Source organism: uncultured Algibacter sp., from assembly GCF_947495675.1.
Taxonomy (GTDB): Bacteria; Bacteroidota; Bacteroidia; order Flavobacteriales; family Flavobacteriaceae; genus Algibacter_B.
The window spans coordinates 1-115,343 of record NZ_CANLZX010000006.1; the positions used below are offsets into that span (position 1 = coordinate 1).

The 115,343-nt window shown below is 32.1% G+C and carries 86 protein-coding genes, 2 tRNA genes and 1 riboswitch (1 of these 89 running past the window's edge); of the genes, 62 read left to right on the plus strand and 26 right to left on the minus strand.

Going from position 1 to position 115,343, the window contains the following annotated elements:
• Positions 1-85: 85 nt before the first annotated feature.
• The 6 genes from Q0842_RS05900 to Q0842_RS05925 all read right to left on the minus strand — a co-directional run bounded on the left by Q0842_RS05900 (position 86) and on the right by Q0842_RS05925 (position 6,320).
• Positions 86-376, minus strand: a complete 291-nt coding sequence (locus tag Q0842_RS05900; protein WP_298495434.1) for a hypothetical protein — start codon at positions 374-376, stop codon at positions 86-88.
• Positions 377-457: 81 nt separating this feature from the next.
• Positions 458-973, minus strand: coding sequence for a hypothetical protein (locus tag Q0842_RS05905; protein ID WP_298495437.1), 516 nt, complete (start codon positions 971-973; stop codon positions 458-460).
• Positions 974-1,176: 203 nt separating this feature from the next.
• Positions 1,177-3,801: a glucosidase gene (locus Q0842_RS05910; RefSeq protein WP_298495440.1), complete on the minus strand. Its 2,625-nt coding sequence runs from the start codon at positions 3,799-3,801 to the stop codon at positions 1,177-1,179.
• 402 nt (positions 3,802-4,203) lie between these two features.
• Entirely contained in the window at positions 4,204-5,031 is an 828-nt protein-coding gene (locus Q0842_RS05915) for a cupin domain-containing protein (RefSeq protein ID WP_298495443.1), read from the minus strand.
• Positions 5,032-5,131: 100 nt separating this feature from the next.
• Complete coding sequence (locus tag Q0842_RS05920; protein ID WP_298495445.1) at positions 5,132-5,794, minus strand: bifunctional 2-polyprenyl-6-hydroxyphenol methylase/3-demethylubiquinol 3-O-methyltransferase UbiG; 663 nt, start codon at positions 5,792-5,794, stop codon at positions 5,132-5,134.
• On the minus strand, positions 5,784-6,320 hold the full coding sequence (locus Q0842_RS05925) for an RNA methyltransferase (RefSeq protein ID WP_298495447.1): 537 nt from the start codon (positions 6,318-6,320) through the stop codon (positions 5,784-5,786). Before Q0842_RS05925 ends, Q0842_RS05920 begins: the two co-directional genes overlap by 11 nt.
• Positions 6,321-6,448: 128 nt before the next feature.
• Between Q0842_RS05925 and mutS the strand changes: the two genes are divergently transcribed.
• The 19 genes from mutS to Q0842_RS06020 all read left to right on the plus strand — a co-directional run bounded on the left by mutS (position 6,449) and on the right by Q0842_RS06020 (position 33,517).
• Positions 6,449-9,061 (plus strand): DNA mismatch repair protein MutS, encoded by a 2,613-nt coding sequence (mutS, locus tag Q0842_RS05930; RefSeq protein ID WP_298495448.1) that lies wholly within the window; start codon positions 6,449-6,451, stop codon positions 9,059-9,061.
• A gap of 99 nt (positions 9,062-9,160) precedes the next feature.
• A tRNA-Gly gene (locus Q0842_RS05935) sits at positions 9,161-9,232 on the plus strand.
• Between the two features lie 26 nt (positions 9,233-9,258).
• Positions 9,259-9,342, plus strand: a tRNA-Leu gene (locus tag Q0842_RS05940).
• A gap of 195 nt (positions 9,343-9,537) precedes the next feature.
• The gene (locus Q0842_RS05945) at positions 9,538-9,951 is read left to right on the plus strand and encodes a hypothetical protein (RefSeq protein WP_298495452.1); all 414 of its coding nucleotides are present in this window, start codon (positions 9,538-9,540) and stop codon (positions 9,949-9,951) included.
• A gap of 108 nt (positions 9,952-10,059) precedes the next feature.
• The gene (locus tag Q0842_RS05950; protein WP_298495455.1) at positions 10,060-13,788 is read left to right on the plus strand and encodes an efflux RND transporter permease subunit; all 3,729 of its coding nucleotides are present in this window, start codon (positions 10,060-10,062) and stop codon (positions 13,786-13,788) included.
• Complete coding sequence (locus Q0842_RS05955) at positions 13,785-15,002, plus strand: TolC family protein (RefSeq protein WP_298495458.1); 1,218 nt, start codon at positions 13,785-13,787, stop codon at positions 15,000-15,002. The genes Q0842_RS05950 and Q0842_RS05955 overlap by 4 nt, the downstream gene beginning before the upstream one ends.
• Positions 15,003-15,005: 3 nt before the next feature.
• Positions 15,006-17,390 (plus strand): multicopper oxidase domain-containing protein, encoded by a 2,385-nt coding sequence (locus Q0842_RS05960; RefSeq protein WP_298495461.1) that lies wholly within the window; start codon positions 15,006-15,008, stop codon positions 17,388-17,390.
• Positions 17,391-17,406: 16 nt separating this feature from the next.
• Positions 17,407-19,908, plus strand: coding sequence for a heavy metal translocating P-type ATPase (locus Q0842_RS05965; protein ID WP_298495463.1), 2,502 nt, complete (start codon positions 17,407-17,409; stop codon positions 19,906-19,908).
• A 3-nt stretch (positions 19,909-19,911) separates the two neighbouring features.
• Positions 19,912-21,684, plus strand: a complete 1,773-nt coding sequence (locus Q0842_RS05970) for an efflux RND transporter periplasmic adaptor subunit (protein ID WP_298495466.1) — start codon at positions 19,912-19,914, stop codon at positions 21,682-21,684.
• A gap of 35 nt (positions 21,685-21,719) precedes the next feature.
• Complete coding sequence (locus tag Q0842_RS05975) at positions 21,720-22,118, plus strand: heavy-metal-associated domain-containing protein (protein ID WP_203255968.1); 399 nt, start codon at positions 21,720-21,722, stop codon at positions 22,116-22,118.
• A 147-nt stretch (positions 22,119-22,265) separates the two neighbouring features.
• Positions 22,266-22,577: a DUF6660 family protein gene (locus Q0842_RS16380; protein WP_069831881.1), complete on the plus strand. Its 312-nt coding sequence runs from the start codon at positions 22,266-22,268 to the stop codon at positions 22,575-22,577.
• 97 nt (positions 22,578-22,674) lie between these two features.
• Positions 22,675-27,009 (plus strand): CusA/CzcA family heavy metal efflux RND transporter, encoded by a 4,335-nt coding sequence (locus tag Q0842_RS05985; protein ID WP_298495477.1) that lies wholly within the window; start codon positions 22,675-22,677, stop codon positions 27,007-27,009.
• A gap of 4 nt (positions 27,010-27,013) precedes the next feature.
• A complete protein-coding gene (locus Q0842_RS05990; RefSeq protein WP_298495479.1) occupies positions 27,014-28,219 on the plus strand; it encodes an efflux RND transporter periplasmic adaptor subunit in 1,206 nt (401 codons plus the stop codon).
• 3 nt (positions 28,220-28,222) lie between these two features.
• Positions 28,223-28,639 (plus strand): transcriptional repressor, encoded by a 417-nt coding sequence (locus Q0842_RS05995; RefSeq protein ID WP_298495481.1) that lies wholly within the window; start codon positions 28,223-28,225, stop codon positions 28,637-28,639.
• A gap of 58 nt (positions 28,640-28,697) precedes the next feature.
• Positions 28,698-29,285: a mercuric transport protein MerTP gene (gene merTP, locus Q0842_RS06000; protein WP_298495786.1), complete on the plus strand. Its 588-nt coding sequence runs from the start codon at positions 28,698-28,700 to the stop codon at positions 29,283-29,285.
• 5 nt (positions 29,286-29,290) lie between these two features.
• Positions 29,291-29,497, plus strand: a complete 207-nt coding sequence (locus tag Q0842_RS06005) for a GDCCVxC domain-containing (seleno)protein (protein WP_298495483.1) — start codon at positions 29,291-29,293, stop codon at positions 29,495-29,497.
• A 30-nt stretch (positions 29,498-29,527) separates the two neighbouring features.
• A complete protein-coding gene (locus Q0842_RS06010; protein ID WP_298495485.1) occupies positions 29,528-31,483 on the plus strand; it encodes a heavy metal translocating P-type ATPase in 1,956 nt (651 codons plus the stop codon).
• Between the two features lie 964 nt (positions 31,484-32,447).
• A complete protein-coding gene (locus tag Q0842_RS06015) occupies positions 32,448-32,858 on the plus strand; it encodes a BfmA/BtgA family mobilization protein (protein ID WP_298495488.1) in 411 nt (136 codons plus the stop codon).
• Positions 32,858-33,517, plus strand: coding sequence for a hypothetical protein (locus tag Q0842_RS06020; RefSeq protein WP_298495491.1), 660 nt, complete (start codon positions 32,858-32,860; stop codon positions 33,515-33,517). Before Q0842_RS06015 ends, Q0842_RS06020 begins: the two co-directional genes overlap by 1 nt.
• A gap of 15 nt (positions 33,518-33,532) precedes the next feature.
• Here the strand turns inward: Q0842_RS06020 and Q0842_RS06025 are convergent, their stop codons facing one another.
• The gene (locus tag Q0842_RS06025; RefSeq protein ID WP_298495495.1) at positions 33,533-34,747 is read right to left on the minus strand and encodes a site-specific integrase; all 1,215 of its coding nucleotides are present in this window, start codon (positions 34,745-34,747) and stop codon (positions 33,533-33,535) included.
• A gap of 662 nt (positions 34,748-35,409) precedes the next feature.
• Here Q0842_RS06025 and Q0842_RS06030 point away from each other — a divergent pair.
• The 12 genes from Q0842_RS06030 (at position 35,410) to Q0842_RS06085 (ending at position 53,833) form a co-directional block, all read left to right on the plus strand.
• Entirely contained in the window at positions 35,410-36,330 is a 921-nt protein-coding gene (locus Q0842_RS06030; RefSeq protein WP_298495498.1) for a T9SS type A sorting domain-containing protein, read from the plus strand.
• 126 nt (positions 36,331-36,456) lie between these two features.
• Positions 36,457-38,778 (plus strand): chondroitinase-B domain-containing protein, encoded by a 2,322-nt coding sequence (locus Q0842_RS06035; protein WP_298495501.1) that lies wholly within the window; start codon positions 36,457-36,459, stop codon positions 38,776-38,778.
• 541 nt (positions 38,779-39,319) lie between these two features.
• The gene (locus Q0842_RS06040) at positions 39,320-41,605 is read left to right on the plus strand and encodes a heparinase II/III family protein (protein WP_298495504.1); all 2,286 of its coding nucleotides are present in this window, start codon (positions 39,320-39,322) and stop codon (positions 41,603-41,605) included.
• Positions 41,606-41,614: 9 nt separating this feature from the next.
• Entirely contained in the window at positions 41,615-41,989 is a 375-nt protein-coding gene (locus Q0842_RS06045; RefSeq protein ID WP_298495506.1) for a cupin domain-containing protein, read from the plus strand.
• 394 nt (positions 41,990-42,383) lie between these two features.
• Entirely contained in the window at positions 42,384-45,614 is a 3,231-nt protein-coding gene (locus Q0842_RS06050; RefSeq protein WP_298495509.1) for a TonB-dependent receptor, read from the plus strand.
• A 6-nt stretch (positions 45,615-45,620) separates the two neighbouring features.
• The gene (locus Q0842_RS06055; RefSeq protein WP_298495512.1) at positions 45,621-47,234 is read left to right on the plus strand and encodes a RagB/SusD family nutrient uptake outer membrane protein; all 1,614 of its coding nucleotides are present in this window, start codon (positions 45,621-45,623) and stop codon (positions 47,232-47,234) included.
• Between the two features lie 12 nt (positions 47,235-47,246).
• The gene (locus Q0842_RS06060; protein ID WP_298495514.1) at positions 47,247-48,422 is read left to right on the plus strand and encodes a hypothetical protein; all 1,176 of its coding nucleotides are present in this window, start codon (positions 47,247-47,249) and stop codon (positions 48,420-48,422) included.
• A 22-nt stretch (positions 48,423-48,444) separates the two neighbouring features.
• Positions 48,445-49,944 carry a PKD domain-containing protein gene (locus tag Q0842_RS06065; RefSeq protein ID WP_298495516.1) on the plus strand — a complete coding sequence of 500 codons (1,500 nt, stop codon included), beginning with the start codon at positions 48,445-48,447 and terminating at the stop codon, positions 49,942-49,944.
• A gap of 35 nt (positions 49,945-49,979) precedes the next feature.
• Positions 49,980-50,900: a polysaccharide lyase family 7 protein gene (locus Q0842_RS06070; protein ID WP_298495519.1), complete on the plus strand. Its 921-nt coding sequence runs from the start codon at positions 49,980-49,982 to the stop codon at positions 50,898-50,900.
• 60 nt (positions 50,901-50,960) lie between these two features.
• The gene (locus Q0842_RS06075) at positions 50,961-51,671 is read left to right on the plus strand and encodes a FadR/GntR family transcriptional regulator (RefSeq protein ID WP_298495522.1); all 711 of its coding nucleotides are present in this window, start codon (positions 50,961-50,963) and stop codon (positions 51,669-51,671) included.
• Positions 51,672-51,718: 47 nt separating this feature from the next.
• Positions 51,719-53,008 (plus strand): MFS transporter, encoded by a 1,290-nt coding sequence (locus Q0842_RS06080; protein ID WP_298495525.1) that lies wholly within the window; start codon positions 51,719-51,721, stop codon positions 53,006-53,008.
• A 60-nt stretch (positions 53,009-53,068) separates the two neighbouring features.
• A complete protein-coding gene (locus Q0842_RS06085; protein ID WP_298495528.1) occupies positions 53,069-53,833 on the plus strand; it encodes an SDR family NAD(P)-dependent oxidoreductase in 765 nt (254 codons plus the stop codon).
• A gap of 262 nt (positions 53,834-54,095) precedes the next feature.
• Here the strand turns inward: Q0842_RS06085 and Q0842_RS06090 are convergent, their stop codons facing one another.
• Positions 54,096-54,527: a hypothetical protein gene (locus Q0842_RS06090; RefSeq protein WP_298495530.1), complete on the minus strand. Its 432-nt coding sequence runs from the start codon at positions 54,525-54,527 to the stop codon at positions 54,096-54,098.
• A gap of 96 nt (positions 54,528-54,623) precedes the next feature.
• A complete protein-coding gene (locus Q0842_RS06095; RefSeq protein WP_298495532.1) occupies positions 54,624-55,859 on the minus strand; it encodes a glycosyltransferase N-terminal domain-containing protein in 1,236 nt (411 codons plus the stop codon).
• A 152-nt stretch (positions 55,860-56,011) separates the two neighbouring features.
• Between Q0842_RS06095 and Q0842_RS06100 the strand changes: the two genes are divergently transcribed.
• The 7 genes from Q0842_RS06100 to Q0842_RS06130 all read left to right on the plus strand — a co-directional run bounded on the left by Q0842_RS06100 (position 56,012) and on the right by Q0842_RS06130 (position 65,975).
• Entirely contained in the window at positions 56,012-57,166 is a 1,155-nt protein-coding gene (locus tag Q0842_RS06100; protein WP_298495536.1) for a DegT/DnrJ/EryC1/StrS aminotransferase family protein, read from the plus strand.
• Positions 57,159-58,184 carry a UDP-glucose 4-epimerase GalE gene (galE, locus tag Q0842_RS06105; protein WP_298495538.1) on the plus strand — a complete coding sequence of 342 codons (1,026 nt, stop codon included), beginning with the start codon at positions 57,159-57,161 and terminating at the stop codon, positions 58,182-58,184. Before Q0842_RS06100 ends, galE begins: the two co-directional genes overlap by 8 nt.
• 205 nt (positions 58,185-58,389) lie before the next feature.
• Positions 58,390-59,901 carry an AraC family transcriptional regulator gene (locus Q0842_RS06110; protein WP_298495540.1) on the plus strand — a complete coding sequence of 504 codons (1,512 nt, stop codon included), beginning with the start codon at positions 58,390-58,392 and terminating at the stop codon, positions 59,899-59,901.
• Positions 59,902-60,142: 241 nt separating this feature from the next.
• Positions 60,143-63,301, plus strand: coding sequence for a SusC/RagA family TonB-linked outer membrane protein (locus Q0842_RS06115; RefSeq protein ID WP_298495544.1), 3,159 nt, complete (start codon positions 60,143-60,145; stop codon positions 63,299-63,301).
• Between the two features lie 19 nt (positions 63,302-63,320).
• Positions 63,321-64,778, plus strand: coding sequence for a SusD/RagB family nutrient-binding outer membrane lipoprotein (locus Q0842_RS06120; RefSeq protein WP_298495547.1), 1,458 nt, complete (start codon positions 63,321-63,323; stop codon positions 64,776-64,778).
• A gap of 28 nt (positions 64,779-64,806) precedes the next feature.
• A complete protein-coding gene (locus Q0842_RS06125; RefSeq protein WP_298495550.1) occupies positions 64,807-65,454 on the plus strand; it encodes an immunoglobulin-like domain-containing protein in 648 nt (215 codons plus the stop codon).
• 20 nt (positions 65,455-65,474) lie between these two features.
• Positions 65,475-65,975: a lipid-binding protein gene (locus Q0842_RS06130; RefSeq protein ID WP_298495552.1), complete on the plus strand. Its 501-nt coding sequence runs from the start codon at positions 65,475-65,477 to the stop codon at positions 65,973-65,975.
• A gap of 69 nt (positions 65,976-66,044) precedes the next feature.
• Here the strand turns inward: Q0842_RS06130 and lspA are convergent, their stop codons facing one another.
• From lspA to Q0842_RS06160, 6 genes are all read right to left on the minus strand, one after another.
• A complete protein-coding gene (gene lspA / locus Q0842_RS06135) occupies positions 66,045-66,551 on the minus strand; it encodes a signal peptidase II (protein ID WP_298495555.1) in 507 nt (168 codons plus the stop codon).
• Positions 66,552-67,445: an ACP S-malonyltransferase gene (gene fabD / locus Q0842_RS06140; RefSeq protein WP_298495558.1), complete on the minus strand. Its 894-nt coding sequence runs from the start codon at positions 67,443-67,445 to the stop codon at positions 66,552-66,554.
• A 42-nt stretch (positions 67,446-67,487) separates the two neighbouring features.
• Entirely contained in the window at positions 67,488-69,044 is a 1,557-nt protein-coding gene (locus Q0842_RS06145; RefSeq protein WP_298495560.1) for an NAD(P)/FAD-dependent oxidoreductase, read from the minus strand.
• Between the two features lie 111 nt (positions 69,045-69,155).
• Positions 69,156-70,133, minus strand: a complete 978-nt coding sequence (locus tag Q0842_RS06150) for a hypothetical protein (protein WP_298495562.1) — start codon at positions 70,131-70,133, stop codon at positions 69,156-69,158.
• A gap of 2 nt (positions 70,134-70,135) precedes the next feature.
• Complete coding sequence (locus tag Q0842_RS06155; RefSeq protein ID WP_298495564.1) at positions 70,136-71,584, minus strand: MBOAT family O-acyltransferase; 1,449 nt, start codon at positions 71,582-71,584, stop codon at positions 70,136-70,138.
• A 148-nt stretch (positions 71,585-71,732) separates the two neighbouring features.
• The gene (locus Q0842_RS06160; RefSeq protein WP_298495567.1) at positions 71,733-72,656 is read right to left on the minus strand and encodes a dihydrofolate reductase; all 924 of its coding nucleotides are present in this window, start codon (positions 72,654-72,656) and stop codon (positions 71,733-71,735) included.
• Between the two features lie 315 nt (positions 72,657-72,971).
• On the opposite strand from Q0842_RS06160, the gene Q0842_RS06165 reads away from it, so the two are divergent.
• On the plus strand, positions 72,972-73,268 hold the full coding sequence (locus tag Q0842_RS06165) for an isoamylase early set domain-containing protein (protein ID WP_298495569.1): 297 nt from the start codon (positions 72,972-72,974) through the stop codon (positions 73,266-73,268).
• 49 nt (positions 73,269-73,317) lie between these two features.
• Here the strand turns inward: Q0842_RS06165 and Q0842_RS06170 are convergent, their stop codons facing one another.
• The 6 genes from Q0842_RS06170 to Q0842_RS06195 all read right to left on the minus strand — a co-directional run bounded on the left by Q0842_RS06170 (position 73,318) and on the right by Q0842_RS06195 (position 78,789).
• Entirely contained in the window at positions 73,318-73,782 is a 465-nt protein-coding gene (locus Q0842_RS06170; RefSeq protein WP_298495571.1) for an energy transducer TonB, read from the minus strand.
• A gap of 10 nt (positions 73,783-73,792) precedes the next feature.
• The gene (locus tag Q0842_RS06175; RefSeq protein WP_298495573.1) at positions 73,793-74,617 is read right to left on the minus strand and encodes a thymidylate synthase; all 825 of its coding nucleotides are present in this window, start codon (positions 74,615-74,617) and stop codon (positions 73,793-73,795) included.
• Between the two features lie 178 nt (positions 74,618-74,795).
• Complete coding sequence (locus Q0842_RS06180) at positions 74,796-76,325, minus strand: nucleoside transporter C-terminal domain-containing protein (RefSeq protein ID WP_298495576.1); 1,530 nt, start codon at positions 76,323-76,325, stop codon at positions 74,796-74,798.
• A gap of 15 nt (positions 76,326-76,340) precedes the next feature.
• On the minus strand, positions 76,341-76,964 hold the full coding sequence (locus tag Q0842_RS06185; protein ID WP_298495579.1) for a bifunctional nuclease family protein: 624 nt from the start codon (positions 76,962-76,964) through the stop codon (positions 76,341-76,343).
• Positions 76,965-77,070: 106 nt separating this feature from the next.
• Positions 77,071-78,030, minus strand: a complete 960-nt coding sequence (locus Q0842_RS06190) for an electron transfer flavoprotein subunit alpha/FixB family protein (RefSeq protein WP_298495581.1) — start codon at positions 78,028-78,030, stop codon at positions 77,071-77,073.
• 12 nt (positions 78,031-78,042) lie between these two features.
• On the minus strand, positions 78,043-78,789 hold the full coding sequence (locus tag Q0842_RS06195; protein ID WP_298495583.1) for an electron transfer flavoprotein subunit beta/FixA family protein: 747 nt from the start codon (positions 78,787-78,789) through the stop codon (positions 78,043-78,045).
• Between the two features lie 155 nt (positions 78,790-78,944).
• Between Q0842_RS06195 and Q0842_RS06200 the strand changes: the two genes are divergently transcribed.
• Both Q0842_RS06200 and Q0842_RS06205 read left to right on the plus strand, forming a co-directional pair.
• Complete coding sequence (locus Q0842_RS06200) at positions 78,945-79,922, plus strand: pyruvate dehydrogenase complex E1 component subunit beta (protein ID WP_298495587.1); 978 nt, start codon at positions 78,945-78,947, stop codon at positions 79,920-79,922.
• Between the two features lie 63 nt (positions 79,923-79,985).
• Positions 79,986-82,493, plus strand: a complete 2,508-nt coding sequence (locus Q0842_RS06205) for a DUF5686 family protein (protein WP_298495590.1) — start codon at positions 79,986-79,988, stop codon at positions 82,491-82,493.
• A gap of 1 nt (position 82,494) precedes the next feature.
• Here Q0842_RS06205 and Q0842_RS06210 read toward each other — a convergent pair whose 3' ends face one another.
• From Q0842_RS06210 to metK, 3 genes are all read right to left on the minus strand, one after another.
• Positions 82,495-82,929 carry a DUF4174 domain-containing protein gene (locus tag Q0842_RS06210; RefSeq protein WP_298495593.1) on the minus strand — a complete coding sequence of 145 codons (435 nt, stop codon included), beginning with the start codon at positions 82,927-82,929 and terminating at the stop codon, positions 82,495-82,497.
• A gap of 213 nt (positions 82,930-83,142) precedes the next feature.
• Positions 83,143-84,117 carry a hypothetical protein gene (locus Q0842_RS06215; protein WP_298495596.1) on the minus strand — a complete coding sequence of 325 codons (975 nt, stop codon included), beginning with the start codon at positions 84,115-84,117 and terminating at the stop codon, positions 83,143-83,145.
• 258 nt (positions 84,118-84,375) lie between these two features.
• Positions 84,376-85,629 (minus strand): methionine adenosyltransferase, encoded by a 1,254-nt coding sequence (gene metK, locus Q0842_RS06220; RefSeq protein WP_298495598.1) that lies wholly within the window; start codon positions 85,627-85,629, stop codon positions 84,376-84,378.
• Between the two features lie 597 nt (positions 85,630-86,226).
• On the opposite strand from metK, the gene ilvD reads away from it, so the two are divergent.
• The 18 genes from ilvD to argH all read left to right on the plus strand — a co-directional run bounded on the left by ilvD (position 86,227) and on the right by argH (position 106,952).
• Complete coding sequence (gene ilvD, locus Q0842_RS06225) at positions 86,227-87,912, plus strand: dihydroxy-acid dehydratase (protein ID WP_298495600.1); 1,686 nt, start codon at positions 86,227-86,229, stop codon at positions 87,910-87,912.
• A 60-nt stretch (positions 87,913-87,972) separates the two neighbouring features.
• Positions 87,973-89,703: a biosynthetic-type acetolactate synthase large subunit gene (gene ilvB, locus Q0842_RS06230; RefSeq protein WP_298495602.1), complete on the plus strand. Its 1,731-nt coding sequence runs from the start codon at positions 87,973-87,975 to the stop codon at positions 89,701-89,703.
• Between the two features lie 10 nt (positions 89,704-89,713).
• Entirely contained in the window at positions 89,714-90,247 is a 534-nt protein-coding gene (gene ilvN / locus Q0842_RS06235; protein ID WP_298495605.1) for an acetolactate synthase small subunit, read from the plus strand.
• Positions 90,248-90,264: 17 nt separating this feature from the next.
• Positions 90,265-91,740, plus strand: coding sequence for a ketol-acid reductoisomerase (gene ilvC, locus Q0842_RS06240; protein ID WP_298495608.1), 1,476 nt, complete (start codon positions 90,265-90,267; stop codon positions 91,738-91,740).
• A 118-nt stretch (positions 91,741-91,858) separates the two neighbouring features.
• On the plus strand, positions 91,859-93,124 hold the full coding sequence (gene ilvA, locus Q0842_RS06245) for a threonine ammonia-lyase IlvA (protein ID WP_298495610.1): 1,266 nt from the start codon (positions 91,859-91,861) through the stop codon (positions 93,122-93,124).
• A gap of 182 nt (positions 93,125-93,306) precedes the next feature.
• Positions 93,307-94,899: an NADP-dependent glyceraldehyde-3-phosphate dehydrogenase gene (locus tag Q0842_RS06250; protein ID WP_298495613.1), complete on the plus strand. Its 1,593-nt coding sequence runs from the start codon at positions 93,307-93,309 to the stop codon at positions 94,897-94,899.
• Between the two features lie 25 nt (positions 94,900-94,924).
• Positions 94,925-95,428 carry an azurin gene (azu, locus tag Q0842_RS06255; RefSeq protein ID WP_298495616.1) on the plus strand — a complete coding sequence of 168 codons (504 nt, stop codon included), beginning with the start codon at positions 94,925-94,927 and terminating at the stop codon, positions 95,426-95,428.
• A 514-nt stretch (positions 95,429-95,942) separates the two neighbouring features.
• Positions 95,943-96,557 (plus strand): GNAT family N-acetyltransferase, encoded by a 615-nt coding sequence (locus Q0842_RS06260; RefSeq protein ID WP_298495619.1) that lies wholly within the window; start codon positions 95,943-95,945, stop codon positions 96,555-96,557.
• A 35-nt stretch (positions 96,558-96,592) separates the two neighbouring features.
• Positions 96,593-97,768 carry an argininosuccinate synthase domain-containing protein gene (locus Q0842_RS06265; protein ID WP_298495621.1) on the plus strand — a complete coding sequence of 392 codons (1,176 nt, stop codon included), beginning with the start codon at positions 96,593-96,595 and terminating at the stop codon, positions 97,766-97,768.
• Positions 97,769-97,771: 3 nt separating this feature from the next.
• Positions 97,772-98,749, plus strand: a complete 978-nt coding sequence (gene argC, locus Q0842_RS06270) for an N-acetyl-gamma-glutamyl-phosphate reductase (protein ID WP_298495623.1) — start codon at positions 97,772-97,774, stop codon at positions 98,747-98,749.
• A gap of 116 nt (positions 98,750-98,865) precedes the next feature.
• Complete coding sequence (gene proC, locus Q0842_RS06275; RefSeq protein WP_298495626.1) at positions 98,866-99,660, plus strand: pyrroline-5-carboxylate reductase; 795 nt, start codon at positions 98,866-98,868, stop codon at positions 99,658-99,660.
• Between the two features lies 1 nt (position 99,661).
• Positions 99,662-100,810 (plus strand): aminotransferase class III-fold pyridoxal phosphate-dependent enzyme, encoded by a 1,149-nt coding sequence (locus Q0842_RS06280; protein WP_298495790.1) that lies wholly within the window; start codon positions 99,662-99,664, stop codon positions 100,808-100,810.
• A 1-nt stretch (position 100,811) separates the two neighbouring features.
• The gene (locus Q0842_RS06285) at positions 100,812-102,005 is read left to right on the plus strand and encodes a glutamate-5-semialdehyde dehydrogenase (RefSeq protein ID WP_298495628.1); all 1,194 of its coding nucleotides are present in this window, start codon (positions 100,812-100,814) and stop codon (positions 102,003-102,005) included.
• Between the two features lie 2 nt (positions 102,006-102,007).
• Positions 102,008-102,772 carry a glutamate 5-kinase gene (gene proB, locus Q0842_RS06290; protein WP_298495630.1) on the plus strand — a complete coding sequence of 255 codons (765 nt, stop codon included), beginning with the start codon at positions 102,008-102,010 and terminating at the stop codon, positions 102,770-102,772.
• 8 nt (positions 102,773-102,780) lie between these two features.
• On the plus strand, positions 102,781-103,719 hold the full coding sequence (locus tag Q0842_RS06295) for an N-acetylornithine carbamoyltransferase (protein WP_298495633.1): 939 nt from the start codon (positions 102,781-102,783) through the stop codon (positions 103,717-103,719).
• Positions 103,720-103,794: 75 nt separating this feature from the next.
• Positions 103,795-104,571 (plus strand): acetylglutamate kinase, encoded by a 777-nt coding sequence (gene argB / locus Q0842_RS06300; RefSeq protein WP_298495635.1) that lies wholly within the window; start codon positions 103,795-103,797, stop codon positions 104,569-104,571.
• Between the two features lies 1 nt (position 104,572).
• The gene (locus Q0842_RS06305) at positions 104,573-105,640 is read left to right on the plus strand and encodes a M20 family metallo-hydrolase (RefSeq protein WP_298495638.1); all 1,068 of its coding nucleotides are present in this window, start codon (positions 104,573-104,575) and stop codon (positions 105,638-105,640) included.
• Between the two features lie 37 nt (positions 105,641-105,677).
• On the plus strand, positions 105,678-106,952 hold the full coding sequence (argH, locus tag Q0842_RS06310; RefSeq protein WP_298495641.1) for an argininosuccinate lyase: 1,275 nt from the start codon (positions 105,678-105,680) through the stop codon (positions 106,950-106,952).
• Positions 106,953-107,218: 266 nt separating this feature from the next.
• Here the strand turns inward: argH and leuB are convergent, their stop codons facing one another.
• Positions 107,219-108,337 (minus strand): 3-isopropylmalate dehydrogenase, encoded by a 1,119-nt coding sequence (leuB, locus tag Q0842_RS06315; protein WP_298495643.1) that lies wholly within the window; start codon positions 108,335-108,337, stop codon positions 107,219-107,221.
• Between the two features lie 45 nt (positions 108,338-108,382).
• The gene (locus tag Q0842_RS06320) at positions 108,383-109,558 is read right to left on the minus strand and encodes a 2-isopropylmalate synthase (protein ID WP_298495646.1); all 1,176 of its coding nucleotides are present in this window, start codon (positions 109,556-109,558) and stop codon (positions 108,383-108,385) included.
• Between the two features lie 148 nt (positions 109,559-109,706).
• On the opposite strand from Q0842_RS06320, the gene Q0842_RS06325 reads away from it, so the two are divergent.
• From Q0842_RS06325 to thrA, 3 genes are all read left to right on the plus strand, one after another.
• Entirely contained in the window at positions 109,707-111,251 is a 1,545-nt protein-coding gene (locus tag Q0842_RS06325; RefSeq protein ID WP_298495647.1) for a hypothetical protein, read from the plus strand.
• Positions 111,252-111,486: 235 nt separating this feature from the next.
• Positions 111,487-111,612, plus strand: a riboswitch (SAM riboswitch).
• A 109-nt stretch (positions 111,613-111,721) separates the two neighbouring features.
• Positions 111,722-112,996, plus strand: coding sequence for an O-acetylhomoserine aminocarboxypropyltransferase/cysteine synthase family protein (locus tag Q0842_RS06330; RefSeq protein ID WP_298495649.1), 1,275 nt, complete (start codon positions 111,722-111,724; stop codon positions 112,994-112,996).
• Positions 112,997-115,343, plus strand: the 5' portion of a protein-coding gene (gene thrA / locus Q0842_RS06335) for a bifunctional aspartate kinase/homoserine dehydrogenase I (RefSeq protein ID WP_298495652.1). The gene runs 1,052 nt beyond the window's last position; 2,347 of the gene's 3,399 nt are visible here — the first part of the coding sequence; its start codon is at positions 112,997-112,999; the stop codon falls past the right edge of the window.

The following is a 115,343-nucleotide window of genomic DNA, read 5'->3' on the forward strand; positions in this document are numbered from 1 at the left end:
ATATGATAATACTTATAGAAGTGTGTTGGCTAAAAATTAAGTGAATTTTACTTGTTTTTTACCACAGTACTTTGTTGTGCATAGTTTATGCTTGTTCTTCTCTAAATTTTGGAATAATTAGGAATATACTACCTAGTATAAAAATTAATGTCTTAATGTAAAACGTCCATTCTAATTGATTCAAAACAGATTTTTTCTCAGCTTTAAGGTTATTCCAGTACTTCCAATCTTTGTTGATTACATCGAAACTAACTTTACTCCTAATTTCTCCATTATATAATTCACTATTGGAATAAGTATCAGCCGCTAACATATATAAATCATCAATTTTTTGATGAAGTTGATATTTATCTACATCATTAGAAATTTCAGTCAAATTTATTTCTAAGAACTGCCAGCCAAAAGAGATTAGAATTAAAATCAGACCCCAACCCTCAAGTTTTTTATCAGTCATATTTTACATAAATTTATTTAATAGAATGGCAATAATAGTTGTCAAAATAATACCAAAAATGAATATTACGTAATCACGAATTGCGCTTCTTTTATTTCCTTTATTCAGTATTTCTTCAAAGTGTTTTAGAGATTCGACAGGAACTTTTTCCATTGCGGATATTTTTTCTTTTAAATCGCTTTCTTGAGTTTCCAATTCAGTCAAAGTCGATTCCAAATTTTCAATAGTTTGTTGTTTTTCTCGACTAATTTTTGATATTTCTTCAATTACTCCATCAATTTCCTCTGTTGCATTTTTTAATGTTGCAAGTGAACTAGCAAGCTTTTCTTTGAAAGGTTTATTCTTATCTTTATTAAATATGAAAATTTGTTCAAGAACTCTTGACCATCTGGTTTCAGGGTTTTCAATATAATATTTTTCAGCTTTTGGGAAAATAACTTTATTCAGTAAAGGACGGAAAACTCCAAAGAGTAAACCAAGTACTGCTGATAATAAGGCTCCTATTATTTCAAATCCCATATTTTATTCAAATTATGCACAACTCGTTATATGTAAATATTTACTAACGATATCCCTTAATTAAGTTGGGATATAGTAATTTATTTACTACTGTTACCCCGTAAATATAACTATTTTTTCCTACAAAAAATAAAAAATCCCTTACAAGAATATCTATTTTTTAAGACTTTCCAATAAGGGATTTTATTATAAGCTAGAAAGTTTTAATCCTCATCCATTTCCATTACTAAATTAGCAATAAGTGAGGTCCATCCAGTTTGGTGTGAGGCACCAAGACCTTTACCACTATCGCCATCAAAAAACTCATAGAAAAAGTGTTCGTTTTTAAAATGGTTGTCTTTTGTAAATACTTGGTCGGCATCTTCAGAGTGGTACGGGAATTTACCATCTTCATTAGGTTCAAAAAGTTTAATGAGTCTTTTGGTAATTTCGTTTGCAATTTGCTTTAAATTTAGCTTGTTACCAGAGCCTGTAGGGAATTCGTATTTATACTCGTCGCCATAAAAGGTATAGTATTTTCTTAAAGATTGAATAATCATATAATTTAACGGCATCCAAATAGGTCCGCGCCAATTAGAGTTACCGCCAAACATGTTAGAGCGACTTTCGCCAGATTCGTATTGTATTTGATGATGCCCATGATGGTGAAAAACAAATGGGTATTTTTCATGGTATTTTGAAAGCGAACGTATACCGTAATCTGATAAAAATTCGTCTTCATCTAACAAGCGTTTAAGTAAATGTTCTAATCTAAAACCTCGCATGATTGCAAACAAATAGTTTCCATCTTCATTAGCTTTTTCTAAATTAGAAATTAAGGAGGCTAAATCGGGTCTTGTTTTAATAATGCGGTTGGCTCTTCTTTTAAATTCTTTTAATTCATCAAATAAGTCTTTGTGTATAATTTCAACAGCAAACATAGGTATTACACCTACCAAAGAACGCACCCTTAAACGGTCTGTAGCTCCGCTTGACATTTCAACAACATCATAATAAAAATTATCTGCATCATCCCAAAGCGAAATATCTTTTTTACCAATGTGGTGCATGGCCCAAGCAATATTTAAAAAGTGCCTAAAAAAGTTAGCTGCAGCTTCCTCATAAACTTTATTGGTTTCGGCTAGCTCTAAAGATATGCGTAGCATATTAATAGAAAACATGGCCATCCAACTGGTGGCATCGGCTTGTTGCATTCTGTTTATGCCCGGAGGCATGTGGTTTCTGTCAAAAACCCCAATGTTATCTAATCCTAAAAAGCCACCTTCAAAAAGGTTGGTGCCGCTTTTATCTTTTTGGTTTACCCACCAAGTGTAATTTATTTGCAATTTATGGAAGGCTTTTTCTAAAAAGGCTGTATCGCCTTTGCTCGTTTTTTCTTTATCTTTTTCGTAAACTTTCCATACGGCGTATGAGTGTACGGGCGGGTTTACATCGCTAAAATTCCACTCGTAGGCCGGAATTTGACCGTTAGGATGCATATAGCTTTCTTCTAAAAATAACAACAACTGCTGTTTGGCAAAATACGGGTCTATTTCTACAAACGATGCCATATGAAATGCTAAATCCCAGGCGGCATACCAAGGGTATTCCCATTTATCTGGCATAGAAATAATATGGCGGTTGGTAAGGTGTTGCCAACTGTAATTTCGCATATTGGTACGTTGTGGCTTGCTTTCTCCTGGGCCACCAAATAGCCATTTAAACACATCGAAATAGTAAAATTGCTTGGTCCATAACAAACCTGAAAAGGCTTTTCTAGCCAGTTCCTGTCTTTGTTCTGGTAAGTCTTTTTGTATAATGTCGCCATAAAAAGCTTCGCACTCTTGTATGCGTTGGTTAAAAATGGCATCGAAATCGGACCATGGGTCGTTTAAAGCATCCTTGCTTAGTCTTACTTTAACGCTTTTTTCTTCGCCGGCTTTTAAATTAAATTTATGCCAAACAGCCATTTTAGAACCCGTTTTTTTAGGGTTAACTGTTTTTTTGTTGTTTACAACATGTTCGTGAATGCCATCTTTAACATAAGGCACTTCGTTTTTTATATTGTAAATACGTTTGTTGTTGGTTTCGTTTTCGCAAAATAACTGTTCGCCGCCTTCGTGGTAAAAATAGTAATCGCCATTTCGTGGGCTGCTAGATTGTGCTGCGAATTTGTTGGTCGATTTTATGGTTGGGCGTTCGTGTTTTATATTATGTTTCCAGAAATTCCTGAACCAAAAATGTGGTAATACATGAATATTGGCTGCTTTATCGCCTCGGTTAACCACCGTAACTTTCATTAAAATATCATCGACACCTGCTTTTGCATACTCAATAAAACAATCAAAATAGGCACTATCTTTAAAGCAACCGGTATCTAAAAGTTCGTATTCATCTTCGTGTCTGCCACGTGATGCATTAACGTTTACCAACTCCGAATACGGAAATTTACTATGCGGATATTTATATAAGTATTTATTGTAAGTGTGTGTTGGCGTAGATACTTGATGGAAATAAAGTTCCTTTACATCTTCACCGTGGTTACCTTGGTTATTGGTAAGCCCAAACAAACGCTCTTTTAAAATGCTGTCGTTTCCGTTCCAAAAGGCTGGAGCCAAACATAATATTTCTCTAGAGTCGCAAAAACCACCAATGCCTTCTTCGCCCCAGCGGTAAGCGTTACTTCTGGCTTTGTCGTGGTCTATAAACTCCCAAGATTCGCCATGTTCGCTATAATCTTCGCGCACGGTTCCCCATTGCCTTTCGGCCAAATAAGGGCCCCATTTTTTCCAATTTTTGTAATTATCTGCAACCTCTAACCGTTCTGCTTCAGGATTTTTATTAGCCATAAATTATATAGTTATAATTTTAAAAACAATTTAAGTAAAATTAATGCTTTTAACTAGCAAGTAGTCATTTGAATTTTAATATTGTATAAATTCAATTTTTAAAAGGAATTTTTTAGATATCTATTTAAAAAACAAGTTTTTAATTGTTGAAATGATATTTTTAAACAATAAATTACTATTGCTGTTTGGTTCAATTATAGGTGTGTTTTTTTGCCTAAATACTTTAAATATTTTTGAATTCTTGTTAGTTTATTAAGCAGCATAGTTTAGGATAGTAAGATGGTCTTAATTTTTTTTAAAGCACCCCTAACTAATTATGAAAAAGCAGAAATAAATTAGTTTAATTTTTTAAAAAAGAATTTAGTTTAAATTCTCAAATACCATAAAGGAGAATTATTTATACTAATCGTCTTTTGTGTTATGTGTTTTTAACCATTCTTCTCCGTCTTTATCAACAAAGAAATCCATCCAAACATAGTACATTTCGTTATCGGCTTTCACACTTACTGAGTGGCTTGAGCCTCTAGGAATATGCAGTAAGGAATACTCGGGGAAGTTTACTTGAGCCTCATCGGCATATACAATAGTATGATTGTTTGAAAGCCCTAAGAATAATTGCTCTAACATAGCATGTTCATGAGCGCCAACTTTATCGGGTCCTATAGTTTTAACAGTACCCATGGCTACCCTTGGGATGTATTTATTTGGTAAAATAGTTCTGCTTGTTGTTTGTGGGCTTTTAATTGGTTCGGTATATGATTTGCAATCTGTAAACTTTTTAAAATAAATATTATTGGTGTTCTCTTCTGGAAATGTTTTAATGTCTTCTTTATCTAATTCTGTTTGTAAAACAGCTATTTTAAGGTAGTGTAAGGTGTCATTTTTAATAGGTGTAAATGAAATATCTTTCACGTTATTAGGTAGCATTATGGTTTCTGGTACAATATTGTATGTTTTACCGCCAGAAGATAATTGGCCATAGCCTTTTATAAATAAATAAATTAATTTGTATCCTGTTTTAACCTCTACTTGTTTAGTAACATCGCTTGTAATGGTTGCATGCTCGGAAATTACCCCATCAATTTCGTTGCTTAAAATGATTTTGTTTTGTGTATGCTGGTTAGATTCTAAATCCATTGATAAAAATTCAATTGGAATGTCTTGAGAATAAGCAGGTATTGAACAAAAAACTAGGGTAGTAACAATACTAAAAATATATTTAATTTTCATGGTAAAGTAAATTGGTTTACCAATTTACTTAAAAAAGATTAATTTAAGCTTAAAAAGAATAAAAGAATTAAATATTTTGTGAAAGACTTAGATTAAGTTTTTAAAAAGTTTGATACAAAGTTGTTACTATTCGTCCACAATTAGGTTTCAAAATATGTTCATGAAGTTGCTCTTCTTTCTTAATTTTAAAATTAAAAGGCGATTCTAATATATTAACACCGCTGTTTTGTTTTAATCTGATGCCTTGGCCAGAAATAATATCTAAATTAGGCGTAAAATTAGTTGATGGTAAGTGTTCTGTTAATATTAAATATTTATAATGTGTTAGCTTTTTTACAACATTTTTAATTTCGGTATTTGATAAATGTTGTAGCACTTGTCTTAGTATAATACAGTCTGCGGGAGGTAATTTGTCTTTTGAAATATCTAAGCAGTAAAAATCTAAATTGTCTTCTTGATAGTTTTTTTTGTTTCTATTAATAAGATTTTCAACAATATCAATAGCAATATATTTTTTGGTAAAAGGTGTTAGGTGTTTCCCTATATTAAAATCGCCACATCCTAAATCGCAAACTACAAGCGCGTTATTGTGTGACTTTAAAAAAGCATTTATACTCTCTAAATAAGGATTTATAATTTCTGGGTTATGAGAGCCTATACCCGAATAAAAATCAAATTCGTTCCCGCCCCAAAGATGCATATCGTAAATCTGGTGCATGACATCTTTTGTAGGCCAAGGCTTTTTAGTTTTCTTAGCTGTCATTTCTAAGTTTACTAAACACATCCCAAACTACAACCCCACAACTTACCGATATGTTTAAAGAGTGTTTAGTTCCAAATTGCGGAATTTCTATAACCACATCACTATTGCTAACAACATTTTGGGCAACGCCTTTTACCTCGTTACCAAAAACCAGAGCGTAAGTAGTTTGTTTCTCGGGTTTAAAATGGTTAAGCATGGTGGCATTTTCTGCTTGTTCAATAGCACATATTTTTACATTTTCTGCTTGTAAACGTTTAATTAAATCAAGCGTGTTTTCAACATATTCCCAAGCAACAGTATCAGTACTTCCTAAAGCCGTTTTATGAATGTCTTTATGAGGTGGTGTTGCTGTAATACCGCAGAGGTAAATTTTTTCAACTAAAAAAGCATCACTAGTTCTAAAAACAGAACCAATATTATTTAAGCTCCTAATATTGTCTAGAACAATAATAATAGGTGTTTTTTCAACCTCTTTAAAAGCTTCAACACTTAATCTTTCTAATTCACTATTTTTTAATTTCCGCATAATTTATTGTTGAAATCTCTTTCTAATTGTAGATAACTTCTAATAGATCAACTTCAAAACACCTGAAATTAATAGTACATTGCATGCTACAATTTTGTCAAAAATAATACTAAAAAATAACATACCCATTGGCTAAAAAAGCAAAAAAGATAACACCTTTAATGAAACAGTACAATGCTATAAAAGTAAAGTATCCAGATGCTTTGTTATTGTTTCGTGTAGGCGATTTTTATGAAACCTTTGGTAGTGATGCTGTAAAAGCAGCAGGTATTTTGGGTATTATTTTAACCAAGCGAGGAGCAGGTAGTGAGAGCGAAACGGAACTGGCAGGATTTCCGCATCATTCATTAAACACCTATTTGCCAAAACTTGTAAAAGCTGGTGAGCGTGTTGCAATTTGTGATCAATTAGAAGATCCAAAGCAAACAAAAACCATTGTAAAGCGTGGGGTTACAGAGTTGGTAACGCCAGGTGTTGCTTTAAATGATGAGGTTTTAGTTTCTAAATCTAATAATTTTTTATGTTCTGTTTATTTTGATAAAAAGTATATAGGCATTTCTTTTTTAGATATTTCTACGGGTGAATTTTTAACTTCACAAGGAAATGCCGAATATATTGATAAGTTACTTCAAAATTTTAGCCCTAGCGAAGTGTTAGTTTCTAAGCAAAAACGCACACTCTTTAATGAAACTTTTGGCGACGATTTTCATACGTTTTATTTAGAAGATTGGGTTTATCAAACCGATTATGCTTATGAAACATTAATTAAGCATTTTAACACTAAAACATTAAAAGGTTTTGGTATTGAAAATTTATACGAAGGCATTATAGCTTCTGGTTCCATATTACATTACTTAGGAGAAACACAACATAATAAGTTACAACATATCACTTCAATATCTAGAATTGCTGAACATGATTATGTATGGATGGATAAATTTACTATTAGAAATTTAGAGCTTTACAACTCAACAAACAATAATGCCGTAACCCTTTTAAATGTTATTGATAAAACTATTTCTCCTATGGGAGGTAGGTTATTAAAACGTTGGTTAGCATTGCCTTTAAAAAACGTTGAAAAAATTAAACAGCGTCATGAAGTTGTTAGTTTTTTGACTAAAGAAAATACAGTACTTCAAAAAATTCAAAATCATATTAAGCATATTGGTGATTTAGAGCGATTAATCTCAAAAACAGCCACAGGAAAGGTAAATCCACGTGAGGTTATTCAGCTTAAAAATTCTTTAGAAGCCATAGTGCCTATAAAATCTTTAGCATCTAACTGTGCTAATGAATCTTTAAAGGTTATTGGTGATAAGCTACACAACTGCAATGTGCTTCGCGAAAAAATAAAAGAAACTTTAAATGAAGATGCTCCTGTAAATGTTTTAAAAGGTAATAGTATTGCAGCCGGTTTTTCTTCAGAATTGGATGAATTAAGAAATTTATCTAAATCTGGTAAAGATTACTTGGACAATATGCTAGAACGTGAAACAGAACGTACAGGTATTACATCACTTAAAATAGCTTCAAATAATGTTTTTGGGTATTATATAGAGGTAAGAAATACGCATAAAGATAAAGTTCCTGAAGAATGGATACGTAAGCAAACTTTGGTGAATGCAGAGCGTTACATAACAGAAGAGCTTAAAGAATATGAAGCAAAAATTTTAGGAGCCGAAGATAAAATTCAAGCCATAGAGCAACAGCTGTTTTCAGAATTGGTAGTTTGGTTAAATCAATATATAAAACCAGTACAGCAAAATGCTTATTTAATTGGGCAATTAGATTGTTTGTGTGGGTTTACACAACTGGCAAAGGACAACAACTATATATATCCTACTATAGATGACTCTTTTGATTTAGATATTAAAGATGGGCGCCATCCTGTTATAGAAAAACAATTACCAATTGGCGAAGCTTATATAGCAAATGATGTTTTTCTTGACAGAACAGATCAACAAATTATTATGATTACAGGACCTAATATGTCTGGTAAATCGGCAATATTACGTCAAACAGCCTTAATTGTATTGTTGGCTCAAATAGGAAGTTTTGTGCCTGCTAAAGAAGCTAGAATAGGCTTAGTAGATAAAATATTTACGCGAGTAGGTGCGAGTGACAATATATCTATGGGCGAATCTACTTTTATGGTAGAAATGAATGAAACGGCTTCCATATTAAATAACATCTCTGAAAGGAGTTTAGTGTTGCTTGACGAAATTGGTCGTGGAACCAGTACTTATGATGGAATTTCAATAGCTTGGGCTATTAGCGAATATTTACATGAGCACCCGGCAAAGCCAAAAACATTATTTGCAACACACTACCACGAACTAAATGAAATGAGTGAAACTTTTGGGCGTATTAAAAACTTTAATGTGTCTGTAAAAGAATTAAAGGATAACGTGTTGTTTTTAAGAAAACTTGTTGAAGGTGGTAGCGCTCATAGTTTTGGTATTCATGTTGCAAAAATGGCAGGTATGCCACAGCAAGTTTTACACCGTGCCAACACCATTTTGAAGAAATTAGAGCAATCTCATTCAAGTGAAGAGCTTACAGACAAGGTAAAAACTTTAAATGACGACATGCAACTAAGTTTTTTTAATCTTGACGACCCTTTACTAGAAAACATCAAAGATGAAATATTACACATTGATATTGATACACTTACGCCTGTTGAGGCGCTTATGAAATTGAATGAAATTAAGCGTATGTTAGTCAAGAAAAAACAAGCTTAAAATAATTTTAATTTATTTTACTAAAAAGGCTTTGCAATTAATATAAAAATTTTAAATTTGCATCCGCAATAGCAATATTGCACGTTCATTAAAATGACTGCGAAAGTAGCTCAGGGGTAGAGCATCACCTTGCCAAGGTGGGGGTCGCGGGTTCAAATCCCGTCTTTCGCTCTGAAACTTTCTTAAAATATACCAATGCTGAAGTGGTGGAATTGGTAGACACGTTGGACTTAAAATCCAATGTCCATTAGGACGTACGGGTTCAAGTCCCGTCTTCAGTACTAAGCCTTTACAAGATTTCTTGTAAAGGCTTTTTTTATTCAGGTACAACATAGGTACAACAAATTGATGTTTTTTATATATTCATTTTATTTGAAATGAATTAGTGGTTTTTGATTGTAATTATTATTACAGAATACTTAAACTGTTGTTAATTAATTACTATCATTTCAAAATTTCGTAACTTCGTACCCATTATGAAACAAGTATTCCATCAAATAATGTCTTTGACAATGGCTTTTGTAGTGTTATTCTCTACAATGTCATTTGCTGTTAATATGCATTATTGTGGCGATACTTTAGTTGAAACTGCTATCTTCCATAAGGCTAAAGGATGCGGAATGGAAATGGAAAAACCTTCAACTGAAGGCTGTTCTATTACAAAAAAGAATTGTTGTAACGATGAACAATTAGTAGTTGATGGACAAGACGAACTACAACTTCAAGTTGACAAAATTTCTTTTGAACAACAAGTATTTATAGCTTCATTTGTTTACACCTATATTAACCTTTTTGAAGGTTTAGACAACAATGTATCTTCTTTCGAAGAATACGAACCACCACTCGTCATAAGGCAACTCTACAAGATTGACGAGACTTATTTAATTTGATTTTTAAACTTTAGACTGTTTTATCCTATGGCTTTATGTCATAAGGATAACTTGCTGTATTCGGTGTTTTCATAACGCCAATGTCTAACTGTTTAATAATCAAAGCTAATGCTAAATAAAAGCATCAAATTTTTAATAGAAAACAAACTCGTAGCAGTTCTGCTACTCGTCCTTTTTGTTGGTTGGGGAACTGTAAACGCACCTTTTAATTGGGACACAGGATTTTTACCAAGCAACCCAGTAGCGGTGGATGCCATTCCAGATATTGGAGAAAACCAACAAATTGTATTCACAAAGTGGGATGGTCGTTCGCCACAAGATATAGAAGATCAAATCACTTATCCTTTAACTACTTCTTTACTCGGTATTCCAGGAGTGAAAACTATTCGTAGCTCTTCTATGTTTGGGTTTTCAAGTATCTATATCATTTTTGAAGAAGATATAGAATTCTATTGGAGTCGCAGTCGCATCCTCGAAAAACTCAATTCATTACCAAGTGGATTATTACCAGAAGGTGTTAATCCTGCATTGGGACCAGATGCCACAGGTTTAGGGCAAATATTTTGGTACACTCTTGAAGGTCGAGATGAAAACGGAAATGTTACTGGTGGATGGGATTTACACGAACTGCGTAGCATTCAAGATTACTATGTAAAATATGCTTTATCTACTGCAAGTGGTGTTTCTGAAGTAGCTTCCATTGGTGGTTATGTTCAGGAGTATCAAGTTGATGTTAATCCAGAGTTGATGCGTCAATATAACATTAGTTTAAACCAGATTGTAAAAGCGGTTAAAAGTAGTAATCAAGATATTGGTGCGCAGACTTTAGAAATCAATCAAGCTGAATATTTAGTGCGTGGTCTAGGTTATGTAAAATCTGTTGAAGATATTGAAAATGCTGTAGTTACTTCAGAAGATTTTACTTCAATTAAGATTAAAGACATAGGTAAAGTATCATTAGGTCCAGCAACACGAAGAGGTTTATTGGATAAAGAAGGTGCGGAAGTCGTTGGTGGTGTTGTAGTGGCACGATATGGTGCAAATCCAATGGAAGTCATTAATAATGTAAAAGCGCAAATTGAGGAGCTGAAAGGCGGATTACCTTCAAAGGTATTGGCAGATGGACGAACATCTCAATTAACTGTTGTTCCTTTCTATGATCGTACCGGGCTTATTGAAGAAACATTAGACACGCTTAATGAAGCGTTGACACTAGAAATATTAATTACCATTTTGGTTATTATTGTTATGGTTTTCAATTTAAGAGCTTCTATTTTAATTTCTGGATTGTTGCCTGTTGCAGTATTAATGGTATTTGTTACCATGAAACTGTTTAACGTAGATGCCAATATTGTAGCACTTTCTGGTATTGCTATTGCAATTGGAACTATGGTAGATGTAGGCGTCATTCTCGCAGAAAATATGATTCGCCATCTCGATGATGACAAATTACGATTACGAGAAGATGGTACAGAGTTAACTACGAATGAAGTAGTTTATAATGCGACTGCCGAAGTTTCTGGAGCGATTTTAACTGCGGTATTAACTACAATTATCAGCTTTGTTCCTGTATTTACAATGATTGGTGCAGAAGGAAAATTGTTTAGACCACTTGCATTTACCAAAACGATGGCGTTATCGGCATCTTTGGTTATTGCGCTGTTTTTAATTCCACCATTCGCAGCTTATTTATTCAGAAAAACATCATTTAAAAAGTCATTTAAATACATCATAAATGGTGCTTTAATAATTACTGGAATAGCAATTATGGTTACTGGATATTGGTTAGGGATTATTTTAATTGCTTTTGGTATTACTAGTTTACTTGGAGTTTTGGGTAAACTAAATAAGAAAAATAACAATCTTGTAAATATTATTATTTCATGTACTGCCATTATATTTTTACTTGCCGAATATTGGAGACCATTAGGCTTTGACAGAAGTATTCTAGTAAACTTAATTTTTGTAGCTATTATTTGCTTCGGAATTTTAGGAATATTTTCAATTTTCAGAAGGTATTATGGACAAATTTTAAATTGGGCTTTAGCAAACAAGTTATTGTTTTTAATTATTCCAGCAACTGTGCTTGTTTCTGGAGGATGGATAATGAATAATACAGGAAAAGAATTTATGCCATCTCTAAACGAAGGCTCTTTTCTACTAATGCCAACCTCATTACCACATTCAGGTGTTGCCGAAAATAAACGTGTTCTTCAACAATTGGATATGGCTGTAGCCACCATTCCAGAAATTGAAACTGTAGTAGGAAAGTCTGGTAGAACAGAATCTGCATTAGACCCTGCGCCTTTATCTATGTACGAAAACATGATTCAATATAAGTCTGAATACATGCGTAACTCAAAAGGAAAAAGACAACGTTACAAAGTAAACGACGATGGTGCTTTTGAATTGAAAGATGGAACATTTATCGCCAATCCTAATAATTCCGAAAATGTTGTTTTTACAAAAGTTAGACATGCTCAACTTATCGAAGATAATGATGGCGAATTCTATCGTAATTGGCGACCAGAAATTAATAGTCCTGATGATATTTGGAATGAAATAGTTAGAGTTACCAAATTACCAGGAGTTACTTCTGCACCAAAATTACAACCGATAGAAACCAGATTGGTAATGCTTCAAACTGGAATGCGTGCACCAATGGGAATAAAAGTAAAAGGACAAGATTTAAAACAAATTGAAGCGTTTGGATTGCAGCTAGAAACCATTCTTAAACAAGCAGAAGGTGTAAAAGAGCAAGCTGTTTTTGCAGATAGAATTGTAGGGAAACCTTATTTACTTATTGATATTGATAGAGAAAAAATAGCACGTTATGGTGTATCTATAGAAGATGTACAAAGTGTGCTGAAAGTAGCAATTGGCGGTATGGCTATTACTCAAACTGTAGAAGGAAGAGAACGCTATACTGTTAGAGTGCGGTATCCTAGAGAGCTACGTGGTAATCCAGAAGATATAAAAGGCATTTATATTCCTGTTGAAAAAGGAAGCCCAGTTCCGTTAAGTGAATTAGCGACTATTCGTTATGAGCAAGGTCCACAAGTCATAAAAAGTGAAGACACCTTTTTGGTCGGCTATGTGTTGTTTGATAAATTAGATGGATTTGCAGAAGTTGATGTTGTTGAAAATGCGCAAGCTTTATTTCAACAGAAAATAGATTCAGGAGAATTAAATGTTCCAAAGGGCATCAGCTATAAATTTACAGGAACTTATGAAAATCAGTTACGAGCAGAAAAAACGCTTTCTGTTGTCGTTCCATTAGCGCTTGCTATTATTTTCTTGATTCTGTATTTCCAGTTCAAATCTGTTACTACTTCATTAATGGTTTTTACAGGAATAACGGTTGCTTTTGCAGGTGGTTTTATAATGATATGGTTGTACGGTCAAGATTGGTTTTTCAATTTCAGTTTGTTTGGAGAGAATATGCGAGACCTTTTCAATATGAAAACTATCAATTTAAGTGTTGCGGTTTGGGTAGGTTTTATAGCATTATTTGGTATTGCTACAGATGATGGTGTCGTTATGGCAACATACCTCACGCAAACTTTTGAGCGTGAAAAACCTTCTGATAAAAAAAGCATTAGAGCTTCCGCTTTACAAGCTGCCGAAAAACGTATTCGTCCGTGTTTAATGACTACTGTAACTACCATTTTGGCGCTGTTACCAGTATTGACATCCACAGGAAAAGGAAGTGATATTATGATACCTATGGCAATTCCAATATTTGGCGGAATGGTTATAGACATTACCTCTTATTTTATTGTACCGGTATTATATAGCTGGAGAGAAGAGTTTAAATTGAAAAGAGCAAACAAATGAAAAGAATAATTTATACACTCATCGGTTTATTAACTTTTAGTGTTTCTAATGCACAAGAATTAGAAACGCTTATTAATGAAGCATTAAATAACAATCCTGAAATTCAAAAGTTTGAATTACAGTATAGTATTGCTTCCGAAAAAGTGAATGAAGTAAATACATTGCCTAATACTGAATTTGGTGTGGGTTACTTCGTAAGCGAACCAGAAACCCGAACAGGAGCACAACGCTTTAAAGTGTCAGCAAAACAGATGTTGCCTTGGTTTGGTACAATAACATCAAGAGAAAATTATGTCAGTTCATTAGCTGATGCAAAATATGAAGACATTGTTATTGCAAAGCGAAAATTGATGGCTTCTGTATCACAATCCTATTATAATCTTTTCGCTAATAAAGCAAAACAAGAGGTTTTAAGCGAGAATATTAAACTATTGGAAACCTATGAGACTTTAGCGCTAACCTCGGTTGAGGTTGGTAAAGCATCAGCTGTAGATGTGTTGCGATTGCAAATGCGTCAAAATGAAATGCAACAACTAAAAGATGTTTTAAGTCAACAGTTTTTAGCAGAACAAACCAATTTCAATAAGCTTTTGAACAGGAAAAATGATACTGCTGTTACTGTGGTAGATAGTTTAATGATGCCTTCAGAAGACTTTGAAATCACTACTAAAAATTTAGCCTTACACCCTGAATTACTAAAATTCGATAAACTTTATCAGTCGGTAGAACAATCCGAATTATTAAACCAAAAAGAAAGCAGTCCTATGATTGGTTTTGGCTTGGACTATATCAATGTTTCTGAAAGACCAGATATGAATTTCTCGGATAACGGTAAAGATATTGTGATGCCAATGGTTTCGGTGTCCATCCCAATATTCAATAAGAAATACAAATCTCAAACCAAGCAAAATAAGTTGCAACAACAGGAAATTACGGCTCAAAAACAAGAACGATTAAACACTTTGGAAACGCTTTTAAGTAAAGCAATTAATGAGCGTATTTCGACAAGAATAAGTTATGAGACTCAAACCAAGAACTTAAAACAAGCCAAAGATGCTGAAGACATTTTAATCAAAAGCTACGAAACAGGAACGATTGATTTTAATGATGTTTTGGATATTCAAGAATTACAACTAAAATTTCAAATGAACCAAATAGAATCTGTGAAGACCTACTATGTTCAGAGTACTATAATTAATTATTTAATTCAGTAAAAAATGAAAACATTAAACACAATACTTCTTTTATTCCTAACGTCAATCGCATTTGCCCAAGTAGGTACAAATGGCGATGACAGAAACGAAGAAGGAAGAAATATTAAAGAGTATAACCTCACTATAGAAGAAAATGAAATGACACTTGCTGGTGTAACTGCAAAGGGTATGACTATCAATGGTAGTATTCCTGGGCCAGTTTTAGAATTTAATGAAGGAGACCTTGCCATTATTAATGTTACCAACAAAATGGATGAAGAAACCTCTGTGCATTGGCACGGATTAATTCTTCCTAATTTTTATGATGGTGTGCCCTATTTAACAACGCCACCAATAAAACCTGGTACAACATTTCAATATAGAATCCCTATCAACCAATCTGGTACGTATTGGTATCATTCTCATACAATGTTACAAGAGCAGAAAGGAGTATATGGCTCAATTGTTATTCAGCCTAAAGAAAAAACATTGGAATATGATACAGATTTAGTCGTAGTTCTTTCGGATTGGACAAATGAAAAACCAATGAATGTGCTTCGTAACCTTAAACGAGGTAACGAATGGTATCAAATTAAAAAAGGAACAGCTGTACCGTTAAGTAGAGTTATAAAAGAAGATGCATTAAGCGCGCAATTTAAGTTTTGGCGCGATAGAATGGAAGGCGCAGATATTGCTGATATTTATTATCCTGCCTTTCTATCTAATGGTAAAAAATTGGCGGAATATCCAGAGTTTAAATCTGGAGAAAAAGTAAGACTTCGTTTTATCAACGCCTCTGCCTCATCTTATTATTGGATGGATTTTGGAGCAGGTAACCCATTAATCGTATCAAGCGATGGTGTTGATGTCACACCAGTCAATAAAAGCAGGTTTCTCTTTGGTATTGCAGAAACCTATGATGTAATAGTGACTATTCCAAATGGTACATTGGAAGTAACAGCAACCACACAAGATGGTTCTGGCAGTACATCCATTCGTTTGGGAAGTGGCAAACTTTTTCCCGCAACTGTAATAGATAGACCAGACAAAGTTGCGATGATGAAGCAAATGGCTAAAATGGATATGAAAATGGGAGCACCTGCAATGGTAGGTAGTCAAAAGAAAAATACACCTGAAGCTTTAATGAAAAGGTATGGAATGCAAATGGATATGAAAGATGGCAAGATGAATATGGATATGAATAATAAGATGTCGATGCAAGATGGTAAGATGGATAACCAAATGAGTATGAAAATGGACGACCAAAAACCTATGAATATGAATAATAATCATATGCAAATGGAAATGAACAAAAAGATGGATATGAAAAAGGATTCTATGCCAATGAACCATAATATGTCTATGATGCCAAAAGACAGTTCGTCGTTTGATTACAATACACGTAAAACATATTTTAACTATGATTTTTTAAAGGCAAAAGAAAATACAACTTATAAGGCAGATTTACCTGTAAATGACCTTTTACTCAATTTAACGGGTAATATGCAACGCTATGTGTGGAGTATAAATGGTGTGCCGTTATCCGAAACCGATAAGATTAAAATTAAAGGTGGAGAAGTAACCAGAATAACCTTAAATAACTTAACAATGATGTACCACCCAATGCATCTTCACGGTCATTATTTTAGAGTTATTAACGAAAATGGAGAACGTTCGCCATTAAAACATACGGTTAATGTGCCACCAATGCAAAAAGTAATTATTGAATTTTATAACGAAGAATATGGCGATTGGTTTTTTCATTGCCACGTATTATATCATATGATGGGTGGTATGGCAAGAGTATTTAGCTATGATACACCAAGGGATGAAAGAATGGAAGCCTATCCAGTTCGAAAACTCATCAATGAAACAGACCATTATTATTCTTGGGGAAGAGCTCGTGCAGGTTCAAATTTTACAGAATTAAACCTTATGTCCAGTAATATTAGAAATGAATTTGGCTTGCGTACCGAATTTGACTACGACCAAAATGCTGAAGTAGAAGTAAATTACAACCGATACTTAAATGATTGGGTGCGCGTGTATGCAGGTGTAAATACCGAAACGTCAACACCAGATTCTTATGACACGTTTAATACCGTAGGATTAGTTGGTGTTAAATATTTTACACCCTATAGATTTAATGTAGATGTGAGTATGGACCATCAACTGCGCCCAAGAATCCGTTTAGATAGAGAACTGTTACTTTTTCCAAGGCTTTTTTTAGAGGGCGAATATGAATACAGAGCAGACTTTGGTTGGGTCAATGATATAGGGAATACATCCTATCAAGGCGAAACCCAATGGTTAGTTGGAGCTTCTTATATTTTATCACGAAATTTTTCAATACAAGGCAACTATAACAACAGATACGGTTGGGGTGGTGGACTTTTGGTAAGATTTTAATTTAAAAAAGTGAACAATGAAACACACATATCACATACACGGAATGACTTGCAACGGTTGTCGCAGTCACGTAGAAGAAACACTTTCTAAAGTGGAAGGTGTTTCAAAAGCAACAGTCGATTTAGAAAAGGCAGAAGCTACAATCGAAATGGAATCGCATATTCCTATAGAAACATTTCAAGAAGTCTTAAAAAATGATGGTGGGAAATACAGTATCCATAATCAAGATGAACATCATCACCATTTACAAGATAAAAAGGAAAGTCAACCAAAAGCGAAAGGCACAGGTACATTTTATTGCCCTATGCATTGCGAAGGCGATAAAACTTATGATAAAGCAGGAGATTGTCCTGTTTGCGGAATGGATTTGGTCGAAGAACAAAATCTAACAACAGCTACAACTGAACAATGGACGTGTCCAATGCACCCAGAAGTTGTAAAAGATGAAGCAGGTTCGTGTCCTATTTGCGGTATGGATTTAGTGCCAATGCAACCAGATGTTTCAGCAGAAGAAAAGACCTATAAAAAATTATTGAAGAAGTTTTGGACAGCAACTGCATTCACATTACCAATATTCTTAATGGCTATGAGCGAAATGCTCAATAACAATCCATTGTACGACATCATGGAACAAAAATATTGGAATTGGATTCAGTTCGCATTATCCATTCCAGTTGTATTTTATGCTACTTGGATATTCTTTGAACGTGCCTATAAAAGTATAAAAACGTGGAATCTTAATATGTTTACACTCATTGGAATAGGTGCTGGTGTAGCTTGGTTATTTAGTGTTTTTGGCATGTTTTTTCCAGATATTTTTCCAAGTCAATTCAAAACGGAATCTGGAGCAGTACACGTTTATTTTGAAGCAGCAACCGTTATTCTAACATTGGTGCTTTTAGGACAGCTTTTAGAAGCTCGTGCGCATAGTAAAACCAATTCGGCAGTAAAAGAATTGTTAAAGTTAGCACCCAATAAAGCTATAAAAGTAGTAGATGGCGAAGATATTGAAGTAACCATTGATGCTATTGAATTAAGTGACATTCTAAAAGTAAAACCAGGCGATAAGATTCCTGTGGATGGCTCGATAACAGAAGGCGAAACAACTATTGACGAATCTATGATTACTGGAGAGCCAATTCCTGTTAATAAAACAGTAAATGATAAAGTAAGTAGCGGAACAATTAATGGAAATCAATCATTCTTGATGAAAGCGGAAAAAGTAGGAAGTGATACGCTACTCTCTCAAATCATTCATATGGTTAACAATGCCAGTAGAAGTCGTGCGCCAATTCAGAATTTAGCCGATAAAGTATCAGGTTATTTTGTGCCTGTTGTGGTCATTATTTCATTACTAACTTTTGCAGTTTGGGCAATTTGGGGACCAGAACCAGTTTATGTTTATGCCTTTGTGAATGCTATTGCTGTTTTGATAATAGCTTGTCCTTGTGCGTTAGGATTGGCAACACCTATGTCTGTAATGGTTGGTGTTGGTAAAGGTGCTCAAAATGGTGTATTGATTAAAAATGCCGAAGCACTTGAAAAAATGGATAAGGTTACGACGCTAATTGTAGATAAGACAGGAACAATTACAGAAGGAAAACCAACCGTTGAAACAGTAGGTTCTTTTGATGCTGATTTTAGCGAAAATGACATTCTGAAATATATCGTTTCATTAAATACCAATAGCGAACACCCATTAGCAGAAGCTACAGTTAAATATGGAAAAGAACAAAATTCTGAAATTTTAAAATCAGATGCATTTAGCGCAGTTACAGGTAAAGGTGTAGAAGCTACTATTAATAATAAAAAAATAGCATTAGGAAATCCTAAGATGATGGATTATGCCAATGCAGCCATAACCTCTCAAATGGAGGAAGAAGCTAAAACGTATCAAAAACAAGGAAAGACAGTTTCTTATTTATCAATTGATAAAACAGTTACTGGTTATGTAGTTATAGGAGATAAAATTAAGGGGACTAGCGCCAAAGCCATTAAGGAACTTCAAGACAAAGGTATTGAAGTCATCATGCTAACTGGCGATAATCATGACACAGCACAAGCAGTAGCAACAGAATTGAATCTTACAGATTTTAAAGCCAGTATGTTACCTGAAGATAAACTCAAAGAAGTCGAGACACTACAAAACCAAGGAAAAGTTGTTGCTATGGCGGGCGATGGTATTAATGATGCACCAGCACTTGCTAAAAGTGATGTAGGTATCGCTATGGGTACAGGTACATCTGTAGCTATTGAAAGTGCTATGATAACCTTGGTAAAAGGAGATTTACACGGTATTGTAAAAGCAAAAAATTTAAGTCATGCTGTGATGAAAAATATTAAACAAAACTTATTTTTTGCACTCATTTACAACACATTAGGAGTGCCTGTTGCAGCAGGTGTTTTATTCCCATTTTTTGGCATTTTATTGTCGCCAATGATTGCTGCATTAGCCATGAGTTTTAGTTCGGTGTCAGTAATAGTGAATGCATTAAGATTAAGAAATATTAAAATATAGAAAATGAAAAAATATATAATTTACTTCGGAATATTAGCAATTGGACTCTTGTTAGGATGGTTTCTATTTGGTAATTCATCTTCTAAAGAAACTGAACACAATCACGAAGCAACAGTAGAAACTAATCAAATGTGGACGTGTTCCATGCATCCACAGATTATGCAACCAGAAGCTGGCGATTGCCCAATTTGCGGTATGGATTTAATTCCTGCGGAAAGTAGTTCTGAAGGATTATTAGCAGACCAGTTTAAGCTTACAGAAAACGCTATGGCATTAGCAAATATTCAAACGTCAATTGTTGGTAATGGTAAAGCTAAAGATAATACAGTTAAACTATCAGGGAAAATTGTAGAGAATGAAGAAGCGAATGCCGTTCAAGTCAGTTATTTTTCAGGAAGAATAGAACGACTAAATGTGAGTTTTACAGGCGAGGAAGTTAGAAAAGGGCAGTTATTGGCAACTATCTATTCGCCCGAATTATATGCAGCACAACAAGAACTTATTACAGCAGCTTCATTAAAAGAATCACAACCTGCATTATACAAAGCTGTGCGCAACAAATTAAAATTGTGGAAGCTCTCAGAAAATCAAATAAATCAAATTGAAACTTCTGGTAAGGTTAAAGAAAACTTTCCTGTCTATGCAACGGTTTCAGGAACAGTTTCTGAAAAATTAGTAGAACAAGGCGATTATATCAAACAAGGCCAACCTTTGCTCAAAATAGCAAATCTAAGTACAGTTTGGGCAAATTTTGATGTGTATGAAAATCAAATCGATTTATTTAAAAAAGGACAAGAGATTTCAGTCACTACAAATGCTTATGCTAATAAAGAATTTAAAGCTAAAGTAGATTTTATGCACCCTGTTTTAGATACCCGAACAAGAACTGTGAAATTACGAGCGGTACTCAATAATAAACAGGACACTTTTAAGCCAGGAATGTTTGTTGAAGGAAAAATTAAAGGAATGACTTCAAGTAAAGAACAAGTATTGGCCATTCCATCCACAGCCGTTTTATGGACAGGAGAACGTTCAGTTGTCTATATAAAAACAGACCCTACTCAACCTGTTTTTGAAATGCGTAAAATTACATTAGGTAATCAAATTGGCGATAATTACGAAGTGTTAGATGGTTTGAAAATTGACGATGAGATAGTAACAAATGGAACATTTACCGTAGATGGAGCAGCGCAATTACAAGGTAAAAAATCAATGATGAATAAAGAAGGTGGAAAAGTTATGACTGGTCATGAAGGACATCTTGGAATGGAAAATAATCCTTCAGCAAATAACGCGAATCATTCTAATATGAATGAGAGGGTAAAAGTGTCCAAGGGTTTTCAGAATCAATTGAAAGTCGTTTTTAATGATTATATCAAATTAAAAGATGCTTTACTTAAAGATGAATCTAATAACGTATTAACAGAATCAAAAAGACTACTGGGTAATTTATCTAAAGTTGATATGAAGCTATTAAAAGATAAAGAGGCTCATGGTCATTGGATGTCATTAGAAAAAGAAATAAAAGCATCTGCCACATCAATTTCAAATGCATCAAATATTGAATCACAACGAAATCATTTTAAGCATCTTTCATCACATTTAATTAGCACGATTCAGACATTTGGTATCAATGAAAAAGTCTTTGTTGAGTTTTGTCCGATGGTAGACGATAACATTGGTGCGTACTGGTTGAGCAGGGAAGAAAAAGTAATCAATCCATATTTTGGTGGTGCAATGCTAACCTGTGGAGAAGTAAAACAAGTCATAGAATAATAAAAATCAAATAATAACAATTAAATTTTTTAACAATGAAAAAAGTAATTTTAAGTGTAGCTGTAATTATGGCTATAGGTTTAACGAGTTGTAAAAACGAAACCAAGCAAGAAACAACAGAAACAAAAACGGAAGTATCTAAAGACATGGCTATGGTAGACATATCTTTTGGTGTTAGAGGTAATTGCGGAATGTGTAAAAAAACTATCGAAAAAGCTGCTAACAAAGTTGAAGGTGTTGCTAATGCAACATGGGATGTCGATAAAAAGAAAATAGATGTGTCTTTTGATGATGCTAAAACAGATGCAATGGCAATTCACAAAGCAATAGCAGCATCAGGTTACGATACAGAAAAAGTTTCAGGAGATGAAGATGCTTACAGTAACCTACCAGGATGTTGTCAATACGACCACGAAATGATGATGAATCAATAAGGAGATAAAGGAAGAGGGTCATTCAGACCATGACCATTAATAATAAATATAGAAGAGCCTTGTTATTTAAGGCTCTTCTATTATAAAAAAATCATACTAACGTTATTTGCAATACCATTGCATTAAATAATTTATATCTTTGCTACGATGAAATTTTTAGCTTTTATATTATCAATTTATATTTTCGCGCTTAATTTAGCACCCTGCGAAGATAATGTTACGCTTGATAATGAGGTTCAAACAGAAATTTCACAAGGAATGGACAATGACCATCAACATCAAGATTCAGATTTATGTTCGCCTTTTTGTATTTGTCAATGCTGCCATGTAAGTGCTGTGCATTTTGATATACCGGATTTAAAATTAGAATTATCTTTTATTTCCACAAAAGATGTTTTATACCTAAGCGGTTCAGAAAAAGACTTCACGAATTCCGTTTTACAACCACCACAAGTGTAATGAACACCTGCTACGCAGGTGTATTATAAATCTATGCTACCATCGATACTCTTTGGTAACTATTCTTTATTTATAAATTCATTATAACTATAATTCTATGATTAATAAAATCATTGATTTTTCAATCAATAACAAATTCATTATTGGTTTGCTAACGCTTACCATTGTTGGAGCTGGTATTTGGAGTATGACTCAAGTACCTATAGATGCGGTACCAGATATTACCAACAACCAAGTACAAGTCATTACGCAAGCACCAAATTTAGGAACAGAGGATATTGAGCAAATCATAACCTATCCAGTAGAGGTAGCAATGAGCAATCTACCTAATGTCCAAGAAATTCGTTCAATTTCTCGTTTTGGCTTATCAGTTGTTACCATTGTTTTTGACGATGATATGGGAACGTATCTGCCACGTCAATTAGTCGCTGAAAAACTCAACGACATCAAAGAACAAATTCCCGAGGGATTTGGAGAACCTTCAATGGGTCCTATTTCATCTGGTCTAGGAGAAATATATCAATACACACTTAAAGTCAAACCAGAATACAAAGAGAAATATTCAGTTACTGATTTGCGCACCATGCAAGATTGGATTGTACAACGTCAAATGGCAATGGTAGAAGGTGTTGTTGAAGTTAATGCTATTGGCGGAAAAATTAAGCAATATGAAGTCGCTGTTGATCCAAATGAGTTGCGAGCAATCGGATTAACAATTACCGATATCTTTGAGGCTCTAGAAAACAACAATCAAAATACAGGTGGTGCATATATCGAAAAGAACCATCAAGCCAATTTTATACGTGGCGAAGGTTTAGTGCGTAGTTTGGATGATATTAAAAAAATCACAGTAAGAAACGTCAATAATATTCCTATAACTATTGGCGATATTGCCAAAGTACAATTTGGTTCAGCTATTCGTTATGGTGCATTAACACAAGATGGCGAAGGCGAAGTTGTAGGCGGTTTGGTAATGATGCTTAAAGGCGCAAATTCAAACGATGTTATCGAGAATGTAAAAGAGCGCATGGCTCTAATAGAAAAGTCATTACCAGAAGGTGTGATTATCGAACCTTTATTAGACCGAAGTAAATTAATAGCAGAAACTACATCAACTGTAGCAACAAACCTTATTGAAGGCGCATTAATAGTAATATTTGTACTCATCTTTTTATTAGGAAATTGGCGAGGTGGTTTAATAGTGGCATCCACTATTCCATTATCGTTATTGTTCGCATTTATACTTATGAATGTATTTGATGTTTGGGCTAATCTAATGAGTTTAGGAGCAATAGATTTTGGAATCATTGTAGATGGAGCCGTAATTATTGTAGAAAGTACGGTATTCCTAATTGCATCCCAAGTATTAAAAAAGAAAAGTCTTTCAGTAAAAGAAAGGGATAAAGTGGCTTCTAATGCTTCAAAAAAAATGATGAATGCTGCGTTTTTCGGTCAGCTAATTATTCTAATTGTCTTCCTACCTATTTTGGCATTAGAAGGCATTGAAGGTAAAATGTTTAAACCAATGGCATTGACTTTCATTTTTGCAATGATTGGCGCCATGGTGCTTTGTTTGACTTATGTGCCAATGATGTCTGCCTTGATTTTAAGAGCACCAAAGTCAGACAAAAAATCTTATGGCGATAAATTTGTGCATTGGGTAGAAGACAAATACCAACCTTTATTAGTTAAAGCAATACAAAAAGGAAAATGGATTATAGGCATTGCTGTCGTGCTTTTCGGAATTACAGTTTTTATGTTTACAAGAATGGGTGGCGAATTTATTCCACAATTAGATGAAGGCGACATTGCATTTCACGCCATTTTAAAACCAGGAAGTTCCCTTACAGAAACGATTGAAACAACTACAAAAATTGAACAAATTGTAAAAGCAAAGTTTCCAGAAGTTGAAAAAATTGTAAGTCGAATTGGTGTTGCCGAAATTCCAACAGATCCCATGCCGATGGATTTAGCCGATGTTTTTGTGATTCTGAAGCCAAAAAGCGAATGGACAACAGCCACTACAAAAGATGAATTGATAGAGAAGATGAAAGAAGCGATTGAAATGGTTCCTGGTGTTAACTATGAATTTACACAACCTATCGAAATGCGCTTCAACGAATTACTAGAAGGTGTGAGAGAGGATATTGCTATAAAGCTTTACGGAGAAGATATAAATGTACTGTCTCAAAAAGCAGAAGAAATATCTAAAATTATTGCTGGTACTGATGGTATTGGAGATATGAAAGCGGAAGCCACAACAGGTTTACCACAAATGACCATTACTTACAATAGAAATAAATTGGCACAATACGGACTGCAAATAAATACGTTGAATCAAATCGTTCAATCGGCTTTTGCAGGAGGTACAGCAGGAATTATTTTTGAAGGCGAAAAGCGATTCGATTTAGTGGTAAGATTGAATTCCCAAAATCGAAAGGATATTTCAGATGTTCAAAATTTGTACATCAACTTACCGTCTGGTACTCAAATTCCACTTCGGGAAGTTGCAGATATAAGCTACAAAGCAGGCCCAATGCAAATAAGCAGGGATAATACAAACAGAAGAACCTATGTTGGAATTAATGTTAGAGGGCGTGATGTAAAATCGTTAGTGGCTGAAATCAAATCAAAATTAGATGTTAACCTTGAATTGCCATCTGGTTATTTCATTCGTTATGGTGGTGCATTTGAAAATTTAGAGCGTGCCAGTAACCGATTAAAAACTGTAGTACCACTAGCGTTATTACTCATTTTTGTACTTATTTACTTCGCATTAAAATCGTTGCCTCAAACCTTAATGATTTATATCGCCATCCCAATGGCAACCATTGGAGGTATAGTAGCATTGTGGTTAAGGGATATGCCATTTAGTATTTCGGCAGGCGTAGGATTCATAGTATTATTTGGTGTAGCGGTTTTAAATGGATTGGTAATGATTAGTGGATTAAATGAATTGAAAGAAGAAGGTGTTACCAACCTTAAAGATAGAATTATAGAAGGCACAAAACGAAGAATTAGACCCATTATGTTAACTGCTTTTACAGATGTTTTAGGTTTTTTACCTATGGCAATTTCAGCATCAGCTGGTGCAGAAGTTCAGCGACCATTAGCAACTGTTGTTATAGGTGGCTTACTAACTTCTACCTTACTAACATTGTTTATCATACCTATATTATATCATTGGGTAGAAGCAAAACCTTTGAAATTTAGAACGAACAAAAAAGTGGTTACTGTAACTGCTATAATAGCATTGTTTTTTATGCTACCCATTAATATCAATGCGCAACAAAATAGCGATGTACTTCCTGTAATATCAATGGAAGAAGCGGTAATATTATCAAAAGAAAATTTCCCGCTTTTAAAACAAAAGAAATTAGAAGTTACCAAACAAGAGCAGTTAAAAAGTACAGCTTATGATTTTGGTACAACTCAAATTTTTACAGGAGGCGAAGAAGTTAATAATGGAAACGGTATTTATACCACTATAGGGCTTGGTCAATCCAATATCGATGTGTTTGGTATTTCTGCTAAAAAACGGTTGCAGGAACAACGTATTCAATTAGCCCAAAAAGTATTTCAACTTTCAGAATTAGATTTAGAATTGGAAGTGAAGAAAGCGTGGGTAAATGCCTTGCAGAGTAAAAGGAATTATAATTTGTATAAAGAGTTAGATTCAATTTATACCAACTTTGAAAAAGCAGTAGCATTAAATTATGAAGTAGAAGCCATTTCAAGGCTAGAATATGCAGCAGCTAAAAATCAAGCATTACAGATTCAAAATAAATTTATGCAATCAAAAAGTGAATATGATATTGCACTACAACAGTTAAATCTATGGCTGATTTCTGATACCTTCTATACTGTTCCTAATGATTTCGAAATTAATAACGAAATTGATGTTGATACTTTTAACCTAGAAGAACATCCCTTATATGGTATAGCACAATTACAAGTAACAGAAGCAGAAGCAACATATAAGGCTGCAAGAGCTGATAATTTACCCAAGTTAAATCTTCAAGGTGGATTACAAAACGTAAATGGAAATTCAGGGTTTTACACCTATCAAGCAGGTATTTCAATTCCTTTTTTGTCAGGTACTAATAAAGCAAAAGTTAAAACTGCAAAAATTGATACTGAAATTGCCGAAACGAACATTCAGTTCAAAAAACAAGACCTACAATCCAAGTTTATACAATCAAAAGAGAATTATCAAAAATGGAAGACGTCTTGGTTTTTCTATAAAAATGAAGTGTTACCACTTGTGAAAGAACAAAAAGTGGGTGCTTTATTTGCCTATAAAGAAGGAGAGATAGATTATACAGGATTTACACAACTCATAAAAGAAGCTATTCAATCTGAATTACAAGCTCAAGAAGCATTAATAAATTATTTAGGAAGTACATTTCAACTACAATATTTTAATAAATAAGAAAATGAAAAACACACGATATATAATCTTAGCACTACTAACAGTTTCGCTTTTAGTTGTTGCTTGTGGAAATAAAGAAAGCCAAAAAGAAGGCGATGGTCATGCACACAATGAAGATGCAAAGCCAGAAGCTGAAGAAGCTCATAGTGATGAAGAAGAAGTGATGCTATCACAGCAACAGTTTGATGCCTTAAAAATGAAAACAGACACCTTAGCATTGCGTAATATGAGCGGTTATGTAGAAGCTAATGGCACATTGGAAGTGCCACCACAAAACGAAGCGGCTATTACGTCTGTTGTTGGTGCAAATGTGGTATCGATAAAAGTTATTGAAGGCGATAAAGTTAATAAAGGTCAAGTGGTTGCCTATCTATCACATCCTAATATTATAAAAATGCAGACCGATTATTTGAATGCTTTTAGCAACAGTAATTTTTTAAAGAAGAACTATGAACGTCAGCAAAAATTATATGATGCAGGAGTTGGCTCTGGTGCAAGTTTTCAAAAAGCCGAAGCAGAATATGATGCCTCTAAAGCTATGGTAAATGGGTTGGAAGCGCAATTGAGACTATTAAACATAAACACGTCATCTGTACAAAAAGGAACAATTGCTCAAAGTATATCATTACGTAGTCCAATAGATGGTTTTGTCCAAAAAGTTGAGGTTAAAATAGGACAATATGTAGAACCACAAACCGAACTTTTCGAAATCGTAAACACGCATCACGTTCATGCAGATTTAATGGTGTTTGAAAAAGACGTTTATAAAGTAAAGAAAGGTCAAAAAGTGATATTCAATTTACAATCTAATACAGACGAAGATCTTACAGCAGAAATCTATTCGGTAAGTAAAACTTTTGAAGATAATCCCAAAGCCCTTCACGTACATGCTGAAATTGAAAACAAAAAAGGGAATTTAATTCCAGGAATGTATATAAAAGGTAAAATTCAAGTTGAGAATGCAGAAACTAATGCATTACCAGAAAGTGCTATTATAAAAGAAGGCGATAGATTTTATGTGTTTTCAGTAGAAAGAGAAAATGAAAATTGGAGTTTTAAACCTATTGAAGTGCTTTTAGGAGAAAAAGATGGTAATTGGATAGCAGTTCAATTTACTGAAGAACAAGATAAAGCTACAAAATTCGCTTATAACAATGCCTACTATCTTATTGCTGAAATGAAAAAAGGAGAAGCAGAACACGAACATTAGATTATGAAAACAATAGAACAACTTTTAGAGTCAAAAAACATACGTGTTACAGCAATGCGTTTATTGATTTATAAGTTTCTTGCTGAGAAACAAGTAGCGGTAACATTAAGTGATATCGAAAACGCTTTTGAAAAAGCAGATAGAACTACATTGTATAGAACAGTAAAAACCTTTGAAGAAAAAGCGATTGTGCATCAAATAGATGATGGCACAGGCATTACAAAATATGCGCTGTGTGAAAAGGGATGCAATTGTGAGATTGAAACTGATTTGCATTTACATTTTCATTGCAATAACTGTAATGTAACCATTTGTTTAACAGAACATAAAATTCCTCAAATTAAAGTACCAGATGGATTTATTTCTGAAGACATAAACTTGGTTATAAAAGGTGTTTGTGATAAATGTAGTGGATTATAAATGCACTTCCGTTGCATTGTATTTTAACTCATCTTTGTTTTAATTAAGTACAATAATGATGAAAAGTAAATTAATAGGGACGAGTTTAATTTCAGCAATCGCAGCTTCATTGTGTTGTATAACACCTGTTTTAGCAATGATTGCAGGTACAAGCGGGATTGCTTCAATGTTTTCTTGGATAGAACCTTTTAGACCTTATCTAATAGGGTTAACAATTTTAATTCTTGGTTTTGCTTGGTATCAAAAACTAAAACCTCAAAAGGAAATTGACTGCGAATGTGATATTGAAGAAAATTCAAAATTTATACAGTCAAAAACGTTTTTAGGAATAGTAACTCTTTTTGCAATTGTGATGTTGGCTTTTCCATTCTATTCAGGAATTTTTTATTCAGATACAGAGAAGCAAATAGTCGTAGTTGACAAATCGGAAATTAAAACAACTGAATTTCAAATCAGCGGAATGACTTGTACGAGTTGTGAAGAGCATGTAAATCACGAAGTAAATAAACTTAATGGAATTCTAAGCTCAAAAGCGTCCTACGAAAATGGAAATGCAGTTGTTGAGTTCGACAGAACTAAAACCAATGAAGCTGAAATTGAAATTGCTATTAACGCAACAGGTTATAAAGTAATTAACAAAAAATAGAACTAATGGAAGTTATATTAAAATCAGAAATTACTTGTCCAAACTGTAAACATAAAAAAGTTGAAGAGATGCCAACAAACGCTTGTCAGTTTTTCTACGAGTGCGAGAATTGTAAAACGGTTTTGAAACCGAATGAAGGAGATTGTTGTGTGTATTGTTCTTTTGGAACGGTTCCATGTCCGCCAATTCAAAAAGGAAAAAACTGTTGCTAACAAAATAATTTCAATAAGTAAGGAAACTAAGTGAAAAAAAAGAAACTCAATTTACGAGATATAAAACCAAATTCAGGAACAGAACATAGTCACGATGATGGTCATAATCATAATGAACAACAAAGTAGGTTTAAAGTCTATTTGCCTGCAATCATAAGTTTTACAATGCTAATTATTGGAATAGCATTAGACTATTTTGATGTTGCTTTTTTCAAAGATTGGTTACGCATTATTTGGTATGGTATTGCCTATTTACCTGTAGGATTTCCTGTAGTAAAGGAAGGTTGGGAAAGTATTAAAAAAGGAGATGTATTTACAGAGTTTTTTTTAATGTCTATTGCAACCATAGGTGCATTCGTAATTGGAGAATATCCTGAAGGAGTAGCAGTAATGTTATTCTATGCTGTTGGAGAGTTATTCCAGAGTGCGGCAGTAAATAAAGCAAAGGGCAATATTAAAGCTTTGCTAGATGTACGTCCTAATGAAGCTTTGGTATATCGGAATAATGATTACATTTCTGTAAGTCCAGAAACGGTTGAAATTGGAGAAAAAGTTCAAGTCCGTGTTGGAGAAAAAATTCCTTTAGATGGTATTCTGCTTTCCGAAAAAGGCTCATTTAATACAGCGGCATTGACAGGCGAAAGTAAACCGAATACCATTGCAAGAGGCGAAAAAGTATTTGCAGGAAGTATTAATATGGATGGAGTTATTGAAATAGAAACCACCAAAGAATTTAAAGATAGTTCCATTGCACGTATTCTCGATATGGTGCAGAATGCAACAGCTCGAAAATCTAAAACTGAATTGTTCATTAGAAAATTTGCACGAGTTTATACACCCATTGTAGTGTTTTTGGCTATTGCGGTTACATTTTTACCATACTTTTTTGTAGATGATTATGTGTTTAGAGATTGGTTGTATCGCGCCTTAATCTTCTTAGTGATATCGTGCCCTTGTGCTTTGGTTATTTCTATTCCGTTAGGTTATTTCGGTGGATTGGGTGCAGCTTCAAAAAATGGGATTTTATTTAAAGGAGCTTCATTCTTAGATGCAATGACCAAGATAAATACGTTGGTCATGGATAAGACAGGAACGGTAACTAAGGGTGTCTTTAAAATTAAGCAGATTAAAGCCATCAATTTGGATGAAAAAGAATTTATGAAATACCTGATGGCTATGGAAGAACAATCCACACATCCAATCGCTAAAGCTATTTTAGAATATAATGATGAAGGCACAGATTATGAGGCTTCCGAAGTATTTGAAATAGCAGGAAAAGGTTTAAAAGGTATCGTAAATGGAAAGACTGTTTTGGTTGGTAATAAAGCCCTAATGACAGCCAATAATATTAATGTTTTAGAAGAAACAGAAACTATTGTAGAATCTATAGTACTAGTGTCTATAGACAATGCATTTGCAGGCTATGTGGTTATTGCTGATGAATTAAAAGAGGACGCAAAAGAAACGATTACCTCATTACATAAAGTTGGTGTCAAAAATATAATGATGCTCTCTGGCGATAAGGATTCCATTACTCAAAAAGTAGCTTCCGAGTTAAACATCGAAATCGCTAAAGGTGGTTTGTTACCAGAAGATAAGCTAAATGAAGTCGAAATTTTAAAACAAGACCCTAATAATAAGATTGCTTTTATAGGCGATGGAATTAATGATGCACCAGTTTTAGCAGCAAGTGATGTAGGTATAGCAATGGGTGGTTTAGGAAGCGATGTCGCTATTGAAACAGCAGATGTTATTATCCAAACCGACCAACCTTCAAAAGTGGTTAAAGCCATTAAAATTAGTCGTTCTACCCGAAAGATTGTATGGCAAAATATCATATTAGCATTTGGTGTAAAAGTAATAGTGCTGATTTTAGGAGCGGGCGGTTTAGCAACTATGTGGGAAGCTGTATTTGCAGATGTTGGTGTTGCGTTATTAGCAATTTTGAATGCGGTAAGATTACAGCGTATGAAATGGGTTGATTAAAAGAATTAAAGCTATAAATAGTATAAGATTAATTTTTATAAATTAATTGAATGTTAATATTTTTAACTCGTTAGGCTAATCAATTCACTCAGCACCTTTCAATTCATTCCGTTGCTCTTCATTACTTAAAAGGAGCTTTATCAACATAGGTCTTGGATACATTTTCAAAGTTGTAGTTGTCCTTCTCATACTTGATGTAAAGTTAATCAAGCCAACTATATATAAACAGACCTTGTCAACTTTGAAAAAGAGTCCGCAAAATCAAATTCACTTACACCTTTCACTTCACAAAGTTTTAAAATTTAGCCTGAGACGGACTGCATAACCAGGTTCGTACCTCACTCTTTTTATAAGTCCTTACTTAAACTAAATTTTAGATAATGTTACCGAAAAGGTAACAGCGATGGCGCTATGGGAAGTAAGTGAATATGAAATATTAGAGACTATTTCTATCTCAATCTTTAATAGTAAAAAGACATCAATACATATCAAATTTCTACTTTCTAAGATAAATGAAAAGGAAAACGCTCAAGATATAATAAGTATGTGAATAAATGCCATTGTGTCAACTAATTGACCCCAATCAACATCATATATTATTGGCTTAAATATTGACGTAATATTCTCATAATAGTAATGAAGAAATATTAATGTTTCTTACTTTTTAATTAGATTCTTTCAAAAAATGGAAAAGTTATTTCTTAAAAAATGAAAGTATAATTAATCAACTCAAAAGCTTTTTAGCTTTAGAAAAAAAAGTACTGCAACCCGAAATAAAATGAAGGGATTGTATAGCAAGAGGGTAACACGCTTCGCGATGTTACATATATTAAATTTTGCTGTAGTCTTAATGTTTACAAGGGGTTTTAGAGTTTATGATTTTTTAGGATTTAAGACTTGACGCTACTTTTTACTAAAAACATTTGATAACCGCCGAAAATAGGCAATTATTTTACTAAAAAAGATGGATAAAGGATATGAAAAAGAGGGTTTCGAGACTTTTAAAATCAAAAGTTCAGTAGCTAGTCAATTTAGAGATTTTTGTAAGATGCTATCAAAATCTCAATCCATGACATTACTATTGATGATGGATTTTTTTAATGAAAATGGAATTTCCCCTACGGAGAATTTAGGACCTCGAATGGAAACCTTGGAAAACAGAATCTCTATGCTAATTAAAAAACGTATGAATGGCATGATAGCCATTATGAAGGATATTGAAAAGTCACAAACCAAACCTACCGTAGCGATGATGCAAGCACTTTTTCAAGCAGCGGAACCGCCCAAAGAAAAATTGATTTTAGAAAGAAAATATTTCAAAGAAAAGAAAGAAGTTCAATATCGAGCAAAAAAATTCATTGATAAGAATGACTAATGGAAAAGGTAAACTATATTATTCAGCTAAACGCTGTTTTTGAATGCTTCAATAAAGACGAGAGAATTAAACAGGGTCATATTACATTATACCTGGCATTCTTTCAGAAGTGGAACCGAGAATACTTCAAAAAAACGATAACTATAAATAGGGAATCGACTATGAAGAAAGCAAAATTTAAATCTAAAACAACTTATCACAACTACATAAGAGATCTCAATGATTGGGGCTATTTAAAATATTTTCCATCATACCATCCAGCAAGAGGCTCAAAAGTTAAGATGGCCATTTTTTTTAATTCAGTTGGTCAAAAATTGGCTAACACCGTCCCAAAACCAGGCCAAAATCTGGTATCTTCTTATAAACATAAAACAAAAGAAAACTTTAATAAACTGGCAAGGCCAAAAAATGAATTGGAAGTTTTAGGTTTTTTTAAGGAGAATAATTGGCCTAAAATTGAGGGAAGAAAATTCTATGCATATTATGAAACAAAAAATTGGAAACTTAGTAGAGGACTAAACATTAAAAACTGGAAAGAGAGCGCTAAAAATTTTGTTGAGAAAGGTTTTAAAATAAAGGAGGAATACACTAATCCATTTTCTGGCTATGTGGATAACTTGAAAAATAATAACGTTAAAGATTATGATATACCATTATAAATATATATCAGAATATCAAAAGTTTATTACACTCTCTAAAGCATCATCAGCATCTTTATGCATAAAGTTAGCTTGATAGTTAATAGTGGTGGTAATTGAGGAATGACGATATAGCTTTTGAAGCATCTTAATAGGGATTTTATCCTCGGAGATATTACCGAAGCTATGGCGGGCAATGTGCATGGTAACTTTCTTATTTATTTCAGCTTTTTCTGCAACCCTTGCTAAATATTTATTTAACATAGTTGTAGCAGCGTTAACTTTTCTAAAGACATCCTTCGACGCTTTCAGGTTAACCATTTTCATCTCTGGAAAAATAAAATCATTATCGTCCAGTTTATTAATCGAGTATTGTTCTAAAATAGGAAAAGCTTTCTCGGGAATCTTTAATGACAATAATTTTGAATTTTTATTCATACGATAGTTAAGTCTATTATCAGAAATATCAGACCACCTAATTTTGAGTACATCAGCAACACGTATGCCAGCAAAATAGAAACTGAAAAGCCATATGTTTCTTGCATGTATTTCATTTTCAGTTAGACCTTTGACATTTTCAAAAGCAATGAGTTCTTCCTTATTTAATCCAGTTTTTTGACTTTCAGGAAATTTAATTTGAATTCCACTCGATCCAAATGGATATAATTTTCTATCGACAATTCCTAACTTGATAGCTCTATTATATATGGTTCTTATAACAACAAGGTTATTGACTATAGATCTTTCAGATAAACCAATCTTTGTTTTTAAATGTGTTTTAAAGTTTCTCAGGAATTGTTCATCAATCTCTTGAAAGGAGAGTTGATTTGATTTTGAAAAATTTAACACATGATTTACTCTTACCTTATCCGCATAATATCGAGCCAATTTTTTATTGGCTTCAAGTTCATTTAAAAAAGCTTTTGAAATTTCAGAAAAGCTTGAGCCCTTTGAACCTTTGTATAATTTATCCTTAATACGATTTACTGACAAATCTTGTTTCTGAGCTTGTAAATCCATAAGCATTTTATTCGCTTCAGATAACTTTTTAACCAACAGATTATTAAGATTCGCTGCATTTGGATGTGATTTTCGTACACGAATATTTTTCTCATCCCAATGTTCTAATTCTATATAATGACCAATGTAATGATAGCTGGAACGTCTATTTTTAGAAATTCTAATCGCCAAAGGGCATAAGCCATTTTTATTTGGCTTCTTGCGAAGAACTATTTTTGCGTTTGAAGACATTTTTTTGATACTTTAGATATTAAAGATAATCATTTTTGGTACAACATAGGTACAACAAATATTGATTTTAATTGAATTTAAATGATATCATTTAAAATTGAAATGTTGTTAATCAATTGAATATGAATTACTTTGGTGTTATTTGAGCTAAATATGATTGGACTTAAAATCCAATGTCCATTAGGACGTACGGGTTCAAGTCCCGTCTTCAGTACAGATAAAAAGCCGAAACGAAAGTTTCGGCTTTTTTGATTTTAATAATGACTGTTAAACATTGCGGTACGGTCGGTACTTTTATTAAAATTAAATAACCCGAATTAGCTTTCAACATTATCCTTTCCTATTATATTCTTATTCTAGTTGTTTTAAGCTTTTATAAAAATTTCTATAAGAAATTAGTATTTAAAATAATTTTTATGTTCTAGTTTTATAAGTTAACATTAGCACTAGTAGGTGTTTTGTTTAAGATTAACATAAAAAACAACAAGTTTTATACTCGAATTGGTCGTTTTTTATGTTAAAAATAATAAATATTTAAAAATTAATAGTATATTTGGGAAACCTCAACTGGTTAACCAAATTGGAAAACCAATAAAAGTCTACTAGCACAACATATTTTTGTTAAGAAATAAACTAAATATTTAATTACTAAAACTAAAATTATGAAAACAAAATTACTTTTATTGCTTTTATGTGTATCTGGGATTGGTTATTCTCAAACTCAGCCAACAGTGCACAATGCTACTTTTGACAATATTGCTAAATCTTCAGGATCTAGTTGTTCTTGTTCTGGATGGATTAATAAGGATATTGCAGATCAGTCAGAATCTTCTGATAGAAATTCAGGTACAGATGATGTTGTTAAATTTGATGATTTTGAATCAGATGGTATTTATCAAGAAGTTGAGGTTGTAGCTAATAGTGTTTATACTTTAGATATTGAATATCAATATAAAATAGACCCAACTACAACAACAGGAATTCAAGTTTATATTTTGAAAGGAAGTGCTTATGTTAGTGGTTACACACCTGCTTACGATCTTCCTGCCGATGCAGCACAATCTGGATTTGGTTATGAAACTGTTGCTCAGGTTGAGACAGCTGCTAATCAACTTTCATTTACTTCAATAACTAGCCCAGGGAATACAGATTATAATGATGCAGCACAAATTTCGTTTAATACAGGTTCTGAAACTAGTATAGCTATATTTATTAGAGCCATTGGTCCTTATGATTCAATGAGTCATGGAGATGCTTCTAAAGATAAAGGTTGGATGAATGGAGATGCAGAAATTAGAATGGATAATTTAACTTTAGTAAACACTACTGTTCTTTCAACTAAAGATGTTTTAGCGAGTAAATTAAATATTTATCCTAACCCAGCTCAAGATTTCATTCAAATTGAATCTAAAGATGTAAAAATATCTTCTGTACAAATGTATAGCCTAATTGGTCAAGAAGTTGTTTCTAGCAAAAGTTTAGTAAATAATAGATTAGATATTTCAAACTTATCAAGAGGAATTTACCTTTTAAAAGTAAATTCTGATAATGGAAGTTTGACTAAAAAAATTGTAGTTGAGTAAATTATGATAGTTTGATTTTAAAAAGCCTTTTATAATTATAAAAGGCTTTTTTTACTTTTATAAAAGTGACTCAAAATAAAGCGTACTATTAATTAATAATAATTTTTAACCCAAATGAATTATACTGTGAATTTTAAATTAAAAAAATCCATTTTATTTAGCTTGTTTATTTTAATTTTATCTGTAGGTTGTAAAGAAGTTTCAACTCTAAATGAAATTAAAGTATCTAATATTGAAGAATTAAATAATGCCATTAAAGATGCAAAGGCTGGTGATAATATTGTTTTATCTAATGGCGTTTGGAAGGATGTTGAAATTACATTTATAGGTGAAGGAACCGAAGATAAACCAATAACTATTAAAGCTGAAACGCCTGGAGAAGTGTTTATAGAAGGTGTTTCTAATTTAGCGATTAGTGGTAATTATTTAAAAGTAGATGGCTTATTTTTTAGAAACGGACACGCACCTACTACAAACGTAATTGCCTTTAGAACTAGCGAGAAAAATGTTGCTAATAATTGTACTGTTTCAAACTGTGTAATTTTAGATTTTAATAACCTTGAGCGCGATCAAGATAACCTTTGGGTGCAGTTTTACGGTAAACATAATAAATTAGAGCATTGTTACCTTGCAGGAAAAACCAATGGTGGTCCAACTGTTAGAGTAGATTTAAAGGGAAACCAAAGTATTAGAAATTATCATCAAATTGTAAATAATCATTTTGGACCAAGACCTAGAAAAGGTGGTGCTAGAGGAGAAACTATACAATTAGGAAGTAGCTTTACATCCATGTCGCCAAGTAACACAACAATTGCAAATAACTTATTTGAAGAATGTAATGGTGAAGTTGAAATTATTTCTAGTAAAACCAATTTTAACTTAATTAAAAATAATGTATTCTATAAGAGTGAAGGCTCTGTAGTGACACGCCATGGTAATTATGTTACCATAGATGGAAACTACTTTATAGGTGATGGTGTAAACGAGCAGTATGGTGGAATTAGAATAATTAACACAGGGCATTGGGTTATAAACAACCTTTTTTATAAGTTAAAAGGAAAGAACTTTAGAAGTCCATTGGCAATAATGAATGGAATTCCTAAATCACCTTTAAACAGATATAATCAAGTAACAGATGTTGTTGTAGCATACAATACATATGTAGATTCTAATTCGCCTTGGCAGTTTGGTGTAGGGACTAATATCTCGCAATCAGATGTTTTGCCTAAATCTGAGATTCGTTCTGCAAGACCTTTAAGAACTGAAGTCGTAAATAATGTAATTTACAATTCTGTTGGTGATGCAAACCCAATTATTGAACATGATAAAGCTGATGGTGTTACTTTTGCAAGTAACATAATACATAATAATGGAGTCGATTTTTCAAAGCGTGATGGTTTAACTCCTGCAGAACTTACTTTAACAAATATTGGATCAGATATTTCTGCTCCAATTTCTGGGTTTGATGATGTAGAGATTTACAATGGTTTCGATTTTGAAACTATCACCAAAGATTTATTAGGAAAATCAAGAAGTGAATCAAATCAAATAGGAGCTATTCTAAACTCAGGTAATATAAATTTAGATGTATTAGATAAAACTAAATATGGAGCAAGTTGGTATTCTGATGCAGTTGAAGCTAAAGAAGCTGCAACTCATACAGTAAGCAATAGTGCTCAATTAGTTGCAAAGTTAAAAGAAGCAAATAGCGGTGATATTATAGAATTAAATGATGTATTGTTTAAGATTTCAGAGCCTTTAATTATTAATAAAACCATAACAATTCAATCTAAAGGAAAAGCTGAAATACAATATGTAGGAGCTGCAAATACTCCTGCCTTAGCCTTACATCCTTACGGTAAATTAACTTTAAAAAACATCAAACTAAAAGGTACAAATACGCAATTTGCATTTGCAAGCTTAAAAGAAAATATGTCTAATCACTTTGGTCTGGAAGTAATAGATTCTGAAATAAGTAATTTTGACTATGCTTTAAAAGTTTACAAACAATCTTTTGCAGAAGAAATCACTTTTAAAAACACATCAATATCAGATTGTTTAAATGGTATTGAGTTATCAGAAGAAACTAATGATAAAGGTGATTATAATACAGAATATTTAACCATTTCTAACTGTAATTTTAATAATGTTAAAGCGAATGTTATTGATTATTATAGAGGTGGGTATGATGAGTCTACTATTGGTGGTAACCTTGTAATTAAAAACTCAACATTTACTAATTGTGGTGCTAAAGAGAAAAACAAGATGCTTTTAAATCATAGAGGTATTGTTAATGTGAATATTACAGGGAATACCTTCAAAAATAACTCAGTCAAATTTGTTTCAATATTATGGGGTGCTAAAAATAATCTTCAATCTAACAATACAATTGTTAATTCAGGACAAATAAAAGTTGAAGAAAATTTAGCAATGAAATTGATGTATTAATACAGGTTAATATCTCGATTATAAATATTTACTAATCTATAAAAGTGTCATTCAAATTATTTTATTCATTTTTTTGCATATAAAACAGTTTTTCGGCTTTATAAGCATTGTTTTTTGAATATTTTATAATTTAATTATGTTAAAATTAAGATTTTATTGTAATTTTCTTTGTAAACATTATAATTATCAATATATTTGGTCAACCAATCTGGTTAACCAATTAAAAAGTTCTAAAATACAAGTTTTTTAATTTTTAATATGTTCATATTTTAAGTTCGTATTAAATCAAAATAACAAAAGAAATTTAGAGACAGGGATTTATAAAGTTTTTTTAAAAAATTATTGTTTGAGTTAGTCGAAAACAAACAAGGCTTTATGTTTCCTGTCTCTAAAAAATGAATTATTAGTGGCGTTAAACATTATAAAACTATTCATATAAAGCGGGATTGAAAAGTTAGTTTGATGCTGCTATTTATTCATGTAGCATAATTACATAAAAAATAATTTAATCAAGATATAGTATTCATTTCAAAAAAGTAATATGAAGTTAATAAACAAAATGTCTATTCGTGTGTTTTTAAGTTTAATGTTTGTTGTAATGATTTCTTGTAAAGAACAATCATCAAATATATCTGAAGAGTCATCAACTAATGAAACGGGGCATCCAAGTTTAATTTTAACAGCGCAAGGAGTTAAAGAAATTAGATCAAATTTAGGGCAAATTCCAATTTTTGATAAAACTTTAGCAGCTGCAAAAAAAGAGATTGATGCTGCCATTGAGAGTGGTTTTGATGTTCCAGTTCCTAAAGATTATTCGGGTGGGTATTCTCACGAAACTCATAAAAAGAATTATGTTTTAATGCAAAAAGCAGGCGCATTATATCAAATTCTACAAGACGATAAATACGCTAAATATGTTAAGGACATGTTGTTTGAGTATGCTAAGCAATATCCAACTTTACCTGTACATCCAAAAACAAGATCTTATGCAAGGGGTAAGTTGTTTTGGCAATGTTTAAATGACTCTAATTGGTTAGTATATACAAGTCAAGCATATGATTGTATTTATAATTATTTAACCGAAGACGAGCGTAAAACTTTAGAAACCGATTTGTTTAGGCCTTTTGCCGATCATATTTCAAAAGATAATCCACAATTTTTTAATAGAGTCCATAATCATGCAACTTGGGGTAATGTAGCTGTTGGAATGATTGCTTTAGTAATGGATGATGATGTTCTTTTAGACAGAGCATTAAATGGTGTAAAAGATGACAGCTATAATCCAAATGAAAAAGATAATGATGGTGGTTATATTAGAAAAGATGGTCAAAAAATTGGTTTTTATGCTAATGTTAATGAGCCTTTTTCTCCTGACGGATATTTTACCGAAGGACCATACTACCAGCGTTACGCTTCATATCCATTTTTAATTTTTGCTCAAGCTCTTGAAAATAAAAAACCTGAGCATAAAGTATTTGAATTTAAAGATGGTGTGCTTTTAAAAAGCATAAATGCTTTATTAAACTTATCTGATGCAGATGGCGAATTCTTTTTATTGAATGACTCGCAAAAAGGGATGTCGTATTTTAATTCCTCTTTAATATCTACTGTAGATATAGGTTATCATTTTGGAGGTAACAATCCTGAATTGTTAAGTATTGCTAAAAAACAAGATGAAGTAACTCTTGATGATGCAGGTTTAGCAGTAGCACTAGGTATAAAAGAAGGCAAAGAAAAACCATTTGTTAAAAAATCTATAGAATTATCTGACGGTGCTAATGGAGACGAGGGTGCTGTTGGGATTTTAAGAAGCGATGGTTTAGAGTTGGTATTTAAATATACTGCCCATGGATTGAGTCATGGTCATTACGATAAATTATCTTATGCTTTGTTTGAAGATGGTGATGAAGTTGTTCAAGATTACGGTATGGGTCGCTTTGTAAATATTGAACAAAAAGGAGGAGGAAATTATTTAAAAGAGAATAAAACTTGGGCAAAACAAACTATAGCACATAATACAGTAGTGCAAAATGAAAAGTCTCAATTTAGCGGAAAATATGATATTGGTAGTAAGTACCATTCTAATAAGTATATTTTTAGTGTTAATAATGATAGCTTACAAGTAGCTAGTGCGAAAGAAGAAAATGCTTATCCAGGAACTAAATTACATCGTACCATGGTTACCATAAAAGATTCAGATCTTGATAACCAATACATATTAGACATTATGAAGGTAGAATCAGAAAATAGAAATCAATACGATTTACCTTTTTATTTCTTAGGTCATATTATGCAAACTAGTTTCGAGTATTCAAAGTATAATGTTCCACAAATTTTAGGTAAATCTGATGGTTATCAACATTTATTTAAAGAAGCAAGCGCAACTGTTAAAGGTGAAAACATAAAATTAAACTGGTTACTAAACAATAAGTTTTACTCTTATTCAGCTGTTACAAGTAAAAACGATGAAGTTATTTTAGGGCGAATTGGTGCTAATGATCCAGACTATAATTTGCGTAATGAACAAACATTAATTCTAAGAAAAAAGAATGTTAAAAATGCATTATATGTCTCTACAATAGAATCTCATGGAACATATAATCCGGTTTCAGAATTGGCATTAAATGCCTATAGTAATATAGAACATGTAAGTGTAATACTTGACACAAAAGAATATACTGCAATACAGGTAGTGAGTAAAAACAAAAAACAGCGATTATTCATCATTTCAAACCAAAACAACGATGAACAAGCAGAACATAAATTAACAATTAACAATAAAGAGTATACCTGGAAGGGTCCTTATAAATTAACACAAAACAAATAAATTTTAATTATGAAAAGATTTAGTGAAAAGTACGTCATTACAAAAGACATGGAATGGGAAGTTCTAGGTGGAGGAGTATCTAGAAAGTTCTTAGGTTATGATAACCAAATTATGATGGTTAGAGTTAAGTTTGATAAAGGAGCATTAGGTGCGCCACATCAACATTTTCATACACAAGCTACTTATTGTGTTTCAGGTAAATTTGAATTTGAAATTGATGGAGTAAAGCAAATTGTAGAAGCTGGAGATGGAGTATATATTGAGCCTAATTTATTGCATAGTGCAGTTTGTTTAGAAGAAGGAGAACTAATTGATACATTTAGTCCTGTAAGAGAAGATTTCTTAAGTGGTGGTGAGGTGTCTTATTTTGGAGATAAGTCATAAGAAAAAAATCTGCTAGAAATTGCGAGAGGTAAAACCAGTTTTATATAATTTATAAACTTACTACAATCTCTCAAATAATAACAAGTAATTTTCACCAAAGCAGGTGTTTTAATTAATGTATTTAGCTCATTTCGTCTAGGTTTCAAGGAATAAAAGTATCTAATACTATGTTTTTTTTTGTCAAAACTAAAAATTAACATATATTTGGGAAACCAAACTGGTTAACCAGTTAAAAGTTCGCCAATAAGTTAAATATTAAGTATTTGTAAATACAACAATATAAAAGGATAGGCTAGATTCTATCCTTTTAATTTTTTTTTCTTCCTTAAAAAATGAAGAAAAAATAAAACTAATTCAACTCAAAAAAATAAATTTAAAACTCAAATTAACAATTATGAATTTGAAAACTAAGCTATTTTTTATGGTATTATTGATGTTCAATATTACCATATTTGCACAAGATAGTACTACTATTAAAGGTACAGTTGTGGCAGCAGCAGATAACATACCAATTCCGGGTGTTAACGTTATAGTGATGAATACTTCAAGAGGTTTTTCTACAGATTTTGATGGAAATTATCAAATTGAAGCAAAAAATGGAGATGTATTGCAATTTTCCTACATTGGTTATGTAACCCAAACAGTTATTGTTGCTAATCAAAAAACAATTAATGTATCATTAATAGAAGATGTTGCTACCTTGGATGAAGTAGTTGTTATTGGTTATGGAGACCAAAAACAAAAAACAATTACTAGTGCTTTAACTAAAGTGTCTGGTAAAGATCTTCAAGATGTATCAGTAGCTCGTGTTGAGGATGCGCTTCAAGGAAAAGTAGCAGGTTTAAGAATTCAAACAGTAGCATCAGAAGCTGGTGGAGACCCAAAAATAACATTAAGAGGGCCAGGTTCTATAACAGGATCATCTTCGCCTTTAATAGTTGTTGATGGTGTTGTTTTAGGTAACGATGCAGATATCTTAGCTTCAATTGATAACAATAATATAGATTCTATAAGTGTTTTAAAAGATGCTTCATCTGTAGCTATATACGGTTCTCGTGGTGCTAATGGTGTAATATTGGTAACATTAAAAAAGGGTATTTCTGGAACCACAAAATTCTCATATAATACATTTACAGGTTATAAATATGCTATTAATAACGATAACTTCAATACTTCAATAGCAGATGAGCGATCAAGATTAAATGGTTTACAAAGTGTAGTTGATGGTATATCTTTAGATAGTGAGAACTATGATAGAGTTATTGGAGATTACAACTCTGCTTATGCAGAACTTGAAGCCATGGATTTTATAGCCTCTTTAGGAGATGGTGAAAAAAACTGGCAAGATGAAGTTTTTAATGGTGGTGTTATTAAAAGTCACTCTTTAGCTGTAAGAGGTGGTACTGAGTTAACTAGCTATACAGCTTCTTTGGGTTATCTTGAAGATGAAGGCATTGCTTTAACAGATAATTTCAAGAAATACAATGCAAGGATAAAAGTAGATAGTAAATCGAAAAACAAAAAAATTAAATATGGTGCAAGTTTACGTATTAACTATAACGACCAAAATAAATTACCAGCAAGATTTACAGATCCATTAAGACAATATGGGCATTTGCCACTTCGTTTAAATGAAGAACATTTAAAATATGTTACTAATTTTTCTACTGATGTTGGTACATCAACCGATGCAGGAAAACTTTTTGAAAACCTTGGAGTAGGGAGCTATGGTTTTTCAAGAGCTTTTGATCATGTGTTTACTGTAGACCCAAATGACCCAAGACGAATAGCAAGAGACCCTCAAACAGGTTTACCATTGGCTAGTGATTTAACATCTGGTGGCTTAACATTGTCAACAACAAAAAATGTGCATCCATTAGTACATTTCTTAGAAAGATCTAGAACAAAGAAAAAATTAAGCTTAAATGCCTCTTCTTATATTGATTTTGAATTAGCAAAAGGACTTAATTTTAGACAAACAGTTTCTGGTGTTTTTAGACATAATAAAAATAATGATTTTGATTATTTATATGGTCAAGAAAATAGAGATCAAGAATCTTATCGTTTAGAGCGTAGAGACGAATTAAACCAATTCGCATTTGAATCATTAATAAAGTATAAAAAGAATTTTGGTAAACATGATTTTAATTCAGTATTTGGATTTGAGTATACACAAAGAGACTTTTACAGACAAGAGACAGAGGCTGTAGGTTATACAAACGATTTTAATAATAATATTGCACTTGCAGATGGAGGTACCACGTATACTGATAATGGAACAGATAAGTTAGTTTCATATTTTGGTAGAGTTGATTACAATTACAATGAAAAATACTTATTGCAAGTATCTGCTCGTACCGATGGTAGTACAAGATTTGGACCTAATACCAGATTCGGATTTTTCCCAGCAGCTTCTGTAGGTTGGGTTATGTCAAATGAAGATTTCTTATCATCAAGTGATTTTGTGTCATTTTTAAAATTAAGAGCTAGTTATGGTGTTTCGGGTTCTAATGAGATATCTAATAATATATTCGAATCTCTTTACAGATTTGAAGAAACATTTGGTACAGTTGGTTATAATGGACAAACAGGTGTTAAAGGTCTAACTTTAGCAAATCAAGATTTAGGTTGGGAAAAATTAATTGAGTTTAACCCAGGTATAGATGTTACATTTGGTAGAAGTCTTTTAAATTTAACCTTAGATTATTATACAAGAACTAGTGAAGATTTAATTCTTTTTGCACCAGTAGCAGGTACTTATGGAGCCGATAATTGGTTGCAAAATATTGGTGAAGTTAAAAATGAAGGTGTTGAGTTAGAATTAAACTCTAGACTTATTACAAACGAAAACTTTAGCTGGTCTGCTTCAGGTCAATTTTCTTTAAACAGAAATAAGGTTATGAGTTTAGGAAATAGTGATCAAATAATTTCTGAAATTGCTCAAGATACAAGAGCTACACAGTTTATAGCAAAAGTAGGGCAACCAATAACTTCTTTTTATGGTTGGGTTTACGAAAAAGAAATTCCACTAGAGTGGGTTGATAATCCATTTAACAGGTTTAACAACGATTTTGCTGATGTTTATGTGAAAGATTTAAATAATGATGGAATTATAGATGATGAAGATAGAACTGAATTAGGAAGCCCATATCCAGATTTTACATGGGGTTTTAATTCTGATTTTAGATATCAAAATTTTGATTTCTCATTCCAATGGCAAGGTTCTCATGGAGCTGAAGTAAGAGTTGCAGATTTAGATCAGTTATATTATGCAAGTGAATCTGCCGTAAATGAAGTTGCTAATTTCCCAGATAGAGATTTAACTGTGCATAGAAGATTTACAGATGATCATATTCAAGATGCTTCTTTTGTAACTTTAAGAAACATAACATTAGGTTTTACATTACCAGAGTCATTTACTTCAAAGAATAATATTGATAGACTAAGGTTTTATATAACTGGAGAAAATTTATTGTTCTTTACAGCTAAAGGTTATGAAGGATTCAATCCAGATGCATCTGGTCAAACATCAGATAACGCTAATACACCACTAACATCTGGTTACCAAAGAGGAGATGGTCCAGTAGTTAGAACAATTTCAGCAGGGATTAACTTTCAATTTTAATTAATTATGAAAAATATATATAAAAAAATAATAGTTTGTTTTTCGCTTGTGGCTTTAGTTACAGGGTGTGAAAAAGAACTAGACCTAAGTAACCCAACTGCATTATCAATAGAAGAGTTACTACAAACTAATAATGGATTTGAATTATTGTCAAATGGTGTTTTAGATGCTTATCAAAAAGTTCCGGCAAATGAGTTTTTACTAATTGAGTTACGATCAGATAATGTAAGAGCTAATTCAGAAAACGGTAATTTCCCAGCAATCAACGCTTATAATGTAGATCCTAATAATGGTGATGTATCAACATATTATTCTAATAATATGTCTACCATTAAACATGCTAATACGATTATTGATAATCGTTTTTTAGCGCCAGAAGATCAACAATATACAGTTGGTGAAGCTTATTTTATGAGAGCATTATGTCATTTTAATTTGGTAAGAGCATATCAAAATGTACCATATGTTGATAAAGTTTTAGATATCACTAAAAATGAAGCCTTAGATTACCCACAGTTACCAGAAGCAGATGTTTATGCTAAAATTATTGAAGATTTTAAAACATCAATTGCATACTTAGATGGTGTGGCGCAAAACAGATATCGCCCATCAAAAGGAGCTGCAATTTGTTTAGCTGCAAAAGCATATTTAAGTCAACCTAATCCAAATTATGATGAGGCAGAGCTTTTATTAGCATCTGTTGTAGAAAATAATGGAGCTTATAATTATGATTTAATTTTCACAGAAAGAGATAATGCTGAGCAGTTTGTGTTTAATGCAGACCCTTTAGATCCTTCAATAGATATTTTAACAGATGGTGAGTATTATGCCAATCTAGCTATCAATTATGGTAATGTATTTGGTAACCAGTTTACAGGTGATTATTCAGAATCAGAAATAGTACTAGATGGAGATTGGTCAAATAATTCAGGTTTTGAAATTAATGATGAAGTTATTTTTTCAATTGCATATGACCTTGTTAGTAGTGATAATTATACAACTAGTGATAGTGGTTTAGGTGATCAAGTAGAAACTGATTCAGAGTCACATAGTTTTGCTATGACATTGCAAGGGCCTTCAAATGGTGTAAATATTGCTTCGCTTGATTTTTTAGAAGTTATGACTCCAGAACTACAACCTGTTAGATTTCCAGCTTCAGTAAATCCTATTGAATATGGTTCTTTCCTTTCTAATAATACTGTTGATGTTTTTAATACAAAATTCCCAACAAATGGAGAGATTGGAGATAATGACTGGATTGTTTTAAGATATGCCGATGTATTATTGTTATATGCAGAATCTATTTTAAGACCTAATGAAAATGATAGTACTACAGACCAAAGAGCAATTGATGCTTTTAATCAAGTGAGATCAAGAGCAGGACTAGAAGAAGTAGCTAATCTAACTAAAGAAGAATTATTAGCAGAGCGAAGAGTTGAGTTTGTATACGAAAACCAACGTTTATACGATTTAATAAGATTTGGTGAAGCTGATACAGTATTAAAAGACTTTTCAAATCAAAATAGTTTATTTTATACAAACGAGAAAAAATTCCTTCCTTTTCCACAAAGAGAAATAGACAACATACCTAATTTTTATAAACAAAACAACGGTTACTAAAATATCATAATTATGAAAAAATATTTGTTTAATTTAAAATATATAGCTTTAGGAACATTTGTTTCTTTAACTGCTTGTGTTAGCGACGATTTAGCTAACGTAGGTGATCTAGAAGATATTACAGGTCCAACACCTTTTTATAACTTAACTGACGTTTCTTCTTCAGAATTTGATTGTAATGATGTTGAATTATCGGCTAATTATGAATTTAATTTTCAAGCGGGTTCAAATTTAGCAGTAAATGGTACAAATTATGAATGGACCATTTTACCTTCAGAGGGTGTTACTTTAATAAATAAAGACTTACCTATATTAAAGCAATCTATAGATGCAGAGTTAGCAGAAATTGTAGCTCTAGAAAAAGAAATTGCTAGACGCGAGTTTAAAATACCATGTGAAGCTAACGCTAGTAAAGTTGCTGTTTTAGAAGCAGAAATTGCAGACTTTGAAGCACAATTAGCTACAGCACAAGCATCACTTTCAGATGAAACTATACAAAACGTTTCAGATTTAGAAAGTCAAATTGCTAATTTAGAACCAGCAACATTACAAGATAGAGAGTTAATATTTTCTTTTCCTGGCCCTGGTGATTATACTGTTGGTTTAACAGTAACAGATAACCTAGGTAAATCTGATTACACAGAAAAATTAGTAACAATAAACCAAGCAGTACCAACTATTCCAGTACCAGAAATAGGAGAACCTAGTTTTGATGATGGTACTTTATTTGATGGAACAGGTGATGGTAGAGATTCATGGAGAGCTCCAAGTAGTTCTAAATGGGGTTCTGTTTTTCAAATAAATACAAAATCTGAGTTAGGTATATTACCTGATGGTTATCAAGCAGCTAAATTCCCTGCAGATGGTACCAGAGTTGGTTATCAAGAAATTGAAGTAACTCCAGGAGCTACTTACGTGTTAACTTACTTTAGTGCTTTAGAAAGTAATTCTTTTGGAGACATTACAGTATCTATAATAAATACCAATGCTACAACTCTTGAAGAAGCAAAATTAGAAGCGAATATTATTGCTTCTAGAACAGATAATAATGTTGGAAGAGTAGATGATGTTTTCAAAAAACATGCAATCACATTTGAAGCTGGTGAAAATGAATCAGTAATCATATTACTAACCAATTCTGGTGTTGAAGGTAGATTAGATGCATTTGCTATATCAGTAAAACAATAAAATAATTTAAAAAATTAATATTATGATTTATAAATTAGTAAAAAAACAAAATAGAAGTATTCTTGCACTATTTTTTATGTTTTTAGGATTTATTTCATGTTATGATAGTGGTTACGAAGAGTTTGTAGCACCAACAGGAAATGTTAACAATATACAGCCTAATACATTATTTACAACTAGTGCCAATGCCGATAATAATTTGGCAATTGTATTTAGAAGTTATTCAACAGATGCTGCAACTTATTTATGGGATTTTGGCGATGGTAACACTTCAACAGAAGCTAATCCAGATTATGCATATTCTACTGGAGGTTTATATATAGTTACTTTAACTACAACGAGTTCTGACGGTTTGGTTACTGAAGCAACATCAACAGTAGCACCTATTTTTGTAGATTTCAATTTTTCAGCAATAGATTCAGAAGTAACTTTTGAAAATTTAACATCTGGAGCCAATTCATTGGTATGGGATTTTGGTGATGGAGATACATTAGATTGGAACTCTGAAGATACTGAAGAAGATCCAGATTTTAACCCTATTCATGCTTATAAAACTGCTGAAACTTTTCAAGTAACCTTAACTGCTACTAATTATTTGGGAGCAAAAGTTTCTGTGTCTAAAAATATTGAAGGTTTAGTATTATCAACAGTTCCAGATTTTTCTTTTGATGTTTCATCATTAACTGTAGATTTTACAGACGAATCTGTTTTAGCTGTTTCACATAGTTGGGATTTTGGAGATGGTAATTCTTCAACAGAAGTTAGTCCAACTCATACCTACGCAACAAAAGGTACTTACGATGTAACATTAACCACAACAAATGATGCTGGTGTATCAAGAAGTATTACAAAAGCAGTTCCTGTAGGTGGTGTAGAACCAACATTTAAAGCTATTGTTCTTAATAGTACTTGTAATGATCATACAACTAACACTGGTGATAATGCAGATGCTTGGGACATGACACCAAACTCTACAGTAGTTGATGATGTTTTAGGCACAATAGATAGCCCTTACAGAGCCATTTGGAATAATTCTGAACTAGCAGATTGGCTTGCCGCTAATTGTGGTGATGCAGATGAGCAACCAGGTTCAACAAGTGATGGCAATAAATTTGGTCCAGATGCTGGCGGCGGAAGAGGTGTTAAATTAAACGAAGCTTGTCGTCGTCTTTACCAAGTTGTAAATGTAGAGGCAGGAGTAGAATATTCATTTACCATTGATACACGCTCTGAAGCAGAAGGAATTAATACTGAAGTATTCATTTTAAACAATGAAATAACTTCTGAAGATGCTATTAATACTATAGCTGAACGCGACGCAAATGCAGATGCATATTTATTAATTGATAATGACTTTAATAGTTCTAAGTCTTCAAGTACTAAAGATACTTTTACAACAAGCACATTTACATTTAAAGCAACAACAAATACTGCTGTTATTTATGTAAGATCATCAAGCGCAGTTGATAGTAGTAATGAGGTATTTATAGATAATATAGATATTATTACTCCTGGATTTTAATTTTAATGTAATCCAGCATAATTAATAAGTTAAACATGAAACACTTCCGAAAAGAAATATTAGGTATTTTATTAATAACATTTCTATCTGTAAACGCTGCTTGTCAAGCACAAAAAAGCAGCGTTTCAGAATCGGATGTTAAAATTGAAAAAAAGAAAAAGAAAAAGAAGAAAAAAAAGAAAGTAAGACTACCAGATATTGATTTAAGTCATTGGAAAGTAACTTTACCTGTAACTAATAGTAAAGGTAAACCTTATGAAATTAGTCCACCAGAAATTCTAGATTTTGCTAATATTGAAGTTGCAAAACCATACATGTACATAGATTCTACAAAAGGAGCTATAGTGTTTCATGCTATGCCAACAGATTCTAAAACTGCAAATACAAAATATACCCGATCAGAATTAAGAGAACAAATGGAACCCGGTAATAATAATAAAAACTGGAAATTTGCAGATGGTGCTTACATGCGAGGGGTATTAGAAATGGGTGAAACTACTAAAGCTTCAGATGGAAAATATCACAGAACCATAATCATGCAAATTCACGGCCGATTAACAAATGAACAACGTGATTTAATCGGAGAGGATGATAATAACGCTCCACCAATATTGAAAATATATTGGGATAATGGTAAGGTTAGGGTTAAAACAAAAGTTCTTAAAAATTTAAATGCTACAGATAATGAATTACTTCATGAAGATGCATGGGACAATGACGAAGGCTTTAATTTTGAACAAGAAGTTGGATTTAGAAAATTTTCTCTAGAAGTTAAAGTTTCTGAAGGCAAAATGGTAATAATTTTAAATGGTAATGAATATAAAGTTTATGAAAATATACACATGAGAAGATGGGGTATTTTTGAAAACTATTTTAAAGCAGGAAATTATTTTCAATCAAGAGATGAAGGAGCATATTCCAAAATAATGTATTATGAACTAGAGGTAAGTCATTAATTAATAATGTTATTTTTGCATTATTAAATTAATGAATAGAGAATTTTAAATTAAGAAGTAATGAAATTAGAAACACTTTCAATAAATGAGAACCAAAATCTACAGAATACTATAATTAGTAAAATAGGAGATTTAATTAATTTTAAAAATCTTGAACCTGGCGATAAACTTCCATCTGAAAGAATGTTATCTGAAAAATTCAAAGTAAGCAGAAGTAATGTAAGAGATGCCATTCAAAAATTAGAGTTTTATGGTTTGTTAAAATCAATTCCTCAAAGTGGAACTTTTGTTGCTAATATTGGAGTAATAGCAATGAATGGTATGATTGAAGACATATTAAGATTAGAATCATCAGATTTTAAATCTTTGGTAGAAACAAGAATATTATTAGAGTTAAAAACAGTAAGATTAGCTGCTTTAAGACGTTCTGAAGAAGATTTAAATAATATAAAAGCAGCCCTAGATGCTTATAGTGAAAAAGTGTTGTTAGGAGAAAAAGCAGTTCAGGAAGATTTACTTTTTCACTTAGCAATAGCAAAAGCTAGCGGAAACAGTACGATAAATGCCTTTATGTTAACCATTACGCCACAAATAATTATGGATTTTGAAAAGTACCATGTTTGTGATAAAAAAATGTCTGTTGAAGCCATTGATGAACATACAGAAATTTATGAAGCCATAAAAAATCAAGATTCTAAAATGGCAAAACAAAAAATGAAAGATCATTTTAGCGTTCTATACCAATATTGTTATAACGTGAAATCGGCATAATTTTAAAATAAGATTATAAATAAATTAATAGTACAAAAACTTTAAATATGAAATTAAAAGGATTAAGATGGTGGATTATCGGTTTAATATTTTTAGCTACGGTTATAAATTATATCGACCGTAGTGCCTTAGCCATAATGTGGGGGAATGAGAACGTAGAAGGTTCTATTTCTCAATCATTAGGATTAACTAAAAATGACTATAGTTTAATACTAAACATTTTTATGGTAGCTTATGCTTTAGGACAATTGTTTTCAGGTAAACTTTTTGATAAAGTAGGAACTAGATTGGGTTATGTAATAAGCATTGGTGTTTGGGGTATATCTTCATTCATGCACTCAACAGTAAGAGGCTTATTCTCAATTGCTTTTTTTAGAAGTACATTAGGATTATCTGAAGCAGGAAACTGGCCAGGAGGTGTTAAAAGTAATGCCGAATGGTTTCCAATTAAAGAGCGTGCCATTGCACAAGGTTTATTTAATGCAGGTGCTTCTATAGGATCTGTAATTGCACCACCATTTATAGCTTCACTTTTTGTTGCTTTTGGCTGGAGAATAACTTTTATGGTAATAGGTTCTTTTGGAATCATTTGGATAATTCCTTGGTTACTTATCAATAAAGCAGGGCCTAAAAAACACCCTTGGATAACTCAAGAAGAACAAAAATATATTATAGAGGGACAAAGTTTAGCCGATCAAAACGCAACTGAAGATACTAAAGGTAAAACTCTAAGTGAAATTCTTTCGTATAAAGAATCTTGGGCTGTTGTAATTGGTAGATTCTTTTTAGAGCCAATCTGGTGGCTATTTGTAGGTTGGATGCCAATCTATTTGTTTGATGTTTATGGCTTTAATGTAAAAGAAGTAGGAATGTTTTTATGGGTGCCTTATGTTGGTGCAGCTGTAGGTAGTATTCTTGGAGGATTTGTATCTGGAAAAATTATTGCTAAAACAAATTCAATTGATAAAGGTAGAAAAACAACAATTTTTATTGGAGGTGTAATAATGCTATTAGGTTTAATAGCAACCGTATTAATGGGTGATACTGCAGAGAAATTTGTTGCAATTGTTTTCTTTGTATTATTTGGATTCCAATTTGCTATTAGTAATGTTCAAACACTTCCAAGTGACTTTTTTAGCGGAAAATCTGTAGGGTCATTAGCAGGATTAGGGGGAATGATTGGAGTATTCTCTGTAATTATTATGAACTTTTTAGTTCCTATAGTTGTTGAGAAATTCTCTTATACACCAATATTTGTGGCTATAGCAATATTTGTTCCACTTGGTGTTGGTGCAATTTACTTCTTTGCTAGAAATATTGAATCAGTAGAAAAATAAATAAATAAGTAGAAAAATAAATAATAAAACAAATATTAATAAAATTTAAATTTAAATAAAATGAGTAATTCAAATGGTAAAGTAGCAGTAATTACAGGGGCTACAGGTGGTATAGGTTTTCAAGTTGCTAAAAGATTAGGTAAAGATGGATTTACCGTAGTTTTAAATGGTATCGAAGATGAAGCAGGAGCTCAAAGAGTTAAAGAGCTTACTGCTGAAGGTATTACTGCCGAGTATTATGGTTTTGACGTAACAAATGAAGAAGCTGTAACATCTAATATTAATAAAATTGGTGAAAAATATGGTAAAATAGACCTTCTTGTTAATAATGCAGGAGGACTAGGTGGAAGATCTAGGTTCGAAGATATGACAACTGAATTTTACAGATTCGTTATGGCATTAAACCTTGATTCAACATTTTTTGCTTCAAGAGCCGCAATTCCTTTCCTTAAAAAAGGTGAGAATGCATCAATTATAAATTATACATCTATTGCTGGTTGGAATGCTGGTGGACCAGGAGCAGGAGTTTATGGTACATCAAAAGCAGCAGTACATGCTATTACTAGAGCTTTAGCTAAAGATTTAGCAGAATATGGAATTAGAGTAAATGCAGTATCACCAGGTACTATTGATACTGATTTTCATAAACAAATTAAATCTACTAAGCCAGAAGTTTTTGCTTCTTGGAAAAACAATATTATGTTAGGTAGATTAGGTCAACCAGAAAATGTTGCATCTGTTGTATCTTTCTTAGCTAGTGATGATGCATCTTTCTTAACAGCTGAAACTATTCAAGTTGGTGGAGGACAAGGTTTAGGAATCTAATATATTATTATAAATTAAAGTAATTAATTACTTTAAAACTAATAACAAGCGCTGTTGTAATTATTACAACAGCGCTTGTTTGTTTTAAAAAAAAACTGTACATGTCAAAATAGAATATCTAATTAACAACTACGGTAGTTTATAAATTTATTCTGGTAACTAAAATTATAACTTAAAGCCAAAACAATTGTTTTGGCTTTTAGTTAAGGCATAAAAAAAACCACCTATTAGGTGGTTTTAAAGTTTTTTAAAAACGAATCAATTAATGAGTAGCTTTTAATTTATCAGCTTCCTTTTTTACTGCATCTGCAGCTTTATTAGCAGCATCTGTAGCTTTATTAGCAGCATTGTCTACAGCATCACCTGTTGCATCAACAGCTTTATCTACAGCATTACCAGCAGCATCAACAGCATTACCTACTGCTTCTCCAGCTTTATTAGCAGTTTCGCCAGCAGCATCAACAGCATCACCTACTGCATCTCCAGCTTTGTCTACAGCATTACCAGCAGCATCAACAGCAGAATCTACTGCGTCTCCTGTAGCTTCAGCAGCATTCTCAACGGCATCTCCTGCAGCATTTGCAGCATTCTCAATAGCATCTTCTATTGATTCTCCTTTTTTTGTATCTCTACAAGATGTGAAACTTAAACTTAATGCTAATAATAAAATGGCACTTAATAATAATTTTTTCATCGGTTTTTGTTTTAGTGTTAATTATTAATGGTTGTCTAATTTAATGACTTTTTGTTAAATTTTAAGATTTATATAATAATTCTCAATATAAATACCCTATATACGTAGATAATCTAGTATTTGGATTACAGCACCTTTGTTGTTTTTAATGAATGCTTTGTTTTTAGACCCACATTTGTGTCTAAAGTCACTATCAATAATTAGCTTTTTAAACACCTCATTAAATTTTGTTTGGTTAGGTATCGAGAACATACCACCATGATTTATAAGTGCCTGTGCTTCAGGGAAATTTTTATGCTGATGACCAATAATAATAGGGACGCCAAAAACTGCGGGTTCTAATGTATTATGTAAGCCTGTGTTACCCATAGCTCCTCCAACATATGCAATATCTGCATAGCTATAAATTTTTGTTAGAATTCCAATGGTGTCAACTATAAAAACTTTAGTGTTAATTAGGTCTTTATCTTTTTTGTTAGAAAATAGTACCGATTTTGAATTAAGTTTTTCTTGAAATTTCTTAATACGATCTAGCTTAATGTCGTGAGGGGCTATAATAAATTTGATATTTTTTGAAGCCTCAGAATTAATAAAATTAATAAACAAAGCTTCGTCTTCGGGCCATGTACTTCCAGCAACAATACAAAGTTGATTGTTTTTAAATGTTTCAATAAAATCTAGCGTATTATTTATATCTAGTTGATTGTAAACTCTATCAAATCGGGTATCTCCACTCACGGTTGCTGAATTGTAGTTTATGGAATTAAGTAATTTTTTTGAGTTTTCGTTTTGAGTAAAAATATGTTCAAATGCAAAAAGCGCCTTTTTTAATTGTTTTCCGTATGGTTTAAAATAAGGCTGTTCTTTTCTAAATGAAGCCGAAATTAAAATAGCTCTTAATTTTCTGTACTTCAATTCATTTAAAAAATTAGGCCAAATGTCATATTTCACAAAAATAGTAAGTTCAGGATTTATATAATCTAAAAACTGCTTAGCATTTGCTTTAGTGTCTAAGGGTAAATATACAACCACATCTGCAATGGGTGTGTTTTTTCTAATTTCATATCCAGAAGGAGAGAAGAAACTAAGAATAATTTTATGGTTTTTATAATGTTTCCTTAGTTCTGTAAAAACGGGCAGTCCTTGTTCATATTCACCTAAAGACGCACAATGAAACCAAAGGGTTTTATCAGAGGTGCTTAAGTTATTCTTTAAAATATTGAAAGTGTTTTTTCTGCCAATGACACCTTTTTTTAGTTTGTTTTGAAACAAGGCTCCAAATTTCAAAACTAAACCAGTAAGATAAATCCCTATATTGTATATAAAACGCAATATTATTTCTTTTAATGCTAAAATACATTTCTTTGAAATAAATTCATTGGTTAGAGTCAATCATTTTTGTAAATTTACTACCAATTAATTTGCTTAAATTAAGATTAAAAATATCCTTTACGGGTGTTTTAATATTACTACAAATTTTTTAGATGAAAAAAATCCAAATGGTTGACCTAAAAGGTCAGTATAATGATATAAAAGATATCGTTAATCCTTCAATACAAGAAGTAATAGAAACTACAGCATTTGTAAATGGACCTAAAGTTCATAAATTTCAAGAAAACTTAGAAAAATACTTAGGCGTAAAACATGTAATTCCATGTGCAAACGGAACAGATGCTTTACAAATTGCAATGATGGGTCTAGGTTTAAAACCAGGTGATGAGGTTATTACAGTCGATTTTACTTTTGCTGCAACTGTTGAGGTTATTGCTTTGCTGCAATTAACACCCGTTTTAGTTGATGTAAATGAAGATGATTTTAATATTAATATTAATGCATTAAAAAAAGCTATTACACCAAAAACAAAAGCTATTGTACCAGTTCATTTGTTTGGCCAATGTGCTAATATGGAAGTGATAATGGAAATTGCAAAAGCCAATAATTTATTTGTAATTGAAGATAATGCGCAAGCTATAGGTGCTAATTATACATATAGTAATGGTACTAAAGTTAAAGCAGGAACAATTGGAAATGTTGGTGCAACATCTTTTTTTCCTTCAAAAAACTTAGGATGCTACGGTGATGGTGGCGCTATTTTCACAAATGATGATAAGTTAGCACATACTATTAGAGGTATAGTTAATCATGGAATGTATGAACGTTATCATCATGATGTTGTAGGAGTAAACTCAAGACTTGATAGTATACAAGCAGCTGTATTAGATGCTAAATTACCACATTTAGATAATTATAATAAAGCCAGACAAAATGCGGCAAGAAAATATAATTCAGCTTTTAAAGATATTGAGAAAATACAAACTCCTAAAACTGTTAATGGTTGTGATGGAATTTGTGATACTTGTGATTGTCATGTTTTTCATCAATATACCTTAAGAATTAAGGATATTGATAGAAATGCATTAGTTAAGCATTTAAATGAAAAAGGAATTCCTTGTGGTGTTTATTATCCAATTCCTTTACATAAACAAAAAGCTTATGTTGATGAAAGATATAATGAAGAAGATTTTAAAGTTACTAATCAATTAGTGAAAGATGTTATTTCTTTACCAATGCATACTGAATTAGATGATGAACAAATAGAATATATTACATCAACAATCATAAAATTTATAAATGGATAAAATATTAGTTACTGGAGGATTAGGGTTTATTGGTTCACATACTGTTGTAGAATTGCAGAATGAAGGATATGAAGTTGTCATAATTGATGATTTATCTAATTCTTCAGAAAAAGTTTTAGATGGTATTACAGCCATTACTGGAAAAACACCAATTTTTGAAAAACTAGATTTAAAAAATAAAGAAGGTGTAGAAGCCTTTTTTTTAAAACATAATGATGTAAAAGGCGTAATTCATTTTGCAGCTAGTAAAGCAGTTGGAGAAAGTGTAAAAGAACCTTTGCTGTATTATGAGAATAATATTGCAACGTTAGTCTATATTTTAAAAGAATTAAAAAAATTGCCATCGGCAGCATTTATTTTTAGTTCATCTTGTACAGTTTACGGACAAGCAGATGAATTACCAATAACAGAAAATGCACCTGTAAAACAGGCTGAGTCTCCATATGGTAACACAAAACAAATAGGAGAAGAAATTATTCAAGATACTTGTAAAGTTGTGCCTACTTTAAAGGCGATTGCTTTACGTTACTTTAACCCTATTGGTGCCCATGAATCGGTTGAAATTGGAGAATTACCAATAGGAGTACCACAAAACTTAGTGCCTTTTATAACACAAACAGCAATAGGCTTACGTCAAGAATTGTCTGTTTTTGGTGATGATTATCCTACTCCAGACGGAACTTGTATTAGAGATTATATACATGTAGTTGATTTGGCTAAAGCACACGTTATTGCTTTAGGTAGGTTATTGCAAAATAAAAATGAAACAAACTACGAAACTTTTAATCTTGGAACAGGTAAAGGAAGTTCTGTATTAGAAGTGGTTAAATCTTTTGAGAAAGTTTCAGGAAATAAATTAAACTATAAAATTGTTGACAGACGAGAAGGTGATATTATTTCTGCTTATGCAGATACTAATAAAGCCAATGATGTACTTGGTTGGAAAACTAAATTATCACTAGATGATGCTATGCTTTCAGCATGGAAATGGGAGCAAAAAGTAAGAGCTAATGATTAATATTTTTTCATATTAATGAATTAAAGGCCACTATTTTAGTGGCCTTTTTTATTTATAAAACATATAAAATACATCAAAAAAAGGTATATTATTATCGGGGTTTACTTTTTTAAGAAAGTTTTAAGACTAATGAAATGGTTAATGTTTAAATTCATTTTATGTTAGAGTTAACATAATTTAACATTACCTAATTAACAGTCAATCAATGTATAGATACTTAATGATATTATACCTGGTATATCTATTTGCTTTACCAAATAGAATATATGCTGCTACTTATAATATTCAATCTATACAAACTGATAGTCTCATAAGGGAAAAGACTATAAATAAAGATATGACTCAACTTGAGTTATTAGTTCTGTATCAAAATGCACTTAAAGAAAAAACTAAAGACTCCATTGAAGTTTTTAAACAATTAGCTATTTTAAATGCAGATTTAGAACAGCCAGAAGACGCATTTGTATATACAGAAAAATATATCTCAAACACTTTAGATTTTTCAATTTTATACGATAATGCATTTACGTCTATAGAAAATTCAGATGAATTTGAAACTTTGAAAGATAAGTATCACCAAAAATTTAATTATTTCGTTTTTATATTTTTTTATGTGGCATTAATAGGATTCTTTTTTGCTGTAATTATCAATTTTACAAAAGGGCAAAGTAGATTTTTTATTAGTAGTTTTATTGCTGTACATTCATTATTTATTTTAGAATTTGTTCTTTATATTTCTAATATTCAATACAAATACCCTCATACTTATTTAATGGCTTCAATTCCTGCACTTTCATATGGGCCATTACTTTATTTTTATTTTAAAAGTGTAGCTAAAAATCATGTTTTTAAAACAAAAGATTTACTTCATTTTTTACCTAATGTTGTTTTAATAATTTATCTACTTCCTTTGTATTTACAATCTGGTTCAGATAAAATTAGGATCATGCTAGGTTTAAACAATTCATTTGAAGTTAGCTTATATGTAATTTTTTTATGTAAAGTGTTCTCTCTGGCTATATATGCATTACTAATTTGGAAACTTGAATACGGTAACAAGCAAAAATTTAATGATGTTAATTCAAATTCTATTCAAATTTATAACTGGAAAAAAAATATTTATAGAATCCATGTCTCCTATGTTATTTGTTATATCATTTATGGTTTTACGGTAAGTGGAATTTTTAATTTTGCTTCATTGTTTCTAAGTTATGTACAAGTTTTAGCCATGTCTTTAATGGTGCTTTATATATGTTATATGGTTTTTGCACAACCTATTATTTTTAGAAACGAATATGTATCGATAAAAAAACGATTATTTTCACCAAAATATCAGAAATCTGGTTTAACAGAAGCACTATCTAAAGAATTAAAAGAAAATTTAATAAAGCTTTTAGTTGAAGATAAAATTTATAAACAAAGTGATATTAATCTTGAAATATTATCACTAAAATTAAATACAACAAGGCATAATACTTCTCAAATAATTAATGAGCATTTTAAAATGAATTTTTTTGAACTTATTAATAAATTCAGAATACAAGAAGCAAAAAGGTTGTTAGAAACGGATATACATGGAAACCTTCATATTATTGATGTAGCCTATGAGGTTGGGTATAACAATAAGGTAACTTTTAACAAAGCTTTTAAAAAAGAAACGGCTCTTACTCCTTCTGGTTACATTAACACAAAAATTAATAATTCAATTTTAAAGTAAAACTTAAGGAAACTATCTTCGGTAAGGTAATATATTATAAGTATTACCCACTACTACCCATATTATAGCTTTTTTTATCAAGCAATTGTTAAAGGTAGGTAGTAAAAGGACTTTGCTTACTTTAGAATCCTCTAAACTTTTTTTCAAAAAAGTAAAGTATAATTTTTTTGAATTAGTCACTTAAAAAATCTTTGCTACCTCCTTTTTTCAATCTGCATAGACTAACTCAAATATTTACACAATGAAAAAAAAGTTTAGTAGATTGTTAATACTATTAATGGTATTAACTGTGCAACTATCGTTTGCACAAGAAAAGACTATTTCTGGAACAGTAACTGATAATAGTGATTTACCACTACCAGGAGCTACAGTTATAGTGAAGGGGACCTCTTCTGGTGCCTCAACAGATTTTGATGGTAAATTTTCAATTCAAGTAAATCAAGGAAGTGTTCTTGTTTTTAGCTATGTTGGATATGCCAGTCAAGAAGTCGTTGTTGGAAACTCATCCACAATCGATGTGAAATTACTTGAAGATGCACAAGCTTTACAAGAGGTTATAGTTACCGCCTTAGGAATTAAAAGAGAAAGAGCTTCATTAGGTTCTGCTGTTACAAGTATTGGAACAGAAGAATTAAATGAAGGGGCTCAAGCCAATATAGCTGATGCCATAAAAGGTAAAGTTGCAGGTGTTGTAATATCAAGTGCTAGTACAGATCCTGGAGCTTCTTCTGGAATTATAATTAGGGGTTTTAGTACTATTGGAGGTAGTAACCAACCGCTTTATATTGTAGATGGTGTCCCTATTAATAATGGGTCTGCTTTTGAAGATAGTTTAGATGGTTCTTACGATTTTGGTAATGGTGCAGGTGATATTAATCCTGATAATATAGAATCAATTTCTATTTTAAAAGGTGCTTCAAGTACCGCGCTTTATGGTTCAAGAGCGGCTAATGGTGTTGTAATAATTACAACTAAGCAAGGTTCTAAAGATAAGTTAAGTATAGAATTTTCTACAACTGCTACCTTTTCAGATCTTTTAAGAGCGCCTAAATATCAAAATGAGTTTGGGCAAGGTTGGGACGGACAGCACTTTTTAGGAGAAAATGGCTCATGGGGGCCTCGCTTTAATAACGAAGTATTGCCATGGGGTAATATTGTAAATAACTCTCAAAAAATTAAACGATATGCATTTCAAGAAGATCAATGGAGAAACTTTTTTGATATTGGACATTCCTATATAACAAATGTTGCTGTATCTGGTGGTTCGGGTGAAACTTCTGGTAGAATATCATTTAATAATACAACAGCAGATGGTATATTTCCAACAAGTAACGATTCTAATGAAAGAAACTCTATTTCGGTTACTTTTAATTCTAAAATGGATTTTTTATCATTTGGAGGTAATTTAAATTATGTAAGCACAAGTGGTCTAGGTATTCAAGGTGGTCAAGGACGAAGCGTAATTAACAATTTAATGCAAATTCCAAATGATTTTGATATCACAGAATTTAAAGACTATAAAAATGACCCATTTAATAACGTAGATAATTATTATACACCATTTGGAGTTACCAACCCGTATTTTACATTAAATGAAGACGGTGCGAAATATACAAAAGAGCGTGTATTTGGTTCTTTTAATATAACAGCAGATATAAACGATTGGTCAAATGTAACTTATCGATTAGGAATCGATCAATATTCAGATTACACTAAAGTTTGGAATGCCATAATAGATGCTGCACCAGGTAGCCCTAATGATGGTACAACAACAGAGCAGCCAGGATCATATGGTGAGCTTCAAAGTTTTGTTAAGCAAGTTAACCATGACATACTTTATAATTTAGATTTTGCTTTAAATAAAGACATTAACGTAACTTCTTCTTTTGGGTTTAATTATAATGATAGAACAATATTAACATCTAGTGCTTCTGTAACATCCCAGGATATACCAGGTTTTTTCTCACTTTCTAATTCTGCAAGCCCAATAACGGCTGCTTCAGCAGTATCTAAAAGAAGGCTTTTTGGTTTCCTTAATTCTACTACATTATCGTATAAAGATATTTTGTTTATTACTGCTAATGCCAGAAATGATTGGTATTCTACATTACCAGAAGAAAATAGATCTGTTTTATATGGAGGTGCTAATGCTTCATGGATTTTAACAAACACTTTTCCAGATATAAAAAGTGTTTTAAGTTATGGAAAACTAAGAATAGGCTATGGTGAAACAGGTGTTGATACCGACCCTTATCAAATTAACCCTGTTAATATTTTAGGCGAAACCGATAATCAAGGTTTTAGAGATTTAGATTTTCCTGTTGGAGGTTTAAATGCTTTTGAAGTAGGAAATAGAGCAGGAAACCCAAATTTAAGACCAGAAAGAAGAAAAGAATTTGAAATTGGTACAGAATTATCCTTTCTTAAAAACCGTATCAGTATCGACTTCACTTATTATGATGCTAAAGTAGAAGATCAAATTTTGAGTTTACCATTAGCCTCTACTTCTGGTTTTACATCACAAACTGCAAATATTGGAACAATATCTAATAAAGGATATGAAGCGTTACTCAGACTTGGTGTATTTAGAAATGTTGATGGTTTTAATTGGGATATTGCTCTAAACTATTCTACCAATGATGCTATTTTAGAAAAACTAGATGATCGTGTTCCTCAAATTGCTTTAGGCGGTTTAAGCACCATTAGTTTAGTTGCTAGACAAGGAGAACCTTTAGCTCTTATAGAAGGTAGTGTGCCTTTAACAGACCCAAACGGAAATATTGTTGTTGATGCTAATGGTGTACCTATTGCATCGCCTATTAAAGAAGTATACGGAGACACACAATATGATTATACTTTAGGAGTAACAAATAATTTCTCATATAAAGGATTTTCACTAGGTTTCTCTATAGATGTAAGACAAGGTGGTTTAATGTTTAGTCGTACAGCAAGTAACACCCGTTTTACAGGAAACTCAATTACTACTACTATAAATGATAGAAATCCTTATTTAATACCTAATTCGGTTGTTAGAATTGATGATGGTTCTGGGGCTATTACTTATGAAGAAAATACCACGGCTATTGATACAGAACATTGGGATGATTATTATCGTGCTGTAGCAAATGAAAGAGGAGATGTTATAGATAAATCTTTTGTAAAATTAAGAGAGTTAACATTTGGATATAACTTTTCTGAAAAAATTATAGGTAATACACCATTTGAGTCTTTATCCTTAACTGTTATTGGAAGAAATTTACTTCTGTTTACTCCCGAATCTAACCAGTATATAGACCCTGAAGTATCAACTTTTGGTACAGACCTAAATAGCCAGTTTGGCGAATTTAGCGCAAGCCCAAGTACAAGAAGTATTGGTGTTGCATTAAAAGCAAGGTTTTAACATTTAAAAAATATAAAAAATGAAAAATATATTAACAGCTCTTTTTTTCTTATTACTCATAACATCTTGTGAGGGGAAATTAGATATTAACGATAATCCTAATACCCCTGTAAATGTTGATAAAAGTTTTGTGTTAACTGCAGCACAAGGTTCTTTAGCAACAGGAATGGGAGGACAGTTAGCAAATTTAGGTGGGTTTTTAGCACAATATCACACACAACCACCTAGTGCAAGTCAATATTTAAATATTGATACTTACAACATGAATATTGATTTTTCTGATAGACTCTGGAATGAGTTGTGGGCAGGGTGTTTAAATGATTTAAACTATGTTCTTGAAAAATCTGAAGAGGAAGGGGATACAGGATCTTTTTTAATTGCGTCTTTAATTCGCGCATATACTTTTCAAGTATTAACAGATTTATATGGTGATATACCTTTTTCTGAGGCCTTATTAGGGTCTGCTAATATTACACCTAATGTTGATTTTGGTGGTGATATTTATAATGGCTTAATCGATGAAATTAATGCAGCTCTTAGTAAGTACAATAATAACCCTGTTAATTCAAATGTAGGTGCTCAAGATGCTATTTATAACGCTAATATGGATGATTGGATAAAGTTTGGTAATACTCTTAAACTAAAGTTATACATGAGAATGGCTTATACAAGTCAAGCAAATGCTTCAGCTGTTAATGCGTTACTTTTAGATAATAATTTTATCACTTCTGATGCTAGCTTTGCACTTTATGAAGATGCAGAAAATAAAGCAAATCCGTTCTATGATGTTCAGATTGATCGTTTAGGTGATGTAAATAATATTGCCAGTAATTCGCTTCTTCAATTTTTAGAAGCTAATGCAGACCCAAGAGAAGCTGCAATTTATAGAACAAACGACGATGGGATTTTTAGAGCAATAGATCAAGGTGATCGAGGGAATTATACAACCGAGGTGGCATCTGATTTTTCAAGGCCAAATGTTATAGCCACAACACCAGTATATTTTTTAACCGTTTCAGAAAGTAACTTTTTACAAGCAGAGGCTTTAATAAGATATTCAAACGGAACTGGTGCTAAAAGTAAATACGATGCTGGTGTTTCTAATTCTTTTATAACATATGGTTTAGATGCAGGATTAGCAACAACTTTAACAGGCGTGGGTGGTGCATACGAATATGTAGCTTCACCAGATATTGAAACAGCTGTAAGACAAGTTATGATTCAAAAATGGGTATCATTAGCTTATGTTAACAACATTGAAGGGTTTTTTGAGTCCAATAGAACATTATACCCAGAAACAGTTTCTTTAGGTGATGAAGATTATACAATTGGGAATTTTGTGGTTTCAGTAGGCTCTGTATTAACTGGTGGTCAAACACCAAATACAATTTTTTATCCAGATACAGAAACTTCAAAGAATCCTAATATTACACAAAAAACGTCCATTACCGAAAAAGTATGGTGGGATCAGAAATAGTTAGTTTTTAACTTAAAATATTTAAATAATGAAAAATAAATTTATAAAAATAGTGGCAATAGTATTCTCATTAGCATTTTTTGCCTCATGTAGTGAAGAAAAACCTATTCCATCAGAAATAACATTTTTTCCTACTTTTGAAATAGAGGGCGGACAGTATCTTTTAGTTCAAAAAGGTGTTGCCTATACCGATACAGGTGTAAAAGCCTTGGCAGGCGATAGTGAATTACCATTAATCACTACAGGTACTGTAAATACAGATCAAGTTGGTTTGTATAAATTAGATTATTCGGCTACTAATGTTGATGGTTTTGATGGAACATCTTTTCGATATGTTATTGTGGCAGACAACCCTGATGCAATAGCAAATGCAGATTTAAGCGGAAGTTATACAAGAGATACAAATTCGGCTCATGTAATGACCTTAACTAAGGTTGTAGATGGTTTTTATCAAGCCGATGATATTTTACCAACCAATAAAATTAATGCACTCATTGCGCATGTTTCTGATACAGAAGTAATAATTCCAAGACAATCAAGTCGTTTTGGGGATATTGTAGCAGACCCAACAGATGTTGCAGGTTCTGGAGGCGCAATAGTTGGTGGACAAGATATCACACTAAACACCTTTATAGGGTGTTGTGGAATTTTTACGCGTAGTTTTATTAAAGATTAATTTGAAAAATTATAAAAATCATGAAAAAAATATTCAATTATATATTAGTAATAATTTTAATGACTGCATTTAGTGCTTGTAATGATGATGAAGGTTTTGAAGAATTAAATTTAGAAAAATCATCAGTTATTGAAATGTCTGGCGATTGGTATGTTCAGACTTTTATAGGAGGTAATATGGTTGTAGATTATGAAGTAATAACTACATCAAACACCGCTGCCGATGATGGAACAGAAATACAAATGTCTGATCATGAACATATATGGGCTTTTAATTCTGCTATACCAGTAAATTTAACTGATTTAACATTTTCGGGTTCGAATTTAGAAAGTAAGGTTGACGATTATGAAATTACTGTTTCTGTTACTAATGGAGTAATTCAAAAAAATGGAACCGTAAGTAGTGGGACAAATCAATCTGTAGATTTTATTTCGTTTGATATTGAGTTTTCAGATGATCCTGGATCAATATATCACATCGAAGGATATAAACGTACTGGTTTTTTAGAAGATGAACATTAAGTATAATATAAACTAACCAGAAAACCACAAAAACTCGAAGTCTTTAAAAGCTTCGAGTTTTTTATTGTTTTATATTTTTTTCTTTTTGAAGCTTGCAATAAGTAAAATAATCATTCCGGTAGTAACCGATAAGTCTGCAAGATTAAATATCCCTGTTCTAAAAACGCCACCTAAATCAATAAACAAGAAATCGGTTACCTTTCCAAAGGCTATTCTATCAAAAACATTAGCGATTCCTCCACCAATAATACTTGCAAAAGCAAAAAGCGACCAATTGTCTAAAGATTTGTCTTTAAAAATATAACGAAGTACATACCCTAAAACCAATATTGGTAAAATAAGTAAAAGAATAATTCTAAGCGTTTCATTTAATTCACTACCCATACCTAAAAAGGCACCAGTATTCTCAACATTCATTAAAACAAAGGCATCTCCAATTAGTGGTATGCGTTCGCCCGGATTAATGTTTGTTCTAAGGGTTATATGCTCTCTTACTATTACTTTGGAAATTTGATCAACTGCTATAGTTAAAACAATAACTAAAAGTATATAGATGGAGCGTTTAGTTAACTTCATTTAGCTATTACTTTCAAAAGTTGCAGAGGCAGTTTCAGATGCTCTATTAATCTTTTTAACTAACCCTTGTAAAACTTTACCAGGGCCTACTTCGGTAAATAATGTAGCACCATCTGCAATCATTTGTTGAACAGATTGAGTCCAACGTACAGGAGCTGTTAATTGAGAAATTAAATTCGCTTTTATAGCAGTTTCATCTAAAACAGCGTTAGCCGTTACATTTTGATAAATCGGGCAATTTGGTTTGCTAAAAGTTGTGTTTTCTATGGCTGCAGCTAGTTCTTCGCGAGCAGGTTCCATTAATGGTGAATGAAATGCGCCACCAACAGGTAATACCAAAGCACGACGCGCACCTTCTTCTTTTAAGGCTTCGCAGGCTTTATTAATAGCCTCAACTTCACCAGAAATAACTAATTGTCCAGGGCAGTTGTAATTTGCAGCAACAACAATACCTTCTGTTAATGCACATATTTTTTCTACAATATCATCTTCAAGTCCTAAAACAGCAGCCATAGTACTAGGTTGTAGCTCGCAAGCCTTTTGCATAGCTAAAGCACGTTGAGAAACTAATTTTAATCCATCTTCAAAATTTAAAGCACCATTGGCAACTAATGCAGAAAACTCACCAAGAGAATGTCCTGCAACCATATCAGGTTTAAAACTATCACCTAATGTTTTGGCTAAAATTACCGAATGTAAAAATATTGCAGGCTGTGTTACTTTAGTTTCCTTTAAGTCTTCAGCAGTACCTTCAAACATAGTGTCTGTGATGTTAAAACCTAAAATATCATTAGCTTGCTCAAATAGACCTTGAGCTAAAGGTGAGTTTTCGTAAAGGTCTAGACCCATTCCTGAAAATTGTGCACCTTGACCTGGAAATATATATGCTTTCATGTAAGTTATTTTTGAGTGGCTAAAATAACAATAAAATTATAACTATAGATTATTAGTTGCTGCTTCGGCACAACGCTCTCCATCCATAGCTGCCGAAACGATACCACCAGCATAACCACCACCTTCGCCACAAGGGTATAAATTAGAAATTTGAGTGTGTTGTAATTTGTCATTTCTAGGTATAGAAACTGGTGAAGAGGTTCTAGATTCTACACCAACAATATTTGCTTCTTCGGTGTAATAACCTTTCATTTTTCTGCCAAAGGCTTCAAATCCTTTTCTTAATCTTCCACCAATAAATTTAGGGAGTAAAGAGTGTAGAGGTGCAGATTTTAGTCCTGGTTGATAGGAGCAGTCGTTTAAATTAGTAGATAATTTACCCTCAACAAAATCGGTTAATCTTTGGGCAGGTGCTGTTTGGCTTCTACCACCTGCTGTAAATGCTAATCGTTCTAAGTTTTTTTGATATTCTAAGCCTTTTAAAGCACCAAATTGTTCATATTTTGGTAAATCTTTGTTAACATCAATTTCTACTACAATACCCGAGTTGGCGTATAAATTATTTCGTTTTGATGGTGACATCCCATTAACAACAACTTCGCCATTGGCTGTAGCTGCAGGCACTATAAAACCACCTGGACACATACAAAAGGAATATACACCTCGGTCTTTTACCTGCTCTACCAAACCGTATGAAGCGGCAGGAAGTATCTCTGGACGCGAACCAGTACAATGATACTGTATGGAGTCTATTATATGTTGAGGATGCTCAATACGAACACCCATAGCAAAGGATTTGGCTTCTATGGTGACTTCCTTTTTGTGAAGTAAATAAAAAATATCTCGCGCAGAATGTCCTGTGGCTAGAATTACTTTTTCTACAGTTAATTCATTACCGTTTTTAAGTTGAATGGCTTTTATATTGTTGTCTTTTAAAACAAAATCTATAACTCGAGTTTCAAAATGAATTTCGCCTCCATATTTTAAAATAGTTTCTCGAATATTCTGAACTACTTTGGGTAATTTATTTGTGCCTATATGTGGGTGTGCATCAACTAAAATTTGATCTGTTGCGCCATGATAAACTAGGTTTTCGAAAATACGACGCACATCGCCTCGTTTTAAACTTCGAGTGTATAATTTACCATCACTATAAGTACCTGCACCACCTTCACCAAAACAATAATTTGAATCTTCGTTTACAAAATGGTCTTGATTTATAGCTTTTAAGTCTCTTCGTCTATCTTGTACATTCTTACCGCGCTCTAAAACTATAGGTTTAAATCCAAGTTCTATACAGCGTAATGCGGCGTACATACCGGCAGGGCCAAAACCAATAATATGTATAGGTTTTGCTTTTGATACGTCTTGGTAATTAAAAGTATATTCTGATGTTTCTGGTAAGTCTTCATTTATATAAACTGCGACTTTGTAATTGATAATTATTTTAGATTTCCTGGCATCAATAGATTTTCTGAGTACTTTAACTCCAGAAATATCATTTCTATCAATATCAAGTTTTATTGCAGATTTTAAAATTAAAATACCGGATTGCTCTTCTTCTTTTAATGTAATACGAAGTTGTATTTCTTTTACCATTTTGCAAAATTACAGAAAATTGTAACAGGAGTTTTGAAAAAAAGATTCCTTAACAGGTTTGTTTCTTATTTATAATAAAAAAAGTGGGGTTTAAAGAATATTTAAAATTTTTCAATTAATTATTTTTTTATAACCATTTATGTGTTCTTTTGTTTTTATCTCAAAACTTAGTTCTTTTGTGAATATGTCAGCTCCTTTTTTATTTAAATGCAATGAGTTATAAAAATATTCTTTTTTATAAGATAATTCGTGATTAGAATAATCGAGAAAAAGTAGCTTGTGTTTTATAGTAAAGTCTTTATAAATCTCAATAATTTCATCTCTGTTCTCTACAAATTTTTGTCCATCAATAAATTCTGGTGTATAAACCAAGATTACTTCTATATTATTTTCTTTACATTCAGTAAGGAATTGATTAAATAAATTAATAGAAGTTGAGTCAAGATCAATTTTATATTGAGACATTTTAAGTTTTGCTTTAGATAGATCATTATTCCATTCCTTTTCCATACCTCTAAATCCATTTTGTCTATAAGTAATATCAATATCCTCATTTTGTTCTAAACTTATTGTTTTTTGAATTTTTCTAATTTCACCATGGTACCTTAATAATGGGAGATAATAATCTTTGAATGTAAAACCATTATAAGATGACGTATATTTTATAATATTTTTGTTCCATAGCATATAGGGTAAAAATTGATCAAGACCATACAAGTTTTCGCGCTTTTGTAAACTAAAAACATCAAGTGATAATAAGATAGTTTTTGGTAGGTTGTTATGTTTTATATATTCTTTATGCCTTAAATATTGCAACCAGAAATTATGACCATCTATTCCAAAATTGTAGGCTTTTAAATGTAATGAATCTTCTAATACACTAGGATCTATATGAACCCAAGCACGAGAGGAGCCATAAATTGCAATATCAACATCAATATTTTCATCATAAATATCATTCCATACCTCTATTTCTCCAGGAGATTGGTGATTTTTTTTAAGGTTGTATGATATAAAATAATCAGTTACAAACATTAAAAAAAGTATTTGTAGAGCAAAAAGAGAGGTGTTAAATATATATTTTTTCATAATTAGAATTGAAAATAAATAAACTCTTGTTGTTCTCCACTAAACCAAAATATTATGAAAATAATTATATTGTAGAACGCATAACGAAATAATTTGTATCTAAGAAGACTTAATCGCGCAATAGCATATTGTTGTTCTCTACCAAACCACTCAATTATTATGAATATTAAAATTAATAGAAATAGTGGTTTTACATAGTCATCTTTATCAAATACAGGAAAGGTTAATAATGATTTCGAAAATATTTCAGTAATATAATTTATTGCATGTCTTATATTTTCTGCTCTAAAAAATATCCAAGCAAAAGCTGTAAAGCCAAATGTTAGTATCATTGATGCAAACTCTTTTATGGTTGGCAAGTAGTTGCCTTTAGCTACAATTTCTAAATTATTTCGGTTGTTATTGGTTAAAATAAGAGGTAAAAAATAAATGGCATTTAATAGGCCCCAAATAATAAAAGTCCAATTTGCACCATGCCAAAAGCCGCTAACAATAAAAATTAGCATAATGTTTCTTATTTTATTCCAAGTCCCGCCTCGACTGCCACCTAAAGGAATATATAAATAATCCCTAAACCAAGTTGAAAGTGAGATATGCCAACGTCTCCAAAATTCTGCGATATCCCTTGAAAAGTATGGGAAAGCAAAATTTTGCTTTAGATTAAAACCAAATAATCGCGAAACTCCAATTGCGATATCCGAATACCCAGAAAAATCCCCATATATCTGAAATGAGAAAAATATAGCTCCTAAAACAAGTGTACTTCCTGAATAATCTGATGAGTTATTAAAAATGATATTAGCATATTGAGCACAATTATCTGCGATTACAATCTTTTTGAATAAACCCCAAAGTATTTGCCGCATTCCATCAATTGCTTGGCTGTAATTAAAATATCGCTTCTTGTAAAATTGTGGTAATAAATTTGTTGCTCTTTCAATTGGGCCCGCAACTAATTGCGGAAAGAAGCTAACGAATGATGCAAATACTATAAAATCTCTAGTTGGTTGCAATTTTCTTTTGTAAACGTCTATAGAGTAACTTAAGGTTTGAAAAGTGTAAAAACTTATCCCTACTGGTAGAATAATATTTAATGAATTGGGTTGAATTTCTTTTCCAAAAAAGGAAAAAGCAGTTGTGAAATTTTCAATAAAAAAATTGTAATATTTAAAAAATCCCAGAAAGCCTAGATTTACTAAAATACTTGTACAAAGTAATGCTTTTCGTTTCGTTTTGATTTTTTCTTTTGCAAGACTCAAACCAACAAAATAGTCAACAATGGTACTAAATAGGATTAAAAACAAAAAGCGCCAATCCCACCAACCATAAAAAACATAACTAGAAATAACAATTAAAACGTTTTGAAGTTTAAGGTTTTTGTTTGTTATAAACCAATAAAGAAAAAAAACTACAGGTAAAAATATTGCAAAATCTATGGAGTTAAAAAACATTCTATTTTTTAATAGTTTTTATATGTGTTATTTACCGCTAATTTACATTTTCACAATGAGACACAATATTCTATTGATAAAAACGGTGTATGATTTTTTATCAAGCATTATACTTATTCGGCTATTTATTTACTAAATCAATAAGATACTATTTCCTTATATAAGTCAAAAAAGAAAACTCATGGTTATGGTTTTCATCTTTTTTATGAAAAGTATTAGCAGCTTCTTTCCAAATAGCAGCATCTATTTTTGGAAAATATGTATCAGCATCAAAATTTTCGTGAACACGAGTCAATTCAATTTTATCTGCAATAGCCATAGCTTGTTTATAAATTTGTCCACCTCCAATAATAAAAGGTTGTGAATCACTTTTTGAAGCATCAATAGCATCTTCTAAACTATGAACTATAATAACACCATCTGGAGCTTTATAATCTTTTTGTCGTGTTATTACAACATGTGTTCTATTAGGTAAAGGTTTTGGGAAACTTTCAAAAGTTTTACGCCCCATAATAATATGATGACCGTTCGTTAATGATTTAAAACGTTTTAAATCATCACTTAAATGCCATATTAGTTTGTTTCCTAAACCAATAGCGTCGTTTTCTGCGGCCGCTACAATAATGGTAAGCCCTAATTTTTTGGCTGTATTTTGAGATTCTGTTTTAGTTATATTGTAAGCTTCACTTTTGGCTAAAACAGTTTCCTCTTTTACAAAACCAGCTTTTAGTTTTTCTATACGGTTTTGTTGTTTTGCTACTAATTTTTCTAATTGATCTTTTTCCCAGGTTTTACCCATAAACTTGTGGGTTATAAAAACATTAAAAAAGTGATATATAAATATAAAGAGCCATAAAATAATAGCGCTTAAAAACCATTCCTTACCAAAAGGTTTAAAATCTGGTGCAATGTTTAAAACTGTATTTGCAACAATTAAAAACACGCAACCTATTAAAAATAAAACAAAATGTACATACAAACGTTTTTTTTGTTTTATCCGTTTTTGAGCATTTTCAATAAGCTCTAATTGGTCTTTATCTATTTGTGGTGTGGTTTTCTTTTTTCCGAACATACTATTAAAATAACGACTGTAAAGTTAACTCTTTTTGTGAATTATAAATATAATATTGAAATACTTAATAAAAGCAACTTTCCGAAAACGTTTTAGTTTCAAAATGTCCTGATAATCAGTATAAAACGTAATTTTTAAGTTGTTAATAAGATAATATTTATGCTAAATTATTGATTACTTTATTTTTTTGTAGAATACATATTGTCAAATTGATAATTTTTCAAAAGTAAAGAGTATTAAATAGTTGCGTGTTTTATTTTGTTTATAAATTTGCATTGTTGTAGAATATAAAAATAAATTTCAAAACATATAATTATGGCCATTAAAAAACAATTTTTAAAAAGTAAACCAGTTTGTAAAGTAACTTTTTCAATCCCAGCTGAAGACGCAAAAAAAGTATCTGTTGTTGGATCTTTTAACGATTGGAATGCAAAAAAAGCACCACTTAAAAAATTAAAAAACGGAACATTTAAAGGAACTGTAGATTTAGAATCAGGAAACTCTTATGAGTTTAAGTATGTTGTTGACGGTGTTTACGTTAATGATGATGCTGCTGATGCTTATGCATGGAATGATTTTGCTGGTGCAGAAAACGGTGTTATAAACTTATAATAACTTTAGAATAAACTTATTAAAAGAGCACCTCAATCGGGTGCTTTTTTTATTTCTTATTTTTTTGGTTATTCTTATATAAAGAATTATCAATATTGAAAACTAATGGTAGCATATATGGCACCGTAACTGGTTTCCCTTTTTGATACCCAGGCTTGGTTAATTTTGGAATTAAATTAATAACCCTGAAAGCCTCTTCTTCTAATTTTTGGTGAGGTCCGGTTGCTTTAATATCTTTTATTTTTCCATTTTTATCAACCTTAAAAACAATATTGATTTTAACTTTACCGTCTGGTAAGCCTAAGTCTTTTGCTACGCTAATATTAAAGTTTTTTACTAAATGTTTTGCAATACCATTTGACATACATTTTTTTAATTCAATATTGCTAAGTTTTTTGTTACATCCTTTATAAATAGGTACTTGTTCTACAATAGCAAAAGGTACTTCATTGTCATCTTGTGCTAATAGAAAGCTAGAAGAAATTAATAAGGCGGCTAAAAGTGAGTTTCTCAATATAATTAGTTTAAACAGCAACTATTCCTTTAATATGTGGGTGCGGATTGTAATCAACCAATGTGAAATCCTTAAAATCAAAATCAAAAATATCTTTAATATCAGGATTAAGTATCATTTTTGGTAAAGGGCGAATATCTCTTGATAATTGCAATTCTAATTGCTCATAATGGTTACTGTAAATATGTGCATCTCCAAAGGTGTGAATAAATTCTCCAGCTTCATAGCCACAGACTTGTGCCATCATCATTGTAAATAAAGCATAAGAAGCAATATTAAACGGTACACCTAAAAATATATCTGCACTACGTTGATATAGCTGGCAAGATAGTTTGCCATTAGCTACATAAAATTGAAAAAAAGCATGGCATGGAGGTAGCGCAGCTTTACCATTTGCTACATTCTCGCTAAAACTCTTTGAAGTGTCAGGTAATACCGAAGGATTCCATGCGGAAACTAGCATTCTACGACTATTAGGATTATTTTTTAATGCATCAATAACTTCTTTAATTTGGTCAATTTCATCACCATTCCAGTTGCGCCATTGGTAACCGTAAACAGGGCCTAAATCGCCATTCTCATCTGCCCATTCGTTCCAAATACGCACACCATTTTCAGTAAGATATTTTGTATTGGTATCACCTTTTAAAAACCAAAGCAATTCATAAACAATAGATTTTAAATGCAATTTCTTGGTAGTTACCATTGGAAAACCTTCACTTAAATCAAATCGCATTTGATGTCCAAAAACGCTTTTTGTTCCTGTGCCTGTTCGGTCTCCTTTTTCATTTCCGTTTTCTAAAACGTGTTTTACTAAGTCGTGATATTGTTTCATAGGCCTTATTCCAGCGAAAGCAGGAATCTTGATAATAGTTAAATTTTAGCTGTAATAAGAACTTAAAACAGCGAAAACGAAATTAAAAAAAATGATGGGTAGACTTTAAGATTTGAATATGATAATATTAAAAAGTTATTAACTTTTTAAATAAAAATCTAGCAAATGGAATAATTAATTAACCTATTATCATCCCTGCTATAGTTGCAGAAATTAATGAGGCTATAGTTCCGCCAATAAGTGCTTTCATACCAAATTTTGAAAGTGTTTTACGTTGCCCTGGTGCTAAAGAACCAATTCCACCAATTTGAATGCCAATAGAAGCAAAATTTGCAAATCCACAAAGCATGTAAGTAGCCATAATTATAGATTTTTCATAATTTAGATGTATAGAATTAGTTACATCTTTTAAATCTCTTAATTGTATATAGCCAATAAACTCACTAGCGGCTAATTTAATACCTAATAATTGTCCCATTAAAGCCATATCTTCTTTGGCTACACCAATTAGCCACATGAGTGGAGCAAAAACGTAACCTAAAATAAGCTCAATGGATAAATTCTCGTAAGTTGTATTAGAAGCTATCCAACCGTTAATACTTGTAACATCCCCAACCCAGCCTAGTATACCATTAAACATGGCTATAAATGCTACAAAAACTAAAAGCATAGCACCAACATTTACCGCCAGTTTTAAACCTTCTGTAGTTCCGTTAGCAATAGCATCTAAAAAATTTGATCCTATTTTTTCTTGAGAAACAGATACATCTGTATTTACGTTTTCGGTTTGTGGATATAATATTTTAGATATTACAATAGCACCTGGAGCAGCCATTACAGATGCAGCTAATAAATGTTTAGCATAAAACAACCTTAATGCAGCATCATCGCCTCCAAGAAAGCCTATATATGCAGCAAGTACAGCACCTGCAACGGTAGCCATACCACCAATCATAACGAGTAGCATCTCTGACTTATTCATTTTCTCTAAATAGGCTTTTATTAAAAGTGGTGCTTCGGTTTGTCCTAAAAAAATGTTTCCGGCAACGCTTAAACTTTCAGCTCCTGATATTTTTAAAGCTTTAGATAGTAACCAAGCCATAGCTTTTACTACTTTTTGGATAATACCTAGATAAAATAATACAGAAGTAAGTGCAGAGAAGAATATAATGGTTGGCAATACTTGAAAGGCAAAAATGAACCCAAAAGTATCCATATCTACAACTAAACCTTCAAATAAGAATTTACTACCAGCTCTTGTAAAGTCTAAAACACTTACAAATAAGCCACCTATAAATTCAAAAAGGGTCTTTATAAATTCAACTTTTAATACTCCAATGGCTATAAGCAACTGAAAAGCTAAACCAATTCCAACAATTTTCCAATCAATAGCTTTTCTATTACTACTAAAAAGAAAGGCTACAAATATTAAGGTTATCATACCAAGAACACCACGCCATAAACTATTAATTGAAAATCCTTGACTAGGAATGATAGTGTTTTCAGCTTCTTTAACAGAAGAAGTTTCTGAAGTCTCTGTTTTTACAGTTTCTGAAAAATTAATGTTAGTCGAGTCTATTAAAATAGTTTCTGTTTGTGAAACAGTCTCTATGTTATTAATTTCAACTGTTTTATTTAAATCTTGAGCTATACTTGTTGTAGTGAAAGATAATAATATAGCAACAATGAGTAAAAACAGGTTTTTCATAATAAAATTTAAAAGTTATTCTCGTTTTGAAATTTCATCACGAATATGAGCTGCTTTTTCATAGTCCTCATTTGTAACAGCTTCTTCAAGTAAAGTTTTAAGTTCTTCTAAAGTTTTACCTTTAAAATTTTCACTAGGCTCATTAGGTTCCAACTCATTAGCAACTAACTCATCCATTAAAATACTATCTTGAGTTTCATCTTCTTCATCTTCCTTTTTCGGATTCACTTTTAAGTAAATACCTGCTTTGTCAAGTATGTTTTTGTAAGTAAAAATAGGAGCTTGAAAGCGTAATGCTAAGGCAATAGCATCACTTGTTCTGGCATCAATAATTTCCTCAATTTTATCGCGTTCACAAATTAAACTAGAATAGAATACTCCATCAACTAGTTTATGGATTATCACTTGCTTGACAACAATATCAAATCTATCAGCAAAATTTTTGAATAAATCGTGTGTTAATGGCCTTGGAGGGCTAATTTCCTTTTCTAAAGCAATAGCAATAGACTGCGCTTCAAAAGCACCAATAACAATTGGCAATTTGCGATCGCCATCTACTTCATTTAAAATTAAGGCATAAGCCCCATTTTGTGTTTGGCTATAAGAAATGCCTTTTATATTTAATCTTACTAAACTCATAATTTATTAAAAACGCAAAGAACTGCTTAAATTAGAACTTAACCAACTGCACAAGGCATATTAAGTTAAAATGCTAATTTAAGCAGTTCTTAAGTACTACACAAAATTATTGCTGTGCTTTGAATGCTTTTAATTTTTCAATAAGTTCTGGAACCACTTGAAAAGCATCACCAACCACTCCATAATCAGCAGCTTTAAAGAAAGGAGCTTCAGGATCTGTATTAATTACTACTTTTACTTTTGAAGCATTAATTCCAGCTAAATGTTGAATGGCACCAGAAATTCCTATCGCTATATATAAATTTGATGCTACAGGTTTTCCTGTTTGTCCTACGTGTTCGCTATGTGGTCTCCAACCTAAATCTGAAACAGGTTTAGAGCATGCGGTAGCAGCACCTAAAACATCGGCTAATTCTTCAACCATACCCCAATTTTCTGGGCCTTTTAGTCCACGACCAGCTGATACTACTATTTCTGCATCAGCAATGGTCACTTTGTCAGAAGCTTTGTCAACCGACTCAACAGTTACTCCAAGTTCTGGAATTGAAGGATCGAAATCTTCTGTAGTAGCGCTACTAGTATTTTCAACTAAACCAAATGCATTATTTGAAACACCAACAATTTTTACATCGGTATTAATTTGGGTGTTTTCAAAAGCTTTATTTGTAAAAGCTGTACGTTTTACTGTAAATGGACTTGTGTTAGAAGGTATTTCTACAACATTTGAAGCATAACCGGCATTTAAACCAATTGCTAATAGGGGAGCCAAATATTTACTGTCTGCACTAGAGCTAACAATAACAACTTTTACATCTTCTTTTTCCGCTGCTTGTTTAATAGCAGATGCATAAGCATTTGCATTAAAATTTCCAAGTTGCGTATTTGTTATATTTAACACTTTATCGACGCCATAATTACCTAAGCTTGTGGTGTCGTTAGCATTTATAGCAACTGCTGTAACTGTAGTTCCTAATTGATTAGCAACCGCTTTTGCATAAGAAGCTACTTCGAAAGCCGCTTTTTTAAAAGCACCTTGTTCTGATTCTGTATATACTAAAACTGACATATTTTTATTTTTTTAAATCACTTTGGCTTCATTATGAAGCAAGCTTACTAATTCGTCTAAATTATCTGAAGATACTAATGTTACGGCTCCTTTTGGAGTTGGTTTTAAAAACGAGACAGAAGTCGTTTCGGCATTAACATCAATAGGTTCTACAACATTTAAAGGTTTTTTACGAGCCATCATAATACCTCTCATATTTGGAATTCGTAAATCACTTTCTTCAACTAATCCTTTTTGGCCTCCAATTACTAAAGGAAGAGAAGTTGCAACAGTTTCTTTACCGCCATCAATTTCTCTGGTTGCTTTAACAGAAGTACCATCAACTTCTAAACCAATACAATTATTTACAAAGTTGGCATTAATTAATCCGGCAATCATACCTGGAACCATACCACCATTGTAATCAATAGATTCACGACCAGCAATTACTAAATCGTAACCACCAGTATTTATAACGTTTGCTAATTGTTTTGCCACAGAAAAACCATCTGTAGCAGTTGTGTTAACTCTTATAGCTTCGTCGGCACCTATTGCTAAAGCTTTACGCAATGTAGGTTCGGTTTCAGCACCACCAACATTTATAACAGCAACAGAAGCACCTTGTTTTTCTTTAAACCACATGGCACGTGTTAAACCAAATTCATCATTTGGGTTAATTACAAACTGCACACCATTAGTATCAAATTTAGTATCATTATCACTAAAATTGATTTTAGAAGTAGTGTCTGGCACGTGACTTATACACACTAATATTTTCATTTTATTATAAATTTAGATGTCTTATTTTTTTCAGTTTACGAAGTTAATTATAAAATTCTGAATATTTACTATGCACGCATAATAAATATTAAAAAAACTTGTAAGACTGTAACTCATTTATTGTTATTTTTGCTATTCGAAACAATACACAATAAATGAAGACAATTCAATTTAGAGAAGCTATTTGCGAAGCAATGAGCGAAGAAATGCGCAGAGACGAAAGCGTATACTTAATGGGCGAGGAAGTAGCAGAATACAATGGTGCTTACAAGGCATCAAAAGGCATGTTAGATGAGTTTGGTGCGAAACGAGTAATTGATACACCTATTGCAGAACTAGGTTTTGCAGGTATTGCTGTTGGTTCTACAATGACAGGTAATAGACCTATTGTAGAATATATGACCTTTAACTTTTCTTTAGTTGGTATTGATCAAATAATAAGTAATGCAGCTAAAATTCGTCAAATGTCTGGTGGTCAGTTTAAATGTCCTATCGTTTTTAGGGGGCCAACAGGTTCTGCAGGACAATTAGGAGCAACGCATTCACAAGCATTCGAAAGTTGGTTTGCAAACACTCCAGGATTAAAAGTGGTTGTGCCATCAAACCCATACGATGCAAAGGGATTGTTGAAAGCTGCTATTCGTGATGACGATCCAGTTATTTTTATGGAAAGTGAGCAAATGTATGGTGATAAAGGTGAAGTGCCAGAAGGTGAATATATTATACCAATTGGTGTTGCTGATATTAAACGTGAAGGAACTGATGTAACCATTGTATCTTTTGGAAAAATTATAAAAGAAGCTTATAAGGCTGCTGATGAATTAGAAAAAGAAGGAATCTCTTGTGAAATCATAGATTTACGTACGGTTCGTCCAATGGATAGAAAAGCCATTGTAGAGTCTGTAAAGAAAACAAACAGATTAGTAGTTTTAGAAGAAGCATGGCCATTTGGAAATGTAGCAACAGAGATTACTTATTTAGTACAATCTGAAGCATTTGATTATTTAGATGCTCCAGTTGTTAGAATTAATACTGCCGATACACCTGCAGCTTATTCGCCTGTTTTAATGGAAGAATGGTTGCCAGATTATACAGAAGTAATCAAAGCAGTAAAAAAAGTAATGTATAAATAAAATAACCTTTTTTACGTTATATAAACTTCATTAGCACGATTGTTGATGAAGTTTTTTTGTATTATGAATATAAGATTAATTTTCGCCCTTTTCTATTTAGGACTTTGTTCCGCATTTGCACAAACTAAAGTAAGTGGTTTTGTGTTTGATGAATTTAACGAACCAGTATCTTTTGCAAACGTTGTGTTTAAAGGTTCTACAGAAGGAACTATTACTAATGAAAACGGAAAATTCTATTTAGAGTCTGATGAGACTTGGGATGCTTTAACTGTAAGTTTTATAGGTTATGAAACGCTAATAATTCCGTTAGAAAAAAAGGTGAATTATGATTTAAAATTCATTCTTAAAGAGGAAACAGCACAATTGGATGCCGTAGTAATCGTTTCAGGAAAACAATCTAAAAAGAATAATCCAGCAATTGATTTGCTTAGAAAAATATGGGCCAATAAGCGTAGTAATGGTTTAAAGCAATTTAAACAATATGAATACGATAAATACGAAAAAGTAGAATTTGATTTAAATACCATTGATAGTACACTTATTAAAAGTAAACTATTTAAAGGTATGGAATTTGTTTTTGAAGAAGTTGATACCTCTAATGTTACAGGGAAAACATATTTACCCATATTTATAAATGAAGCAGTATCAAAAGTTTATGGAGATAATGTAATTAATAAAACTAAAGAAGATTTATTGGGTAATAAAAATTCTGGTTTTAGTGATAATCAGATTATTATTGATTTTATAGACGATTTATATTCAGATTTTAATGTGTATGATAACTACTTGAAATTTTTTGACAAAAGTTTTGTAAGTCCATTATCAAAAACAGGAATTAGCACCTATAATTATGTGTTGTCAGACAGTTCGTTTATTGATAACAAATGGTGTTACAATATTATTTACTATCCAAGACGAAAAAACGAATTAACCTTTAAGGGCGATTTTTGGGTTGCCGATACTACGTATGCTATTAAAGAAATTAATCTTCAAGCATCAAAAAGCGCTAATATAAATTGGGTAAAAGAAATTTATATAGAGCAAGAGTTTGAGGTGTTAAATGACTCACTTTTTCTTGTAACTAGAGATTACATGCTCTCTGATTTTGCTTTTAATAAAAAAGAAAAATCTCGTGGTGTATACGGAAAGCGAACCACCTTATATAATAATTATAAGTTTGATGTTGTAAAGGATAAAAAATTCTATGAAACCGAAGTTTACAATTTTGATAAAGACATTTACAATAGAGATGATGCCTTTTGGGGTGAAAATAGGCTAGAGGCATTAAACAAAGATGAACAAGGTGTCTATAAAATGTTAGATACTTTAAAAACGGTTAAAAAATTTAAACGTCTTTATAATCTAGGAAGTATTTTAGCTTCGGGTTATATTGAGTTTAATACTTTGCCATTAGATTATGGTCCTGTTTTTTCTACTTTTGGTTTTAATGAAGTTGAAGGTTTGCGTTTAAGAACCGGCGGAAGAACTTATTTCGGCCCAAATGATATATGGCGATTAGAAGGGTTTTTAGCATACGGATTTAGAGATGATAAATTTAAATATGGTATGTCAGGTAAATGGTTGGTTGATAAAAAGAGTCGACTAATAATTTCTGGAGGTAATAGACGCGATGTAGAGCAAATAGGAGCTAGCTTAACAACCAGTACCGATGTGTTAGGTAGAAGTTTAGCATCGTCTTCAGTTATTGGAACAAGTACTAATGATAAGTTAACCAGTATAAATCTAACCAGTTTAGCAGTTGAGGCAGAGCCTTGGCGCAATGTTATTTTTAGGTTAGGAGGTAATTACAGAACTTTAGAGTCGGCATCGCCAACTTTTAGTCTAGATTATAATACACCAACAGGTATAGAGTCTGAAATAAAACAATTTGAAACAAACTTTTCTGTATCGTATTATCCAGGTCGTAAAATGACAGGATTTGGAGTAGAGCGTAGAATAGCAAATGATTATTATTCGCAAATATTTGCTCAAATAACACGCGGTGATAAAAGTATTTTTAATAGTGATTTTGATTATACTAAAGTACAGTTTTCGTATACTCAACCATGGCAAATGGGTGGTTTTGGTAGGTTGAATACTACTATTGAGGCTGGTAAAACCTTTGGCGAAGTACCGCTTGGTTTATTAAGTGTTATTCCTGGAAACCAATCGTATTTTTCAATATATAATACGTTCTCTCAACTTGATTTTTATGAGTTCGTTTCAGATACCTATGTCTCTTTTCATTTTGAACATAATTTTAACGGTCGCCTATTTTCAAGAATACCATTTTTACGAAAATTAAATCTGCGAGAAATTGTAAGTGTTCGTGGTGTTATGGGAAGCATTACAGATCAAAATGTTGCTTTAAGTAATGTGCCAAGTAATCCAAATAATATTAGGTTGGTGGCGCCATCAAACGAGCCGTATTATGAATATAGCCTAGGTATTGGTAATATTTTTAAAGTGTTTAGAATAGACTTTAATTTTAGAGGAAATTATAAAGACGAACTTTTATATCCTGATGCTAGAAAGTTTGGAGTGACGGGTAGTTTTGGCTTTTATTTTTAAACTAATTTCCCTTACGCTTTAATTCTGATTTTCGCATAGGCATAACATCTATTGTCTTAAATAACTTTTTACACGTTAGTATATAGTTTTGCCTTAATTTTATTCCACCATCTAAGCCAATTAATACAACTTCAAAAGGTGAGTTTGTTGATTTATATGTTTTATAAAGTTTTGACGAATTCTGCCATTTCTCATTTTTTAAACCTATTGAAAAAGTATCTTCTTTTATTTGATAAACAATAAGTTTACGGTCTTTAAGTCCGTTTTCGTTTTCTTGTAATTCTTTAATTTGATTCTGAAACGTACAAGTATCGGCATTATCTGTTAGTACTAATAAAACTCGATTTTCCCATTGGTGTGCTGTTATATTTTGAGACATACCTTTATTTGTACTAATAATCGAAATTATAATAAAAAGGATTTTTAAAATCTTCATATTGTTAAGGCTTTTTGGAGAACTCGATTAATAGTTACAGCTATATGTAATAGTTTAGATACTAATTTAATAAAAAAGACAAGTCTATTTTTTTTATTATACAAGAAATCTTAAAAGGATCGGACATAAAGAATTATATAGGTTGTTGTTAAATGTTTAGTTCTAAAACTTAATAACTAAGAGTCTTTGTAATAATTAAGTCTCCATATTAGTTTATTTATCAATCTCTACTGGGCCGTCAATATCAACCATACTTAGATTAAAAACTCGTGAGCGTCTATATGCAATATTATCTTTTTTAATTCTTTCAATAAGATGTTTCATGTTTTCATTAGAACTGACTTCCCATTCGATATCTGGATGATATTTTGTTTTGAATTTTTTGTCACCAAACCCAATCATTGGGATTTTATCCATCGGGACACCTCGATGAAATTTTTCAGTATGCCAATAAATTGAACTAACACCATTAAATTTAATTTGGATTCCAATTTTAAAATCGTAATAATAATTTGGTAAAAAATTCAATTGAAGTAAAAACTCTTCTATTTCACCAGGTTCAAGTGAAATATAGTCAACATTTTCAACATACCCACCTTTCATAGAATTAATCATAGGAGCTATATGTATTCCTTCTTTAGGAAAGAGAGTTCCGTTAAATTCTCTTAATACAGCGCTACCACCTCTTTCTCCAAAATAAAAACCTGCTAATTGCTCGCTTATTTTTTCAACTTTAAAAACATCTATGAGTAAGTATGGAGCTATTTGTACAAAATTTTTATTTGCAATTGAGCTAACCGAAAAAGCATATAGTGGATTAGAGGTTGAGTAATCTTTTGTGTCCATTATATTATGCATGGTCGATTCAGCTTCTTGGTAGGTCATTTCTTTGTTAATGTCAATAAGCGATGCGTTAAAAACAATATTATCAATATAGCTATTAGGCATGTCAAAATATATGGGCACTTTAATCTTTTTATCTTTTAACTCAGGATCTGATAAAATAACATTTTCATTAAGTTTAGATAATGAGTCTGATATAGAAATAATATCCTCTGTAGTTTGTTTAGACTCGGCCCTATCAACCATAAATCCATGAATGGATAGATATAACCCAGCAATACCTAAAAGAGCAAAAAGGCCGGTTGCAAATGGATGTCTACCGCACATTTCTATAAACTTTTTCATTTTTGAAAAACTCTTGGAAATGTTTTTGTTAATTTTCTCCTTCATGATTTAATAGTCAAAGTGTTTAACATGTTGTTTTATTTAGCACTAACATTATTTTCGTGTTTAATAATGTGGTACAATGTTTCTCAAACAAACAATTGTTTCAATTTTTTTCAAGTCGAGCAAATTAGCTAAATTTTCTGACAAAGTCAAGTTCGTTTAATAAAAAAGGCCACTTAATAAAGTGGCCTTATGAAATTTATGTAAGCTTAAAGTTTACAACCCAAAAGCCATTTTTACTTTGTCAACATAATCAAGTTTTTCCCAAGTAAATAGTTCAACATCTAAGGTTACGTTTTCGCCATTAGGTTGCGAAAACGATTTTGTAACGGTTTCATTTTTACGTCCCATGTGTCCGTAAGCAGCAGTTTCGCTGTACATTGGCGCTCGTAATTTTAAACGTTCTTCAATAGCAAACGGGCGCATATCAAAAATTTTAGCTACTTTTTCGGCAATTTCACCATCGGTTAAATTAAATGGGCAAGTTCCGTAAGTGTCTACAAAAATTCCCATAGGCTCAACAACACCAATAGCGTAACTTACTTGTACTAAAATTTCTTCGGCAACACCAGCTGCAACTAGGTTTTTAGCAATATGTCTTGTAGCGTAAGCTGCACTTCTATCTACTTTACTAGGGTCTTTTCCAGAAAATGCACCACCACCATGGGCACCTTTTCCGCCGTAAGTATCTACAATAATTTTGCGCCCTGTTAAACCAGTATCTCCATGTGGGCCTCCTATAACAAATTTTCCTGTTGGGTTTATGTGGTATTTAATATTGTTATTAAATAATTTCTGGATAGATTCAGGAAGTTTAGCTACCACTCTTGGTATTAAAATTTCAACAATGTCTTTTCTAATTTTTGCAAGCATAGCTTCGTCTTCATCAAAATCATCATGCTGCGTAGATACAACAATAGCGTCAATTCGTTGAGGTATATTATCATCGCTATATTCAATAGTAACCTGGCTCTTAGAGTCTGGTCTTAAATATGGTATGTCTTTATTTTCGCGACGTAATTCTGCAAGTTCTATTAAAATTCTATGCGATAAATCTAAAGCTAAAGGCATAAAGTTTTCGGTTTCATTGGTTGCATAACCAAACATCATCCCTTGGTCTCCGGCGCCTTGTTGTTCTTTGCTACCACGATCTACACCTTGATTAATGTCTTCAGACTGTTCGTGAATAGCAGATAAAACACCGCAAGAATTACCATCAAACATATATTCGCCTTTGGTATAACCAATTTTGTTTATTGTATCTCTTGCTATTTTTTGAACGTCTAGATATGTTGTTGATTTAACTTCGCCAGCAAGTATAACTTGTCCTGTTGTTACTAAGGTTTCACAAGCTACTTTGGATTCTGTATCAAAAGCCAAAAAATTATCAATTAAAGCATCACTAATCTGGTCTGCTACCTTGTCTGGATGTCCTTCAGAAACACTTTCTGATGTGAATAAATAAGCCATATTTTTTATTTAATGGTAAGATTTGACGAGAACGTCGAAGGAAGTTTACACTGCCTTTAGCATTTTTGTTTACATTAAAAATAATTGTAATGTAAAGAGGTTGCAATCAGTCAAATCTTTCCTCTATTATTTGTTTGCGCAAAAGTAAAAAAATAAAAGAATAAGTACAGCGATTTTTCTTTTTTTCGATAATAAGTTGAACATTAAATTTTATTTGTAAATATTCGTGTGATTCTATATGAAAAACCAAATTTTAAAAATCATTTCTTTGTTTGTTATTGTGATAAATTTAAGGGTATTTTAAAACTAAAATAGATTTTAATATACTTCCTAAAAATGGAAGGTTTTTTTATGAACTTTTTTTTTATTTTGAACATCATAAAAATATTAACTTAAAATACTGATATACAGAATATTAAATTGATATTTGTAGTCGTGGATTTAACCTAAAAAATGAAAGACTATATAATATAATAAGCTAATAAATTAATTTCGACGTCTTGATTAAGTTGAATTGAAGAATTTTTAATAAAAATCTTAAATTACTTAGAATACAAAATTGAAATAACGCAAAAAGTAAAATTGTTTGCAGTAAATATGAAGGAACTTAATAAACATAGTAAAAGGCTAACACAGGACGAATCTCAACCAGCATCTCAAGCCATGTTATATGCCGTAGGCTTAACAGATGAAGATATGCAAAAGGCTCAGGTGGGAATTGCTAGTACAGGTTATGATGGAAACCCATGTAATATGCACTTAAATAATTTAGCTGCTGAGGTTAAAATTGAATGTAAAATTGCTAATATGGTTGGTTTAGGATTCAATACTATTGGTGTTAGTGATGGAATTTCAATGGGAACTTCGGGTATGAATTACTCTTTAGCATCTCGTGATATTATTGCAGATTCTATTGAAACTGTAATGAATGCACAAAGTTATGATGCACTTGTTTCTGTTGTTGGTTGTGATAAAAATATGCCAGGTGCCGTTATTGCTATGTTACGTTTAAACCGTCCGTCAATTATGATGTATGGTGGTACAATAGCATCAGGAAAATATAAAGGTAGAAAATTAAACATCGTTTCAGCTTTCGAGGCTTTAGGTCAAAAAGTAGCAGGTGAAATTGATGAGGATGAATATAGAGAGATTATAAAAAGAGCCATTCCAGGAGCAGGAGCTTGTGGGGGTATGTATACTGCAAATACTATGGCCTCTGCAATTGAATGCATGGGGTTTGCTTTGCCATATAACTCGTCTATTCCTGCCGAAAATCCAAATAAATTATCAGAAAGCGAACGTACAGCAAGAGCTATAAAAAACCTTTTAGAATTAGATTTAAAACCTTTAGATATTATCTCTAAAAAATCTATTGAAAATGCTATTGCATTGGTTAATGCTTTAGGAGGTTCTACAAATGCTGTATTACACTTTTTAGCAATTGCACATGCTGCAGATATAGAATTTACATTGGAAGATTTTCAACGTGTAAGTGATAGAACACCTTTAATAGCCGATTTAAAACCTTCTGGTAAGTACCTAATGGAAGACGTTCATGGTGTTGGTGGAACACCAGCAGTTATGAAATATTTGTTAGACAATGGTTATTTACATGGAGATTGTTTAACAGTAACCGGAAAAACATTAGCAGAGAATTTAGCAGATGTTGAGCCACTTACATTTGAAGCAGATAGTCAAGATGTTATTTACCCAAAAGATAAAGCATTAAAATCTTCTGGTAACTTACAAATTCTTTATGGAAATTTAGCTACTGAAGGAGCAGTAGCAAAAATATCTGGTAATGAAGGCTTGTTGTTTGAAGGTAAAGCTGTTGTTTATGATGGTGAGCAAGCAGCAAATACAGGTATTTCAAATGGCGAAGTAGAAAAAGGAGATGTTGTTGTTATAAGATATGTAGGCCCTAAAGGTGGTCCAGGTATGCCAGAAATGTTAAAACCAACATCATTAATTATGGGTGCTGGCTTAGGAAAATCTGTAGCTTTAATTACAGATGGTCGTTTTTCTGGAGGAACGCACGGATTTGTTGTGGGACACATTACCCCAGAAGCACAATCTGGAGGAACTATAGGTTTATTAAAAACAGGAGATAAAATTAAAATTAGCGCTGAAGATAACTCTATTAACGTATTGCTATCTGAGGAAGAATTGGCTCAAAGAAAAGCACAATGGGAGCAACCAGCTTTAAAGCACAAAAAAGGGATATTGTATAAGTATGCAAAATCGGTAGCGTCAGCGTCAAAAGGCTGTGTAACTGATGCTTAATAAATAAATATATTTGTCATTTCCTTCGATAAGGGAATCTCATTTTTAAAGATTGTGAGTATGAAAACACAAACCGCAAATAAAAAAGAAGTGGCAGTAAAAAAACAACGTATATCGGGTAGCGAAGCTGTAGTAAGAAGTTTGATTGCCGAAGGAGTTGATATTCTTTATGGATATCCAGGAGGAGCCATCATGCCCGTTTATGATGAATTATATAAGTTTCAAGATAAAATTCATCATGTTTTAACACGTCATGAACAAGGTGCCGCACATGCAGCTCAAGGATATGCACGTATATCTGGTAAAGTTGGAGTTGCTATGGCAACATCAGGTCCAGGAGCAACTAATTTAATAACAGGAATTGCAGATGCGCAAATAGACTCTACGCCTTTAGTTTGTATTACTGGTCAAGTGTTTTCTCATTTATTAGGAAGTGATGCATTTCAAGAAACCGATATTGTTGGTATTTCTACGCCAGTTACTAAATGGAACTGTCAAGTAACAAAAGCAGAAGATATTCCAGGTGCAATCGCTAAGGCATTTTATATTGCCAAAAGCGGAAGGCCAGGACCTGTGTTAGTTGATATTACTAAAGATGCGCAGGTAGCTGACTTAGATTTTGAGTATAAAAAATGTACAGGAATTAGAAGTTATAATCCTGTGCCAAAAACAAGTCAGGAATCTGTTAATGCAGCAGCAGAATTAATTAATAATGCCAAAAAACCAATGATTGTTTGGGGGCAAGGCGTTATTTTAGGAAAGGCTGAAGTAGAACTTAAGGCTGTAATTGAAAAAGCAGGTATTCCAGCAGCTTGGACAATTTTAGGTGCCTCGGCAATACCAACATCACATCCTTTAAATATTGGAATGGTTGGTATGCATGGTAATTATGCACCTAATAAATTAACTAACGAATGTGATGTGCTTATTGCTATAGGCATGCGTTTTGATGACCGTGTTACCGGACGTTTAGATGCTTACGCTAAACAAGCTAAAATTATTCATTTTGATATAGATCCAGCAGAGATTGATAAAAATGTTAAAACAGATGTTGCTGTTTTAGGAGATTCAAAAGAAAGTTTAGCAATGCTTTTTGATGCCTTAAACAAAAACTCACATGATTCATGGTTACAAGAATTTAAAGATTTATATGCTATTGAGTTTGAACAAGTAATCAATGGCGATCTCAATCCAACTAAAGAAGGATTGACCATGGGCGAAGTTTTAAAACAAATAAATATTGAAAGTGAAGGCAAGGCAGCTATTGTTTCAGATGTAGGTCAACATCAAATGATTGCTTGTCGATATGCAGAATTTAACCAATCAAAGAGTAATATTACTTCAGGCGGATTAGGTACTATGGGATTTGGGCTACCTGCTGCAATTGGAGCAAAAATGGCAGCGCCAGAACGCGAAGTGGTTGCTATTATTGGTGATGGTGGTTACCAAATGAATATCCAAGAGTTAGGAACCATTTTTCAGCAAAAAGCAGCTGTTAAAATTGTAGTATTAAATAACGAATTTCTAGGTATGGTACGTCAATGGCAACAATTGTTCTTTGATAAGCGTTACGCATCTACCGAAATGACTAACCCAAACTTTGTTGCTATTGCAGAAGGTTATTATATAAAAGCCAGAAAAGTGACAAAAAGAGATGAATTAGCAGAAGCTGTAAAAGAAATGATGGCCTCAAAAGAGTCTTATTTCTTAGAAGTTCGTGTTGAAAAAGAAGATAACGTATTTCCAATGATTCCATCAGGAGCATCGGTTTCAGATGTAAGATTAAGTTAATATTATAGATATGAAGGAAGACATAAAATCATTCACAATATCAGTTTATACCGAAAACAATATCGGTTTATTAAATCGAATTTCTGCTATTTTTCAGCGAAGACATATTAATATAGAGAGTTTAACAACCTCGCAATCTGAGATTGATGGTGTCAACCGTTTTGTTATTGTTGTAAATATATGTGAAGACAATGCAAGTAAAATTGTTAAACAAATTGAAAAACAAGTTGAAACCATAAGAGCGTATTATCATACTGAAGAAGAAACGATATTTACGGAGTCTTGTATGTTTAAAATAAAGTCTGATTTGTTGTTTAACGAGCCTCAAATTCAGAATATAATTAAAGAAAGTAATACAACAATTGTAACTGTAAATAAAGAGTTTTTTGTATTAGAAAAATCTGGTAGAAGAAATGAAATAGAATCTTTAAGACGAGATTTAAATGTGTTTGGTATCATGCAATTTGTACGTTCAGGACGCATAGCAATTACAAAAGATCAAATGAAAATAACCGAATTGCTTTCAGCATTCGATAACCAATAATAACAATTAAAAACAAAATGGGAAATTATTTTAACACACTATCTTTAAGAGATAAATTAAATCAATTATCGAAGTGTAGATTTATGGATGCTTCAGAATTTACTGACGGAGTAGACGCTTTAAAAGGCAAAAAAGTAGTTATAGTAGGCTGTGGAGCTCAAGGGTTAAACCAAGGGTTAAACATGAGAGATTCAGGTTTAGATATTTCTTACACATTACGTGATGCTGCTATTGCAGAAAAACGTCAATCTTTTTTAAATGCATCAGAGAATGGATTTACTGTAGGGACTTACCAAGAGTTAATCCCAACAGCAGATTTAGTGTTAAACTTAACACCAGATAAGCAGCATACAAATGCTGTAAATGCTGTTATGCCATTAATGAAAAAGGGAGCAACATTATCTTACTCTCATGGTTTTAATATTGTTGAAGAAGGGATGCAAATTCGTAAAGACCTTACAGTAATTATGGTGGCGCCTAAGTCTCCAGGTTCTGAGGTTAGAGAAGAATATAAGCGTGGTTTTGGTGTGCCTACATTAATTGCTGTACATGAAGAAAACGATCCTGAAGGTAAAGGTTGGGCGCAAGCTAAAGCTTATGCCGTTGCAACTGGTGGGGATAAAGCAGGTGTTTTAGCATCATCTTTCATTGCTGAGGTAAAATCAGATTTAATGGGAGAGCAAACCATTCTTTGTGGATTGTTACAAACAGGTTCTATACTTTGTTTCGATAAAATGGTTGAAGAAGGTATTGATGCAGGGTATGCTTCAAAATTAATTCAATACGGTTGGGAAACTGTAACAGAAGGTCTTAAGTATGGTGGTGTAACTAACATGATGGATCGTTTATCTAACCCAGCAAAAATTAAAGCTTTTGAACTATCAGAAGAATTAAAAGATATCATGCGTCCATTATTCCAAAAGCATATGGATGATATTATTGAAGGTCGTTTTTCTGCTGGAATGATGGAAGATTGGGCTAACGATGATCATGATTTATTAACATGGAGAGCGGCTACTGCTGAAACTAATTTCGAAAAAACACCAGCTGGTGATGTAGAAATTTCTGAGCAAGAGTACTACGACAACGGTGTGTTAATGGTTGCTATGGTAAGAGCCGGAGTTGAGTTAGCTTTTGAAGCTATGACAGATTCTGGAATTATCGATGCATCAGCATACTACGAATCTTTACATGAAACACCACTTATTGCGAACACGATTGCAAGACGTAAATTATACGAAATGAATAGCGTAATCTCTGATACTGCTGAGTACGGATGTTATTTGTTCGATCACGCATGTAAGCCTTTGTTAGCCGATTTTATGAAAAACATTAAGACAGATGTTATTGGAAAGCCTTTTGCTAAAGATAATGGTGAAGGTGTTGATAACGCTAAACTTATTGAAGTTAATGCTGCTTTAAGAAATCATCCAGTTGAAAAAGTTGGTGAGTTCTTAAGAGGTTCTATGACAGCAATGAAACCTATTGTATAGAGTACAACTAAACTAAACTATATTTTACAAAACCTGTCGGATGATATCATTTTGGCAGGTTTTTTATTTTTAAAGAAATTCGATTTAGTAACTTGCAGAAGCATAAAAATTATAAAAAATGAATCAGGAGAAATCAACTTATTTCCCTAGCATAGATAACGTAAAATTGGCTGCTGAAACAATTAAAAAAGTTTCATTAGTAACACCACTAAGTAAAAGCTTAAGGTATTCAAAACAATTTGATGCACATATTTTTTTTAAACGAGAAGATTTGCAGCAAGTTCGCTCATATAAAATAAGAGGGGCATATAATAAAATTAGCTCCTTAACTCCCAATCAATCAGCAACAGGAGTGGTTTGCGCAAGTGCAGGTAATCATGCCCAAGGTGTTGCTTTATCTTGTAAGCTGTTAAAAATTAAAGGCACCATTTATATGCCTGCACCAACACCAAACCAAAAGGTAGAACAGGTAAAAATGTTTGGTGAAGATTTCATAGAAATAAAACTTGAGGGCGATACTTTTGATGATGCTTTTCATGCAGCAATGTTAGAATGTGATGAGTTGGGTAAAACGTTTATACATCCATTTAATGATGAGAAAGTTATTGAAGGACAAGCTACCATTGGTCTAGAAATTTTAGAACAATCTAACACCCCAATCGACTATGTGTTTATGGCAATTGGTGGAGGCGGTTTAGCAGCTGGTTTGTCTACAGTATTTAAGACCTTATCACCAAATACAAAAATTATTGGTGTCGAGCCCAAGGGAGCTCCTTCTATGAAAACATCAATTGATAACAATAAAAATACAACACTAGAGTCTATAGAAAAATTTATTGACGGAGCTGCTGTAAAACGTGTTGGTGATTTAAACTTTGCTATTTGTAAAGAAAATTTAGACGATATTATTTTGGTGCCCGAAGGTAAAGTTTGCGAAACTATATTAGAGTTATACAATAAAGATGCTATTGTTGTTGAGCCTGCAGGAGCGCTTAGTATTTCTGCTTTAGATTTTTATGCTAAAGAGATAAAGGGTAAAAATGTAATATGTGTTGTTAGTGGAAGTAATAATGATATTACAAGAACACCAGAAATTAAAGAGCGAGCCTTATTATATGCAAACTTAAAGCATTATTTTATTATAAATTTTCCTCAAAGAGCTGGTGCGTTAAAAGAATTTGTAGTTGATATTTTGGGAGAGAATGATGATATTACTTATTTTCAATATGCTAAAAAAACAAATAGAGAAAATGGATCTGCTGTTGTTGGTATACAATTAAAATCTGCATTAGATTTAGAACCACTAATTTTAAAAATGAAGGCTCATAATTTTTATGGAGATTACTTGAATGACAAACCAGATTTATTTCAATTTTTAGTTTAAAAAGCAGCTAGTTGTTTTACAATTAATAAGAAAATCGCGAAATCGTTTGCGCTGTGAATTTGCTATTTATTTGAATTTCAGGATATAATTTAGGTTAAATTTTGTTTATTTTGGTATAAAGATATCAATCTAAAAAGTGTTAAGGCTATTCAAATTTTAACACTATAAAATTACTTTGAATTATGACAAATCCTTTTGTAGAAATCCCAGAAGCATATAAAATAAAATCTCTTTTACATCAAAAAACATATCTTGTAAATGGCGAATTAAAAAATTGGGAGGGAGATACTGCCGAGGTATACTCTACTATTTCATCTACTTCAAAATACAAACCAACGCTTTTAGGTACTATTCCACAGTTAGGCGAAAAGGAAGCCAAGGAAGCTCTAAATTCTGCAACCTCTGCCTATGATAATGGTAAAGGTTTATGGCCAACAATGAAAGTTGGCGATAGAATTGCTTGCATGGAAACATTTGTAGAACAGATGAAAACTAAACGTGAGGAAGTTGTAAAATTACTCATGTGGGAAATTGGAAAAAATCTTCCAGATTCTGAAAAAGAATTTGATAGGACAGTTGATTATATATATGATACTATTGAAGCTTACAAGCAAATAGATAGAAATTCGGCTAAGTTTGAAAAAAACTCTGGAGTTTATGCTCATATTCGTCGAGGTCCACTAGGTGTTGTTTTGTGCTTAGGGCCTTACAATTATCCTTTAAACGAAACATTTACATTGTTAATTCCAGCATTAATCATGGGGAATCCTGTGGTTTTCAAGCCAGCAAAGATTGGTGTTTTATTAATATCTCCTTTGTTAGAAGCATTTCAAAGTAGTTTTCCAGAAGGTGTTGTAAATATTGTTTATGGACGTGGGCGTGTTTTAGCAACTCCAATAATGCAATCTGGAAAAATTGATGTATTGGCTTTAATTGGAAACAGTAAATCTGCTAATGCTTTGCAAGCTCAGCACCCAAAAGGGAATAGATTACGTATGGTATTAGGCTTAGAGGCTAAAAATCCAGCTATTATACTACCTGATGCAGATTTAGATTTAGCAGTTGAAGAGTGTATAGCAGGAACTTTGTCTTTTAATGGGCAACGTTGTACTGCCTTAAAAGTATTGTATGTACATGAGTCTGTAGTTGAAGAATTCAATAGAAGGTTTGCTTGTAAAGTAGATCAGCTTAAGTTTGGTAACCCTTGGGAAAATGGTTCTAAATTAACACCGCTTCCAGAAGAAGATAAACCAGCATACATTCAAGAATTAATTGATGATGCACAAGATAAAGGAGCGAAAGTGATAAATAAAAAAGGAGGAGAAACAACTGAAAATTTTATTTTTCCAGCAGTTTTGTATCCGGTTACTAAAGATATGCGTGTGTTTAAAGAAGAGCAGTTTGGACCAGTTGTGCCAATAGTTTCTTTTTCAGATATTGAAGAACCTTTAGACGATATGGCAGAATCTGATTACGGTCAACAAGTGAGTCTCTTTGGTAAAAATGTACACACATTATCTCCATTAATTGATACTTTAGTGAATCTTGTTTGTCGTGTTAATTTAAATAGTTCTTGTCAACGTGGTCCAGATGTTTACCCTTTTACAGGAAGAAAAGATTCTGCATATGGAACATTAAGTGTTCATGATGCTTTACGTTCATTTTCAATAAGAACTTTTGTAGCATCAAAGGATAATGATTACAATAATAAAATTCTTCAAGAATTATTAGAAAAGAAAACATCAAATTTTATTAGTACAGATTATATTTTGTAAATCATTTTATTTAATTTTATATAATATGAAAGTAATAAAAATTATAGGTATAGCTCTTTTTTCACTATTCTTAATTGCTTGTGGTGGAAAGGAAGAAAAGAAAAAAGAAGGGTTTAGTTATGAAAAGAAACCGGAGGTTTCTTCTAAAGATGAAAGTAACCCTAATGATGTCGTTATTACATCAAACGATGCCATGCAATTCAATAAAAAAGAAATTAAAGTTCAGGCTGGTAAAAAAGTAAAGATCACATTAAAGCACATTGGTAAAATGGATAAAAATGTAATGGGGCATAATTTTGTTTTACTTAAACAGGGTGTTGATTTGGTGAAGTTTGGAAATAAAGCTGCTACAGCACGTGCTAATAATTATATACCTGAAGGTGATGATGTTATTGCACACACCAAACTTATTGGTGGTGGTGAAACAGCTGTTATAGAATTTGAAGCCCCTGAAGTTGGAACTTATCAGTTTTTATGTAGTTTCCCTGGGCATTATGCATTAATGAAGGGTAAGTTTATCGTAGAGTGATAATTTAGAATGTTCATAAAAATAAAAAAGGCGATTTTAAAAAAAAATCGCCTTTTTTATTTAAAATATTTAATTTAATATTCAATAAAACCTGTATTAAAAGTGTGAATTTGAATTATTTAAAGAAAAAGCCCTATAAAAGCGAGATTTTAATAATTCTTACTAAAAAGTATAGTAGAAATAAGGCTTTTTTGAAAATAAGTTTTAGATTTACAGAGTGAAAAATTTAATAAATAAAATACGTTGTTCTACACCCGGTTTGCCAGTACGCAATCGCCGCCGCTTCTAATGCTCCAATATTAGTAAAACCTTACGTAATTTTAATTTTTCAAAAGTGTTCAAAAATTTTCTCATAGTATTTCAAAATAAAGTTAATTTAATAATTAACAACAGTCCTATTATGCGCCGCAATTTTCCTCGTCGCCCGTAAGGGTATGCTATAATTTTTAGAACTAGGTGAGTCCAGTTCTGCTTTTAAGAAAAATAGAATAATTGACAATTAATAATAAAGGAAATGAAGGTTGTAATAGCCGATAAATCACACACTAAATACGCAGAAGTTATTTGTGAAACTATTGCAGAATCTGCTGCAGTAAGAGGTACAGGTATTGCTAGACGTACTCCAGAGTACATATCTACCAAAATGGAAAATGGAAATGCAGTAATTGCCTTAGATGGCGATAAATTTGCGGGATTTTGTTATATAGAAAAATGGGGTCATGGTAAGTTTGTTGCTAACTCTGGTTTAATAGTACACCCTGATTATAGGGGAGAAGGGCTTGCTAAAAAAATTAAGCATAAAGTATTTGCACATTCCAAAGAAAAATTTCCAGATGCAAAAATTTTTAGTATTACTACAGGTTCTGCAGTAATGAAAATGAATAGTGATTTAGGTTATAAACCTGTTGTTTTTTCAGAATTAACAGATGATCAAACTTTTTGGGATGGCTGTCAAACTTGTAAAAATTACGATGTTTTAACACGTACAAACAGAAAAATGTGTTTATGTACAGGTATGTTATACGATTCTAATGTAAAAAAAGAAGAGGTAAAACCTATAAAACAAAAAACATTTAATAGACTAAAAAAAATAAAAGAAGCGTTGTTTCTTAAAAAAGATAAAAAATAGATTTCCTGATAAAGGAAATGAAAAATAATAATTCAATGAAAAAATTAGTAATAGCATATAGTGGTGGTTTAGATACATCATATTGCGCAGTAAGTTTATCAAAAGAATATGATGTGCATGCCGTTAGTGTAAACACAGGTGGTTTTACACAAGAAGAAATAGAGCATATTGAAAGCAATGCATATAAAATGGGTGTTTCAACCTATAAGAATATAGATGCAGTTGCTACATTTTACCAAAAAGTAGTAAAATATTTAATTTTCGGAAATGTATTAAAGAATAACACATACCCATTGTCTGTAAGTGCAGAGCGTATTATTCAAGCTATAGAAATTGTAGAGTATGCTAAAAGTATTGATGCAGAATATATAGCTCATGGCAGTACTGGCGCAGGAAATGATCAGGTGAGGTTTGATATGATTTTTCAAACTTTGGCTCCTAATATTAAAATTATTACACCTATTAGAGACCAAAAATTAACAAGACAAGAAGAAATAGATTATTTAAAATCTGAAGGTATAGATATGTCTTGGGAAAAATCAAAATATTCTGTAAATAAAGGACTTTGGGGAACAAGTGTTGGTGGTGTTGAGACATTAGCTTCAGAAAAACCTTTACCAAACGAAGCTTACCCATCGCAATTAAAACATGCCGAAGACGAAAAAGTAAAACTTACATTTACTAAGGGTGAATTAGTAGCTGTTAATGGTATTGAAAATACTCCTGAAATAAATATAGAAGTCTTGAATAATTTAGCATCACCTTATGCTATAGGTAGAGATATACATGTTGGTGATACTATTGTTGGTATAAAAGGTAGAGTAGGTTTTGAGGCAGCAGCAGCTTTAATAACAATTAAAGCGCATCATTTATTAGAGAAACACACTTTAACTAAATGGCAATTACAACATAAAGAATATTTGTCTAGTTTTTATGGAATGCATTTACATGAAGGACAATATTTAGATCCGGTAATGCGAAATATTGAAGCTTTCTTAGAAAGTAGTCAAGAGATGGTAACTGGTGATGTTACTGTTACTTTAAAACCATATCATTTCTCTTTAGATGGGATTGTTTCTAAACACGACTTAATGAGTGCTAAATTTGGAAGTTATGGTGAAGAAAATAAAGCATGGACTGCTGATGATGCCAAAGGATTTATTAAAATTCTTGGAAATCAAAATAAAATATACAGACAAGTAAATTCTTAAAATATGATTAAGGTTGGAGTTATTGGAGGTGCAGGTTATACAGCAGGAGAGTTAATTAGATTATTAATTAATCACCCTGAAACTGTAATTGACTTTGTGTTTAGTACAAGTAATGCTGGTAATAAGATTAGTAAAGTACACCAAGATTTAGTTGGGTCTTTAGATTTGAAATTTACAGATACTGTAAACCCAGATGTTGATGTTTTATTTTTGTGTTTAGGACACGGTAATTCGGTTAAATTTTTAGAGGCAAACACGTTTTCTAATAACACAAAAATTATTGATTTAGGTAACGATTTTAGATTAGAAGTAGATAAGACTTTTAAAGGAAAAACATTTGTTTATGGTTTGCCCGAATTAAATAAAGAGGCTATTGTAAAGGCAAATTATATTGCTAATCCAGGATGTTTTGCAACAGCAATTCAACTTGGTTTACTACCATTGGCTAATGCAGGTTTAATTAATAAAGATGTGCATATTAATGCTGTTACTGGAGCTACAGGTGCAGGAACATCATTATCTGCAACAACCCATTATACATGGAGAGATAATAATTTTTCTTATTATAAGCCATTTACACACCAGCATTTAGGAGAAATAAACCAATCGGTTAATCAGTTACAATCTAGCTTTAATTCTGAAATTATTTTTATGCCAAATAGAGGTAATTTTTCTAGAGGTATTTTTGCAACTATTTACACCGATTTTGAGGGCACAGTAGAAGAAGCCAAAGATATTTATAAATCGTTTTACAAGGATGCTAAATATACATTTGTATCTGATGATTTTTTGCATATGAAACAAGTTGTAAACACCAATAAATGTTTGGTGCATTTACATAAACATGAAGGTAAATTGTTAATTACAAGTGTAATTGATAATTTATTGAAAGGTGCTTCTGGACAAGCAGTTCAAAACATGAATTTAATGTTTGGTTTAGAAGAAACAACCGGATTAGGATTAAAGGCAACATATTTTTAGAAGTATTGTGATGCGTTAGGGATTGTAGTGGAAAGCCCACAGCGAGGCACGAGCGAGGACTTGTAACAAAAAGCCCGACCCTTGTGGTAACGCCAAAAAAAATAAAATAGTGTATTATGAAAGTAGCAATTATTGGAGCAGGTAGTTTAGGTCAATCTATAGCAAAAGGACTGGTAACTACAGATGCTTTAACATCATTATATTTAACGAAAAGGCACATTGATTCAATTAAGGAATTTAATGTTTACGATAAAGTGACATTAACGTCTGATAATGCTTTGGCTGTTAAAAAAGCCGATATTTTAATTTTTGCTATTCAGCCAAGACATTTTGAGGCTATTTTAAAAACTATTAAACCATTATTGAATAAAAGCCATTTAATAATTTCTGTGATTACTGGTTTTGCAATTTCAAGAATTGAAGATATTGTTGGAAAAGACAATTATATAATTCGCTCAATGCCAAATACAGCTGCCTCTGTGGGGCAGTCTATGACTTGTATTTCTGCTAATGAAAAAGGAAAGGAAAAAGTGAGTATTGCTAAAACTATTTTTGATAGTATGGGCAGAACTATGGAAATTCCTGAAGAGCAATTACAAGCTGCAACGGTTATTTGTGCTAGTGGTATTGCGTTTTGGATGCGTTTAATTCGTGCTACAACTCAAGGTGCTATTCAGTTAGGGTTTGAGGCACATGAAGCTCATGAACTGGCTATGCAAACGTGTTTTGGAGCGGCAACTTTATTAAAAGAATCTGGTAAACATCCAGAAGAAGAAATAGATCGCGTAACAACCCCAAGTGGCTGTACCATTGAAGGTTTAAATGAAATGGAACACCAAGGTTTAAGCTCGTCGCTTATAAAAGGTATAAATGCCTCTTTTGAAAAAATTAACCAAATTAAAGCCAATTAATATGCCATTATTTAATGTATATCCGTTGTATGATGTAACACCAGTTTCTGGAAAAGGCGTTTATGTTTATGATGAAAAAGGATCAGAATATTTAGATTTATATGGTGGTCATGCTGTAATTTCAATTGGGCATGCACATCCTAAATATGTTGAAGCGATTACAGAGCAAGTTTCTAAACTTGGTTTTTATTCAAACGCTATTCAAAACCCTTTACAAACAGAATTAGCCGATAAAATTGAAGCACTTTCTGGTTGTAAAGACTACGAATTGTTTTTGTGTAACTCTGGTGCTGAAGCGAATGAGAATGCTTTAAAACTAGCGTCTTTTAAAACAGGAAAATCTAGAGTTGTAGCATTTAAAAATGGTTTTCATGGTCGTACTTCGGCAGCTGTAGCAGCAACCGATAACAAAAATATAATTGCTCCTATTAATGCGCAACAGAAAGTTACTATCCTAGAATTAAATGATATTGATGCAGTTAAAACAGAATTAGAAAAAGGAGATGTTTGTGCTGTAATTGTTGAATTTATTCAAGGTGTTGGTGGGTTAGATCAAGCTACTGCCGAGTTTTTTGAACAAGTAGATGCGCTTTGTAAAGCCAATAACTCTATGTTTATAGCAGATGAGGTGCAATCAGGCTATGGGCGTTCAGGTAAATTCTTCGCATTTCAGCATTATAATGTAACACCAGATATAATATCTATTGCAAAAGGCATGGGTAATGGTTTCCCTATTGGAGGAATTTTAATTCACCCAGATATTGAAGCTAAATTTGGTATGTTAGGAACCACATTTGGAGGCAATCATTTAGCTTGTGCCGCTGGCTTAGCTGTTTTAAATGTAATTGAAGAGCAAAAGTTGATAGATAATGTTAATGAAATGTCTGATTACTTTATTAAAATTGCCAAAACTATTCCGCAGTTAAAAAATATTAAGGGCCGTGGTTTAATGCTAGGCTTAGAATTCGATTTTGAAGTTGGCGAATTAAGAAAAAAGCTAATTTATAACCACCATATCTTTACTGGTGGTGCTTCAAATAAAAAATTATTAAGAATATTACCTCCATTAACCGTAAGAAAAGAACATGTTAATATGTTTTTTGAAGCTTTAATTGAGGCCTTGAATGAAGTTGAAATAACTATTGCATAAAATGAATACACTATTATCTATAGATACCAGAAACTCAGTATTGCTTAAAATGGCGATGCTTTTAGAGCGCGAACGTCAAGCCATAATAGCTGTTAATAAAACAGATTTAGAGGCTTATAAAGGTGATGATATTTCGATGTTTGACCGGTTAAAAGTCGACGATTCTAAAGTTGACGAAATGATTAAATCGGTAACGCATTTAGCATCTCAGGACGACCCTGTTGGTGTTGAGCGTTTTAGCTTTAAGCATGAAAACGGAATGCAGGTTTACAATAAAACAGCCTCTTTTGGTACAGTCATGATTATTTATGAATCTCGACCAGATGTAACTGTTGAGGCCGCTGGTATTGCTTTTAAATCTGGTAATAAGATTTTATTAAAAGGAGGAAAGGAATCTTTACGTTCCAACTTAAAAATTGTTGAGTTATGGCATGAAGCTTTAAAAGAGTTTGGAGCTTCTACTAATTGGGTTGAGTATTTACAATTTAATAGAACAGAAACGCAAGCATTTTTAGAAAAACCAACACAAAAAGTAGATTTAATTGTGCCACGAGGTGGTGAGCGTTTAATTGCTTTTGTAAAACAACACGCTACCTGTCCTGTTATTATTAGCGGTCGTGGTAATAATTTTGTATATGTACATAAAGATGCCGATCCAGATATTGCATTAGATATCATTATGAATGGAAAGTCGAAAATATCGGCTTGTAATGCGGTAGATAAAGTTCTAATTGATAAAAATCTTCCTAATAAAAAAGCCTTTATTGAATCTTTAATTTCAAAATTAAAAGCATCTAATATTGAAATCTTAGGGGATTCTGAAACATGTAAATTTGATAATATTAAAGCTTTTGAGTCTGATGATATTTGGTACGAAGAGTTTTTAGATTATAAAATTGTTATTAGTGAAATTGGTTCTAACTCAGAAACCATTGCCATGATTAATAAGTATTCTGGAGGGCATTCTTCAGTTATTGTAACAAGTAATAAAGATGAAGCTAAAGTCTTTATGGAAAATGTTGATACTGCGGCTGTTTACCATAATGCATCTTCACGATTTACAGATGGTGGTCAATTAGGCTTAGGAGGCGAGTTGGCTATTAGTACAGATAAGTTACACCAACGTGGACCAATTGGTTTAAAGCACTTGGTAACAAATAAATGGTATGTTCACGGAAGCGGACAAATAAGATAGGTATGCAGAAAAAGAAACGCATATTATTGAAAATAGGCTCTAACACGCTTACTAAAGAAACCGATAATATTTCTAGAGGTAAGATTGAAGACATTGCAAATCAAATCGCGAAACTTCAAGATGCATACGAATTTATTATTGTAAGTTCTGGTGCGATTGCTGTGGCTAAACAATTTGTAAAGCTTGAAAGTCAACGCGAAGAAGTTTTTGTAAAGCAAGCATTGGCGTCTATTGGGCAACCACATTTAATAAGAATTTATCAAGAAATTTTTAGAGAATATGGTTTGTTGAGTTCGCAATGTTTATTGTCTTATTCAGATTTTGAAAAAAAGGAAAGTAAAACCAATATTGTAAACACAATTAATGTATTAGTTAACAATAATTACATTCCAATTATTAATGAAAATGACACCGTTGCTACAGACGAGATAAAATTTGGCGATAATGATAAATTAGGAGCGCTTACGGCCTCTCTTTTAGATGTCGATTTGTTTATAATAGCAACCAACACAAATGGCATTTATACAAAAGATTCCATAGAAAATAAAGCACCAAAAACAATAGAAACGGTTTCAAATCTGGAGGCATTAGAAAAGCAAGTTGTTAACTCAAAATCATCACATGGTAGTGGTGGTATGCAATCTAAAATAGAAGCTGCATCAGTAACAAAAATGGCCAATATAGAAACATGGATAGTAAATGGTCTAGATGATAATTTTATAATTAATGCTATGGAAAACAACGTGTCGTTTACCAAAATTAAATAAAAGTAAGAATGAAGAAATACACATCCATTAACGATATAGATAATATAAACACTTGGATTGAGGAAGCTAAGCAATTAAAGGGAAACCCGATTAAACATATTGAACTAGGAAAAAATAAAACCTTAGGTTTATTATTTTTTAATTCAAGCTTACGAACACGTTTAAGCACACAAAAAGCTGCGTTAAATCTTGGTATGAATCCTATTGTTATGAATGTGTCTGGAGATGCTTGGGGTATCGAGTTTGGAGACGGTACAGTTATGAACGGCACAACAGCAGAACATATTAAAGAAGCTGCAGCCGTAGTGTCTCAATATTGCGATATTATTGCGGTAAGAGCATTCCCTACTTTAACCGATAAAGAAAAAGACGAAAGTGAACATGTTTTAAAATCATTTACAAAATACGCCTCTGTACCAATTGTTAATATGGAAAGTGCAACAGGGCATCCATTGCAGGGTTTAACAGATGCCATTACAATATCAGAACACGCAAAAGTAAAAAAACCTAAAGTTGTTTTAAGTTGGGCACCACATATTAAAGCATTGCCTCACGCTGTGGCAAATAGTTTTGCACAAGCCATGCAAAAAATGGATGTAGAGTTTGTAATTGCAAACCCTAAAGGTTACGATTTAAACCCTGAAATTACTGGTAATACACCAATTTATCATAATCAAGAAGAAGCATTTAAAGACGCAGATTTTGTGTACACAAAAAACTGGAGTTCTTATCAAGATTATGGTAAAGTTGTTAATACAGATCCTAATTGGATGATAACTAAACAGAAACTTGGCGATGCAAAATTTATGCATTGTTTACCAGTTAGACGAAATGTAGTAGTTGAAGATGCGGTTTTGGATACAGATAGCTCGTTAGTTATTGAGCAAGCAAACAACAGAACATTTGCTGCACAATTAGTGCTTAAAAAAATATTGGAAGATTTATAATAATTGGCTTTTAGCATTCAGTTATTGGTGCAGACAGATGCCAAAAGCTAAAAGCTAAGGCTTAATAAATAAAAAATGAAAAAACTATCCATTGTAAAAATAGGCGGAAACATTATTGAAGACGAAGCTTCTTTAGATGCATTTTTGAAATTATTTTCCAATTTAGAAGGTAAGAAGATATTAGTACATGGAGGAGGAAAACGTGCAACACACATTGCTTCCAAATTAGGTATTGAATCTAAAATGGTAAATGGCCGTAGAATAACTGATGCTGATACCTTAGAGGTAATAACAATGGTTTATGGTGGTTTGGTTAATAAAAGCGTGGTAGCAAAATTGCAAGCTTTAAATACAGATGCTATTGGATTAACAGGAGCTGATGTAAATAGTATTAAATCTAATAAACGACCAGTAAAAGAAATCGATTTTGGGTTTGTTGGTGATGTTAAGCAAGTGGCTTATAACTCTATAGATAAATTAATTCAAGCCGATTTTACACCTGTTTTTTGCGCCATTACTCACGATGGTAATGGGCAGTTATTAAACACTAATGCAGATACTATAGCATCGCAAGTGGCTATTGGGATGAGTAATTTATATGAAACCTCTATTTATTATTGTTTTGAATTAAATGGCGTTTTAAGAGATATAAACGATAAAAATTCGGTTTTGAAGCATATAGATTCAAAAATGTATAAGGAATTATTACAGCAAGGTATTATTGCAGATGGTATGTTACCAAAGCTTGAAAATTGTTTTGATGCATTACGTAGTGGTGTTAAAAATATAAATATGGGAAACACCTCAATGTTAACCCAAGCAAATAATAATTTTACAACAATAACATTATAAAATGGCGATTCAAGAATTAACACAAAATGCTATATCGCTTTTAAAAAAGCTTATAGAAACACAATCTTTTTCTTCTGAAGAAGAGCCTACAGCTGCACTTATTGAAAATTGGTTTAAACAATACAATATAGATTTTAAACGTAATAAAAATAATGTTTGGGCGGTTAATAAACATTTTGATGAAAGCAAACCTACTTTGTTACTAAACTCGCATCACGATACCGTAAAACCTAATTCAGCTTACACCAACGACCCCTTTAAAGCCTTTGTTGAAGACGGGAAATTATATGGCTTAGGTAGTAACGATGCTGGTGGTTGTTTGGTTTCTTTAATGGCAACTTTTACCCATTTTTATAATAACGAAAATTTAAAATATAATTTAATTATTGTTGCATCTGCAGAAGAGGAAAGTAGTGGCCCCAACGGGTTAAATAGTATGTTGGCTATAATCCCTAAAGTTGATGTGGCTATTGTTGGTGAACCCACTTTAATGAATTTGGCAGTAGCAGAAAAAGGCTTAGTGGTTTTTGAGGCTGTTATTGAAGGTACACCAAGCCATGCGGCACACCCAAATGATAATAATTCCATTTATAATACAATAGAAGCTTTACAATGGTTTAAAGATTTTAAGTTTGAAAGAGGCTCTAAAGCTTTAGGTGATGTAAAATTAACGGTAACGCAAATAAATGCAGGTTCCCAGCATAATGTGGTGCCAGGTCATGTAGATTTAGTGATTGATGTTCGTGTTAATGATGCGTATAGCAACTCTGAAATTGCCGAAATTTTAAAAGAAAAAGCGCCAGTAACAAGTATTAAACCACGTAGTTTACGATTAAATTCATCGTCAATTCCTGTTGATCATGATTTGGTAAAAGCTGGTATTGCTATGGGCAGAAGTACTTATGGTTCGCCTACATTATCAGATCAAGCAGCATTATCTTGTCCGAGTTTAAAATTAGGGCCTGGTGATAGTACACGCTCACATTCAGCAAACGAATTTATTTATGTGAACGAAATAGAAGAAGGTATTAAAATATATATTGAATTGTTAAATCGTGTAATCGTTTAAACAATTTTACACATTAACAAATAAACATTTTTAGAAAATGAAACTCTGGGACAAAGGTATATCAATCGATAAAAAAATAGAACAATTTACTGTAGGAAACGATAGGGAAATTGATATTCATATAGCAAAGTACGATGTAATTGCATCAAAAGCTCATGCTAAAATGCTTCAAAAAATAGGCATTATTTCTGTTGAAGAATTAGTGGAGTTGTTAAGCGGGTTAAAAATTTTAGAAGAGCAAATAGAAAACGGCACATTTGTTATTGATGCTCAGTTTGAAGATGTACATTCTAAAATTGAGTTTGAACTTACTAAAAATCTAGGTGAAGTTGGCAAAAAAATCCACACGGCACGTTCTAGAAACGATCAGGTTTTAGTGGCTTGTCACTTATACTATAAAGAGAATTTAGGGTTGATAAAACAAAAAACAAAAACCCTTTTTGAGACACTTTTAGGTTTGGCAGAAACTTATAAAGACAAAGTTTTACCAGGTTATACTCATTTGCAAGTTGCTATGCCATCATCATTTGGATTATGGTTTTCTGCTTATGCAGAACTCATGATTGACGATGTGTTTTTACTAGATGCAGCTATAAAAACTGTAGACCAAAACCCTTTAGGGTCTGCTGCTGGTTATGGAAGTTCATTCCCAATAGATAGAGAGTTAACCACCAAAGAAATGGGCTTTGCAACACTAAAATATAATGTGGTTGCAGCACAAATGGGACGTGGTAAAAACGAACGTACTATTGCAGCAGCTCTTGGAAGTTTATGTAACACCTTGTCACGTTTTGCTATGGACACTTGTTTGTATATGAGTCAGAATTTTGGCTTTATTTCATTTCCAGACGAACTAACTACAGGAAGTAGTATTATGCCACATAAAAAGAATCCGGATGTGTTTGAGTTAATTCGTGGTAAGTGCAATAAAATACAAGCATTACAAAGTGAAATGATTTTAATTACCAATAATTTACCAAGTGGTTATCATAGAGATTTTCAATTATTAAAAGAAAATATGATTGCTGCTTTTGAAGAACTTAAAAACATTCTTGATATTTTTAATTACTCCATCCAGCAAATTATTGTTAAAGATGTTGATGTTAATAGTGATTTGTACAAATACTTATTTACAGTAGATAATATAAACACTTTGGTTGTTGAAGGACAAAGTTTTAGAGAGGCTTACCAAAAAATTGGTGGACAAGTTCAAGATGGTACGTATGTTCCAGATACATCAAAACAGCATACACATGCTGGGAGCATTCATAACTTATGTTTAGATAAAATTCGAAATAAGTTTCCTGAGTAGAAAATTTTAAACTACAATATTTACCTCAGATATTAAATGCTTAATATCTAGAAACGTACTATTAACCTTGAACTGTGCGTTAGGGATAGTAGAGAAAAGCCCACAGCGAGGTACGAGCGAGGACTTGTAACGAATAGCCCGACCCTTTCGGGTAACGCCATAATAAATTAAATAGTTATATAAAAAAGCGCATGTTTTACATGCGCTTTTAAGGACTTTCCAATAATAATGTTTAGTTTAATTTGCTTGGTGACTAACTCAAATAATTAAATAATTGTGGATTGCCCTAAGTGTATATTAGTAAAGTTTAGATTAGTTTCGTCTGGATTTTGAATAAAATCTTCAATAAAATCGCCTACTTTAGTGGTGCTAATATTATCGTATTTATTGTTTAAATCTGGGGTTGTAATATGTAATTTTAGTGATTTGTCTACACCTTCTCTTACTAGTGCTGCTTCTTCGTCTAACCCAAAGTGATCTAATAGCATGGCTGCCGATAAAATTGATGCAATAGGGTTTGCAATGCCTTTGTTTGCTGCTTTTGTGTATGCACCATGTATGGGCTCAAACATAGCATGTTTTTCGCCAATAGAAGCTGATGCTAATAAACCGATTGAACCAACAATAACGCTGGCTTCTTCAGATAGAATATCGCCAAACATGTTTTCTGTTAAAATAACATCAAACTGTCTTGGATTAATAATTAACTCCATTGCAGCATTATCAATATACATGTATCTAACTTTTACATTTGGATATTGAGGTGCAATTTCTTTAACAATACGTCTCCATAAACGAGAACTTTCAAGTACGTTTGCTTTATCAACTAATGTTAGTTTTCGTTTTCTTGATTGTGCTGCTTTAAAAGCTAAATGTGTTATACGTTCAATTTCGAAACGTTCATATTTGCAAACATCAGATGCGGTATTTCCATCGTCGCTTAAATGGCGATCTCCAAAATAAATACCTCCAGTTAATTCACGATAAATAAGAATGTTAGTATCCTTTATTTGCTTTACTTTTAATGAAGATTTACTTAGTAAATCTTCATAAGCTATTATAGGTCTTATGTTTGAGTATAATCCTAGTTCTTTACGAATGCCTAAAAGACCTTGCTCTGGTCGAATTTTTGCGTCTGGATCGTCATCATATTTTGTGTCTCCAATAGCTCCAAATAAAACAGCATCTGCTTTTTTGCAAATGCTAATAGTTTCTTCTGGCAAGGGCTTTCCTGTTTTGTCGATAGCGCTAGCACCGACCAATGCATGTTGAAATGTAAATATGTGGTTGTATTCCATAGCAACGGCTTTCAGTACCTTAACGGCTTGAGCTATAACTTCTGGTCCTATACCATCGCCTGGTAATACGGCAATATTTAATTTCATTAATTTACCTTTTAGTTATTTCCATGAAAAAGGAAACTATATTATTTAAGCAGAAGTAATTTCGTTATATACTTTGCTGTTTTCTATTATTTTATGGATGTCGTTATCGTCAACTTCTTTTTTCTTATCGGCAAAATCTAAGAAATTAGTATAGATTTCATCTAATTGAAGTTTCGTTAATTCATACCCAATATTTTTTGCTCTGTAAGCCAATGCAGCTCTTCCACTTCTTGCTGTTAAAACTATAGCAGACTCAGTTACGCCAACATCTTTTGGGTCAATTATTTCGTAAGTTTCACGGTTTTTAATAACTCCATCTTGATGAATTCCAGAACTGTGAGCAAAAGCATTTGCTCCAACAATAGCTTTGTTTGGTTGTGTATAAATCCCCATACTATCAGATACTAGTTGGCTAATGCCATATAACATTTCTGTTTTTATGTTTGTATCTAAATTTAAATAAGGGTGTTGTTTTAAAATCATTACAACCTCTTCTAAAGCAGTGTTTCCAGCTCGTTCGCCAATACCATTTATAGTACATTCAATTTGTCGTGCACCATTTATAACACCTTCTATAGAGTTTGCGGTTGCTAAACCTAAATCGTTATGGCAATGACAAGATAAAATAGCTTTATCAATACCTTTTACGTTTTCTTTTAGGTATTTAATTTTCGCACCATATTCGTGTGGTAAGCAGTAACCTGTAGTATCTGGGATATTTAAAACTGTAGCACCTGCTTTAATTACGGCTTCGCAAACACGGGCTAAATATTCATTATCAGTTCTACCTGCATCTTCAGCATAAAATTCAACATCTTCTACAAAAGACTTTGCATAGGTTACAGCTTTTACAGCACGTTCTATAATAGCTTCTTGGGTAGATTTAAATTTATGTTTTATATGTGATTCTGAAGTCCCAATACCTGTATGTATTCTTGGTGTTTTAGCATATCTTAAAGCTTCACCAGCTACTTTTATATCATTTTCTACAGATCGTGTTAAACCACAAACCGTTGCATGTTTTACAATTTTAGAAATTTCTTCTACCGATTTAAAATCTCCTGGACTAGACACAGGGAAACCAGCTTCAATAATGTCAACTCCTAATAAATCTAGCTGCTCAGCAATAATTAATTTTTGGTCAGTATTCAATTTACAGCCAGGGACTTGTTCACCATCTCTTAGCGTTGTATCAAAAATTTGGACTTTATTATCAGACATTTATTAAAATATATTTTCGTATTGTTACACGAATTTATATTTTGCTTTTCGAAACACAGAACTTCATATATAAATATTACGATGTTTAACCCTGTATTTATTGGGTTAATAACCTGAAAATCAAGTTTATAAAACTGTTTTTATGACTATGACAAAAGAGCAAAAAGATAATTTATTTGTACTAATAAAATCCTTGTCTAAATCGGAAAAAAGACAATTCAAGCTTTATGTTGGTCGTTTGGGAGTTAATGAAGAGTCAAAATTTTTAAAACTTTTTAATATTCTTGATAAAATTAAAGCTTACGATGAAGATGTTATTCTTAAAAAAGGCATTGTCAAAAAACAACAACTCTCTAATTTAAAAGCACATTTATATAAACAGATTTTAATTAGTTTACGATTAAATCCTTCGCATCAAGATATTAGGATTCAAATACGAGAACAACTTGATTTTGCTACCATTTTATATCACAAAGGACTTTACAAACAAAGTTTAAAAATTTTAGATAAAGCAAAAAATTTAGCAATTTCTCATGAAGAAAAAAATGTAGCTTCTGAAATTGTTGAACTGGAAAAAGTAATTGAATCTCAGTATATTACGAGAAGTATAAGTAATCGGGCAGACGAATTAACAATTCAAGCTAAAGAGCTAAGTTTACAAAATGTATTAGCTAGTAAATTATCAAATTTATCATTGCAGTTATATGGTTTGTTTTTAAAAATGGGTTACATAAAAAACGATGAGGATTATCAAATAATTACTAAATATTTTAATGACAGACTTCCAAAATACGATATCAATAAACTTGGGTTTAGAGAAAAACTTTGGCTTTATAAATCGTATCTGTGGTATAGTTTTTTAACAGTCGATTTTTTAGCATGTTATAAATATGCTTCAAAATGGGTTGATTTGTTTTATGAAAATAAAGATATGATTGCTTTAAATCCTGTCTTTTTTCTAAAAGGGAATCATTATTTATTGGAATCGCTTTTTTATTTAAGGCAGTACGAAAAATTTAAATTTTCTTTATCGAAACTAGAAGCTTTAACCAAAGAAAAATGGTTTCCAACCGATGATAATATTGATGGTTTGGCTTTTCTATATATATACAACAACAAATTTAATTTACATTTTATTGAAGGTAGTTTTGAAAAAGGACAACCACTTATTGATGAGGTTTTATTACGATTAGAAAATTATAAAAACCGCATAGATGAACACCACATTATGGTGTTTTATTATAAAATTGCAAGTATGTATTTTGGTGCTGGTAATAACAAGAAATGCATCTATTATTTAGAAAAAATAATAAGCAATAAATCATTACAAATGCGAGAAGATTTATTGTGTTTTTCAAGAATTTTAAACCTTGTTGCACACTACGAAGCTGGTTTAGACTATAATCTTGATGAGTTAATAAAAAGTACATATAAATTCTTGATTAAAATGGAGGATTTATACGAAGTCCAAAAAGAGTTTATTAAATTTTTACGTGGTTTAGGCGATATTTATCCACATGAGGTTAAAGCTGAGTTTATAAAACTTCACAAAAAATTAAAAGAGTATGAAAACGATCCTTACCAAAGTCGTTCGTTTTTATACTTAGATATTATATCTTGGTTAGAATCTAAAATTGAAAGTCGCCCAATAGGAGATATTATAAGAGATAAATTTAAAAAAATAAAAAGTTAGAGATTGTTTTTATCTTAACTATAAAGTACCTAGCAATCCATTATTTTTTCGTAGTTTAAGAAAAAGATTTGATATCAATAACTATCGCTCCCTAATTATAGTGAAGAAGGTTAGGAGTTTGTAATTAATAGTTTATTTTAAAATTAAGACTTAAAATAAAAAATAGGCTCAAAAATTTGGATATTAACTTTACAGATTCAATATTTGCATTCACAAAGTTCAAACACGTATTGAAATGTTATCAAGAAAGGTGGAGGGATTAGACCCGTTGAAACCTTAGCAACCCTTTAAACTTATTAAAGAAGGTGCTAAATTCTACTTAAATTACCAATTCATTTATTGGTATTTGGATAGATAACTCACAAATTACAGTCTGTAATTTCACAACTCTTTTTAACATTTTTCTAATAATTACACTTTTTAAGTGGATTTTTGAATTTTTATAAATTAATAATAAAAAAACTAGAAAAATGAGCGATCAAAAATTAGCAACTAAAGCATTACACGCAGGACACGACGTAACAGCAAACGCAGGAACAAGAGCGGTACCAATTTATCAAACAACTTCTTATGTTTTTAACGATTCAGATCATGCAGCAAATCTCTTTTCATTAAAAGAGCTAGGGTTTATTTATACACGTTTAAATAATCCAACAAACCAAATTTTGCAAGAACGTTTAGCTGCTATAGAAGGCGGTATAGGAGCCGTAGTTTTCGCCTCAGGAACTGCAGCAATTGCTACTGGTTTACTAACTTTATTAAAGGCTGGAGATCATATCGTAGCATCTAGTAGTTTATATGGTGGTACATACAATTTATTAAGTGTTACACTACCAAGATTAGGTATTACAACAACATTTGTAGATGCTTCAAATCCCGATAATTTTGCAGCAGCAGTACAAGATAATACAAGAGCGTTTTTTGTGGAATCTTTAGGGAATCCAAAACTAGACGTTTTAGATCTTGAAGCTATTGCAGCACATTCAAAAGCTGCCGAAGTGCCTTTTATAGTTGATAATACTGTGGCAACACCAGCATTATTAAATCCTATTAAGCATGGTGCAAATATTGTAATTCATTCTTTAACAAAATATATTGGCGGGCAAGGTACTTCTTTAGGTGGTGCCATAATTGATGCTGGAACTTTTAATTGGGCAAACGGGAAATTCCCAGAGTTTACTGAGCCTTCAGCAGGATATCATGGTTTAGTGTATCATGAAGCTTTAGGTGCAGCATCTTATACATTCAAATTAATTCTTGAAGGATTAAGAGATTTTGGTGGCGCTATGAGTCCAACAAATGCATTCAATATTATACAAGGATTAGAGACCCTACCAGTTAGAATAAAACAACATAGTGCAAACGCATTAGAATTAGCAAAATGGTTAGAAGCGCAAGATGAAATTGCTTGGGTAAACTATCCTGGTTTAGAAAGTAGTAAATATAAAAAGTTAGCTGATAAATATTTACCAAAAGGACAAAGTGGTATTGTAACTTTTGGTCACAAAGGTGGTTTTGAAGCAGCTAAAAAAATAGCCGATAACACAAAGTTATTTTCATTATTAGCTAATATTGGAGATACAAAATCATTGATAATTCATCCAGCAAGTACAACACATCAACAATTAGATGAGGCCGAGCAAGCATCAGCTGGTGTTGGAGCAGATTTAATTCGTTTGTCTGTTGGTATCGAAGATATCGAAGATTTAAAAGCAGATTTATTAGAAGCATTCAAAACAATATAATTGAAACATCCATTGCAACATATCACCATAAACAATTTCGCTACCGAAAGTGGTGCGCTTAATACCAAAATTAAATTAAGCTTTCAAGTTTTTGGAAAGCCACTAGGTAGTGCTCCAATAGTTTTGGTAAATCATGCTTTAACAGGAAATAGTGATGTTGCTGGTGAAAATGGTTGGTGGAAAGATTTAGTAGGTGCAGATAAAGTTATTGATACAAAGCTTTACACCGTTTTGTCATTTAATATACCTGGTAATGGTTTTGATGGATTTGTTATCGATAATTATAAAGATTTTGTTGCCAGAGATGTTGCAAACTTATTTTTAATAGGTTTAAAAGAATTAAAAATAGGGAAATTATTTGCAACAATTGGTGGCTCGTTAGGCGGTGGAATTGCTTGGGAAATGGCTGTTTTACAACCTGACTTCACAGAGCATTTGGTGGTTGTAGCAACAGATTGGAAATCGACTGATTGGTTAATTGCCAATTGTCAAATTCAAGAACAGTTTTTGTTAAATTCTAAACATCCAGTACATGATGCAAGAATGCATGCTATGTTATGCTATCGAACACCAGAATCTTTTAAAGAGCGTTTTCAGCGTTCAAAAAATGATGATTTAGAAATTTTTAATGTAGAAAGTTGGTTGTTGCATCATGGAAAGAAGTTACAAGAGCGTTTTCAACTTTCTGCATATAAATTAATGAATCAGTTATTGAAGTCAATCGATGTTACAAAAGGGAGGTCGAGCAACTTTAATGTACTTGAAAACATAGAGGCAAAAATTCATTTAATTGGTGTAGATTCCGATTTGTTTTTTACAGCCGAAGAAAACCGAGAGACCCATAAGCAATTAGCGTTAACGCATCCTAATGTAACATACAATGAAATTCATTCAGTACATGGGCACGATGCTTTTTTAATGGAATATGAACAACTTGAGAAAATTATAGAAGGCATATTTGTGCCACATTCTAAAAGAAAACCTATGAAAATATTAAAATTTGGAGGTAAATCTTTAGCCAACGGAAAAGGTTTAAATAAGGTGCTTTCAATAATTAAAAATAAAGTTGAAGCAGGAGAACGTATAAGTATAGTGGTTTCAGCAAGAGGTTCTGCAACAGATGAATTAGATGCTGTTTTAAACAAGGCTTTAAAAGGAGAGCCTTTTCAGGAAGATTTAGAAGCGTTTAAAAACTATCAAAAAGAGCCTTTAAAAAGCATAGATTTTTCTGAAGAATTTTCAGTTCTAGATAAGCTTTTCGAAGGAGTTAGCCTATTACGAGATTATAGTACAAAAACAAAAGATAATATTTTAGCACAAGGTGAATTATTATCTGTAAAATTAATTGCCAACTTGTTAAATCAACAGGGAATCAAAGCAAAAGCAACCGATTCTCGCGAGTTAATAAAAACCGATGAAACCTTTGGGAATGCTCAGCCATTGTCAAAAATATCAAAAGAAAACACCCAAAATTATTTTAGTAAAAATAAAGATGTAGTTAATGTGGTTACTGGTTTTATTGCTTCAAATTTAAAGAATGAAACAACCACTTTAGGAAGAAACGGTAGTAATTATACAGCGGCTTTACTAGCTAATTTTTTAGATGCCGAAGAGCTACAAAACTATACGCATGTAAGTGGTATTTATACAGCAGACCCAGGTTTAGTGCCAGATGCTAAACAAATTAGAGAATTATCGTTTAGTGAGGCTAATGAGTTGGCTAATTTTGGTACTTCAGTGTTACATGCTAAAACCATTATCCCTCTTGTTGAAAAGAATATAAACCTCCGTATTTTAAATACTTTTAATTCAGATGATGAAGGGACGCTAATTACAGCAAGACCAAGTACAAAAGAAGTAACATCTTTATCAATTTTAGATAATGTAGCCTTACTGAATTTAGAGGGCCGTGGCTTACTTGGGAAAATAGGTGTAGATGCAAGAATATTTGGCGCTTTAAGTAAATATGGCATTAGTGTAAGTATCGTATCTCAAGGTTCTTCAGAACGTGGTATTGGGTTAATTATAGATGCAGATCAAGCTACTCAAGCAGTTATAGCGTTAGAGCGCGAGTTTGAAAGTGATTTCTATTCGCAAGACGTTAATAAGATTGATGTTGTTGATGATGTTGCTGTTATTTCTATTATTGGAATAGAGCTTAGTTCTTTCCATAAACCATTTAACGCACTTATAAAAAACCAAATAACACCTTTGCTTTTTAATAATACTGTTACAGGAAAAAATGTAAGTTTAGTAGTTAAAAAAGCGCAACTACATAAAGCCGTAAATGTTATTCATGGAGAGGTTTTTGGTATTTCTAAAAAGATAAACATAGCTGTTTTTGGTC

Excerpts from the sequence above, each read along its gene's own strand:
- Q0842_RS05905 (WP_298495437.1), bottom strand. The coding sequence starts at position 973 with ATGGGATTTGAAATAATAGGAGCCTTATTATCAGCAGTACTTGGTTTA.
- Q0842_RS05910 (WP_298495440.1), bottom strand. The coding sequence starts at position 3,801 with ATGGCTAATAAAAATCCTGAAGCAGAACGGTTAGAGGTTGCAGATAAT.
- Q0842_RS05915 (WP_298495443.1), bottom strand. The coding sequence starts at position 5,031 with ATGAAAATTAAATATATTTTTAGTATTGTTACTACCCTAGTTTTTTGT.
- Q0842_RS05920 (WP_298495445.1), bottom strand. The coding sequence starts at position 5,794 with ATGACAGCTAAGAAAACTAAAAAGCCTTGGCCTACAAAAGATGTCATG.
- Q0842_RS05925 (WP_298495447.1), bottom strand. The coding sequence starts at position 6,320 with ATGCGGAAATTAAAAAATAGTGAATTAGAAAGATTAAGTGTTGAAGCT.
- Q0842_RS05945 (WP_298495452.1), top strand. The coding sequence starts at position 9,538 with ATGAAACAAGTATTCCATCAAATAATGTCTTTGACAATGGCTTTTGTA.
- Q0842_RS05950 (WP_298495455.1), top strand. The coding sequence starts at position 10,060 with ATGCTAAATAAAAGCATCAAATTTTTAATAGAAAACAAACTCGTAGCA.
- Q0842_RS05955 (WP_298495458.1), top strand. The coding sequence starts at position 13,785 with ATGAAAAGAATAATTTATACACTCATCGGTTTATTAACTTTTAGTGTT.
- Q0842_RS05960 (WP_298495461.1), top strand. The coding sequence starts at position 15,006 with ATGAAAACATTAAACACAATACTTCTTTTATTCCTAACGTCAATCGCA.
- Q0842_RS05965 (WP_298495463.1), top strand. The coding sequence starts at position 17,407 with ATGAAACACACATATCACATACACGGAATGACTTGCAACGGTTGTCGC.
- Q0842_RS05970 (WP_298495466.1), top strand. The coding sequence starts at position 19,912 with ATGAAAAAATATATAATTTACTTCGGAATATTAGCAATTGGACTCTTG.
- Q0842_RS05975 (WP_203255968.1), top strand. The coding sequence starts at position 21,720 with ATGAAAAAAGTAATTTTAAGTGTAGCTGTAATTATGGCTATAGGTTTA.
- Q0842_RS16380 (WP_069831881.1), top strand. The coding sequence starts at position 22,266 with ATGAAATTTTTAGCTTTTATATTATCAATTTATATTTTCGCGCTTAAT.
- Q0842_RS05985 (WP_298495477.1), top strand. The coding sequence starts at position 22,675 with ATGATTAATAAAATCATTGATTTTTCAATCAATAACAAATTCATTATT.
- Q0842_RS05990 (WP_298495479.1), top strand. The coding sequence starts at position 27,014 with ATGAAAAACACACGATATATAATCTTAGCACTACTAACAGTTTCGCTT.
- Q0842_RS05995 (WP_298495481.1), top strand. The coding sequence starts at position 28,223 with ATGAAAACAATAGAACAACTTTTAGAGTCAAAAAACATACGTGTTACA.
- merTP (WP_298495786.1), top strand. The coding sequence starts at position 28,698 with ATGAAAAGTAAATTAATAGGGACGAGTTTAATTTCAGCAATCGCAGCT.
- Q0842_RS06005 (WP_298495483.1), top strand. The coding sequence starts at position 29,291 with ATGGAAGTTATATTAAAATCAGAAATTACTTGTCCAAACTGTAAACAT.
- Q0842_RS06015 (WP_298495488.1), top strand. The coding sequence starts at position 32,448 with ATGGATAAAGGATATGAAAAAGAGGGTTTCGAGACTTTTAAAATCAAA.
- Q0842_RS06020 (WP_298495491.1), top strand. The coding sequence starts at position 32,858 with ATGGAAAAGGTAAACTATATTATTCAGCTAAACGCTGTTTTTGAATGC.
- Q0842_RS06025 (WP_298495495.1), bottom strand. The coding sequence starts at position 34,747 with ATGTCTTCAAACGCAAAAATAGTTCTTCGCAAGAAGCCAAATAAAAAT.
- Q0842_RS06030 (WP_298495498.1), top strand. The coding sequence starts at position 35,410 with ATGAAAACAAAATTACTTTTATTGCTTTTATGTGTATCTGGGATTGGT.
- Q0842_RS06040 (WP_298495504.1), top strand. The coding sequence starts at position 39,320 with ATGAAGTTAATAAACAAAATGTCTATTCGTGTGTTTTTAAGTTTAATG.
- Q0842_RS06045 (WP_298495506.1), top strand. The coding sequence starts at position 41,615 with ATGAAAAGATTTAGTGAAAAGTACGTCATTACAAAAGACATGGAATGG.
- Q0842_RS06050 (WP_298495509.1), top strand. The coding sequence starts at position 42,384 with ATGAATTTGAAAACTAAGCTATTTTTTATGGTATTATTGATGTTCAAT.
- Q0842_RS06055 (WP_298495512.1), top strand. The coding sequence starts at position 45,621 with ATGAAAAATATATATAAAAAAATAATAGTTTGTTTTTCGCTTGTGGCT.
- Q0842_RS06060 (WP_298495514.1), top strand. The coding sequence starts at position 47,247 with ATGAAAAAATATTTGTTTAATTTAAAATATATAGCTTTAGGAACATTT.
- Q0842_RS06065 (WP_298495516.1), top strand. The coding sequence starts at position 48,445 with ATGATTTATAAATTAGTAAAAAAACAAAATAGAAGTATTCTTGCACTA.
- Q0842_RS06070 (WP_298495519.1), top strand. The coding sequence starts at position 49,980 with ATGAAACACTTCCGAAAAGAAATATTAGGTATTTTATTAATAACATTT.
- Q0842_RS06075 (WP_298495522.1), top strand. The coding sequence starts at position 50,961 with ATGAAATTAGAAACACTTTCAATAAATGAGAACCAAAATCTACAGAAT.
- Q0842_RS06080 (WP_298495525.1), top strand. The coding sequence starts at position 51,719 with ATGAAATTAAAAGGATTAAGATGGTGGATTATCGGTTTAATATTTTTA.
- Q0842_RS06085 (WP_298495528.1), top strand. The coding sequence starts at position 53,069 with ATGAGTAATTCAAATGGTAAAGTAGCAGTAATTACAGGGGCTACAGGT.
- Q0842_RS06090 (WP_298495530.1), bottom strand. The coding sequence starts at position 54,527 with ATGAAAAAATTATTATTAAGTGCCATTTTATTATTAGCATTAAGTTTA.
- Q0842_RS06100 (WP_298495536.1), top strand. The coding sequence starts at position 56,012 with ATGAAAAAAATCCAAATGGTTGACCTAAAAGGTCAGTATAATGATATA.
- galE (WP_298495538.1), top strand. The coding sequence starts at position 57,159 with ATGGATAAAATATTAGTTACTGGAGGATTAGGGTTTATTGGTTCACAT.
- Q0842_RS06110 (WP_298495540.1), top strand. The coding sequence starts at position 58,390 with ATGTATAGATACTTAATGATATTATACCTGGTATATCTATTTGCTTTA.
- Q0842_RS06115 (WP_298495544.1), top strand. The coding sequence starts at position 60,143 with ATGAAAAAAAAGTTTAGTAGATTGTTAATACTATTAATGGTATTAACT.
- Q0842_RS06120 (WP_298495547.1), top strand. The coding sequence starts at position 63,321 with ATGAAAAATATATTAACAGCTCTTTTTTTCTTATTACTCATAACATCT.
- Q0842_RS06125 (WP_298495550.1), top strand. The coding sequence starts at position 64,807 with ATGAAAAATAAATTTATAAAAATAGTGGCAATAGTATTCTCATTAGCA.
- Q0842_RS06130 (WP_298495552.1), top strand. The coding sequence starts at position 65,475 with ATGAAAAAAATATTCAATTATATATTAGTAATAATTTTAATGACTGCA.
- lspA (WP_298495555.1), bottom strand. The coding sequence starts at position 66,551 with ATGAAGTTAACTAAACGCTCCATCTATATACTTTTAGTTATTGTTTTA.
- fabD (WP_298495558.1), bottom strand. The coding sequence starts at position 67,445 with ATGAAAGCATATATATTTCCAGGTCAAGGTGCACAATTTTCAGGAATG.
- Q0842_RS06145 (WP_298495560.1), bottom strand. The coding sequence starts at position 69,044 with ATGGTAAAAGAAATACAACTTCGTATTACATTAAAAGAAGAAGAGCAA.
- Q0842_RS06150 (WP_298495562.1), bottom strand. The coding sequence starts at position 70,133 with ATGAAAAAATATATATTTAACACCTCTCTTTTTGCTCTACAAATACTT.
- Q0842_RS06155 (WP_298495564.1), bottom strand. The coding sequence starts at position 71,584 with ATGTTTTTTAACTCCATAGATTTTGCAATATTTTTACCTGTAGTTTTT.
- Q0842_RS06160 (WP_298495567.1), bottom strand. The coding sequence starts at position 72,656 with ATGTTCGGAAAAAAGAAAACCACACCACAAATAGATAAAGACCAATTA.
- Q0842_RS06165 (WP_298495569.1), top strand. The coding sequence starts at position 72,972 with ATGGCCATTAAAAAACAATTTTTAAAAAGTAAACCAGTTTGTAAAGTA.
- Q0842_RS06175 (WP_298495573.1), bottom strand. The coding sequence starts at position 74,617 with ATGAAACAATATCACGACTTAGTAAAACACGTTTTAGAAAACGGAAAT.
- Q0842_RS06180 (WP_298495576.1), bottom strand. The coding sequence starts at position 76,325 with ATGAAAAACCTGTTTTTACTCATTGTTGCTATATTATTATCTTTCACT.
- Q0842_RS06185 (WP_298495579.1), bottom strand. The coding sequence starts at position 76,964 with ATGAGTTTAGTAAGATTAAATATAAAAGGCATTTCTTATAGCCAAACA.
- Q0842_RS06190 (WP_298495581.1), bottom strand. The coding sequence starts at position 78,030 with ATGTCAGTTTTAGTATATACAGAATCAGAACAAGGTGCTTTTAAAAAA.
- Q0842_RS06195 (WP_298495583.1), bottom strand. The coding sequence starts at position 78,789 with ATGAAAATATTAGTGTGTATAAGTCACGTGCCAGACACTACTTCTAAA.
- Q0842_RS06200 (WP_298495587.1), top strand. The coding sequence starts at position 78,945 with ATGAAGACAATTCAATTTAGAGAAGCTATTTGCGAAGCAATGAGCGAA.
- Q0842_RS06205 (WP_298495590.1), top strand. The coding sequence starts at position 79,986 with ATGAATATAAGATTAATTTTCGCCCTTTTCTATTTAGGACTTTGTTCC.
- Q0842_RS06210 (WP_298495593.1), bottom strand. The coding sequence starts at position 82,929 with ATGAAGATTTTAAAAATCCTTTTTATTATAATTTCGATTATTAGTACA.
- Q0842_RS06215 (WP_298495596.1), bottom strand. The coding sequence starts at position 84,117 with ATGAAAAAGTTTATAGAAATGTGCGGTAGACATCCATTTGCAACCGGC.
- metK (WP_298495598.1), bottom strand. The coding sequence starts at position 85,629 with ATGGCTTATTTATTCACATCAGAAAGTGTTTCTGAAGGACATCCAGAC.
- ilvD (WP_298495600.1), top strand. The coding sequence starts at position 86,227 with ATGAAGGAACTTAATAAACATAGTAAAAGGCTAACACAGGACGAATCT.
- ilvB (WP_298495602.1), top strand. The coding sequence starts at position 87,973 with ATGAAAACACAAACCGCAAATAAAAAAGAAGTGGCAGTAAAAAAACAA.
- ilvN (WP_298495605.1), top strand. The coding sequence starts at position 89,714 with ATGAAGGAAGACATAAAATCATTCACAATATCAGTTTATACCGAAAAC.
- ilvC (WP_298495608.1), top strand. The coding sequence starts at position 90,265 with ATGGGAAATTATTTTAACACACTATCTTTAAGAGATAAATTAAATCAA.
- ilvA (WP_298495610.1), top strand. The coding sequence starts at position 91,859 with ATGAATCAGGAGAAATCAACTTATTTCCCTAGCATAGATAACGTAAAA.
- Q0842_RS06250 (WP_298495613.1), top strand. The coding sequence starts at position 93,307 with ATGACAAATCCTTTTGTAGAAATCCCAGAAGCATATAAAATAAAATCT.
- azu (WP_298495616.1), top strand. The coding sequence starts at position 94,925 with ATGAAAGTAATAAAAATTATAGGTATAGCTCTTTTTTCACTATTCTTA.
- Q0842_RS06260 (WP_298495619.1), top strand. The coding sequence starts at position 95,943 with ATGAAGGTTGTAATAGCCGATAAATCACACACTAAATACGCAGAAGTT.
- Q0842_RS06265 (WP_298495621.1), top strand. The coding sequence starts at position 96,593 with ATGAAAAAATTAGTAATAGCATATAGTGGTGGTTTAGATACATCATAT.
- argC (WP_298495623.1), top strand. The coding sequence starts at position 97,772 with ATGATTAAGGTTGGAGTTATTGGAGGTGCAGGTTATACAGCAGGAGAG.
- proC (WP_298495626.1), top strand. The coding sequence starts at position 98,866 with ATGAAAGTAGCAATTATTGGAGCAGGTAGTTTAGGTCAATCTATAGCA.
- Q0842_RS06280 (WP_298495790.1), top strand. The coding sequence starts at position 99,662 with ATGCCATTATTTAATGTATATCCGTTGTATGATGTAACACCAGTTTCT.
- Q0842_RS06285 (WP_298495628.1), top strand. The coding sequence starts at position 100,812 with ATGAATACACTATTATCTATAGATACCAGAAACTCAGTATTGCTTAAA.
- proB (WP_298495630.1), top strand. The coding sequence starts at position 102,008 with ATGCAGAAAAAGAAACGCATATTATTGAAAATAGGCTCTAACACGCTT.
- Q0842_RS06295 (WP_298495633.1), top strand. The coding sequence starts at position 102,781 with ATGAAGAAATACACATCCATTAACGATATAGATAATATAAACACTTGG.
- argB (WP_298495635.1), top strand. The coding sequence starts at position 103,795 with ATGAAAAAACTATCCATTGTAAAAATAGGCGGAAACATTATTGAAGAC.
- Q0842_RS06305 (WP_298495638.1), top strand. The coding sequence starts at position 104,573 with ATGGCGATTCAAGAATTAACACAAAATGCTATATCGCTTTTAAAAAAG.
- argH (WP_298495641.1), top strand. The coding sequence starts at position 105,678 with ATGAAACTCTGGGACAAAGGTATATCAATCGATAAAAAAATAGAACAA.
- leuB (WP_298495643.1), bottom strand. The coding sequence starts at position 108,337 with ATGAAATTAAATATTGCCGTATTACCAGGCGATGGTATAGGACCAGAA.
- Q0842_RS06320 (WP_298495646.1), bottom strand. The coding sequence starts at position 109,558 with ATGTCTGATAATAAAGTCCAAATTTTTGATACAACGCTAAGAGATGGT.
- Q0842_RS06325 (WP_298495647.1), top strand. The coding sequence starts at position 109,707 with ATGACAAAAGAGCAAAAAGATAATTTATTTGTACTAATAAAATCCTTG.
- Q0842_RS06330 (WP_298495649.1), top strand. The coding sequence starts at position 111,722 with ATGAGCGATCAAAAATTAGCAACTAAAGCATTACACGCAGGACACGAC.